The sequence below is a fragment of the Dryocola boscaweniae genome (genome assembly GCF_025215095.1).
GTDB lineage: Bacteria > Pseudomonadota > Gammaproteobacteria > Enterobacterales > Enterobacteriaceae > Dryocola > Dryocola boscaweniae.
Window position 1 is genome coordinate 284,194 of record NZ_JALHAP010000082.1, and the last position, 111,841, is coordinate 396,034.

General features: G+C 53.9%; 111 protein-coding genes and 2 pseudogenes (1 of these 113 cut by a window edge). 59 read left to right on the forward strand and 54 right to left on the reverse strand.

The genetic code is table 11. The features are described from left to right. Positions 1-18 precede the first annotated feature (18 nt). From marB to marR, 3 genes are read right to left on the reverse strand one after another with little or no spacing between them, the layout of a single operon-like run. Positions 19-225, reverse strand: coding sequence for a multiple antibiotic resistance regulatory protein MarB (gene marB, locus MUA00_RS18705; protein ID WP_271124496.1), 207 nt, complete (start codon positions 223-225; stop codon positions 19-21). 50 nt (positions 226-275) lie between these two features. Continuing rightward, a complete protein-coding gene (gene marA, locus MUA00_RS18710) occupies positions 276-650 on the reverse strand; it encodes an MDR efflux pump AcrAB transcriptional activator MarA (protein ID WP_167606727.1) in 375 nt (124 codons plus the stop codon). Positions 651-670: 20 nt separating this feature from the next. Next, positions 671-1,105, reverse strand: a complete 435-nt coding sequence (marR, locus tag MUA00_RS18715; RefSeq protein WP_271124497.1) for a multiple antibiotic resistance transcriptional regulator MarR — start codon at positions 1,103-1,105, stop codon at positions 671-673. Positions 1,106-1,324: 219 nt separating this feature from the next. Between marR and MUA00_RS18720 the strand changes: the two genes are divergently transcribed. Both MUA00_RS18720 and MUA00_RS18725 read left to right on the forward strand, forming a co-directional pair. Then, positions 1,325-1,993 (forward strand): MarC family NAAT transporter, encoded by a 669-nt coding sequence (locus MUA00_RS18720; protein WP_271124498.1) that lies wholly within the window; start codon positions 1,325-1,327, stop codon positions 1,991-1,993. Positions 1,994-2,002: 9 nt separating this feature from the next. Further along, positions 2,003-2,242 carry a DUF2164 domain-containing protein gene (locus MUA00_RS18725; RefSeq protein ID WP_271124499.1) on the forward strand — a complete coding sequence of 80 codons (240 nt, stop codon included), beginning with the start codon at positions 2,003-2,005 and terminating at the stop codon, positions 2,240-2,242. Positions 2,243-2,326: 84 nt separating this feature from the next. On the opposite strand, the gene MUA00_RS18730 is transcribed toward MUA00_RS18725, so the two are convergent. Beyond that, positions 2,327-3,523, reverse strand: coding sequence for a sugar transporter (locus MUA00_RS18730; RefSeq protein WP_271124500.1), 1,197 nt, complete (start codon positions 3,521-3,523; stop codon positions 2,327-2,329). Positions 3,524-3,724: 201 nt separating this feature from the next. Here MUA00_RS18730 and MUA00_RS18735 point away from each other — a divergent pair, with 201 nt between their 5' ends. Continuing rightward, the gene (locus MUA00_RS18735; protein ID WP_271124501.1) at positions 3,725-4,516 is read left to right on the forward strand and encodes a PhzF family phenazine biosynthesis protein; all 792 of its coding nucleotides are present in this window, start codon (positions 3,725-3,727) and stop codon (positions 4,514-4,516) included. Between the two features lie 35 nt (positions 4,517-4,551). Next, positions 4,552-5,589: a TRAP transporter substrate-binding protein DctP gene (gene dctP, locus MUA00_RS18740; protein WP_271124502.1), complete on the forward strand. Its 1,038-nt coding sequence runs from the start codon at positions 4,552-4,554 to the stop codon at positions 5,587-5,589. 56 nt (positions 5,590-5,645) lie between these two features. On the opposite strand, the gene MUA00_RS18745 is transcribed toward dctP, so the two are convergent. Both MUA00_RS18745 and ptrR read right to left on the reverse strand, forming a co-directional pair. Continuing rightward, entirely contained in the window at positions 5,646-6,590 is a 945-nt protein-coding gene (locus MUA00_RS18745; RefSeq protein ID WP_271124503.1) for an L-lactate dehydrogenase, read from the reverse strand. Positions 6,591-6,704: 114 nt separating this feature from the next. Continuing rightward, entirely contained in the window at positions 6,705-7,556 is an 852-nt protein-coding gene (gene ptrR, locus MUA00_RS18750) for a putrescine utilization regulator PtrR (protein WP_271124504.1), read from the reverse strand. A gap of 102 nt (positions 7,557-7,658) precedes the next feature. Between ptrR and sad the strand changes: the two genes are divergently transcribed. The 8 genes from sad to MUA00_RS18790 all read left to right on the forward strand — a co-directional run bounded on the left by sad (position 7,659) and on the right by MUA00_RS18790 (position 15,680). After that, positions 7,659-9,050 carry a succinate-semialdehyde dehydrogenase gene (gene sad / locus MUA00_RS18755; protein ID WP_271124505.1) on the forward strand — a complete coding sequence of 464 codons (1,392 nt, stop codon included), beginning with the start codon at positions 7,659-7,661 and terminating at the stop codon, positions 9,048-9,050. A gap of 111 nt (positions 9,051-9,161) precedes the next feature. Continuing rightward, positions 9,162-10,781 carry a methyl-accepting chemotaxis protein gene (locus MUA00_RS18760; protein WP_271124506.1) on the forward strand — a complete coding sequence of 540 codons (1,620 nt, stop codon included), beginning with the start codon at positions 9,162-9,164 and terminating at the stop codon, positions 10,779-10,781. Positions 10,782-10,886: 105 nt separating this feature from the next. Beyond that, positions 10,887-11,393: a DUF1003 domain-containing protein gene (locus MUA00_RS18765; protein ID WP_271124507.1), complete on the forward strand. Its 507-nt coding sequence runs from the start codon at positions 10,887-10,889 to the stop codon at positions 11,391-11,393. Positions 11,394-11,528: 135 nt separating this feature from the next. After that, complete coding sequence (locus MUA00_RS18770) at positions 11,529-12,053, forward strand: GNAT family N-acetyltransferase (RefSeq protein ID WP_271124508.1); 525 nt, start codon at positions 11,529-11,531, stop codon at positions 12,051-12,053. A gap of 116 nt (positions 12,054-12,169) precedes the next feature. Then, on the forward strand, positions 12,170-12,625 hold the full coding sequence (gene lysM / locus MUA00_RS18775) for a peptidoglycan-binding protein LysM (RefSeq protein WP_271124509.1): 456 nt from the start codon (positions 12,170-12,172) through the stop codon (positions 12,623-12,625). 39 nt (positions 12,626-12,664) lie between these two features. Beyond that, on the forward strand, positions 12,665-13,060 hold the full coding sequence (locus tag MUA00_RS18780) for a YidB family protein (protein ID WP_271124510.1): 396 nt from the start codon (positions 12,665-12,667) through the stop codon (positions 13,058-13,060). Between the two features lie 183 nt (positions 13,061-13,243). Beyond that, positions 13,244-14,695, forward strand: a complete 1,452-nt coding sequence (locus MUA00_RS18785; protein WP_271124511.1) for a tagaturonate reductase — start codon at positions 13,244-13,246, stop codon at positions 14,693-14,695. Positions 14,696-14,744: 49 nt separating this feature from the next. Beyond that, complete coding sequence (locus tag MUA00_RS18790) at positions 14,745-15,680, forward strand: zinc-dependent alcohol dehydrogenase family protein (RefSeq protein WP_271124512.1); 936 nt, start codon at positions 14,745-14,747, stop codon at positions 15,678-15,680. A 23-nt stretch (positions 15,681-15,703) separates the two neighbouring features. Here the strand turns inward: MUA00_RS18790 and dsbG are convergent, their stop codons facing one another. From dsbG to acuR, 3 genes are read right to left on the reverse strand one after another with little or no spacing between them, the layout of a single operon-like run. Further along, a complete protein-coding gene (dsbG, locus tag MUA00_RS18795; RefSeq protein WP_271124513.1) occupies positions 15,704-16,471 on the reverse strand; it encodes a thiol:disulfide interchange protein DsbG in 768 nt (255 codons plus the stop codon). Positions 16,472-16,487: 16 nt separating this feature from the next. After that, the gene (locus MUA00_RS18800) at positions 16,488-17,462 is read right to left on the reverse strand and encodes an MDR family oxidoreductase (RefSeq protein WP_271124514.1); all 975 of its coding nucleotides are present in this window, start codon (positions 17,460-17,462) and stop codon (positions 16,488-16,490) included. Between the two features lie 32 nt (positions 17,463-17,494). After that, positions 17,495-18,136: an acrylate utilization transcriptional regulator AcuR gene (acuR, locus tag MUA00_RS18805; protein ID WP_271124515.1), complete on the reverse strand. Its 642-nt coding sequence runs from the start codon at positions 18,134-18,136 to the stop codon at positions 17,495-17,497. A gap of 139 nt (positions 18,137-18,275) precedes the next feature. On the opposite strand from acuR, the gene MUA00_RS18810 reads away from it, so the two are divergent. The 3 genes from MUA00_RS18810 (at position 18,276) to MUA00_RS18820 (ending at position 19,652) form a co-directional block, all read left to right on the forward strand. Next, a complete protein-coding gene (locus MUA00_RS18810; RefSeq protein ID WP_271124516.1) occupies positions 18,276-18,779 on the forward strand; it encodes a GNAT family N-acetyltransferase in 504 nt (167 codons plus the stop codon). Between the two features lie 18 nt (positions 18,780-18,797). After that, on the forward strand, positions 18,798-19,262 hold the full coding sequence (locus MUA00_RS18815; RefSeq protein WP_271124517.1) for a GNAT family N-acetyltransferase: 465 nt from the start codon (positions 18,798-18,800) through the stop codon (positions 19,260-19,262). Between the two features lie 99 nt (positions 19,263-19,361). Beyond that, the gene (locus MUA00_RS18820; RefSeq protein ID WP_271124518.1) at positions 19,362-19,652 is read left to right on the forward strand and encodes a VF530 family protein; all 291 of its coding nucleotides are present in this window, start codon (positions 19,362-19,364) and stop codon (positions 19,650-19,652) included. Between the two features lie 319 nt (positions 19,653-19,971). Here MUA00_RS18820 and pmrB read toward each other — a convergent pair whose 3' ends face one another. The 4 genes from pmrB to MUA00_RS18840 all read right to left on the reverse strand — a co-directional run bounded on the left by pmrB (position 19,972) and on the right by MUA00_RS18840 (position 24,545). Continuing rightward, positions 19,972-21,054 carry a two-component system sensor histidine kinase PmrB gene (pmrB, locus tag MUA00_RS18825; RefSeq protein ID WP_271124519.1) on the reverse strand — a complete coding sequence of 361 codons (1,083 nt, stop codon included), beginning with the start codon at positions 21,052-21,054 and terminating at the stop codon, positions 19,972-19,974. Positions 21,055-21,060: 6 nt separating this feature from the next. Further along, positions 21,061-21,729, reverse strand: a complete 669-nt coding sequence (gene pmrA, locus MUA00_RS18830) for a two-component system response regulator PmrA (RefSeq protein WP_271124520.1) — start codon at positions 21,727-21,729, stop codon at positions 21,061-21,063. Next, positions 21,730-23,370, reverse strand: a complete 1,641-nt coding sequence (eptA, locus tag MUA00_RS18835; protein ID WP_271124521.1) for a phosphoethanolamine transferase EptA — start codon at positions 23,368-23,370, stop codon at positions 21,730-21,732. It lies immediately after the preceding gene. A gap of 218 nt (positions 23,371-23,588) precedes the next feature. Beyond that, positions 23,589-24,545 carry a LysR family transcriptional regulator gene (locus MUA00_RS18840; RefSeq protein WP_271124522.1) on the reverse strand — a complete coding sequence of 319 codons (957 nt, stop codon included), beginning with the start codon at positions 24,543-24,545 and terminating at the stop codon, positions 23,589-23,591. A 139-nt stretch (positions 24,546-24,684) separates the two neighbouring features. Here MUA00_RS18840 and MUA00_RS18845 point away from each other — a divergent pair, with 139 nt between their 5' ends. Next, the gene (locus tag MUA00_RS18845; RefSeq protein WP_271124523.1) at positions 24,685-25,437 is read left to right on the forward strand and encodes a glucose 1-dehydrogenase; all 753 of its coding nucleotides are present in this window, start codon (positions 24,685-24,687) and stop codon (positions 25,435-25,437) included. A 311-nt stretch (positions 25,438-25,748) separates the two neighbouring features. Beyond that, positions 25,749-27,041, forward strand: coding sequence for a glycoside hydrolase family 10 protein (locus MUA00_RS18850; protein WP_271124524.1), 1,293 nt, complete (start codon positions 25,749-25,751; stop codon positions 27,039-27,041). Positions 27,042-27,218: 177 nt separating this feature from the next. Here MUA00_RS18850 and MUA00_RS18855 read toward each other — a convergent pair whose 3' ends face one another. From MUA00_RS18855 to pgaA, 7 genes are all read right to left on the reverse strand, one after another. Further along, positions 27,219-28,523: a PQQ-dependent sugar dehydrogenase gene (locus tag MUA00_RS18855; RefSeq protein ID WP_271124525.1), complete on the reverse strand. Its 1,305-nt coding sequence runs from the start codon at positions 28,521-28,523 to the stop codon at positions 27,219-27,221. 12 nt (positions 28,524-28,535) lie between these two features. Next, complete coding sequence (locus MUA00_RS18860) at positions 28,536-28,961, reverse strand: DUF2231 domain-containing protein (RefSeq protein WP_271124526.1); 426 nt, start codon at positions 28,959-28,961, stop codon at positions 28,536-28,538. 101 nt (positions 28,962-29,062) lie between these two features. Continuing rightward, positions 29,063-29,404 carry a cupin domain-containing protein gene (locus MUA00_RS18865; RefSeq protein ID WP_271124527.1) on the reverse strand — a complete coding sequence of 114 codons (342 nt, stop codon included), beginning with the start codon at positions 29,402-29,404 and terminating at the stop codon, positions 29,063-29,065. Between the two features lie 26 nt (positions 29,405-29,430). Then, positions 29,431-29,931, reverse strand: a complete 501-nt coding sequence (pgaD, locus tag MUA00_RS18870; protein ID WP_271124528.1) for a poly-beta-1,6-N-acetyl-D-glucosamine biosynthesis protein PgaD — start codon at positions 29,929-29,931, stop codon at positions 29,431-29,433. Continuing rightward, positions 29,928-31,262, reverse strand: a complete 1,335-nt coding sequence (gene pgaC, locus MUA00_RS18875) for a poly-beta-1,6-N-acetyl-D-glucosamine synthase (RefSeq protein ID WP_271124529.1) — start codon at positions 31,260-31,262, stop codon at positions 29,928-29,930. The genes pgaD and pgaC overlap by 4 nt, the downstream gene beginning before the upstream one ends. Then, a complete protein-coding gene (gene pgaB, locus MUA00_RS18880) occupies positions 31,259-33,274 on the reverse strand; it encodes a poly-beta-1,6-N-acetyl-D-glucosamine N-deacetylase PgaB (RefSeq protein WP_271124530.1) in 2,016 nt (671 codons plus the stop codon). Before pgaB ends, pgaC begins: the two co-directional genes overlap by 4 nt. Before the next feature lie 9 nt (positions 33,275-33,283). Beyond that, positions 33,284-35,746, reverse strand: a complete 2,463-nt coding sequence (gene pgaA / locus MUA00_RS18885) for a poly-beta-1,6 N-acetyl-D-glucosamine export porin PgaA (RefSeq protein WP_271124531.1) — start codon at positions 35,744-35,746, stop codon at positions 33,284-33,286. 559 nt (positions 35,747-36,305) lie between these two features. Here pgaA and tyrP point away from each other — a divergent pair. Then, the gene (gene tyrP / locus MUA00_RS18890) at positions 36,306-37,517 is read left to right on the forward strand and encodes a tyrosine transporter TyrP (RefSeq protein WP_271124532.1); all 1,212 of its coding nucleotides are present in this window, start codon (positions 36,306-36,308) and stop codon (positions 37,515-37,517) included. An 89-nt stretch (positions 37,518-37,606) separates the two neighbouring features. On the opposite strand, the gene tsr is transcribed toward tyrP, so the two are convergent. The 3 genes from tsr to MUA00_RS18905 all read right to left on the reverse strand — a co-directional run bounded on the left by tsr (position 37,607) and on the right by MUA00_RS18905 (position 40,778). After that, entirely contained in the window at positions 37,607-39,277 is a 1,671-nt protein-coding gene (tsr, locus tag MUA00_RS18895; protein WP_271124533.1) for a methyl-accepting chemotaxis protein, read from the reverse strand. A 153-nt stretch (positions 39,278-39,430) separates the two neighbouring features. Further along, positions 39,431-40,003 carry a PadR family transcriptional regulator gene (locus MUA00_RS18900; protein WP_271124534.1) on the reverse strand — a complete coding sequence of 191 codons (573 nt, stop codon included), beginning with the start codon at positions 40,001-40,003 and terminating at the stop codon, positions 39,431-39,433. A gap of 10 nt (positions 40,004-40,013) precedes the next feature. Beyond that, the gene (locus MUA00_RS18905) at positions 40,014-40,778 is read right to left on the reverse strand and encodes a siderophore-interacting protein (RefSeq protein ID WP_271124535.1); all 765 of its coding nucleotides are present in this window, start codon (positions 40,776-40,778) and stop codon (positions 40,014-40,016) included. A 270-nt stretch (positions 40,779-41,048) separates the two neighbouring features. Between MUA00_RS18905 and MUA00_RS18910 the strand changes: the two genes are divergently transcribed. Both MUA00_RS18910 and MUA00_RS18915 read left to right on the forward strand, forming a co-directional pair. Further along, positions 41,049-41,264 (forward strand): YdcH family protein, encoded by a 216-nt coding sequence (locus MUA00_RS18910; RefSeq protein WP_271124536.1) that lies wholly within the window; start codon positions 41,049-41,051, stop codon positions 41,262-41,264. Positions 41,265-41,569: 305 nt separating this feature from the next. Beyond that, positions 41,570-42,046 carry an NlpC/P60 family protein gene (locus tag MUA00_RS18915; protein ID WP_271124537.1) on the forward strand — a complete coding sequence of 159 codons (477 nt, stop codon included), beginning with the start codon at positions 41,570-41,572 and terminating at the stop codon, positions 42,044-42,046. A gap of 86 nt (positions 42,047-42,132) precedes the next feature. Here MUA00_RS18915 and yqfB read toward each other — a convergent pair whose 3' ends face one another. Beyond that, complete coding sequence (gene yqfB / locus MUA00_RS18920) at positions 42,133-42,447, reverse strand: N(4)-acetylcytidine aminohydrolase (protein ID WP_271124538.1); 315 nt, start codon at positions 42,445-42,447, stop codon at positions 42,133-42,135. 46 nt (positions 42,448-42,493) lie between these two features. Next, on the reverse strand, positions 42,494-43,696 hold the full coding sequence (locus MUA00_RS18925; protein ID WP_271124539.1) for an NAD(P)/FAD-dependent oxidoreductase: 1,203 nt from the start codon (positions 43,694-43,696) through the stop codon (positions 42,494-42,496). Between the two features lie 180 nt (positions 43,697-43,876). On the opposite strand from MUA00_RS18925, the gene MUA00_RS18930 reads away from it, so the two are divergent. The 3 genes and pseudogenes from MUA00_RS18930 to MUA00_RS18940 all read left to right on the forward strand — a co-directional run bounded on the left by MUA00_RS18930 (position 43,877) and on the right by MUA00_RS18940 (position 46,787). Beyond that, complete coding sequence (locus MUA00_RS18930; RefSeq protein WP_271124540.1) at positions 43,877-44,383, forward strand: RrF2 family transcriptional regulator; 507 nt, start codon at positions 43,877-43,879, stop codon at positions 44,381-44,383. 270 nt (positions 44,384-44,653) lie between these two features. Next, a pseudogene (locus tag MUA00_RS18935) lies at positions 44,654-45,649 on the forward strand (PLP-dependent cysteine synthase family protein); the annotation flags it as partial. After that, on the forward strand, positions 45,645-46,787 hold the full coding sequence (locus MUA00_RS18940; protein WP_271124541.1) for a trans-sulfuration enzyme family protein: 1,143 nt from the start codon (positions 45,645-45,647) through the stop codon (positions 46,785-46,787). The pseudogene MUA00_RS18935 and the gene MUA00_RS18940, both read left to right, overlap by 5 nt. A 217-nt stretch (positions 46,788-47,004) precedes the next feature. On the opposite strand, the gene MUA00_RS18945 is transcribed toward MUA00_RS18940, so the two are convergent. After that, positions 47,005-47,178: a GhoT/OrtT family toxin gene (locus MUA00_RS18945; protein ID WP_271124542.1), complete on the reverse strand. Its 174-nt coding sequence runs from the start codon at positions 47,176-47,178 to the stop codon at positions 47,005-47,007. A 248-nt stretch (positions 47,179-47,426) separates the two neighbouring features. Between MUA00_RS18945 and MUA00_RS18950 the strand changes: the two genes are divergently transcribed. Further along, positions 47,427-47,525, forward strand: a complete 99-nt coding sequence (locus MUA00_RS18950; RefSeq protein WP_271124543.1) for a YoaK family small membrane protein — start codon at positions 47,427-47,429, stop codon at positions 47,523-47,525. A gap of 81 nt (positions 47,526-47,606) precedes the next feature. Here the strand turns inward: MUA00_RS18950 and patD are convergent, their stop codons facing one another. Genes patD through ydcS form a run of 5 tightly spaced genes read right to left on the reverse strand, consistent with a single transcriptional unit; the run spans position 47,607 to position 52,964 of the window. Continuing rightward, positions 47,607-49,031 carry an aminobutyraldehyde dehydrogenase gene (patD, locus tag MUA00_RS18955; RefSeq protein WP_271124544.1) on the reverse strand — a complete coding sequence of 475 codons (1,425 nt, stop codon included), beginning with the start codon at positions 49,029-49,031 and terminating at the stop codon, positions 47,607-47,609. A gap of 17 nt (positions 49,032-49,048) precedes the next feature. Next, entirely contained in the window at positions 49,049-49,855 is an 807-nt protein-coding gene (locus MUA00_RS18960; protein WP_271124545.1) for an ABC transporter permease, read from the reverse strand. Next, positions 49,845-50,747 carry an ABC transporter permease gene (locus MUA00_RS18965; RefSeq protein ID WP_408639734.1) on the reverse strand — a complete coding sequence of 301 codons (903 nt, stop codon included), beginning with the start codon at positions 50,745-50,747 and terminating at the stop codon, positions 49,845-49,847. Before MUA00_RS18965 ends, MUA00_RS18960 begins: the two co-directional genes overlap by 11 nt. Before the next feature lie 43 nt (positions 50,748-50,790). After that, positions 50,791-51,804, reverse strand: a complete 1,014-nt coding sequence (locus MUA00_RS18970; protein ID WP_271124546.1) for an ABC transporter ATP-binding protein — start codon at positions 51,802-51,804, stop codon at positions 50,791-50,793. A 14-nt stretch (positions 51,805-51,818) separates the two neighbouring features. After that, positions 51,819-52,964, reverse strand: a complete 1,146-nt coding sequence (gene ydcS, locus MUA00_RS18975) for a putative ABC transporter substrate-binding protein YdcS (protein ID WP_271124547.1) — start codon at positions 52,962-52,964, stop codon at positions 51,819-51,821. Between the two features lie 293 nt (positions 52,965-53,257). On the opposite strand from ydcS, the gene MUA00_RS18980 reads away from it, so the two are divergent. The 3 genes from MUA00_RS18980 to MUA00_RS18990 all read left to right on the forward strand — a co-directional run bounded on the left by MUA00_RS18980 (position 53,258) and on the right by MUA00_RS18990 (position 54,912). Next, positions 53,258-53,644 carry a VOC family protein gene (locus MUA00_RS18980; RefSeq protein ID WP_271124548.1) on the forward strand — a complete coding sequence of 129 codons (387 nt, stop codon included), beginning with the start codon at positions 53,258-53,260 and terminating at the stop codon, positions 53,642-53,644. Between the two features lie 43 nt (positions 53,645-53,687). Beyond that, positions 53,688-54,116 carry a TOBE domain-containing protein gene (locus tag MUA00_RS18985; RefSeq protein ID WP_271124549.1) on the forward strand — a complete coding sequence of 143 codons (429 nt, stop codon included), beginning with the start codon at positions 53,688-53,690 and terminating at the stop codon, positions 54,114-54,116. Positions 54,117-54,270: 154 nt separating this feature from the next. Then, a complete protein-coding gene (locus MUA00_RS18990; RefSeq protein ID WP_408639724.1) occupies positions 54,271-54,912 on the forward strand; it encodes a helix-turn-helix transcriptional regulator in 642 nt (213 codons plus the stop codon). 46 nt (positions 54,913-54,958) lie between these two features. Here the strand turns inward: MUA00_RS18990 and MUA00_RS18995 are convergent, their stop codons facing one another. Continuing rightward, positions 54,959-56,377 (reverse strand): aminotransferase-like domain-containing protein, encoded by a 1,419-nt coding sequence (locus MUA00_RS18995; RefSeq protein ID WP_271124551.1) that lies wholly within the window; start codon positions 56,375-56,377, stop codon positions 54,959-54,961. A gap of 146 nt (positions 56,378-56,523) precedes the next feature. Here MUA00_RS18995 and MUA00_RS19000 point away from each other — a divergent pair, with 146 nt between their 5' ends. From MUA00_RS19000 to MUA00_RS19015, 5 genes are read left to right on the forward strand one after another with little or no spacing between them, the layout of a single operon-like run. Further along, positions 56,524-57,924, forward strand: coding sequence for a cytochrome ubiquinol oxidase subunit I (locus MUA00_RS19000; protein ID WP_271124552.1), 1,401 nt, complete (start codon positions 56,524-56,526; stop codon positions 57,922-57,924). Further along, positions 57,924-58,937, forward strand: coding sequence for a cytochrome d ubiquinol oxidase subunit II (gene cydB, locus MUA00_RS19005; RefSeq protein WP_271124553.1), 1,014 nt, complete (start codon positions 57,924-57,926; stop codon positions 58,935-58,937). Before MUA00_RS19000 ends, cydB begins: the two co-directional genes overlap by 1 nt. Beyond that, entirely contained in the window at positions 58,937-59,059 is a 123-nt protein-coding gene (locus tag MUA00_RS19010; protein WP_408639725.1) for a DUF2474 domain-containing protein, read from the forward strand. The genes cydB and MUA00_RS19010 overlap by 1 nt, the downstream gene beginning before the upstream one ends. A 50-nt stretch (positions 59,060-59,109) precedes the next feature. Next, entirely contained in the window at positions 59,110-59,349 is a 240-nt protein-coding gene (locus MUA00_RS21355; RefSeq protein ID WP_408639726.1) for a hypothetical protein, read from the forward strand. Continuing rightward, positions 59,346-59,675 carry an SMR family transporter gene (locus MUA00_RS19015; RefSeq protein WP_271124555.1) on the forward strand — a complete coding sequence of 110 codons (330 nt, stop codon included), beginning with the start codon at positions 59,346-59,348 and terminating at the stop codon, positions 59,673-59,675. Before MUA00_RS21355 ends, MUA00_RS19015 begins: the two co-directional genes overlap by 4 nt. Positions 59,676-59,727: 52 nt before the next feature. Here MUA00_RS19015 and MUA00_RS19020 read toward each other — a convergent pair whose 3' ends face one another. The 3 genes from MUA00_RS19020 to cybB form a co-directional block, all read right to left on the reverse strand. Next, complete coding sequence (locus tag MUA00_RS19020) at positions 59,728-60,846, reverse strand: S-(hydroxymethyl)glutathione dehydrogenase/class III alcohol dehydrogenase (protein ID WP_271124556.1); 1,119 nt, start codon at positions 60,844-60,846, stop codon at positions 59,728-59,730. A 32-nt stretch (positions 60,847-60,878) separates the two neighbouring features. After that, on the reverse strand, positions 60,879-61,154 hold the full coding sequence (locus MUA00_RS19025; protein WP_271124557.1) for a metal/formaldehyde-sensitive transcriptional repressor: 276 nt from the start codon (positions 61,152-61,154) through the stop codon (positions 60,879-60,881). A gap of 148 nt (positions 61,155-61,302) precedes the next feature. Further along, the gene (gene cybB / locus MUA00_RS19030; RefSeq protein WP_271124558.1) at positions 61,303-61,839 is read right to left on the reverse strand and encodes a cytochrome b561; all 537 of its coding nucleotides are present in this window, start codon (positions 61,837-61,839) and stop codon (positions 61,303-61,305) included. 146 nt (positions 61,840-61,985) lie between these two features. On the opposite strand from cybB, the pseudogene MUA00_RS19035 reads away from it, so the two are divergent. The 5 genes and pseudogenes from MUA00_RS19035 to MUA00_RS19055 form a co-directional block, all read left to right on the forward strand. Continuing rightward, positions 61,986-62,087, forward strand: a pseudogene (locus MUA00_RS19035) (hypothetical protein); the annotation flags it as partial. A 171-nt stretch (positions 62,088-62,258) separates the two neighbouring features. Continuing rightward, positions 62,259-64,637 carry a DMSO/selenate family reductase complex A subunit gene (locus MUA00_RS19040; protein WP_271124559.1) on the forward strand — a complete coding sequence of 793 codons (2,379 nt, stop codon included), beginning with the start codon at positions 62,259-62,261 and terminating at the stop codon, positions 64,635-64,637. Further along, positions 64,634-65,254: a DMSO/selenate family reductase complex B subunit gene (locus tag MUA00_RS19045; protein WP_271124560.1), complete on the forward strand. Its 621-nt coding sequence runs from the start codon at positions 64,634-64,636 to the stop codon at positions 65,252-65,254. Before MUA00_RS19040 ends, MUA00_RS19045 begins: the two co-directional genes overlap by 4 nt. Before the next feature lie 2 nt (positions 65,255-65,256). Further along, a complete protein-coding gene (locus MUA00_RS19050; protein WP_271124561.1) occupies positions 65,257-66,102 on the forward strand; it encodes a dimethyl sulfoxide reductase anchor subunit family protein in 846 nt (281 codons plus the stop codon). 131 nt (positions 66,103-66,233) lie between these two features. Next, positions 66,234-66,947, forward strand: a complete 714-nt coding sequence (locus MUA00_RS19055) for a 4Fe-4S binding protein (RefSeq protein ID WP_271124562.1) — start codon at positions 66,234-66,236, stop codon at positions 66,945-66,947. A 2-nt stretch (positions 66,948-66,949) separates the two neighbouring features. Here MUA00_RS19055 and MUA00_RS19060 read toward each other — a convergent pair whose 3' ends face one another. From MUA00_RS19060 to yncE, 6 genes are all read right to left on the reverse strand, one after another. Next, on the reverse strand, positions 66,950-68,008 hold the full coding sequence (locus MUA00_RS19060; RefSeq protein WP_271124563.1) for an ABC transporter ATP-binding protein: 1,059 nt from the start codon (positions 68,006-68,008) through the stop codon (positions 66,950-66,952). 3 nt (positions 68,009-68,011) lie between these two features. Continuing rightward, on the reverse strand, positions 68,012-68,875 hold the full coding sequence (locus tag MUA00_RS19065; RefSeq protein ID WP_271124564.1) for a carbohydrate ABC transporter permease: 864 nt from the start codon (positions 68,873-68,875) through the stop codon (positions 68,012-68,014). Beyond that, a complete protein-coding gene (locus tag MUA00_RS19070; protein ID WP_271124565.1) occupies positions 68,853-69,758 on the reverse strand; it encodes a carbohydrate ABC transporter permease in 906 nt (301 codons plus the stop codon). Before MUA00_RS19070 ends, MUA00_RS19065 begins: the two co-directional genes overlap by 23 nt. 10 nt (positions 69,759-69,768) lie before the next feature. Continuing rightward, positions 69,769-71,097 carry an ABC transporter substrate-binding protein gene (locus MUA00_RS19075; RefSeq protein WP_271124566.1) on the reverse strand — a complete coding sequence of 443 codons (1,329 nt, stop codon included), beginning with the start codon at positions 71,095-71,097 and terminating at the stop codon, positions 69,769-69,771. Positions 71,098-71,124: 27 nt separating this feature from the next. Next, a complete protein-coding gene (locus MUA00_RS19080) occupies positions 71,125-72,060 on the reverse strand; it encodes a TauD/TfdA dioxygenase family protein (RefSeq protein WP_271124567.1) in 936 nt (311 codons plus the stop codon). A 174-nt stretch (positions 72,061-72,234) separates the two neighbouring features. Further along, a complete protein-coding gene (gene yncE / locus MUA00_RS19085) occupies positions 72,235-73,305 on the reverse strand; it encodes a 7-bladed beta-propeller protein YncE (protein ID WP_271124568.1) in 1,071 nt (356 codons plus the stop codon). A gap of 258 nt (positions 73,306-73,563) precedes the next feature. On the opposite strand from yncE, the gene MUA00_RS19090 reads away from it, so the two are divergent. Then, the gene (locus tag MUA00_RS19090; RefSeq protein ID WP_271124569.1) at positions 73,564-75,753 is read left to right on the forward strand and encodes a TonB-dependent siderophore receptor; all 2,190 of its coding nucleotides are present in this window, start codon (positions 73,564-73,566) and stop codon (positions 75,751-75,753) included. A 52-nt stretch (positions 75,754-75,805) separates the two neighbouring features. On the opposite strand, the gene aldA is transcribed toward MUA00_RS19090, so the two are convergent. Next, positions 75,806-77,245 carry an aldehyde dehydrogenase gene (aldA, locus tag MUA00_RS19095; RefSeq protein ID WP_271124570.1) on the reverse strand — a complete coding sequence of 480 codons (1,440 nt, stop codon included), beginning with the start codon at positions 77,243-77,245 and terminating at the stop codon, positions 75,806-75,808. A 220-nt stretch (positions 77,246-77,465) separates the two neighbouring features. Further along, a complete protein-coding gene (locus MUA00_RS19100; RefSeq protein WP_271124571.1) occupies positions 77,466-78,410 on the reverse strand; it encodes a sugar-binding transcriptional regulator in 945 nt (314 codons plus the stop codon). A gap of 208 nt (positions 78,411-78,618) precedes the next feature. Between MUA00_RS19100 and MUA00_RS19105 the strand changes: the two genes are divergently transcribed. The 8 genes from MUA00_RS19105 to MUA00_RS19140 all read left to right on the forward strand — a co-directional run bounded on the left by MUA00_RS19105 (position 78,619) and on the right by MUA00_RS19140 (position 87,579). Continuing rightward, positions 78,619-79,560 carry a D-ribose ABC transporter substrate-binding protein gene (locus MUA00_RS19105; RefSeq protein WP_271124572.1) on the forward strand — a complete coding sequence of 314 codons (942 nt, stop codon included), beginning with the start codon at positions 78,619-78,621 and terminating at the stop codon, positions 79,558-79,560. A gap of 13 nt (positions 79,561-79,573) precedes the next feature. Further along, on the forward strand, positions 79,574-80,176 hold the full coding sequence (locus MUA00_RS19110) for a DUF2291 family protein (protein ID WP_271124573.1): 603 nt from the start codon (positions 79,574-79,576) through the stop codon (positions 80,174-80,176). Further along, positions 80,176-81,693, forward strand: coding sequence for a sugar ABC transporter ATP-binding protein (locus MUA00_RS19115; RefSeq protein ID WP_271124574.1), 1,518 nt, complete (start codon positions 80,176-80,178; stop codon positions 81,691-81,693). The genes MUA00_RS19110 and MUA00_RS19115 overlap by 1 nt, the downstream gene beginning before the upstream one ends. Before the next feature lies 1 nt (position 81,694). Next, positions 81,695-82,795 carry an ABC transporter permease gene (locus MUA00_RS19120; RefSeq protein ID WP_271124575.1) on the forward strand — a complete coding sequence of 367 codons (1,101 nt, stop codon included), beginning with the start codon at positions 81,695-81,697 and terminating at the stop codon, positions 82,793-82,795. An 87-nt stretch (positions 82,796-82,882) separates the two neighbouring features. Further along, positions 82,883-83,713, forward strand: coding sequence for a transketolase (locus MUA00_RS19125; protein ID WP_271124576.1), 831 nt, complete (start codon positions 82,883-82,885; stop codon positions 83,711-83,713). Continuing rightward, positions 83,706-84,650: a transketolase family protein gene (locus MUA00_RS19130; protein WP_271124577.1), complete on the forward strand. Its 945-nt coding sequence runs from the start codon at positions 83,706-83,708 to the stop codon at positions 84,648-84,650. The genes MUA00_RS19125 and MUA00_RS19130 overlap by 8 nt, the downstream gene beginning before the upstream one ends. A 2-nt stretch (positions 84,651-84,652) precedes the next feature. Beyond that, complete coding sequence (locus MUA00_RS19135) at positions 84,653-86,140, forward strand: FGGY family carbohydrate kinase (RefSeq protein ID WP_271124578.1); 1,488 nt, start codon at positions 84,653-84,655, stop codon at positions 86,138-86,140. 20 nt (positions 86,141-86,160) lie between these two features. Then, complete coding sequence (locus tag MUA00_RS19140; RefSeq protein WP_271124579.1) at positions 86,161-87,579, forward strand: L-fucose/L-arabinose isomerase family protein; 1,419 nt, start codon at positions 86,161-86,163, stop codon at positions 87,577-87,579. 55 nt (positions 87,580-87,634) lie between these two features. Here the strand turns inward: MUA00_RS19140 and MUA00_RS19145 are convergent, their stop codons facing one another. The 5 genes from MUA00_RS19145 to MUA00_RS19165 are packed head-to-tail and all read right to left on the reverse strand — an operon-like array spanning position 87,635 to position 92,952. Beyond that, on the reverse strand, positions 87,635-88,393 hold the full coding sequence (locus tag MUA00_RS19145; protein WP_271124580.1) for an alpha/beta fold hydrolase: 759 nt from the start codon (positions 88,391-88,393) through the stop codon (positions 87,635-87,637). 57 nt (positions 88,394-88,450) lie between these two features. Next, positions 88,451-89,569 (reverse strand): Gfo/Idh/MocA family protein, encoded by a 1,119-nt coding sequence (locus MUA00_RS19150; protein ID WP_271124581.1) that lies wholly within the window; start codon positions 89,567-89,569, stop codon positions 88,451-88,453. Further along, positions 89,566-90,627: a sugar phosphate isomerase/epimerase family protein gene (locus MUA00_RS19155; protein ID WP_271124582.1), complete on the reverse strand. Its 1,062-nt coding sequence runs from the start codon at positions 90,625-90,627 to the stop codon at positions 89,566-89,568. Before MUA00_RS19155 ends, MUA00_RS19150 begins: the two co-directional genes overlap by 4 nt. Then, positions 90,627-91,715 carry a Gfo/Idh/MocA family protein gene (locus MUA00_RS19160; protein WP_271124583.1) on the reverse strand — a complete coding sequence of 363 codons (1,089 nt, stop codon included), beginning with the start codon at positions 91,713-91,715 and terminating at the stop codon, positions 90,627-90,629. The genes MUA00_RS19155 and MUA00_RS19160 overlap by 1 nt, the downstream gene beginning before the upstream one ends. After that, positions 91,705-92,952, reverse strand: a complete 1,248-nt coding sequence (locus MUA00_RS19165) for an MFS transporter (protein ID WP_271124584.1) — start codon at positions 92,950-92,952, stop codon at positions 91,705-91,707. Before MUA00_RS19165 ends, MUA00_RS19160 begins: the two co-directional genes overlap by 11 nt. A 185-nt stretch (positions 92,953-93,137) precedes the next feature. Here MUA00_RS19165 and MUA00_RS19170 point away from each other — a divergent pair, with 185 nt between their 5' ends. Beyond that, positions 93,138-94,109, forward strand: coding sequence for a LacI family DNA-binding transcriptional regulator (locus tag MUA00_RS19170; RefSeq protein ID WP_271124585.1), 972 nt, complete (start codon positions 93,138-93,140; stop codon positions 94,107-94,109). A gap of 88 nt (positions 94,110-94,197) precedes the next feature. Here the strand turns inward: MUA00_RS19170 and MUA00_RS19175 are convergent, their stop codons facing one another. Continuing rightward, complete coding sequence (locus MUA00_RS19175; RefSeq protein ID WP_271124586.1) at positions 94,198-95,316, reverse strand: cobalamin-independent methionine synthase II family protein; 1,119 nt, start codon at positions 95,314-95,316, stop codon at positions 94,198-94,200. 242 nt (positions 95,317-95,558) lie between these two features. On the opposite strand from MUA00_RS19175, the gene MUA00_RS19180 reads away from it, so the two are divergent. The 5 genes from MUA00_RS19180 (at position 95,559) to MUA00_RS19200 (ending at position 101,125) form a co-directional block, all read left to right on the forward strand. After that, positions 95,559-96,476 (forward strand): bestrophin family protein, encoded by a 918-nt coding sequence (locus MUA00_RS19180; RefSeq protein WP_271125015.1) that lies wholly within the window; start codon positions 95,559-95,561, stop codon positions 96,474-96,476. 110 nt (positions 96,477-96,586) lie between these two features. Further along, positions 96,587-97,018: a MarR family winged helix-turn-helix transcriptional regulator gene (locus tag MUA00_RS19185; RefSeq protein ID WP_271124587.1), complete on the forward strand. Its 432-nt coding sequence runs from the start codon at positions 96,587-96,589 to the stop codon at positions 97,016-97,018. Beyond that, positions 97,018-98,670, forward strand: a complete 1,653-nt coding sequence (locus MUA00_RS19190; protein WP_271124588.1) for an MFS transporter — start codon at positions 97,018-97,020, stop codon at positions 98,668-98,670. Before MUA00_RS19185 ends, MUA00_RS19190 begins: the two co-directional genes overlap by 1 nt. Further along, positions 98,667-99,749 (forward strand): HlyD family secretion protein, encoded by a 1,083-nt coding sequence (locus MUA00_RS19195; RefSeq protein ID WP_271124589.1) that lies wholly within the window; start codon positions 98,667-98,669, stop codon positions 99,747-99,749. The genes MUA00_RS19190 and MUA00_RS19195 overlap by 4 nt, the downstream gene beginning before the upstream one ends. Then, a complete protein-coding gene (locus tag MUA00_RS19200; protein WP_271124590.1) occupies positions 99,746-101,125 on the forward strand; it encodes an efflux transporter outer membrane subunit in 1,380 nt (459 codons plus the stop codon). The genes MUA00_RS19195 and MUA00_RS19200 overlap by 4 nt, the downstream gene beginning before the upstream one ends. A gap of 146 nt (positions 101,126-101,271) precedes the next feature. On the opposite strand, the gene hrpA is transcribed toward MUA00_RS19200, so the two are convergent. Next, positions 101,272-105,171 carry an ATP-dependent RNA helicase HrpA gene (gene hrpA, locus MUA00_RS19205; RefSeq protein WP_271125016.1) on the reverse strand — a complete coding sequence of 1,300 codons (3,900 nt, stop codon included), beginning with the start codon at positions 105,169-105,171 and terminating at the stop codon, positions 101,272-101,274. A gap of 207 nt (positions 105,172-105,378) precedes the next feature. Here hrpA and azoR point away from each other — a divergent pair, with 207 nt between their 5' ends. The 4 genes from azoR to tam all read left to right on the forward strand — a co-directional run bounded on the left by azoR (position 105,379) and on the right by tam (position 107,594). Further along, a complete protein-coding gene (gene azoR, locus MUA00_RS19210; RefSeq protein WP_271124591.1) occupies positions 105,379-105,984 on the forward strand; it encodes an FMN-dependent NADH-azoreductase in 606 nt (201 codons plus the stop codon). A 147-nt stretch (positions 105,985-106,131) separates the two neighbouring features. Beyond that, positions 106,132-106,374: a type II toxin-antitoxin system Phd/YefM family antitoxin gene (locus MUA00_RS19215; protein ID WP_271124592.1), complete on the forward strand. Its 243-nt coding sequence runs from the start codon at positions 106,132-106,134 to the stop codon at positions 106,372-106,374. Between the two features lie 12 nt (positions 106,375-106,386). Further along, positions 106,387-106,719: a type II toxin-antitoxin system RelE/ParE family toxin gene (locus MUA00_RS19220; RefSeq protein ID WP_271124593.1), complete on the forward strand. Its 333-nt coding sequence runs from the start codon at positions 106,387-106,389 to the stop codon at positions 106,717-106,719. A 119-nt stretch (positions 106,720-106,838) separates the two neighbouring features. After that, positions 106,839-107,594 (forward strand): trans-aconitate 2-methyltransferase, encoded by a 756-nt coding sequence (gene tam, locus MUA00_RS19225; protein ID WP_271124594.1) that lies wholly within the window; start codon positions 106,839-106,841, stop codon positions 107,592-107,594. 95 nt (positions 107,595-107,689) lie between these two features. Here tam and MUA00_RS19230 read toward each other — a convergent pair whose 3' ends face one another. Beyond that, entirely contained in the window at positions 107,690-108,292 is a 603-nt protein-coding gene (locus MUA00_RS19230; protein ID WP_271124595.1) for a hypothetical protein, read from the reverse strand. Between the two features lie 122 nt (positions 108,293-108,414). Continuing rightward, positions 108,415-108,849: a multidrug/biocide efflux PACE transporter gene (locus MUA00_RS19235; RefSeq protein ID WP_271124596.1), complete on the reverse strand. Its 435-nt coding sequence runs from the start codon at positions 108,847-108,849 to the stop codon at positions 108,415-108,417. A gap of 93 nt (positions 108,850-108,942) precedes the next feature. Between MUA00_RS19235 and MUA00_RS19240 the strand changes: the two genes are divergently transcribed. The 3 genes from MUA00_RS19240 to MUA00_RS19250 all read left to right on the forward strand — a co-directional run bounded on the left by MUA00_RS19240 (position 108,943) and on the right by MUA00_RS19250 (position 110,351). Continuing rightward, positions 108,943-109,809, forward strand: coding sequence for a LysR family transcriptional regulator (locus tag MUA00_RS19240; RefSeq protein WP_271124597.1), 867 nt, complete (start codon positions 108,943-108,945; stop codon positions 109,807-109,809). Positions 109,810-109,860: 51 nt separating this feature from the next. Continuing rightward, positions 109,861-110,094 carry a hypothetical protein gene (locus MUA00_RS19245; protein WP_271124598.1) on the forward strand — a complete coding sequence of 78 codons (234 nt, stop codon included), beginning with the start codon at positions 109,861-109,863 and terminating at the stop codon, positions 110,092-110,094. 89 nt (positions 110,095-110,183) lie between these two features. After that, the gene (locus MUA00_RS19250; protein WP_271124599.1) at positions 110,184-110,351 is read left to right on the forward strand and encodes a YnfU family zinc-binding protein; all 168 of its coding nucleotides are present in this window, start codon (positions 110,184-110,186) and stop codon (positions 110,349-110,351) included. A 74-nt stretch (positions 110,352-110,425) separates the two neighbouring features. On the opposite strand, the gene MUA00_RS19255 is transcribed toward MUA00_RS19250, so the two are convergent. Beyond that, positions 110,426-110,614: a YdiH family protein gene (locus tag MUA00_RS19255; RefSeq protein WP_271124600.1), complete on the reverse strand. Its 189-nt coding sequence runs from the start codon at positions 110,612-110,614 to the stop codon at positions 110,426-110,428. Between the two features lie 88 nt (positions 110,615-110,702). Further along, positions 110,703-111,841, reverse strand: partial view of an esterase-like activity of phytase family protein gene (locus MUA00_RS19260; protein WP_271124601.1) — the 3' portion only. Its footprint extends 211 nt past the window's final position; the window shows 1,139 of its 1,350 coding nt (coding positions 212-1,350); its start codon lies off the right edge, out of view; the stop codon is at positions 110,703-110,705.

The window sequence follows — 111,841 nt, forward strand, 5'->3', positions numbered from 1 at the left end:
CTACCCGACCCTGATGCACTATTCGTTGCCGTGGTAATAGGGCGCGCCCAACTGTTCTGATTTATCACTGACGGTGTTGCTTGCGCCATTATGATTATCAGAAGGGGGAATTATCATCCCGCCGTGGTTGGCCTGGGTGACGCTAAAGTTGCCCGGCTGTTCCGCCCATACGTTGCCCGATGCCAGAACCAGAAGCACGGCGGCTGCGGAGACAAAGCGTTTCATGAAATCCTCGTTTACGCCCGTTTGCACAGACGGTTATGTTCGTTTACTGCTTAATGGTTAAGAGGGTGAAGATATTTTCCGTCGCCGGTCAGATGCGTAACGCGATACTTGTGCGGCGGCACGGAAAAATAGTTTTTGAACGTGCGGGTGAGCGTCTGCTGCGACTCAAACCCGTAACGCTCCGCTAAATAGAGGATCGGCTCGTTGCTGTCTTTAAGCTTCAGAGCAATCTCGGTCAGTTTGCGATTGCGGATGTACTGGCCTAATGAATGGCCGGTCTCTTTTTTGAACATCCGTTGCAGGTGCCACTTTGAGTAGCCAGAACGCTGGGAAACTTTCTCAAGCGAGAGCGGGGTTTCCAGGTTCTCTTCTATCCAGTCCAAAATGCTGTGTACTGTTATCGCATCGTTATTGCGTCTGGACATCGTCTCACCTCTTTTCAGGTTTACGGCAATACCTTTTTTAGCAGGTAATGAAGCGTATCAACTTCATCTGCCGTCAGGTTTTTTGTTAATTCTTGATGCAGGTCTTGCCCCACAAGGCTGTGACACTTCTCGCACAAGTTTTTCCCCTCAGACGTAAGCCTGACCAGAACGCCGCGTTTATCATTCGGGTTCGGCAAACGTTCGATCCACCCTTTGCAAAGCAAACGATCGAGCATGCGGGTTAGCGCGCCAAGGTCCACCGACAGCACTTTTTTTAACTCCACCGGCGTAATACACACTTCACAATAAATGGAGCAGAGCACCTTAAATTGCGTTGACGTGATATCCAGCGGTGAAAGATAAGTGTTGAGCAGGCGGTCTTTATGCTGATTAACCATGTGAATCAGTCGCCCCAGCGGGATCATTTCGTTAAACAGATCACTTGTGCTTTTCACTATGGTTGCCCAGGCAAGTAGATTAATCACGCGAGATATTATTGCCAGGGCAAGTATAAGTCAACGTGCTGATTCGCCTGGCGCAGAAAGATGCCACGAATAGCTAAAACGCCTCGGTTAGCAGGAGAGAATTTATTTTGAAACAACCCGTCTGCGGGAAGTAAAGGCTTTTGATGAGTATACTTGGCGGTTGTAAGTTACGGACATAAAGGAATTATTATGCTGGAATTAATAAAGGCCATCGGGCTTGGGCTGGTTGTGCTGCTGCCGCTGGCAAACCCGTTGACCACGGTTGCGCTGTTCCTGGGGCTTGCCGGGAACATGAACAGCAAGGCGCGTAACCGCACGGCGCTTGCGGCCTCCGTGAACGTTTTCATCATTATGATGGTGGCCTACTATGCCGGGCAGGTGGTAATGAACACCTTCGGCATTTCGATTCCCGGCCTGCGTATAGCCGGGGGATTAATCGTCGGGCTAATCGGTTTTCGAATGCTTTTCCCGCAGCAAAAAGCGCATGTTTCTCCCGAGTCGAAAACTAAATCTGAAGAGCTGAGCGAAGAGCCGGACGCGAACATTGCATTCGTACCTTTAGCAATGCCGAGCACCGCGGGGCCGGGGACGATTGCGATGATCATCAGCTCCGCTTCCACGATTAAACACGGCGTGGAATTTACGCCCTGGGTCGTGCTGGTGGCGCCGCCGCTCATCTTCGGGCTGGTTAGCGTGATTTTATGGGGCAGCCTGCGCAGTTCCGGGGCCATTATGCGTCTCGTGGGTAAAAGCGGCATTGAAGCCATCTCTCGCCTGATGGGCTTTTTGCTTGTGTGCATGGGCGTGCAGTTCATCATTAACGGCGTGCTGGAAATCATTACCACCTGGCCAAAATAAGGGAATGAGATGAAAAACTTAAAGCTACCCAACGATGACTACCAGAACGTTGTGGCGCATATCGTCGATTATATGGAAGACAAGCACGACCTCCAGTTGGGGCAGTTTGAAGCCGAGTTCTTCCTTGATGAACTGGTAAAAAAGATCGCGCCGCTTTTTTATAACCAGGGACTTAATAAAGCCATGGACGTTATCCAAAACAACGTGCTGACGCTCGAAGAGCTGCTGGATCTGGAAAAGGAAGTCTGAGGCGGATCTGCCCGTGAACGCTCGGAAAAAGCCAACTTCAAAAATACCCATCCGGGCGGTGGCATCCCACCGCCCGGGCCACCTTTAGCCGTGGTGCGGCTGTTCTTCAAGCGCCACCGGCCAGCGGCGGAAAATCAGCACCGACCAGATCAACGCGGCGAGCGCCGGGATCGCGCCAACCAGCCCGATGCCGGACATAGAAAAATGCAGGCTGACCTGATTTCCCAACAGCGCTCCGGCACCAATTCCGATATTGAATATTCCTGAGAAGAGCGACATTGCCACGTCCGTGGCGTCCGGCGCCAGCGCCAGGACTTTTACCTGCATGCCAAGGCCAATCACCATAATGGCGATCCCCCAGAACATGCTCAGCACCGTCAGATTCACGTTGCTGGTGGAGGCGGGCAGCAGCAATACAAGGCACAGCACCAGCAGCGCTATCGCTCCGCTAATCAGCGGCGAGGCATATTTATTACCCAGTTTGCCAAACAGAATGCTGCCCAGAATGCCGGTGCCCCCCAGAACTAAAAGCAGCAACGTCGCAAAGTTTGCGCTCAGTCCGGCAACGTTTTGCACAAAGGGTTCGATGTAGCTGTACGCGGTGTAGTGCGCTGTTACAACAACCGCTGTCAGCACGTAGATGCTCACCAGAGCCGGGCGACGGAACAGCTCCGGTACGCTGCTAAGCGAGCCTGAATGTTCGCTTGGCAGCTTCGGCAACAGCTTCATCAGGCAGACCAGCGTAATGGCGGCCACAACGCCAATCGCAAAGAAGGTGGTGCGCCAGCCAAAATATTGTCCGACGATCCTGCCCAGCGGTAATCCTAAGACCATCGCCAGCGCGGTGCCGGTGGCGATCAGGCTCAGCGCCTGCGCTTTTTTACCCGCAGGCGCCATACGAATGGCCAGCGAGGCCGTAATCGACCAGAAAATTGCGTGGGCAAAAGCGATGCCGATGCGGCTAATCACCAGCACGGTAAAATTCCAGGCGAGGAAAGAGAGCACGTGGCTGCCGATAAACAACACGAAGATGCCGATTAACAATTTGCGGCGTTCTACCTGGCTTGTCAGCAGCATAAACGGCAGCGACATTAATGCCACAACCCAGGCGTAGATGGTGAGCATGATGCCGACCTGCGCCGTCTCCATGCCGAAACTGCCGGCAATATCCGACAGCAGCCCGACAGGCACAAATTCAGTGGTATTAAAGATAAATGCCGCGACAGCAAGAGTAACGACCCGCAGCCACGCTGTTCGGCGTGAGACTGAGCTTAGTGTCATAAAATAGATTCGCGTTGATATTTAAAGGTCAGAAGAGAAGGCGATCATAAAACCATCAATCGGGTCATACAACTCATTTTGTGATTTATATCTCATTTTTTTGTCCTGCTGTGAGCGCATAAAAAAATGCATGCGAGAAAGCGGTCTCTCATGGCATGGTAGGGGGTATGCAGTCACAAATAACAACATGAGGTTTATGTTATGCAACCAATTGACTTTTATATGGTAGATGCTTTCGCTGATTCCACTTTCGGCGGCAATGCTGCGGCTGTATGTCCGCTCACAGAATGGCTGCCCGATGACACCTTGCTGAAGATGTCAAAACAGCATAATCAGTCGGAAACGGCTTTCTTTGTCACCACGGATGAAGGTTTTGAGCTGCGCTGGTTTACCACCCAGGGTGAAATAAATTTGTGCGGCCATGCGACGCTTGCCGCAGCGCACGTAATCTTTGAATACTTCGATTATCCGCAGACGACAATTCATTTCTCCACGCGTTTTGTCGGTCCGCTTAGCGTTACGCGCAACGGCGAATGGTTAACGCTCGATTTCCCGGCGTGGGACAGCGAGCCGGTCATGCCGTTGCCGCTGCTGCTTGAAACGCTGGGGATAGGCGAATGCAAAGAAGTGCGCGTGGCGCGTGATTATATGGTCGTGCTGGAATCACAGCAGCAGGTCGAAGCCGTGCGTGCGGATATAAATGCCATGATCCCGCTGGATAAAATGGTCTGCATCACAGCGCCAGGAGAGGGCGAATATGATTTTGTCAGCCGTTTCTTCTGTCCAGGCGAGGCGGTGCCGGAAGATCCGGTTACCGGTTCAACGCACAGCATGCTGATCCCTTACTGGGCTGAAAAACTGGGTAAAACGCGGATGATGGCCCGTCAGGTATCGGAGCGTGGCGGGGATTTGCGTTGCCAGCTAGTAGGCGATCGCGTGCTTATCGGCGGGAAGGCGGTGACTTATCTGATTGGGAAAGTGTTGCTGCGTTAGCGGGCCCCCGGTTGCTCATTGTTATGGAGAAAATCATGAGTTTGATTAAAACGTTGCTGGCGGTATCGGTTGCCGCTTGTTTGTTACCAGGGGTGGCAAGCGCTGCAAAAATATTGACCTATACCGATCATGAACCCCTGGGCGGCATGCGAACCCAGTTCATTAAGGACGTCTTTTTCCCGGCTATTGAGAAAGAATCCCACGGGCGTCTGAAAGTAGAGGCGCACTGGAACGGCGAATTATCAACAAGTTATAACGCATTAAAAACCGTCGCTGCGGGCAAGAATGTCGATATGGCCATTGTGGTGCCTGAATACACGCCTGATGTGTTTCCTCTGCAACAGATTTTCAAAAGTTTCCCGGTCGGGCCCGTCGGTGATAAACAAATTGAATTTTTCCGCCGGGTTTATGCCGATGTTCCTGCTTTTCCTGAGGAGTTACAGAAAGCCAACGTTGTTAATCTGTTTTTTGCGACGGGCTATCCCGTGGCCTTCTTCAGCACAAAGCCGCTAAAAACGCTGGATGACATTAAAGGCACCAAATGGCGAACCGCCAGTTTCTGGCATCAGGATTTTTTGAAGAACGCCGGGGCCATTCCTGTTTCTATGCCGTGGAATGACGGCATCTATAAAGCGCTGGAAGCGGGAACGCTGGATGGGTTGATGGTTAACGTGGACAGCGGTTATCAGCTTAAAGTGCATAAAACTGCACCCGACATCCTGGTATCGAAAGATTTATGGTTAGGGCATGTCTATCTTCTGGTGATGAACAAGCAAACCTGGGACGGGCTAGCTAAAGAAGATCGTGAGGCGATTAGCCGGGCGGCTGAAATAGCCTATCAATCTTTAGGCGCCGTGATGGATAAGAGCATGGGTTCCCAGATTGAAGAGCTGAAAAAAGAGGGCGCATCCGTTCGGGTTTTGAAAAAGGATGAGGTGATGAAATGGCAAGCCGCCACCCGTTATCAGGAAGTGCAGGCGAGCTGGGTGAAAGAACAAGAAGCAAAAGGCGTGAAAGCAGCCGGTGCGACGATGGATAAAGTCACTCACATTATGAATGACACAATGAAGTAACGCTTTCTCGAATATTTCAACGGTTAAGAAAATGCCCCGACGAGGGGCGTTTTTGTTTACGGCAAACGCTGAATATTCGCTTTAATTACCGCCACAGAATGAGCAAACTTCTGCTGTTCATCTGCGGCAAGCTGTAATTCAATCACCTGCTGTACGCCGCTTTGCGCCAGTACCGCGGGCACGCCAACCGCCACATCTGTTTCACCGTATTCGCCGTCCAGAATGCAGGAAATCGCCAGCGCCCGGTGGCTGCCGGTGAAAATATTACGGCAGATTTCGGCGATGGTTCCGGCAATGCCATACTCCGTACAGCCTTTGCGGGCGTAAATTTCGAAGCCCTGCTTACGCACCTTTTCAGCAAGGCCTGTCATATCCAGGTTCTTACCCACTTTGCGCTGATAGACCTGGGCAACAGGCGAGCCGTAAACCGACGAATGCGACCAGACCGGGAACTGGGTATCGCCATGCTCGCCGAGAATAAACGCATCGATGCTTTGCGCGCCGATATCCAGCGCTTCTGCAAGCGCACGACGCAGGCGCGTGGTATCCAGCCAGACGCCGGTGCCGATCACCTGGCTGCGCGGTAAACCGGAGAGTTTCCAGACCTGCCAGGTGATGATGTCGCAGGGATTAGTGGCAATCAGGAAAATGCCTTTAAAGCCATTGCTCATCATATCAGGCACTATTTTCGCCACGATGCGCGCCGTGTTGGTCAGTTCATCAAGTCGACTCTGGCCGGGCTTGAGCGCACCGCCGGAAACGGTGATCACGGCGATATCCACATCCGCACATTCACGCGCTTCACGAGTGCTGATTTTCATCATGCCAGGCATATAGGCTGCGGCGTCTGATAAATCCTGGCAATGGCCTTCCACGCGTTGTTTATCTAAGTCCACGAGGATCAGCTCTTCGCAGATATTCTGGTTCAATAAGGCATAGGCTGCGGACACGCCGACGTTTCCTGTGCCGATAATCATCACCTTACGAGCTTTTGTATTCATTCTGATTGAGCCTGAGGGTTATTCTCACAGTCTGCGGCTAAGTTACACCTAACGGGTAACAGGAAAAAATCAGTTTTTCTTATGCGCCGCCAAATCTGGTGAGTTGCCATATCGCTATTCCAGCAGCCCAATAAACGCCTCAAGCTGACGAGTTTTCGCGCCGCGCCGCCAGATAAGCCAGGTTTTCAGATAGCGCCAGTCGGGGGGTAACGGCCAGGCGCTCGCCTGATGGCTGCCGGGCATGCTTTCGAGCATGCTGCGCGGCATTAAAGCCAGGCCCGCTCCGGCGATGACGCAGGCGAGCATGCCGTGGTAGGACTCCATTTCGTGAATTTTCCCCGGTATCGCCTGGTCATGATGGAACCAGCTCTCAAAATGGCGGCGATACGAGCAGTTCGCCCGAAAAGCGTAGATATTCGCCCCGTTAACCTGCTGCGCATGCGCTATCGGAGCGTGATCGACAGGCGCTACGATCACCATTTCCTCTTCATAGACGGCAAGCCCATCCAGAGCGGGATGCAAAACCGGCCCATCGACGAAAGCCGCCGATAGTCTCCCTTCCAGCACGCCATCAATCTGGTCGCCGGACGGCCCGGTGGAAAGCGAAAGCTGAATTTTTGGGTAACGTTGATTAAACGTCGCCAGCACGCCTGGGATCCGGACGGCGGCGGTGCTTTCCAGCGACCCCAGCGCCAGCATCCCCTGCGGCTCGTTGCCGGAAACCACCATTCTTGCTTCGTCCACCAGCTCAAGGATGCGTTTGCTGTAATGCAAAAAGCTGTGCCCGGCGGGGGCGAGCTTCAGGCGCTGGTTTTCACGAATAAACAAATCAACGCCCAGATCCGCCTCCAGTTGTTTAATGCGGGTGGTGAGATTAGACGGCACGCGGTGCACCTTCTGAGCGGCGGCGTGAATGCTGCCGGTCTCCGCGACGGTCGTAAACATTTCAAGCTGGATAAGATCCATGATTCGTTCTCATTTCGTGAATAACTGACTTAGCATTATTCATTTTTCATCACTTCGTCTCAAGGGTAAGGTAAGCGGAAATTCAGCCAACGAGGCGATACCATGCAACCTGTTACTGCGCAAACTCACGCTATTTCACTTAATCCGGCGACCGGCCAGCGGCTCGCCGCATATCCCTATGAATCTGACGCGCAACTGGATGTGGCGCTGGCTCGAAACCACGATGCTTTCCTGTCCTGGCGGCAGACGCCCGTTACGCACAGAGCGAAAAAGCTCAGGGATTTGGCCGCAGCGTTGCGTGATAACGCCGAAGCGATGGCACAGCTTATTACTGCGGAAATGGGTAAACCTGTTGTCCAGGCGCGGGCGGAAGTGACTAAATCGGCCGCTCTGTGCGACTGGTACGCTGAGCACGGCCCGGCGATGCTGGCGACAGAAAGCACGCAGGTCGAAGAGAATAAGGCGGTAATTGAATACCGACCGCTTGGACCGATTCTTGCGGTAATGCCGTGGAACTTTCCTTTGTGGCAGGTGCTGCGCGGTGCGGTTCCTGTGCTGCTTGCCGGCAACGGCTACGTGCTTAAACATGCTCCGAACGTGATGGGTTGCGCATTGTTTATCAAAACGCTGTTTATCAAAGCGGGTTTTCCTGCGGGCCTTTTCGAGGTGATAAACGTAACGCCTGCGGGCGTGAGCCGGGCGATAAAAGATTCACGTATCGCCGCTGTCACCGTTACCGGCAGCGGACGGGCAGGCGCCGCTATTGGCGCGCAGGCCGGAGCGGCACTAAAAAAATGCGTGCTTGAGCTTGGCGGTTCCGATCCTTTTATCGTGCTTAACGATGCAGACCTTGATGAAGCCGTCAAAGCAGCGGTGGCAGGGCGTTTCCAGAATACCGGACAGGTTTGCGCGGCGGCAAAACGGTTTATCGTTGAGGAAGGGATCGCCGCAGCTTTTACCGACAAGTTCCTTACGGCCACGCGGCAACTGAAAGCGGGGGACCCGACTCTGGAGACGACGCAAATGGGGCCAATGGCGCGTTACGATTTGCGGGATGAGCTTCATGAACAAGTGACAGCGTCACTTGATGAGGGTGCTTTGTTACTGCTCGGCGGCGAAAAGCTGGCCGGAGAAGGCAACTATTACGCCCCAACCGTGCTGGGCAATGTGACTCGTGAGATGACGGCGTTCCGCCAGGAGCTGTTCGGCCCGGTCGCGGCGATTACCGTGGCGCGCGATGCGGAACACGCGCTTGAACTGGCAAACGACAGCGACTTTGGCCTGTCTGCCACTGTCTTTACTGCGGATAACGCACTTGCCGCTGAAATGGCGTCCCGTCTGGAATGCGGCGGCGTATTTATTAACGGCTACAGCGCAAGCGATCCGCGCGTCGCCTTTGGGGGCGTGAAGAAAAGCGGCTTCGGACGCGAGCTTTCACACTTTGGCCTGCATGAGTTTTGTAACGTGCAGACCGTGTGGAAAGATCGTCGCTAGCACGCTTTTCCAGGCGGCAAAGCTATTGATTCAGGCGTTCATAAAACTGAAATAGTTCTGTCATTTTCGCCAGCTACACTCGGCCCATTCGTTGTGTTACTGAAGAAAATCATGAACCTAAGTCAAATTTTAACGTCATGGAAGGCATCCCGATCCTTTGGACTATTGAGCGGCTTTATCTGCGTGATAACGCTGTTCTGCGTTTTACAGATCATGTCGACCCTTCTGCTTTCCACCATTTTGCGCGATACCCAACGTGATGTGCTCGCGAGCGATCGGCGGCATGAACAGCAGGTATTTATGGATAAAGCACGCAGCTCGTTGCTGATGGCAAGCGATCTGTTGAATCGCGCTGGCATCTATTTTTTGCAGGATAAAGAGACGGGTTCAGTCGGGAGCTGGAACAGCCTGATGGATGAGTCTCAGGCGGCGCTCAAAACTTCTCTTGCCGATTTCGACCGCTATCAACAGTTGCGCAGTACCAACAGCCAGCAAGAGCAGCAGCACAGCGAAGCGCTGGTCAGCAGCTATAAGCTGTTTTTTGACGGGCTAAAAGAGCAGGCGGATGGCCTTGCGCAAAGCAGCTCTATTGATGCGTTTTTTGCCGTGCCCATTCAGGCGTTTCAAAGCGACTTTAACGATCGCTATGCCAGCTTCCAGAATGAAAACGAACGGCGGACTCTCGACGCCAGCGGCTCGCTGCTCAATAGCCTCAGCCAGGCTCAGAATATGTTTATCGCGGCGCTGGGCGTGCTAGCGCTGGTGGCGGTCGGCGTCTGGCTGGCCGTGACGCGCTGGGTAATTAAACCGCTCAAAGGCGTGATTGCTCATATTGATATTCTTGCCGCAGGGGATCTGTCTTGCTTGCCGCCTGCGCAAACTCATGTGAACCGCGAAGTCAATCAACTGAGGGGCAGCGTGGTGGCGATGCAGCAGGGGTTAAGGCATCTGGTGCAGGAAGTGCGCGATGCCGCCGCCACGATGGCGCAAAACATCAATCAACTGGCGGAAGGGAACCAGAAACTTTTCAGCCAGTCGGCGCAGCAGGAGCAGGAACTCCAGGGCGTGACCAGCCACATCACCGAGCTGGGTTCTCGCGTAAAAGAGAACAGTGATTATGCCGAACTGGCTAATCTTCGCGCCGACGAAGCCCGCGAAATTGCCGCCGGCGGCGACCAGATGATGCAAACGGTAAATCTTTCGATGCAGGACATCGTTGCGCAATCCTCTGAGATGCGCGGCATTGTCGCGATGATTGACGGCGTGGCTTTTCAGACCAATATTCTGGCGCTCAACGCGGCCATTGAAGCAGCCCATGCGGGCAATCACGGGCGCGGATTCGCGGTGGTGGCAAAAGAGGTCGGGCTGCTGGGGCAAAAAAGCAGCCAGTCCACGCGTAATATTCAGGCGCTGATCGGTAATTCTATGCAGGGCATTGAACAAGGCTCGGATGCGGTTACGGTGCTTGAGGCTAATTTGCAGAAAGTCATCGACGTGGTGAATAAACTCAGCGGCCTGTTAAGCGAGATTTCTGCGGCCACCCTTAACCAGGGCGAGAGCGTTCATCACGTGACGAAACGCATCGCCACGCTTAATCAGGTGGCGAATCAGACCAATCAGTTAATCCGCGAAACGTCCCGCTCCTCAAGGCTGCTGCGCGACGAATCCTCTCGCCTTGAAAGCGCGGTGGCACGTTTTCATTTGCCGGCCGAACAAAGTTACACCTTGTAAAACTTTATTGAGGTTATTAACCGCGCAGCAGGGCCGTGTTCCTACTGGTTTTGCTGTTTTTATACCAGGCTTTATTCACCCTATCATTGCTGTGAATGCACCATCATGGACATTGAATCACGTCGTCAACTCAACGCATTACGCAGGCAAAGCAAGAAAGAACATGAAGAGTTGCTGGCAGACCCGGCGGATTGTGAGCCGGAAACGACCTTTGGGCAAAAAATGGCGGATGTGATAACGGGCGGCATTGCCACCTGGACATTTATCCTGGCGCAGACCGCCATTATTATCGTCTGGACTGCTTACAACCTGCTCAGTCGGAAATCCGGATTCGATCCCTATCCGTTCGTTCTTTTAAATCTGTTCCTGTCATTCCAGGCGGCCTATACGGCGCCCGCCATTATGATGAGCCAGAAACGGCAGAATATTAATGACAGCCGCCGCGCTGAAATGGAATCTAACGTCAACGTTAAAACCGATCTTGAACTCTATGCGCTGAATGAAAAAATCGACGCGATGAAAGACAAAGACCTCGCTGAATTAAAAAACACCGTTAATGAATTGCTTGAGGAGTTAAGGAAGATGCAGCGCCCGAAGAGCAGCAGCGCATGATTTCTGACCTTACCGCCGCATCCTCTTCAGTTTCTGAAGCCGTATAGCTATAAGCATTTCCTCTGGCTTCGTTGTTGACGCCTTACATCGGTTCAGCCAGATTACAGAGCACTCTTGTGCTCTGGACGTTTTAAGATGACCGATCTCCTCATTCGTGCGTTGCCTTTATCTGAATTTGAAACCCGTATTCCTGAACTTAACGAAGTGCTAATCGGCTGTGTAGCGGACGGTGCGTCGGTAAGCTTTATGCATCCTTTATCCGTCGAAAAGGCAACAAAGTTCTGGCAAAACGTAGCCCGGAGCGTGGCTAACAGCGAGCGCGTGGTTTTGGTCGCGGAAGATGAGCATCAGCAGATTGTCGGCACCGTACAGTTAATTACCGACCAGCCGGAGAATCAGCCTCATCGGGCTGACGTGGCGAAACTGCTTGTCCATCCCCGCGCCCGTCGCCGCGGCATTGCGCAACGCTTGATGCAGCAACTCGAAATTGTCGCTCAAAACGCCGGGAAAACAGTTCTGGTTCTGGATACCGCAACCGGAAGCGATGCGGAAATGTTCTACCGTCATCTCGGCTGGCAGCGGGCGGGCGAGCTCCCTAAATATGCGCTGATGCCCGATGGCGCATTTTGCGCAACGACTTTTTATTTCAAACATCTGTAATTAAACCGACTGCGGTTTGTTGAAAAATCCCAAAATAAATCCCCGCCATTGGTAAAAGTAAGTGGTGCAGATACAATGCACCGCTTTAAATTTTATTATTCCCAGGGAGGATTGAAATGGATTTATTTGGTTTAATTAAAAATGCTGGCGCAAAAATCTTTGATTCGTTTTCTGATAAAGAAAAGCGTGAGCAGGCGGTAGAAAAACATATTACCGATTTGGGTATTGAAGGCGCGGAAGGCGTGAGCGTTCAAATATCGGAAAAAGGCGAAGCCACGGTTTCGGGTGAAAACATCACGGCTGAGCAGAAAGATAAAATCCTCGTTGCCGTCGGTAATATTTCTGGCGTAACCGCCGTTATCGATAAGCTTACACCTGCGACTGAAGCTACTGAAAGTGCTGAAAAAGCTAATTTTTATACCGTGCAGCCGGGCGATAGCCTGAGCGGAATTGCAGCTAAGGTTTATGGTAATGCAAACGGCTATATGAAAATCTTCGAAGCCAACAAACCTATGCTATCGCATCCAGATAAAATTTATCCGGGCCAGGTGCTGATTATTCCCGAGAATTAATTTTTTATTTTTCTTATTACCTCGCGAAAAGGATTATTTATGAGCATGTTTGATGCTGTAATCGGCGCTATCGGTAAAAACTATCTTAAACCAGAATATATAAAACTTATTCTGGCGTGGATTGAGCAACAGGGCGGCGTTAGCGCGCTTATTGAAAAATTTAACCAGGCGGGCCTGGGGTCTGTTATTTCATCCTGGTTGAGCAATGAGCCGAATGAGGAGGTTCAGGACGGCCAGATCCAACAGGTCTTTGGACTGGATACGGTAAAGTCGCTGGCAGGAAGCATCGGTCTTACTCCGGCACTCACCACTTCGCTGCTTGCTCAGTCTCTGCCGCAAATTATCGATCTGATCTCTTCAAAAGGTGACGCGCCGGGTAGCGACGATCTTGTGTCAAAAGGTCTGGATATCTTAAAAGGCAAGCTCTTCAGCTAGTGCGCCATACGTTCTCCCGATTAAGGCGTCGGGAGAACGAATTGTTATACAACTCCCCGGCATCATTTGAATTGGTATAACAACTTTCCTTGATCAAAACGGGGTTTCACCTTTTTTCCTTCTGATAGTGTTGACGGGACCTGATTGATACGTCACCTCTGATGCTAACGAAGGAACAAAACAGTGAATACGCTAAATCGTCATGATTTTCCCGGCGCTCAATATCCCTCTCGTATTATCCAGTTTGGAGAAGGCAACTTTTTACGTGCCTTTATCGACTGGCAGATAGATTTGCTCAATGAACATACGGATCTTAATGCGGGTATTGAGATCGTGCGTCCAATCGACAGCGCATTCCCGCCGTCGTTATCTACTCAGGATGGCCTTTACACCACGATTATCCGGGGCCTGAACGAGCAGGGCGAGGCCGTCAGCGACGCGCGTCTCATCCGCTCGGTAAACCGCGAAATCAACGTTTATCAGGACTATGACGAGTTTCTGAAACTTGCGTGTAACCCGGATATTCGCTTCGTATTTTCGAATACCACCGAAGCGGGTATCAGCTATCACGCGGGCGATAAGTACGAAGATACCCCAGCGGTAAGCTATCCGGCGAAACTGACCCGCTTGCTGTTCGAGCGTTTCAGCCACTTCGACGGCGCCGCTGATAAAGGCTGGGTAATGATTCCTTGCGAACTGATCGATTACAACGGCGAAGCCTTGCTGGAACTGGTGCTGCGCTATGCGCAGGAATGGGCGCTGCCAACAACCTTCACCAAATGGTTGCACGAAGCGAACACCTTCTGCTCAACGCTTGTGGACCGCATTGTTACCGGTTATCCGCGCGACGAAGCCGCAGCGCTCGAGGCCAGGCTTGGCTACAAAGATGCTTTCCTTGATACCGCAGAGCATTTCTATCTGTTTGTGATTCAGGGACCGGCCTCGCTTGCTAAAGAGTTACGCCTGGACTGTTATCCTCTCAACGTGCTAATCGTCGATGACATCAAGCCTTATAAAGCCCGCAAAGTGGCCATCCTCAACGGCGCCCACACGGCTCTGGTTCCGGTTGCCTGGCTTGCGGGTCTGAACACCGTTGGCGAAGCCATGAACGATGCCGAAGTTTGCCGCTTTGTGGAGAAGACCATCGCCGAAGAGATAATTCCGGTGCTGGATCTTCCTCGTGATGAACTGCTGTCGTTTGCCCAGGCCGTGACCAGCCGCTTCCAGAATCCGTATATTCAGCATCAGCTATTGTCCATTGCGCTAAACGGCATGACTAAATACCGCACGCGTATCCTGCCGCAGCTTTTGGCGGGGCTTGAGGCGACCGGCAAATTGCCGCCGCGTCTGACTTTTGCTCTTGCCGCGCTGATGGCGTTTTATCAGGGCGAACGCAATGGCGAAAGCTATCCGCTGCAGGATGACGAGCACTGGCTGACGCGTTATCAGCAGCTATGGTCAAACCTGCGCGACCAGCAAATAGCTATGCGCAAGCTGGTTCATACCGTGCTAAGCGACAGCGCCCACTGGGAGCAGGACTTAACGCAGGTGCCGGGACTGGTTGAGCTGGTCACGGAAAATCTACAGTTGATTCAAAGCCTGGGGATGCGCGCCGCACTGGCTCGTTACTGCTAATTTTTACATGCTATAGTGCCTGTTATTTCGTTTTACAGGCACTTAATGCATGGACAATTCTGCACTCTGGTTCCGCGAATTCGGCCAGCCCGAAAAGGTTCTTACCCTCGAACATGCTCCTTTAACGGCGCGCGCCGCCGGCAAACTTCGCGTGCAAATGCGTTATTCCCCCATTAATCCTTCCGATCTTATTCCCGTTACGGGGGCTTATCGACATCGCGTCGTTCCTCCGCGCGTTGCTGGTTATGAAGGCGTCGGCGTGGTGGTCGAAGCGGATAACCCGGCGTTGACTGGCCTGCGAGTTTTACCTTTACGGGGTGAAGGAACATGGCAGCGCTGGCTGGAGTGCGATCCGCAATGGGCGGTCCCGGTCCCCGATTCAATACCGGATGTTCTTGCCGCACGCGGTTATATCAATCCGCTGGCGGCTTACGTGATGCTAAGTAAATGGCCGGTGCGGGGCAAAACGGTGCTGCTTACCGCCGCGACTTCATCCTGCGCGAGGTTGCTGGCGCAGTGGGCGAAGAGTCAGGGAGCGCGGGCGGTGCTCGGCGTTTATCGTTCGGAAAGCCAAACTTTGGTCCCCGAAGAGGACGGGATTTTTCCTGTCAGCATTAATGATAAAAGCGGGCTGCGGCATGCCGCTCAGCAGGCGGAAATTGTCTTTGACGCGGTTGGCGGCGCGCTGGCAACGACTCTGTTGCAGCATATGCGGCCGGGCACGGACTTTATTTCATACGGCCTGCTCAGCGGCGAGCTTTATCAGATGACGGGGGCAGGCGTTCATCCGCAGCGTTTTCATTTACGCGATACGCTCGCCGTCACTGCGGCAGAGGTCTGGCAGCAGTGGTTTATTGAGTTGTGGGATATGCTCGCGGCCAGCAGGCTGCCGGAAGTACGGCTGTTCCCGCTCGAAAACTGGCGCGAGGCTTTAGACGAGTTTGCCGTACCCGGGCGGCGCAGCAAACCGATGCTGGTGATGTAGCGCCCTAAGAGCGCTACTTTGGTTTAAGGCTTATCTCCCATGATCGCCTGCAAAGCTTCATCGTCTGGCAGGCCCTGATGTTGCTGGAGACGCCCCTCTTTATTGAGGTAATAAATTGACGGGGTGGCGCTACCGCCCAGCTCGTCCATCAGCGCCAGATTGCTTTTCAGCGCTTCGGTAATTTGCGGTGTGATAGCCGCCGGAACTGCAAGCTCCATTTTCCCCTGACTATTTTCATAATCCGCGAGCGTTTTTGCCGGGTCTTTAGCCATCATGATCGCCGCTGCTTTTTGCGCGCTATCCGGGCGCAACATACCAACCATCAGCACGCGAAGCTGTACTTTTCCTGATTTCAGCCAGGGCTGGGCTTTTTGCCAGAACTGCGTGCAATAAGGGCAGTAGGGGTCGGCAAAGGCATAAACGATATGCGGCGCGTCAGCTTTGCCGGCCGCTATCCAGCGGTTTTTCTCCAGCTTCTGCCACATCTCTTTGGCCATCGGCGCATAAACCCACTTTTCGACCTGCTCATCGCTAAGGTTTTTACCGGCCGCATCGACTAAATTGCCCATAATGGCGTGCTGTTTGTCAGGCGTCAGGTAAACGGTGGTGCCTTGCCCCTGGTACTGCATGGCGTAGCCCTGAAGATTGCCGGGCGCTTTAAATTCACCTTTAAGCTCAAAACCCTGCTTTTGCAGAGCCTCAATTGGCGCCGGGAGTTTGGGTTCCGCCGCCAGCACGGATGTGCTGGCGATAAGGGCAAAAGACAAAATCCAGTTTGATGCTTTTTTCATTATCGTCCTTAATTCGTTAACGGATTTTGACCAGCGTGCGTCCCTGGATCGTATTATTCAGAAACGCTTCAGCGACTTTTGGCGCCTCTTCGAGAGAAATTTCCGTTGCTGCATCCTCATAGAAGCTTTCCGGCAGCGCCTTCGCCAGACGTTCCCACGCGGCCATGCGCCGGGCAAAAGGCGCATTAACGGAATCCACGCCCTGCAGGCGAACGTTACGCAAAATAAACGGCATGACGGTAGTCGGCAGGTCGAAACCGCCAGCCAGGCCACAGGCCGCCACGCAGCCGGAATAATTTGTTTGCGCCAGGAGTTTTGCCAGCACCGTACCGCCAACCGTGTCTATAGCGCCTGCCCAGATCTGTTTTTCCAGCGGACGTGTTTGCGCAAAATCGCTGCGGGGAACGATGCGGCTTGCACCGAGTTTACGCAGATAATCATGCGTGCTTTCACGGCCCGTTACCGCAGCGACCTGGTAGCCAAGCGCATGGAGCAGGGTTACCGCCGTGCTGCCCACGCCGCCGCTTGCGCCTGTTACCACGACTTCTCCCGACGCTGGCGTCACGCCGGCTTCTTCAAGGGCCATGACGCACAGCATGGCAGTCAGACCGGCGGTGCCGACGATCATCGCCTTACGAGCCGTTAAACCGGCAGGAAGCGGCACCAGCCAGTCACTTTTTACCTGAGCCTGTTCCGCCAGACCGCCCCAGTGATTTTCACCCACGCCCCAGCCAGTCAAAACAACCTGCTGACCTGCGCTGAAGCGCGCATCGCCGCTGCGATTCACCACGCCTGCAAAATCAATCCCCGGCACCATCGGGAAGCTGCGGATGATTTTGCCTTTACCGGTAATTGCCAGGGCATCTTTGTAGTTCAACCCGGACCAGTCGATGTCCACCAGCACGTCTTCAGGGCTTGCCGCAGGAAGCTCGGTTTGCTTCACGCTTGCGCGGGTTTTGCCTTCAATTTCTTCAAGAACTAACGCTTTCATTATTTATCCTCGTTAAATCAGAAAACTCGTTATCAAATATTCGGTTGCAGGGCGCGTTTGAAAAACGCCCAGAAATCATCGAGCGGCTCCGTGCTGCGGAAGAGTTTTGCGCGCATAACCGCGCCTTCCCAGCCTGTCCAGAATGTTATCGCCAGTTCACAAGCAGGGCGCATGTCCTTTATCTCATCCTTGTCGATGGCTTCCTGCAGGCAACGAACGATACGCGTTTGCCAGTCAAAAAGAGTAGCTTTGAGCACGTCGGCGAAGGTGTCCGGCAACAAGGGCGATTCCTGTAACAGATTGCCGACCAGGCAGCCTCGCGTGAAGTTAAAGCGAGCCATGCCAAGGCCTGCGGAAAGGACAAAATCGTCAATGCGGGCAAGCGGCGGCAGCGCGGTATTCAGCAGGTGTTTATCGAGCTTTTGCGCAAAGTAGCGCTTATAGGCTGCAAGCACGGCCAGACCAAAGGCTTCCTTGTTGGTGAAGTAATGATAGAAGGAGCCTTTCGGCACGCCGACGGTTTTAACGACGCTATCAATGCCCGTGGAGAGAAAACCGTTTTCTGTGACCATCACTACGCCTGCGCGAATCAGGGCTTCACGGGTATCCGTAAATTCTCTTTCGCTTCTTGGGGGCCGACCCCGACGGGTTTTTATCGCTTCAGCGCTTGTCATCAGAATTTAGACCGATCGTTTTTAAATTGTCATTAGCCTAGGCCTGTTTGGCTAACGAATCAAGAATGCGCGGAGTGAGTTGCAGAATAAGTTGATTTCGCTCAGTTTAAGAAGGCTGAGAGTCTTTCCCGGAGAGAACATGAAAGTCAGACTGGCTTTACCGCACGAGGCGCAGGCGCTGTGGAATATCCGCAACCGGGCGATAAGGCACGGCTGTCGCGAAAGCTATGATGCAGACGTCATCGCCGCATGGACGCCTGAGCTAATGCCCGAAACTTTTCCCCGAGTCATCGTGAATAACCCGTTTTTCGTGGTGGACGATCCGATTAGTAACAGCCCGGCGGCGACGGGTTTTCTGGATCTCGCCTGCGGTTCGGTAGAGGCCGTTTTTACGCTGCCGGCATTTTTGGGGCAGGGAATGGCAAGCAGGATTTTGCAGGCGATAAAAGAAGAGGCGGTAAAAAGAGGATTCACCCAGCTAACCCTTTCCTCAACGCCGAACGCCTGCGAGTTTTATGAAAGAAACGGGTTTACCCTGATACAGGAGGCGCTGTATCCGTCTTCTTTGGCTGGAACCAGCCTGCGCTGTATGGAGATGGTTTGCGTATTGCCGCTTGCCAGTGACATAAAGCGAAACAATTAAATATAAAGGATGAACAAGATGGTAATTTTAAGAGAAATGACGGACGCTGAGTTCCCTTCTTATCGCGCATTATTTATTGCGGAATACGCTTTGGATTTACAACACTCGCGAGGATATTCCGTACAGAAAGCCACGGACATTGCAACCCATGCCATTGACGTTTCCCTGACGGAAGGAGTAAATACTGCCGCTAATAGTCTGTGGTGCATTTTGCCCGAGGATGATGAGAATACCGTCATTGGCTATTTCTGGCTGGTCAGGAACACAGATGCTTGCTGGGTCTGTGATTTTTGCCTGCTTCCGGCATGGCGTGGACGCGGTTTTGGCCGCGTATCGCTTGCTAAAATGGAAGCCCGTATCGTTGAACAACAGGTTAGCGAAATAGGTTTAAGGGTCGCCGTGAACAATCCGGCGGCTAAGGCGTTATATGAAAAAAGCGGATTTCAGATCACCGGCTTCAATATGATCAAAACGATCCCGTAAAACGTACAATGTTTCCCGTGCCGGGCTATTGGCAATATTGCACAAGGCTTTTAGAGCCAGTAAGGTGTGCGCAATTTCTTAAGAGTCGCAGGAAAAAACATGACCACGCATTCCTCAAAAGATCCGCTACACGGAATTACCCTTGAAGCATTGCTGACCGCGCTGGTGGATAAATACGGGTGGGCAGAGCTGGCGAAGCGTATCAACATCAACTGTTTTAAAAGCGATCCGAGCATTAAATCCAGTCTGAAATTTCTGCGCCGAACGCCCTGGGCGCGCAAGGAAGTAGAAGAGCTTTATATTGATTCTCTGTCTGAAAAGACCGCGCCTAAAGACGCGCCGCCAGCCGACAACCCCTGGGCCAACTGGCAGCCGAAAAAAGAAGACTGATTTGCCACTCAGGCCGTTCCATCTTCAAGTCTATCCGTTGAGCAACTGGCTCGATGGATGATGCGGTTGATGCTTTTACAGGGCGATTTGCCGTTGCCTGCGGCAATGCACAATAAAAGCATCTGTCATTCTTCGCAGCTTAAGGTTTCCTTAATTTTATTATGGAAAACTCTTCTGAAATCCAGAGGAGTTTATTATGAAGCTAATAAAAGAAAGGGCGGTCAACCAGTGCGTTACGGTTGTTTTCTGTGCAATTGTGATCCTGCGTTTTTTGCAAATATGGTTTACGGCATAAAGATTTTTCTTCTGCTACGCAGATTTACTCAGAAATGTTGAATCTTACCCATGCGCGACAGCCGGTTTCCGGGCGACGGTTTTCAAGGAAAAACTGGCTTTTGTGCAGTTGGGCTATACGAGTCACTATGCTTAGCCCCAATCCAATACCGCCATAGCGGCGATCCATTCGGACAAAGGCTCTGGTAAGTTCACCGCTTTTACTTTCATCAATGCCGGGACCTTCATCTTCAACGGCCAGTACAGGGCTGGCAGCGTTATCAAGCCGTACGCCGATCGTTGAGTTTTCCGGGCTGTAACGATGCGCATTTTCCACCAGATTGCGCAGCAGCAACTTCATCAGCGTTGCGTCCCCGCGTATAATCACATCTTCAGAAAGTTCAAGCTTAAGCCGTTGCTGGCGCTGTGACAGCAGCGTTTTTAGTTCGAACTCTATGGGTAAAATTACATCCTGTATTAACGAGACATTCTGATAATTGCCTGCGGTAAAAGAGTGCCCGACGCGCGCCAGTTGCAGCAGTTGCGAAACGCTGTTGGTCATTTGATCCAGCCTTTGCAGCAGCGGCTGAACGTTAATGCCGTTATTTCTTTCAATCAGTTCTAAATGCAGTCGGAGCCCGGCAAGCGGGGTACGCAGCTCATGAGCGACGTCAGCGGTAAACAGGCGTTCACGCTCCAGGCTGGATGTTAAACGGGAAACCAGTTGGTTAATCGCCATGGTGACAGCATCAATTTCCCGTACGGAACTGTGACAGTTAATAGATTCAAGGTCGTCCCCGGTACGGTTTTCAAGTTGATTTTGCAGCTCGTATAAAGGCTTGGTTATCCATTTAACCGCCTGAAAGCAGAGCACCAGCGCAAGCGAGATCATCACCAGGCTTGGAACAGCCAGACTGGCCACGGCTTCGTGGATCTCCTTTTCTATATGCTTATGATTATTCAGATTCTTTAGCGATGCATCTACCAGCAGTTGTATTTGCTCTTTGCTCTCATGCCATAGCCATATAACGCTGATCACCTGGCAAACAAACAGGATCAGGCCGACGGTCAGCATAAGGCGAAAACGTAACGTGCTGCCGTTACGCCGCAGGGAAAATAGTCTGTTCATGGCTGATTAATGCTCGCCTGATTTGATCAGGGCGTAACCAAATCCCCGAATGGTGCGAATTGACGATTTGCCAATTTTATCCCGCAGATTATGGATATGAACCTCCAGCGTATTTGTTGAAGGCTCGGTCTCCCAATTATAAATATCATTATAAAGAATCTCACGGTGCACCGGATTACCGGCCTTCAGCAGCAGACGCGAAAGGATGGAATATTCCTTGGGCGTTAAATTCAACGGCTCTTCTTCATGGAAGATCTGACGATGGGTCATATCAAGCACCAGATCGCCAAAGATAATTTTGCTGTCGCCCTGGTTGACGTGCCGACGAATAAGCGCCCGTATGCGAGCCAGTAATTCATCCAGCGCAAAGGGTTTAATTAAATAGTCGTCTGCGCCCGCATCAAGCCCTGCGATACGATCGTTAACGCTATCCCTGGCGGTGAGGATAAGCACCGGCTGCATTTTTTTCTGCCGTCGCTGGCGCAGGAGAAAATGCAGACCGTCTTCATCAGGCAGACCCAAATCCAGAATAAGCAGGCTATAGAGGCTCGAGGCCATACTTGCTTCCGCCTCATGGATGGTCGTCACTCCGTCGCAGACATAGCCTTCACCTTCCAGCGCCAGAAGCAGACCTTGCTGTAACAGGATGTCATCTTCAACCACTAATATTTTCATCTAACTTTTGCTCCGGCATGCCGTCAAAATATCATCGGATGGCACATACTCCCGGGTTTCCGTCCCCGTAATGCCCAACATAGTTGAAAACAGATTATCCTGGGAATAATTTTGTGATGCGGTCATCTTCCTGAGGCAAGTTGCGTCGACAGAATAGCGTTTCTGATAGTCGGCCGACAGCCAGAGCAACATAGGCACTTTCTTCTGTTCCATTGGCGCGATGGCATAGGGCATACCATGCAGATAAACACCGTTTTCCCCCAGCGATTCACCGTGGTCTGAAAGATAAACCAGACTGGTAGTGAAATTATCCTGCTGGGCCTTCAATATGCCAATCGCTTTATCAACAATATAATCGACGTATAAGATCGTGTTGTCATAGGTATTAACCAGTTGTTCGTTGGTGCAGGTCTGTATCTGGTTTGTGTCACAGGTCGGCACGAATTTTCTGAACTGAGGCGGGTAACGGTTGTAATAGGTCGGGCCATGGCTGCCGATGGTGTGCAATACGATAACTCCGTTGCCTTTCAACTGCTTGATGTAATCTTCAATCCCGTGGAAAAGGACATCGTCATAGCATTCACCCTTAATGCACATGCCTGGCAGATTCAGGCTGGTCATATCCTGATGCGGAACGCGATCGCAGGCGCCTTTACAGCCGCCGTCATTTTCATTCCACAGCACGCTAATACCAGCCCGCTGCAGAATATCCAGCAGTCCTTCCTGATGGCTGGCAAGCACGTCGTCATAATGTGAACGGTGCATATTAGAGAACATGCAGGGTACTGACACCGCAGTGGATGTTCCACAGGAAACCGTATTCGGGAACCAGACGACATCGTCCTTTGCCAGCAACGGGTTGGTTACCCGGGAGTAGCCTGAAAGTGAAAAGTCATCCGCACGTGAAGTTTCACCGACAATCAAAATAGTAAGATTCTTTTTAGCGCCGCTGAGCATTTGCGGGTTTTGTCGGGCATCCTCGCCGATACGAACCAATGGCTGGTTAGCAAGCCGGTGATGGGAGTAATAAGACCAGCTCGCAGCAATGCTATTGGAGGGGTTTAGCGCTTTCACCAGCTCTTTGTTATTACGAAATAACGAAGCGTAATCTTTATAGAAAAGCAGCGCTACCAGGCATATCAGGGCGGCTGAAACCAGCACGCTCGCCGCCCGGTAAATAATGCTTTTTCCTGTGTAATTGCCTGTTTTTATACGTATCAAGAAGACCAGCGCGATCATCAACATACCGAAAACCAGCAGGCTGAACAAAAGCTGCGGCGTCATCAGAGCCAACGTTTCTGAAGCCGTGGTATTGAGCATATTGACGATCATCGAACGGTCCAGAACGATGCCGTAGTTGAGAATGAAAAATTGTGCCGCAGCGGACACCAGGATAAAAAGTGCAATCGCCACTCGATCCAGCCAGACAAAGGACAGCAGCGTCACGACAATGTTAATTACGCTAAATGCCACAACGGGCATCGAGAGAAAAACAAAGACGCTGTGTGGCGTCGTCAGCGGCATCACCGCCAAAACCTGACGATAAAAAGCAAAGTTTAAGAAAACGGCAATATAAAAAGAAAACAGTAAAAGAAAAGCAGGCCGGCTAAGCGCTGGTCTTTTCAGGGGTAAAAATGACATACAAAAATCCCTATAAGAAATAATGGGATCAGGGTGCCAGACGAAGATTAGGAAAACCTTAAGAGGCTTAAGGTAGGGAAACGTAATTTATATCAAAGGATTACAGTTAGGGTGAAACAGGGTAAAGAGTTCTGATTGGGCTAAAAATGAAGCCAAAACGCCTTGTGGAGCTAGCTGGCCACAGGTGGGGAAGGGAAGCGCTGACCCATTGAACCTCGTTATCTGTTGTTCAACTCATATTCAGTATCAACGCGAATCGCTGCAATCAATGCTTTAAATGCCGCTGACATTTGTCGGTGACCAGGGAAATAAAGGTAGAAACCCGGTACGGTCGGCGACCAGTCAGCAAGGACTCGCACCAACCGGCCAGCAGCAACATGCTGCCGATTCTCTTCGCTGTCAGCGGCATAAACTAGCCCGATCCCTTGTAGCGAGACGTCGATCATCATGTCGACCGTATCAAGCACCAGCGGGCCGCGTACCGGTATCGCGACATGCTTACCGTCTTTGGCAAATTCCCATCGATACAGATTACCGCTGGAGATTTCACGCCTGCCAATACACAAATGTTGCTGCAGGTCTTGCGGCGTCTGCGGCAGAGGGAAACGGCGAAAATAATCGGGCGAACCATACACAGCGGCGGTGAGATCCTGCGTGACCCGCACCGCGTTCATATCCTGCGGAATATCAGAACGCAGACGAATACCGGCATCAAAGCCCTCTTTGACAATATCCACAAAGCTATCATTGAGTGAGATTTCCAGCGTTATATCGGGGAAATCACGCCAGAACCGCTGAAAAATGGGCGCAAAGACCATCTGATACGCAATGCGTGGAGAGTTGATCCGCAGTTTGCCCCTGGGATGCTGGCGAAAGGTGTTCACGTCTTCGACCGCTTCCGAAATAGTCGAAAAGGCAGGGGCAATTTTATCCAGTAATGCCATTCCGGCTGCGGTAGGCGAGACGGTGCGGGTGGTGCGATTAAGCAGTCTGACGCCGAGCCGTTCTTCCAGCGATCTCAAAGAATGGCTGAGAGTCGAGGAAGTCAGGTTAAGTCGCGCGGCGGCTCGTCGGAAACTCCGCTCTTCGGCAACGGCGACAAAGGCGATCAGTTCACCTAGCTCATTGGTGCGCATGTTGGTTTTCCTATTGATGAATATGAGCCAGTAGTACATGCGATATAGCATGGCTTATTTTAAACAATAAAGCATCTTATAGTCGGTCCATCAGTCTTCGGATACTCGTTACGTATTGACGCCGCTCGTACAACCCGCACCAGGTAAGACAACCTTCAGAAATAATAAGGAAAACACTATGAAAACTTTCACCGATAAAGTTGTACTGGTTACCGGCGGTACTTCAGGTATTGGCCGGGCAACTGCTCTTGCCTTTGCCCGGGAAGGGGCTAACGTTGCCGTTGTCGGCCGTCGGGAAACTGAGGGCAAAGAAACTGTCGCACTCATCGAGCAGGCAGGCGGCAAAGGCCTCTTTGTACAGGCCGATCTTTCGGTCGAAGAAGCGGTTGCTTTCTCAGTCGCGCGAACCGTTGAGGTGTTTGGCGGCTTACATTTCGCATTCAACAACGCAGGTATTTTCCTCCCGCCAGCACCCATTACTGAAACCTCATCTGACGCCATTGACCGCATTCTGACCGTCAATGTGCGTGGTACTGCGCTTTGTATGAAACATCAAATCCCTGCGATACTGAAAAGTGGCGGCGGTGGCATCGTCAATACCGCCTCGTTCCTGGGACTCCGGGCCTTTCCTGGGTCGGCAATATACAACGCAAGCAAGTTTGCCGTTATCGGACTGACCAAATCAGCAGCAGTGGAGTTTGCTTCGCAGGGAGTCCGAATCAATGCGGTGTGTCCGGGCGTAATCGACACGCCTATGAACGAGGAGTTACGGGCAGAAGAAAGCGGTCGTGATTTTCTTAACGGCCTGCAACCGATGAAACGCACCGGGCGTCCCGAAGAGATTGCAGGGGCGGTACTTTACCTGTGTTCACCAGGGGCGGGATTTATCACCGGCACGACTCTCAGCGTTGATGGAGGGATCACGGTTTAGGTGTTTTTCTTTTCCAGGCGAACTCCAACGGCAGGCATTAACATTCAGCCAATACAATCTTAGTGCGCATAATGTATATTATGTTAAATACGATTAAGGGCGCCGTAAGCATCCTGTCCATCCCTTACAGCTCAATGCCATCCAATCCAGTAGCAATCTCTTCTTTTTCCACGCCATTCTTAATGCTTACCCGGTTTTATAATGCCCTTCTCTTTTTGTCCTTATCATACGAGAATGTTTCTCCCAGAACGTCTGTCAGAAAAACGGAGTCTATCATCATCTGTTCTCATCGCTTTTCGCGCATCGCCAAAGTGAAAAAATCAGGCGTTCTTTTTGCCGCTGCGCTTCTTCTTGCCAGTTGCGCCTCTGCGCCGCCGACATCGCTTATCACTCCGCTTCCTCATGGCGTTAAGCCAGTTCCGGGTAAAGCTGCGCAGAATCAGGAACAGCTACGCGGCGTCTGGCTGACGACGGTTTCCCGCCTTGACTGGCCGCCAATAGCATCCGTTAACGGCGGTAGCGCTGCCAGCCGCATCAGCCAGCAAAAAGAAGCGCTGAAAGACAAGTTAGATAATTTAAAAAGTCTCGGCATCAATACCGTGTTCTTTCAGGTTAAGCCTGATGGCACCGCGATGTGGCCGTCCAAAATTTTGCCATGGTCGGATATGCTGACCGGACATATCGGCGAGGATCCGGGCTACGATCCGCTGCGGTTTATGCTTGATGAAGCACACAAACGTGGCATAAAAGTTCATGCCTGGTTTAACCCCTATCGCGTATCCGTTAACACCAAACCTGCAACGGTTGCCGAACTTAACCGTACCCTATCCCAACAACCGCCCAGCGTGTTCGTGCTGCATCACGACTGGATACGCACCGCCGGCGAGCGTTTCGTGCTCGACCCGGGCATTCCTGATGTCCGTGACTGGATAACCAGTATCGTGGCCGAAGTCGTTACGCGTTATCCCGTTGACGGCGTGCAGTTTGATGACTATTTCTATGCCGAATCACCCGGCTCCGTCATTAATGACGGCCAGACGTTCAAAACCTACGGCCAGGGATTTAACTCGAAAGCGGACTGGCGAAGGCACAATACTCAGCAATTAATTGAGCAGGTTTCGCGTACGATCAAACAGTTGAAACCTGGCGTTGAATTTGGCGTCAGCCCGGCTGGCGTATGGCGTAATCGTTCACACGATGCGGCTGGTTCAGATACGCGAGGCGCTGCGGCATATGATGAATCTTATGCCGATACCCGTCGTTGGGTACAACAGGGTCTGCTGGATTATATTGCGCCGCAGCTATACTGGCCCTTCTCGCGCGATGCGGCCCGTTATGACGTACTCGCAAAATGGTGGGCGGACGTGGTGAAGCCAACAAACACGCGCCTTTATATCGGCCTGGCGTTGTACAAAGTGGGAATGCCGTCAAAGAATGAGCCGGACTGGATGATAAACGGCGGTGTACCGGAGCTAAAAAAACAGTTGGATTTGAACGAGTCCGTGCCGCAAATTAAAGGCACGATTCTGTTCAGAGAAGACTACCTTAATCAACCGCAAACCCGGGAAGCAGTCAGCTACCTTAAAAGCCGGTGGGGAAACTAAACAAAGTACGCAGAATTTTGCTAATCCGGCATACGTAATGTATTGAATTAATATAAAAAAGCCAGAAAACGAAGCGCTACGTGAATTCTGCGTTTTTTGCAGCACATAGCTACAGCAGAATTCACACAGGCGCGTCAAAAAAGGGCAGTTTCCTGCCCTTATTCCATGCCCGGTATTTTATTGCGCAGCGCTCACTCGCCAGATGGCGTCTCCGGCATCATCGGCAACCAGTACTCCGCCCTGTTTATCCATTGCCAGGCCTACCGGTAAGCCGCGAACCTGTTTTTGATCGTCGGTCAGAAAACCGGTGACAACCGGTTTTGGTAAGCCAACCGGCTGACCATTTTCAAATTTCACCCACATAACCTGATAACCGTTTAGCGGTTTTCGGTTCCAGCTTCCGTGTTCGCTGACAAACGCGCCGTCCCGGTACTGCGGCATGTTGTCTCCGGTATAAAACAGGAAGCCAAGCGGGGCCACGTGAGAGCTGATTGCATAATCGGGTTTAATGGCTTTCTCGACCAAATCCGGACGCGGCGGTTTAACTCGCTCGTCTACATGCTGCCCAAAGTAGCTGTACGGCCAGCCGTAAAATCCTTTCTCCTGCACGGATGTCATATAGTCCGGCACAAGGTCGGAGCCGATTTCATCTCGTTCATTGACGATCGCCCAAAGTTTTCCGCTTTTAGGTTCCCATTGCAGACCCGTTGGATTTCGTAGCCCGTTTGCATAAATGCGGCTGGAGCCCGTGGCCGCATCCACCTCAAGCACGGCGGCTCGCCTGTCTTCCGCGCCGATGCCGTTCTCGGTAATGTTGCTGTTGGAACCCACGCCGACATACAGCTTGCTGCCGTCCGGGCTTGCCAGCAGGGATTTAGTCCAGTGGTGATTGATAGGTCCGCCTGGCAATTCCGTGACAACGTCACCTGGAGCGGTGATTTCAGTCTGGCCTTCCTGATAAGGGTATTTCACCAGGCTATCCGCGTTGGCGACCCACAGGGTGTTACCGATAAGCTGCATGCCGAACGGGGAATTCAGGCGCTCAATGAAGATATGTTTTTCCCATTTCCCGTTCACGTTACGCAGCAGCGTAATGCGGTTGCCGCCCTCGCCGCCTTTACCCGATGATTTTTGCACCAGCCCCATAATCATTTCTTTCGGCCGGGCTGGCGCTGCTTTTTTCGGGCCGTTTGCTTCCGCCACTAAAACATCGTTGTTCGGCAGCACGTACACCTGGCGAGGATGCTTCAGCCCTTCGGCGATTTTTTCGATCTTCAGCCCTTCGGCCACTTTAGGCATTTCACCCTTTTTCCAGGCAGCCGCTTCGGGCACCTGCATCGGCGGCAAAAGGAAGTTTTGCGCTTGAGGAAGTTCAGGGTTCGGGCCCATCTGTTTTTGCGGATCTATCTGCGCATTGTCATCACAACCGCTCAGTACACTTGCGAGGATAACGGCAATTAACGCACGCTTATGAATATTCATGCTGGCTTCTCCTCAGGCAATGCGTTCACGCAGCGCAAGTTGAACATTACCCAGCAGCAAAAGCAGCACTACCAGCGTTGAGAGGATCACCCCCATCGGCACCACCGCATAAGCATCGCGGCTGTGGATAAAAGCGTTGAAAATGGCAAGTACAATGGCGAGCAGGCTTAGCCAGAAGTGAACTTTCACCGGCGAACTTTGCGGGTAATTCACCCCCGACCAGACAAGCACCGCATTGATAATTCTGGGGATAATGGCAATCAACAGGCCAATCACAATTAACCAGTTGGCCGCGTCAGTCCACATCTGACTAAAGGTTTTCATATACACGATGTCGAAGACCCAGGCCGCGACAAAAAAACCGAGAGGAATGGGATTTAGCAGTTCGTAAAGCGCCACGACCGGTGCCGGGCGCCCTGTAGCAAGATGCGTTTGCATTTCCGTCTCCTTTGTACTTTCAGATTGGCCGCGTCAAATATGCGCAAATCAGCGAGTTAGCCTACCTGTAAAGATTAGTAAATCTAAAGGATAACGGCGGGTTAATTATCGGCCCCTGCGTAGTGCACCACCAGCCAGACCGTGGGCATGCTGGCATCCGTCCATTCAACGCGGTGCCGGCTGTGCGCCGGAATATTCACGAAATCGCCGGGATAGAGCACCCGCGTTCGCGTTTCCGATTCGAATCTCAGACCAGCCGATCCCCGCAGTAAAATAACCCATTCGTTTTCCGCCTGGCAGTACCAGCTTCCTGCAGGTGTTGCCTGGCCCGTCGAAATGATCCTTTCAATTTTTATGCCAGGCGCTGACAGCAACGCGTCAAAGGTTTCAGCTTCTTCACGTAATACTGCATCAGGAAAATGAGTAAACAAATTCACAAGCATTTCGACGACCTCAGCAGATGGTTTTCTCAGACGATGACTTTTTGCGTTTCAGCGCTCAGCTCCCCATGCAGCATGTCGGTTGCATTCGGCGGCGGCAGTAAATTATCCAGAACGCCATTGCTGACTTCGACGCGTTCGATTTCACCGTTTTCATGGTGGTAAACCGTCAGCACCCTTCCCTGACTAAGATCGTAAGCGACCCGATCGGTGATGTGCAGGCTGGCCGCCAGCTCCGTTTTTTCAAGGCCGGGCCTGCGGTTACGCCGTTCTACACGGAATCGATGCTGGTTGTATTTCGCCCAGCCAATAAGCAACAGACCGTTAGCCAGAGCAACCAGCATATAAAAGGTCACCGTATTGAGCGTCGTGAAGAAAGGCCTTAATCCCATAAAAGGAGAATGCGCCAGCGCGGTTATCAGACCGTTATAGATCAGGTATGAAAACCCAATCCAGGCCACCAGCGTCAGAATCATATCCATTAGCCTTGGAACGAGACGACGCTCGGTAAAGATCAGGGGTTGGTTCATGGTTCAATCCTCCCAATACCGCGATCGGGACTGACCCAACGAGCCCTGTCGCGCTTACGCTTGAGCATGACTTTCGGGAAAGACACAAGGGTTGTGAACAGGCTTAGCATCCAGTAGACCACCGGGAACCAGATTATCCAGAACAACGAGGCGGAGATGCCCTTTTCATAGCGCCGCTCGATAAGCAGACTGACCAGGAACTGCACGATACATACCACGCCGAGCATCAGCCCGGTAAACGCCGGTGGGAACAGATGTTGTACATATAAGGTGTCAGGCATCGGCACGAGCAGCCCGAGGACAAACAGCAGGATACTGACCGCATAAGCGAAGGCCCAGGCGGTGGACAGGCAAAACTCAATGAATAGCGGCCACATGCGGCGGTATTCCCAGGACCACAGGCGGCGCATATTGACGATAAACACTTCCGCTCCGCCCTGCGCCCAGCGCAGGCGCTGCTTCCATAATCCTTTTAACGTTTCCGGCATCAGGATCCAGCACAGCGCGCGTGGCTCAAAGAATACCGACCAGTGGCGTAGCTGCAGCTTCCAGCTAATATCGATATCCTCGGTTATCATATCCGGGCTCCAGTAACCCACCTCAGCCAGCGCGCGGCGTCGAAAAGCGGCAACAACGCCGGAAACGGCAAAAACTTGCCCATAAATACGCTGGGTGCGCTTGATCAAACCGATAATTGACGAGAATTCTCCCACCTGTACACGCCCAATCAGCGTCGAACGGGTGCGAATACGCGGATTACCGGTAACGGCGCCCACGCGTGGGAACTGCAAAAGCGGCGCGACCATATAGGCAACCGCATCCCGATCCAGCAGGGCATCGCCGTCGATACAAACAAGGAAGTCGCTGCGGGCCGCGGCCGCGCCGGTTTTGAGCGCTACGGCTTTGCCCTGATTTTCGGCCAGATGAATCACTCGCAGCCTTGTGTATTCATTAGCTAACTGGTCCAGCACCTCGCCGGTGTTATCTTTAGAGCCGTCGTTAATAGCGATAATTTCAATCTTCTGGTAGCGCTGTGCGTTTGCCGCCTCAATGGTTTCCCGTGCGTTCACCCCTTCGTTGTAACAAGGAATAAGGATAGAAATCAGCGGCTCGCCCTCAAGCGTTGGCGGAGGCGTTCCTTCCCCCCATTTCCAGTGTCGCTCACGGTAAAACCAGAAATACAGCCCGCCGCTAATCCATAGCGCTGACATAAACAGGGGCCAGAAAAAGACGAAATTCAGCATCACTTCGCCGGTAAAGATGGCAGCCATACCTAACGGAAGGCTGAACATCAGGCAAAGGATGAGGAAGGCTACGATGCGATCGGTCATTTTTGCGGATACCAGTATGATGAGAATGTAGAGCGGATCTCTGACATCTCAGGTTTATCGTTGAGGAAATCGTCGGGGTAATAGCCGTAGTTGACGGCGCCGCTTAGCTTCAACTGACGCATCCACTCAGCCAACTGCTTGCCGTCGATCTCGTCGTGTGTCCCGTTTTTACGCCAGTCCCGCGCCTGCAGTTCAAACACGGTTTTATCGAGCGCATCGGGGTGCTGTGCAACGGTATTCACCAGTTTGTCCAGCCAGGCATTGGCCTCATCGGCCGGAACGTTCTCCATAAGCGGCATGGCCATCGGCGCCGTCCAGTCGTAGGCGCCAAGGAAATCAGTGAGGTTTTGTGCAAACCAGGCCTCGCTTTTGGGCTCCAGTATCGGCAGGGCATAAATATTGCGCGCTGTTTTCACCTGCGGCCCGCGAATAGCCCGCACGGCCTGGGTAAGCTGCTGGATGAAATCGATAAGCGCCCTGCTTTTGAAACGCGTCCAGCGCTCAAAGGTCTGTGGATCGTTGCGGATCTGGGCGATATTGCCCGGGAAGCCCGCGGCACGGTAGGCCGCTAAAGCATCTGGCGAGGCATCTTCAAAATCCGTCAGGAAGGCATCGTCATGGAACAGAATCCCTCGGAAACTGGTCTGTTTTGCCAGGTCCTGGTAGATCTCGGTGATACGTTGACGAGCTTCACTGCTCCAGGGGGAAAGACGGACGTATTGCTGCGGATCTACGGCGCTGCGGCCCGTATCAGGGTTCCATTTCGCAACCCTTGGAATCGAATCATCCAAATCGAAGGCCAGCACCGGCATCCAGGCGAAAACGTCTACGTTTGCACGGCTTTGCAACTGCCAGGAGACAAAGTTAAATAAGTCGGCACGCATCGGCAGCCAGCGGTTCGGGAAATACAGCTCGCGGATATTGCCGTCGCCTTTCGGGTCCGCATAGGCCTGCAGGAAGACGTGTGAAATCCGCATGTCGTAAACACGCTGGATGAGCTTGTCGATATTGCGGCGCTGCTGGTCCGGATTGCTGTCGTAAACATAATCCAGATCGACATGCATCACGCGCATGGTGCGCGGCTCGCGAACCTGCGCGACCTGGCTTGCAAAGCCTTTAAGCGACGGGTTATCGGACACTAATATGCGGGGAAGATCGTCCAGATCGGCGGCGTTTGCCAGCCCTTCATTAAGCGTGAACGCCATCCGGTAGCCGTGCTCTTTGGCAAGCTGCAGCGTCACTCCGCTCGCGGCGCCGTACGGCCAGACCCAGGCTCGCGGCGCTTTGCCGGTTACCTCGGTGATTTTGTTTGTGATAAGCGTGACGTCTTTATTTATGCGCTGGTAAAACTGCTCGTCCGTTTCGTACTTGCCGGTGGCCTTATCGTATTCACGGTTTGCTACGGCAGGCAGCTTGCTTCCCTGAGGATTACCCTGCGCCCCGTAATGCGAAGCCCAGGTATGCGCTCCGATTTCAACCAGCGAGGATTTTCCTACCTCGCGCACCATATCCCAGGTAGCGAACTTGCTGCGCGGCGTCATTAAGCCGCCAAAATCGACGGGTTTGTTGGCTGGCGCATCGACCCAGCTTCCTACCGGCGCCCACAGGGCTGGCCAGTTATAGGATTTCAGCAACGGCCAGACGCGCGTGTAAAAACTGCTGTAACCGTCATCGAAAGTCAGGAGCACCGCTTTTTCCGGCAGGACAATTTTACCGTCATGCGCATCCAGAATTTGCTGCACGCTGACCGGGTGATAGCCATTGTCACGCAGCCAGGCTATCTGATCGCTAAGCGCGCTGGTTCGTACCGAGAGATAACGCTGATCGGCGGCGTCATCTTCAACGTCGTGATAGCCAATAACCAAAAAACTGTTTTTTGGCCATGCATGATCCGCGGTGAGCGGCGCTCTGTCCGCTGGCGAAACATAGCGTGGCGCCTGTGCGCTTCCACAGGCGGTTATCAGTATCCATCCGGCGATTAAAATTGCGGCCCGCAGCCATCTTTTAAACATGTGCTGTCCTTAAAACCTGACATTCAAATCGAAAGCAAGCGAGATATTCCGCTCACGTTTACCGTCATACGGGCGTTTATCCCAGGTCAACATCACCCCGCCATCCACGACGTTATTCCACTGAATTCTTTGCCCGTACCCCAGTTGGGTAATCGCGCCGCTGCCCTGGTTTTTCTGCCAGTAACTGCCCACCGCGCCGGTAATCTGCTGAGTCCAGACCGTGTCGTAATGGCGATAAAGCACGTGTTCGGCGCTAAGCCCGGGTACGACTGAAAGGTCGCGTTTCGGGTTGTAATACGGCACGTTTTCCTCGCTGTTCGTGCTGCCGAAAATGCCGGGGGTGAAATCCAGCGTAAAGCGCGGCGCTGTCAATAAACGTTCTTTGCCGCTCAGGCCGTATTCGATGCGGTCGTTACCGTCGGAGAAATGAGAGGCGGCGAACGAAAGCTGATACTCGCGTCGCTCGTTTTGATACCAGCGGATATAGCCATCGCCGCCGTTAGCGCTGACGCCGTTGCGAAGGGCGCGCAGCGGCGTACTTCTGGAGAGACGTTCGGCAGAACCGCCGATGCGCCAGTTGTCATTGAAATCATGCCAGGCAGACAGGCGTCCGCCGATTTTTTGCCCGTCGCCATAGTTGTGGCCAGAGATTTCCATTTCCGCCCAGTAGTTACGCGAGGTCCATTCGGCGCCGGCGGCCAGATCGCGGCTAATGCCCTTTCCTTCCTCAAATTCGCCGGTGGCAAAGTTGAAGCCGGTAAACAGCCGCCAGTTATCGTTAATCGGCGGGCTGTAAATCGCTGAATCAAGGGTAAAATCGTGCTTACCGCTGATCGGGCTGTCGGAAGCGATGCCCTGCGAACCGCTAAGGCGCAGCTCAGACATTTTGTGAACGTCGCGGATGCGCGCCAGCCGCAGCGTATCCGTGTCATCCGGGCTGCGCGCAATCACATCGTCGGTCAGCTCGTCGGCCTGTTTCCACTCCTGTAAATCAAGCGCGACGTAGGCCTGCTGACGTTCCAGTTCAAGATTGCTGGGTTCTATGACTTCGGCAAGTTTCAGCTCTTGTTCTGCCTTGCGCGCCAGGCCCCGGGCCTCAAGCACCGAGGCGTAGGTAATGCGCAGCCCCTGGTTTCCCGAGCCGGTGCGCGCCAGGCGTTCAGAGTGTTTTTCAGCCGCGGACAGATCGTTGGTGGCAACCTGATATTGGGTCAGCAACGTCTGACCCAGCAGCCAGGTATCGTTCGGCTGCGGCGTTGGGGAACCATAGACTCGCCGCAGATACGGGCTGTCCTTGATGATGCCATCGACCTGGCGTTTCGCCGCGTCAAAGTTTTCGTTATCCAGGTGGGCGAAAAACAGATCCTGCTGATCGTCTGAGGAAAGCGGAGTCGTGGCGATAGGGCCGTTCGGATAATAGATGCTCATCAGCATCGCTTCGGCTTTCGCGGGCTGTTCTTCATTAAGCCAGGCCGTGGCCACCCACCGTTTGGCATAGGAAGGCACCGCGCCGCCGTCTGCCTCAAGGGATTCATATTCCGCAATAGCTTCGGCGTCACGTTTGCGTATCACCAGCGCGCCAATGCGGTCTATTCTTGCGCGCCGCACGTCAGCCTGCGCGTCCGGGTTATTTTTCCAGGCGGCGAGCAGTTGGTCATAGCGGGCAAGCGCCTTATCGGCCACGATAAAACGTTCTTCTTCGTTGCGCGTTGGCGTGTAAGCAGCACGTACGGTTTGCGCTGCGGCATCAAGCTCAAGTCGCCGCTTCATCGGATCGGTATCGGAAAGGTTTTCCGACAGATCCAGCGCCGGACCTGATACCCGGTTAGCCGATAGCGCGTCGATAAGCGTTGAGCGCGAATCTTTGTTCTTCGGGTCCTCGGTTTCGGCACGGCTGGCTGCGAGCATCGCGTCCCAGTTTTTACCCTGAGCGTGATACACGTAGGCCACCAGCGCATCGCGATCCGGGCCCGGCTCCCTTTGAGCCCAGTTAGTGGCCTCAGTGAGAGCTTGTTCATTGCGCCGCGAATCTGCGAGCGTCATTATCCAGCCCGTACGCGCATCGGCGTTATCCGGCTCTTCGCTTAAAACGTTTTCCCACACGACCAGCGACTGGTTCCATTTCTTTTCATTGCGCAACGCGCGAGCGACAGCAATCTGTCCGCGCGCCGGAATGGCTATTTGCGTGTGATAGCGATCCCAGACTTTGAGGGTTTCCTCATTATTATCCGCCCAGCCTGATATTTGCAGCCAGTCGGCTACCTGATTAGCCGTAAGCGTGGTCTGTTTTTCCTGCGCCTGCAGATAGTCTAATAAAGGCGCCCTGTTTCCCGCGCGCGCCTCCATTATTAAATCATCATAATCAGGCGCCACAGCATACGCCTGAACAGGAGCGAGAACGCAGACAGTAAATAAACAGGTCCCAGATTTTAAATTCTTTATTGAATTGGCATGTCGACGAATGCTGAACATAGCTGCCCTTATATCCTTATGCCAGAGTAGAAATAAGCATTATCATTAATTTGTTGCCGCCTTATGACGGCACATGCAGCCAGAGCACGCGTGCAGCGGCTCTGCAGATATATTTAAGATAAAACTAATACTTTCGCATTATTGACTGAGCGCCTGGATGAATTTTAGAAATTAAATCTCAGAAATAATGTCAAAACGTTAACACCAGGTTAAACACATGGCTACTAAATAATAATATTGTAGAACCTAAAAAGTATTTTCACCTTATTTTCTCTAATACTCTTGGGATTGAATGCTGGCTGAAAGTTGATGGATGATTAAAGATCTTGTGGTTTTTTTTATTATTTAACGTTGCAATCTCTCTCACGGATCTGCGCTTTTTAAAGCTCCTTTTAAGCTAAGCAGGCGCGATTTTTGGCTTTAAGGAGCCAGACTCCCCCTTTCGCCATGCGTAAATATATATTTACAGCCCCCGTAATGCATATTTGACGATCTCTCCGTTTTCCCCTACCCTGCGCGGCACAATGTCGTCGTTAAAATTATAAATTCAGAGGGAAGCGTGAAGAATCGCACTCTTGGCAGTATTTTTATCGTTGCCGGAACCACAATTGGCGCGGGAATGCTGGCTATGCCGCTGGCCTCCGCAGGCGTAGGGTTTGGCGTAACCTTGCTGTTGCTCATCGGGCTCTGGGGATTGATGTGTTACACGGCGCTGCTGCTGGTTGAGGTTTACCAGCATGTTTCCGCTGATACCGGGCTTGGCACGCTTGCCCGCCGCTATCTCGGCCGACCAGGCCAGTGGCTCACCGGTTTCAGCATGCTTTTTTTGATGTACGCCCTCACCGCCGCATATATCAGCGGAGCCGGCGAACTGCTTGCGGCAAGCCTCAGTCAGTGGTTATCCACCACTATTTCTGCAACGACGGGCGTGCTGCTGTTTACGGTGATTGCCGGAGGCGTGGTGTGCGTGGGCACGCACATGGTGGATATGTTTAACCGCGTGTTGTTCAGCGCCAAGATTATTCTGCTGGTGGTGATGCTGGCGCTGATGATGCCGCATATTCACCATACGAACTTATTGTCCCTGCCGATTGAGAAAGGCCTCGCCCTGTCTGCCATTCCGGTAATTTTCACCTCGTTTGGTTTTCATGGCAGCGTACCGAGTATTGTCAGCTATCTGAACGGTGACCTGCGAAAATTGCGCTGGGTCTTTATTACCGGCAGCGCGATCCCGCTCGTCGCCTATATCTTCTGGCAACTGGCGACGCTTGGAGCTATTGATTCCGGCGTTTTCCATACTCTGCTTGCCGATCATGCCGGCCTGAACGGATTATTGCAGGCCGTACGTCAGGTTGTAGCCACGCCGCACGTTGAGCTGGCGGTGCACCTGTTTGCCGATCTGGCGCTGGCGACGTCGTTCCTTGGCGTTTCTCTGGGGCTGTTCGACTACCTGGGAGATTTGTTCCAGCGAAACCGCAAAGCTTCTGGCCGGGCGCAGACCGGGTTGATGACCTTCGCTCCTCCTTTGGTCTTCGCTCTGTTCTATCCGCAAGGCTTTGTGATGGCGCTGGGTTATGCAGGGGTGGCGCTTGCGATCCTGGCGCTGATCGTTCCGTCTCTTCTGGTCTGGAAAAGCCGCCAGCATCACGATGCGCCCGGTTACCGGGTTGCTGGCGGTAAGCCGCTGCTAATGCTGGTATTCGCCTGCGGCGTGGCGGTGATTGTTATTCAGGCGCTGATTGCGGCAGGCGTCTTGCCGGAAGTGGGTTAATTCCTTAGCCCGGTATTTACGCGTTCTCCCCAGCGGGTTAAAAGATGAAATAAGGGCTGCATATGCAGCCCTTATTTTTGCGAAGAGAATCAGAAGGTTTCCCAGTTCTCATCCGTTGTGCTGGTTTGCGCAGGCTTGCGAGGCGCGACCGGGGAAGTCGTCAGCTTCGGCGTTTTAAGCTCGCGTTTTTCTTTCACCGCATCATGCGTAATGCGGAAGACTGATACAGCCTGGGTCAGACGGCTGGCCTGTTCTTCCAGCGCGGCGGCGGCGGCGGCGGACTCTTCCACCAGCGCGGCGTTCTGCTGCGTTACGCGATCCATTTCAGAAACGGCCAGTCCGACCTGGTCGATACCGCGGCTCTGTTCATCGGAAGCAGAAGCGATTTCGCCCATGATGTCGGTCACACGCGTGACGGCATTCACGATTTCATCCATCGTTTCACCCGCGCTTTCTACAAGTGTGGAACCGGTATCGACTTTATTGACCGAATCTTCAATCAGGCTCTTGATCTCTTTTGCCGCCTGGGCGCTGCGCTGCGCAAGGTTGCGTACTTCACCTGCAACAACGGCAAAACCGCGTCCCTGCTCACCGGCACGAGCGGCTTCAACGGCGGCATTCAGCGCCAGAATGTTGGTCTGGAATGCGATGCCGTCGATAACGCTTGTGATGTCGGCAATTTTCTTGGAGCTGCCGGCGATATCGCTCATGGTGCGCACCACGTTATCCACCACTTTGCCGCCCCTTTGCGCGGTTTCAGAGGCGCTTAACGCAAGCTGGCTTGCCTGACGGGCGTTTTCAGCGTTCTGCTTAACGGTCGCCGTGAGTTCTTCCATGCTGGCCGCGGTTTCTTCCAGAGAAGCCGCCTGCTGCTCGGTACGGGATGAAAGATCGTTATTGCCGACGGAGATTTCGCTGGCGCCGCTGTAAATGGCGTTTGCGCCGTTACGTACGTCGCCCACGGTGCTAACCAGTTCGGCCTGCATGTTTCTCAGGCTGTCCGCCAGTTGCCCCATTTCATTGGTGCCTTCCACTTCAATTTTGCGCACCAAATCGCCGCCGGCAATATGGCGAATGCTCGCAATCAGGCTGTTTAACGGAGCGATAAGGGTCGTTTTAATGCCCAGCCAGACAATAATGATTACCGCCAGCACGGCAAGGAGGATCGCCATCAGGATCCAGATAGCCATGTTGTAGGAGCTGTTGTTATCCTCGACGGCCAGTTGATAGAGGTGATCGTTCTGCTCAAGATAACTGACGTACTGCTCCTCGAAACCATCCTGATATTTCTGGGTTGGCTGGTCGAAGAAGGCGTTGATTTTACCCGCGCCCAGCAACTGAATAAGTTCAGCAAGCGCACCGTGGTAGATATCGTAGTTACGCTTGATTTCCTTCGTCGCTTCGTCGCTTTGGCGTGGGTCGCGAGGCAGAGCTTCATAAGCGGTCCACTGCTCCTCGGCGCGCGTCAAAGAGGTGCTCGCGATTTGCATGAGCTCGTTTACCGTTGAGCCACTGCCGGTATTGGTGGTATCCATCATATAGCGGATACCGGCGCGGTTAAGGGTGTTACGGGTTTGCAACAGCGCTACCCAACTGCCATTCAGCGTGGACTGCTGCTGGCGGATGGTTTGCAGGACGGTGAAATTTTCCTTGTCGTTTTTCAGGGCGTTAAAGAACAAACCGCCAGATGTTAATTGTAAAATACCGAACAATCCCAGCACAAAGAGTAGGCTGGTTACTACTTTTATACGATTTAACATGCTTTCCCATTCTTATTCCAACAGATACCCAGAGTATGTCGGCGCTTTCAGGAAAAACTTTATGCCTGGCGTGGGTCTTAACTTGAGAAAAAAGCGATGAGCAAGGTTTGATGTCGTCCCGGATGCGGGACGACGAATAAGTTTGCAGGGGAATTAGCTGCGCTCGATGTCTTTTGCAGCCTGATCGAGAGTATCGATAATTTTGTACAGCGTTTCTTTGGGGATATCGCCCTTAGCGAGCCTGGTATTGAGCGCGATCTTAAAGTTATGAATGGCCCGCTGCACTTCCGGGATTCGGCGATTATCCCCCAGTACGCCAAGCGACGCCAGGCGGCTGATAACCGCAGTAACTTCTTCTCGCTGCTGTTCAAGGGAAGCTTTACCTTCCTCCGTCAGCTCCCAGATTTTTTTACCGCCCGGGGAGTCCGCAGCCCGGATTGCGCCCGTTTCTTCAAGCAGCGTCAGGTTAGGATAAATAATTCCCGGGCTCGGCACATATTCGCCCTTGGCCAGCGCTTCGATGGATTTGATCAGCTCATAGCCGTGAGCGGTGCCGGTTGAAAGAAAGTTCAGGATCAGCAGGCGGATATCCTGCGCGTCAAACAGCCTTTCACGGCGCGAACGCCCGCGCCCTTCAGAATGACCGTCGTGGCGTCCGTGGCCGCCGTGAAGGCCATGCCTTTCGTGTTTATCATGGCGTGCATGCAGAAAATGATGAATACGCATCAATAGTTTCCTATTTGTTATGCCAGTAGGCCACGGCGCGCACGTAATCAGAGTCCAGCTCGTGTGTGGCAAGAAGAGTATCGCTGAGGCGTTTCACTTCCTCGCCTTCGCCGGTTATCCATACGAAGTAATCATGAGCGGGGATGGCGAGGTTTTTTAGCTTTTCAGCGATTGATTCGCCGTCAAGCCATTCAATTTCGGCATGGGCAAATTCGCTCAGGTAAGACTGAGTCCCGCTGTGATGGCTGTTCACTAAAACTCGCGCAGTGATATTTTCAGGTAATGACTGCAAACGGCGACGCACCGCCGGTAAACCGCTTTCGTCGCAGATATATAGCTGCCAGCTATAGTCCGTTGGGACCACAAGCGACCCGCGCGGCCCGCCAATCATCAGCGTATCGCCTGCTTTTGCCGCCGCGGCCCAGTTGCTTGCCACGCCGCCGTCATGAATATAAAAGTCGATAGTCAGTTCGTTGCTTGCGGCATCGAACGCAAGCGGCGTGTAATCGCGTGATGCAGGGCGCGGGCCTTCGTCCCATACAATGCCTTCGTCAGTAATTTCAGGCATTACCAGTTTGCCGTCTTCGCCCGGGAAAAAGACTTTAATATGGTCGTCAAAACCCAGTGAGGAGAAGCCTGAAAGCCGCTCGCTGGTAAAGATAATGCGGTAGAAACATTCAGCGACGTTTTCTTTACTTTTCACCGTCAACTCGCGGAATTTAAGCTCGTTTTTAACGCGTTTCGGCAGTTTAGGTTTGTTTTGTTGAGAGGTCATAGGGTGCTCTTTTGGCTGGTTAAGATATATCATAGACATGTTTTAGCATACGGTATTCGCCTTGTCTTTATCAAAATGCGGGTTTATCAGGCTGGTGAATGAATAAACGGCAACCTTTCTCGCGGTCCGCTACCGGGATCGCAAATTGACAAACCCATACGATTCAAAGCTTCCCTTTCGCCCCGGCACGTCTCTACACTGGTTCCGGCATTTTCGAAGTATGCCTGGTAACACTCCATCCACCGACTAACCGTCCAAGGGAGGTTTGAAATGTTTCCTGAATACCGCGAACTGATCACCGAATTAAAATCCGCCAACCCCCGTTTTCTCAGCCTGTTCGACAAACACAATCAACTCGACCATGAAATCCTGCGCAGGGAGGGCCCGCAAGGTACGGGGTACAATGAAAAGGTCATGCAGTTGAAAAAAGAGAAATTAAGGCTGAAAGATGAGCTTTACCAGATGCTAAAAAAAGCCAGCCAGTAAACTCTGCCATGGAAGGGGCGCTCCCCTTCCTTTTCTTTCTTTGGTAATTGCCGGTTGTCTGATTTTCGCTTCCAGCAGTTATCTTTATTTTTTATAAGGTTAAATACTCTGTATCAAGACCCTGGGTTATTTAGGAATTTACTACTGTAGATAAACCACCCCTTTCTGGTTATTATGCGTCCGTCAAACAGTTACTGCTTCCCGTCATGAAATCATATTCATGATGCGGTTTTTTAGTTTCGGGATTTATTCCGCATGAAATTTATAATAAACCAGACCACACACATCAAAACAGAGTATTTATTGTGTTAAAATGTTTACTTAAATTAATTTTACTTATTTTATTTATTATCTCGCCGTTCTTTGCACCGCCCGCCTCAGCAATGGAACATGCCGGGTTTCGCAGCAAGAATAATTTAACTCATGTCGACATTACGCATTTTTATAACAACTGGAAAGGCGTGCGCTACAAGCTGGGAGGCTCATCAAAGCGCGGTATCGACTGCTCTGCCCTGACCCAGCGCGTGTTTAAGAAAAAGAATATACACTTACCCAGAACCACCTCTGCACAGATTGTTCTGGGTAAGTCTATTGCGAAACACCAATTACGTCCGGGCGATTTAGTTTTCTTCAGGATTAATAAAAATCAGCGTCACGTGGGTATTTATATGGGGAATGGGAAATTTATGCATGCCTCCACCCGCAAAGGCGTGACCCTCTCCCATCTGGCAAGCAGATACTGGGAAAAACGATACGAAACCTCAAGGCGAATTACCTCTTAATAAATACGGTCGCGTCTTCGTTGGAAATATCTGTAAAAGGCCCTGCTCTGTAGAAATATCTGAGCAGGGCCGCCTGGTTAACGCTATTAATTCGTTGCTACCCGTTCAAAGGAAATAACATACAGTTCATTAAGTCCCGGGTAGATTTCGCCAATCACTTCTTTTAACTGCGGCAACGTCATGTTTTCCTGGCGCGCGTGCTCATCAGTCAGTTCGCTGAGCAGCACGGGAGCCACGCTTATCACTTCAATAGTGCAGAAATAAACGTCATCCTCATATCGCCCGACGCGTAAACGCTGGCCCGGAAGGAAATGGGATTCCGCTTCATCACGCAGCGTGATGGTTTTACGGCCTGCAACAATGTCAGCTTCGAAACGCTGGAAAAAAGTAATATCGTTCATGACGGCGTCCTGTAAATCTTATTCAAGACGCTTATCATACCGTCGCTTAGACGAACGCCGCCAATGGATCTGCGGTTTCAAAGGCAATCTTGCGATCGGCCTTTGGCGGATAAATTAATTCGCTGGTGATGGAAAGCTTCAGTTTCTTCGCTTCCGCACGGGTGAGTTTCACTTCCTGCTCCCAGCCTTCGGTATACACCGCGCCCCAGCCGCCAAGATCAAGACAGGTCACATAATTTACCTGGCGATAGGTCAGCGGTTCCACGCCCAGCAGAGAAGCCGCGGCGTTATGGCCCACAAAACGGCCTAACATGATGGCGTGCTGGCAGGTCATCAGCGCAATGTTGCCTTTATCATCCGTTGTGGCACGCGCCACATCGCCCGTAGCAAAAACGTCGTCATAGCCCGGCACCTGCAGGAATTCGTTCACATGCAAACGCCCCTGGGCGTCGCGCTGCGCGGCAATTTGTGAGGTTAATTCGCTTGCCTGAACGCCGACTGTCCAGATAACCGTGCTGGATGGAATGCGTTCGCCATCGGCCAGGATAATCCCCTGCTCGTCCACTTCGGCAACTTCGGCGCCCAGGCGCCATTCAATGCCCAGCTCGTCGCTCGCCTCACGAATTACGTCACGCAGCGCTTCGCTGTAGCGTCCGCCAATGACGTTACCGCGTTCCACAACGATGACACGCGGCGCACCGCCTTCACCCAGAATAGCGCGCAGACGATGCGGCAATTCAGTTGCCACTTCGATACCGGTAAAACCGCCGCCGCACACCACAACGGTATTTCTCGCGGCCGAATCCGGCTGTTGTCCGAGTTGATTAATATGCTGTTCAAGACGCAGCGCGGTTTCAAGCTGATCGAGATCGAACGCGTGTTCAGCGGCTCCTTTCACCCGATCCCGGCGCAGATAACTGCCGGTGGCGATAACCAGACGGTCGTAATGTTCGATTGTGCTTTCGTTCTGCGCATTGCGATACCACACGCATTTTCCCTGCGCATCAATACGCTGCGCCTCACCCTGCAAGAAGTTCACGCCGGTGACGTTAAACAACGGCATTAGCGGGGAAACCAGCGTTTCGACTTTCTTCTCATAAAAACGCGGACGCACGCGCAGCTCCGGTTGCGGAGCTAATACGGTGATTTCAATATCGTTACGTTCATGCAGCGCTGTCAGACGAGCCGCGCTAAGCGCTGCCCACATACCCGCAAAACCTGCGCCGAGAATAAGGATCTTTTGTTTCATGCAATCTGCCTTTGTGAAATAAAGCCACCATCTGGCCAGTAACTACGACTATACTTATCGCAGTTAACTCCGACAACATTTTTCGTAGTTAAATTTTTTATTCCATGCCGAAAGCCCATTTTCATTGCAAGCTGTCGCGGATATCCCTACATTACTCGGAATAACCATATCGGGGGTTTTATGGCGTTTTACAGTGCGGGCGTGGAATACGGCATTCACAGCCTGGTTTGCATGGTGGATAGCAAAGGCAACGGCATCGAAATGAGCGTGCGCGAAATCGCCGAGCTTCAGGGCGTGCCCTACGATTATCTTGCCAAAATATTCACTAAGCTTTCCAAAGCCGGTCTTGTCGCCAGCACTGAAGGTAAAGGCGGCGGATTTATGCTGGCGCGCCTGCCTGAGCAGATAACCGTGCTGGATATTGTCGCGGCTATTGACGGCCCGAAGAATATTTTTGACTGCAAAGAGATTCGCCAGCGCCTTGCCGTATTCGATGAATCCCCGCCCGCGTGGGCCTGCGAAGGGATTTGCGGTATTCGCGCCGTGATGAACACCGCGCAGCAAAGAATGGAAGAAGCGCTGGCGCAGCACACCATTCTGGATTTATCACGCCGGGTTTTCCGTAAAGCTCCCGATGAGTTTGTCGTGGAAGTGCAGGACTGGATCCGCGACAGACGCAGACAATAACGTTTATTTTCCTTAGATAAATTCTGGCAAAGCATTGCCGGTACGCGCCTGTTCTGTCGGACAATCTGCTTATAAAAAACTCTTTTTACCCGCTTTCTCCCTTCGTTTAGCCATCGATATTTCTAAACCGCCATACGGCTTTCCTTCCTGACGGCTGATTTAGCAGATTATATTACTTTTTGCTCTATTAACTGGTTTTAAGTTCTTTAGAGGCCGTATTCCACCGCCCTATTATCCGCAACATGAACATTTTTCAGGTTGTGAGAAACCATGGCTATTGTAAATTCCGTCCTCGATTTGATTGGCAACACGCCGCTGCTGCGGCTTAACCGTTTTGATACCGGCTCCTGCGAGCTGCTGCTGAAACTTGAAAACCAAAACCCGGGCGGATCGATAAAAGATCGCGTGGCGCTTGCGATGATCAACCAGGCCGAACAAAGCGGCGCGCTTGCCCCAGGCGGTACGATAATAGAGGCCACGGCGGGAAACACGGGGCTTGGGCTTGCGCTGATCGCTACGCAAAAAGGTTATCCGCTTATTCTTGTCGTCCCGGACAAAATGAGCCGCGAGAAGATTTTCCATCTGAAAGCGCTTGGCGTGGACGTGCGACTCACGCGTTCTGATGTCACCAAAGGCCACCCCGATTATTACCAGGATTACGCTCGCCGCCTGGCGCAGGATATGCCCGGAAGCTTCTACATCGATCAATTTTCCAATCCGGCTAACCCACGGGCGCACGCAGAAACGACGGCCGTCGAGCTTTGGCAGCAAACCAACGGCAACATTGACGCCATTGTGGTGGGCGTCGGTTCCGGCGGCACGCTCGGTGGACTGCAACATTTCTTCAAAACCCACTCCCCGAAAACTGAATTTATCCTTGCCGATCCGCAGGGTTCTATCCTGGCCGACGTTGTAGAGCACGGCGCTCATCAGGCGCCGGGAAGCTGGCTTGTAGAGGGGATTGGCGAAGATTTTATTCCTCCTCTGGCGCAGATTGGCGGCGTTTCTCAGGCGTTCCGCATTGAAGACCGCGAAGCTTTTGCCGCCGCGCGCGAACTGCTCAGGCTGGAAGGCGTTCTGGCGGGTTCCTCAACCGGTACTCTGCTTGCTGCAGCATTGCGTTACTGCCGGGCGCAGACGACGCCTAAACGCGTGGTGACCTTCGCCTGCGACAGCGGCAATAAATATCTTTCAAAAATGTTTAACGATGAATGGCTCAGCGACCATGGCTTCGCAACTCAGAATCAACAAGGAAAACACAATGACTAAATTTTCTACCCAAAGCGTGCACAGCGGCGCATTCAGCGATGCTCACGGGGCGGTCATGCCGCCGATTTACGCCACGTCGACCTTTGCACAACCGGCGCCCGGCCAGCATACGGGCTATGAATATTCACGCAGCGGCAATCCCACCCGGCATGCGCTCGAAAGCGCTATTGCAGAGCTTGAGGGCGGCAGCCGCGGCTATGCTTTTGCATCAGGCTTAGCGGCAATTTCCACCGTGCTGGAGCTGCTGGACAGCGGCAGCCATATCGTCGCTATTGATGATGTCTACGGTGGAACGTATCGCCTCATAGAAAATGTTCGCCGCCACACCGCCGCGCTGCAGGTCAGTTGGGTAAAACCTGACGACCTTGCGGGCCTTGAAGCGGCGATTCGTCCGGAAACCCGCATGATTTGGGTAGAAACGCCGACCAACCCGCTGCTGAAGCTGGCCGATCTGGACGCCATTGCGAAAATAGCCAGGCGGCATCAGCTAATAAGCGTGGCGGATAACACTTTCGCCTCCCCGGCTATTCAGCGCCCTATTGAGCTGGGGTTCGATATCGTGGTGCATTCAGCCACCAAGTACCTGAACGGGCATTCCGATGTGGTGGCGGGCCTGGCGGTGGTAGGAGCGGATCGGGCGCTGGCCGACAAATTAGCCTATCTGCAAAACGCCGTGGGCGGCGTGCTTGATCCGTTCAGTAGTTTTCTGACGCTGCGCGGCATCCGCACGCTTGCGCTGCGAATGGAGCGGCACAGCGCCAATGCTTTGCATCTCGCCAGCAGGCTCGCAGAACATCCTGCCATTGAAAACGTTTACTATCCGTGGCTGGAAACGCATCCACAATACCGGCTTGCCCGGCAACAAATGTCACAGCCTGGCGGGATGATCTCGATTGTGGTGCGCGGTGGCGAACAACGAGCTGCCGAAGTCATCGGCAAGCTGAAACTCTTTACGCTGGCAGAAAGCCTGGGCGGCGTGGAAAGCCTGGTCAGCCAGCCGTTTACCATGACCCACGCCTCTATTCCTCTGGAGCAGCGCCTCGCTAATGGCATTACGCCGCAGCTTATCCGCCTGTCGGTGGGGATTGAGGATGCCGGGGATTTACTGGCGGATTTGCAGCAGGCCTTGCAGTAACGGTTTAATTTTCACCATTTGCCCAGCGGCGCACATAAAAAAGGCCATCCGATGGAGATGGCCTTTAGCGTTTTAACTGAAGTTACTCTTGTGGAACTGAGTCAATCTGATAGTCACCTCCGTTTCACCGCTGATACTGACCCCAACATACTCCTGTCATACAGCAAGAAACAAAACCTGACTCACATTTTTAGGCAGCCCTGCCGATACGTTCTGTTCAGAACAGCGAAAACATCAGCGCCACAGGGAAGCTCATCGGCCAGGTTGCCCCGACCAGCACCGAGCTTAACAGCTTGATTCGTTTGCTGTCGCGCGCCAGAAACCAGGTGATCACAGCAGAGATAAACGACATTACGGCGTAAAAAACCAACATATGTTGATAAAGCGTCATACAAATTTTTATAAATTGATAAAAAAGTTGGCAAATTATGCGCTTTTTTTATGACGCAGATCAAGGTTTGAAGGAAGGGTTGTGGCGAGAACGCCAGGAGAGTGAACGTGTGCAGTACCTGAAGACTACAGGAAGAGTTATCATACGCATTGCGCCACTCGCTACGTTTCGCAGTGGTCTGAAGACGCCTTCGCTTATAAGGGTTAACTCATTAACCGGAAGTTGACTCGATTAATAAAGAGAACATCATGAAAATTGGATATTTGTTCCCCATCGCCATCATCGTTTCCGCAGTAGTGCTTCTGGCCTGGTTTATCATTGGCGGTTATGCGATGCCGGGTGCTTGAGGATACCTTCGTTAGCAACCTTGCACCCGGGACAGGCGGCCGGAATACAATAGCTTTGTATTACAGCCACCTGAATTACCCTTAATGCTTGATCATTACATGCCGAATCACGGTGTAATCCTCAAGCCCGAATAAAGACATATCTTTGCCGTAGCCCGAGAGCTTTTGTCCGCCATGCGGCATTTCGCTGACCAGCATAAAGTGCGTGTTAACCCAGGTGCAGCCGTATTGCAGCCTGGCGCTCAGGCGATGCGCGCGCCCAACGTCCTGCGTCCAGACGGACGACGCAAGCCCATAGGGTGAATCGTTCGCCCAGTCCAGCACCTGCTCTTCGTCGTTGAACGACGTCACGCTCACCACCGGGCCGAACACCTCTTTCTGGACGATATCGTCCTCCTGTTTCGCGCCGGCGATGAGAGTCGGCTGGAAGTAATAGCCCGGCCCTTCAACCCTCGCGCCGCCCGTTACCACTTTTACATGCGGCAACGCTTTGGCGGCATTCACCGCCTGGGTTACGCGCTCAAGATGGGCCTGTGAACTCAGCGGCCCAAGTTCGGTTGATTCCTCTTCCGGCGCGCCATATTTAAGGCTTGCGACAGCCGCGCCAAGTTTTTCGACCAGCCTGTCGTAAATACCTTCTTGCGCGTAAATGCGACAGGCGGCGGTGCAATCCTGCCCGGCATTGTAATAACCGAAGGTACGCACGCCCTCCACAACGGCATCCAGATCCGCATCGTCAAATACGATAACCGGCGCTTTACCACCCAACTCCATGTGCGTGCGCTTAATCGACGGCGCGGTATGGCTGATGATGTGTTCACCCGTAGCGATAGAACCGGTGAGCGAAACCATGCGCACTTTAGTATGCCCGGTCAGCGCATCGCCTACCGTTTGCCCGCGTCCGAACAGCACGTTCAAAACGCCCGCCGGGAAAATATCTTTCGCAAGCTCGGCAAGTTTAAAGGCGGTCAGCGGGGTCGTTTCCGAAGGCTTAATAACCACGCAGTTTCCTGCGGCAAGCGCAGGTCCTAGCTTCCAGGCGGCCATCATCAACGGATAGTTCCACGGCGCGATAGAAGCCACGACGCCCACCGGATCGCGGCGAATCATTGACGTATGCCCGCTCAGATATTCCCCGGCGGCCAGGCCGTTCAGACAACGGCTCGCCCCGGCAAAAAAGCGGAACACATCCACAACCGCCGGGATCTCGTCATTGAGAACGCAGTGATACGGTTTGCCGCAGTTAAGCGACTCCAGACGGGCAAACGCTTCACCGTTTTGCTCAATGACATCGGCGAGTTTTAAAAGATGCTCAGCGCGCTCTTTTGGCGTTGTTTGCCCCCAGCTCCTGAATGCCTCGTCCGCGGCCGTAACCGCTTCGTTAACCTGTTCGACGGTGGCTTCTGCTATCTCCAGCAGCACCTCGCCGGTTGCCGGGTTATAAACCGGCAGCTTTTCGCCCAGCCCTTCCTCTAACTGGCCATTAATCAACAGTTGGCTTTGCATTGCGATACCCTTCTAAGTTATTTCCCGCCGCCCGCAACGTCGTCTCCGCCACGGCTCAGCCAGTACGCCCCTAAAATTGGAATGGTGGTCATCAGCATAACCAGCAGCGCCACCACGTTGGTTACCGGCACTTCGCGCGGCCTGCCCAGTTGATTGAGCAGCCAGAGCGGTAAGGTGCGTTCATGGCCGGCGGTAAAAGTGGTGACGATAATTTCATCAAACGACAGGGCGAACGCCAGCATGCCGCCCGCCAGCAGCGCCGAACCGAGATTGGGCAGAATCACATAGCGGAAGGTTTGCCAGCCGTCCGCCCCCAGATCCATCGACGCCTCAATCAGGCTGTAAGAGGTGCGCCTGAAACGAGCAATGACGTTATTAAAGACGATCACCACGCAAAAGGTTGCGTGGCCTGTCACGATGGTCAAAAACCCCGGCTCGATGCCCAGCGTTTTAAACGCGGTAAGCAGCGCAATACCGGTAATGATCCCCGGCAGCGCGATGGGCAGCAGCAATAAAAGCGAAATGGCGTTTTTACCGAAAAACTCACGACGCCAAAGCGCTGCGGCGGCCAGCGTGCCGAGGATTAAAGCAATTATAGTCGCAAGCGCGGCAATCTTAAGTGACAACGTCACGGCGGCGAAAATATCCCCCCGGGATGCCGCCACGCTAAACCAGCGTAACGTAAGCCCCTGCGGAGGAAAACTGAACGCGGCTTCCTCGGTGTTAAAGGCGTAAAGTGCGATGATAAGCAACGGGAAATGCAGGAAGATCGCTCCGCCCCAGGCGGCGATTTTAAGCATCAGCGGCGCGCGTTCAGAGTGCATCGAAAGCTCCCAGACGCTTCACAAGCGTCAGATAAATGGCGATCAGCACGATGGGCACAAGCGTAAACGCCGCCGCCATCGGCATATTGCCAATCGCTCCCTGCTGGGAATAAACCATGTTGCCGATAAAATAGCCCGGCGGCCCAACCAGTTGCGGCACGATGAAGTCACCCAGCGTTAAGGAAAAGGTGAATATCGATCCGGCCGCCACGCCCGGGATCGCAAGCGGCAGAATAACGTGGCGGAAAGTCTGGGTTGGCCGGGCGCCCAAATCCGCAGAAGCCTGAAGCAGCGACGGCGGCAAGCGTTCAAGCGCAGCCTGAATCGGCAAAATCATAAACGGCAGCCAGATATAGAGAAACACCAGGAATCGGCCCAGACCGGAGGTAGAGAGCGTATTTCCGCCCAGCGCGGGAAAACTCAGCATAGCGCTGAGGATCGGCTCAAGCCCGAGGTGTTGCAGGAACCACTGCGCCACGCCATCCCGCGCAAGCAGCAACGTCCACGCGTAAGCTTTGACAATGTAGCTCGCCCACATCGGCAGCATCACGGCGATATAAAAGAAGGCTTTTAATTTGCCGCTGGTATAGCGCGCCATGTACCAGGCCATCGGAAAAGCCAGCACCGCGCTTGCCAGGGTAACCACTATCGCCATGGTGAGCGTGCGTAAAATAATGTCGTAATTAGCCGGATGGAAAAGCGCCGCCAGGTTCGCCAGCGTCAAATCCGGCGTAACCGACATAGTGAAATCATCAAAGGTATAGAACCCCTGCCAGAGCAGCGTCAGCAAAGATCCAAAGTAGATAACGCCAAACCACAGCAGCGGCGGGAGCAGCAATAGCGCCAGCCAGAACGCGGGCCGCTGCCAGAGAAAAGTCGTTATACGGCGCATCAGCCGCCTGTCGTTGCGGGCTGCGGGAAGGCTCATATCCATCTCATCCTTCCTCATGTAGCGGCACCATTGCCGCTCGCGGCCAGGCCGCCAGCACCTGCTGCCCAATCTGGTAGCGCTCTTCGCTTACCAGTCGCTGTGGATTAGCCTCGCTGACCAGCAGCTTTTCACCGTCGGTCAGACGCAGCTCCAGACGCGTGGCCGCTCCCTGATAATGAATTTCCTGTATGGTCCCGGCGGCCTGAATTTCGCCTTCGCGGTCGATAACGATGTGCTCCGGACGCAGCGAAAAGAGCTTTTCATCGCCGCAAAGCTTCACCGCAAGCGAAGGCGCAATCACGTTAGAAGTCCCAACGAAGCCTGCGACAAAAGCGGTACGTGGCTGCATATAAAGCTGGCGCGGCGTATCGACCTGCTCGATTCGCCCGTTGTTGAAAACCGCCACCCGGTCAGACATCGACAGTGCTTCGCTCTGATCGTGGGTGACGAAGATAAAAGTGATGCCCAGTTCGCGCTGGAGCTTTTTTAACTCGCCCTGCATTTGCTCGCGAAGTTTTAAATCGAGCGCGCCGAGAGGTTCATCAAGCAGCAAAACACGGGGGCGATTGACCAGAGCACGGGCCAAAGCCACGCGCTGACGCTGCCCGCCAGAAAGCTGGGACGGTTTGCGGGCATGAACAAATCCAAGCGCGACCTGCTCAAGCGCGGCCTGCGCCGCAGCCTGGCGGGTTTTCTTATCCACGCCCTTCACCATCAGACCGTAAGCAACGTTTTCCAGCACCGTCATATGGGGGAACAAGGCATAGTCCTGAAAAACCGTGTTCACATCGCGCTGATAGGGCGGCACGTCCTGCGCCTGTTTACCAAAGATCGAAATGGTGCCGCTGGAAACCTGCTCAAAACCGGCAATCATCCGCAGGCAGGTGGTTTTGCCCGAGCCGGACGGCCCGAGCAGCGAGAAGAACTCTCCGTCGGCAATATCAATGGACACGCCGTCCACGGCGCGCACATCGCCATAAACCCGCGAAACGTTATCAAACTGTACGGCATAAGACATGTCGGCCTCCGGGTTTAACGGCCACCCATAATGGCGATATAGTCCTGCGTCCAGCGGCTGTAGGGCACAAATTTACCGCCGTTTGCGACCGGCGTTTTCCAGAACACTATCTTATCGAAGTAGTTGTAACCGTTGGTTTCGCAGCCCTTGTCGCCCAGCAGCGTGCTGGCTTTACAGCCTTGCGCCACGGCGGGCAGCGAGCCGAACCATGCCGCCACGTCGCCCTGAACTTTTGGCTTCAATGACCAGTTCATCCATTTGTAGGCGCAGTTCATATGCTTCGCATCGGCGTGCAGCATAGTGGTATCCGCCCAGCCGGTGACGCCTTCTTTCGGGAATACGGTTGCGACGGGCTGCCCTTCGCCTTTTAAAGCGTTCGCCTGATAAGGCCAGGCGCTGGAGGCCACTACGCCCTCGTTTTTGAAATCGCTCATCTGAACGGTGGTGTCGTGCCAGTAGCGGTGGATCAGCGCGTGCTGATCGCGCAGCACCTTAAGCACGGCCTGATATTGCTCTTCGGTGAGCTGATACGGGTCGGAAATGCCAAGCTGCGGCTGGGTGGCTTTAACATAAAGCGCGGCATCGGCGATATAAATCGGGCCGTCGTAGGCCTGCACGCGGCCCTGGTTTGTTTTGCCATCAGGGAGGTCTTGTTTCACAAACACCACGCCCCAGCTATCAGGCGGCGTTGTGAACGTTTTTGTGTTGTACATCAGTAGGTTCGGCCCCCACTGATAAGGCGTGCCGTAGACTTTACCGTCCACGTTAAACCAGGAGCCTTTTTCCAGACGCGGATCGACATCTTTCCAGTTCGGGATGAGCGCGGTATTTATCGGCTGAACACGCTTGCCCATAATCAAACGCAGCGATGCATCCCCCGACGCGGTCACCAGGTCGTATCCGCCTTTCGCCATCAGGCTCACCATTTCATCGGAGGTCGCCGCCGTTTTGACATTCACCTTGCAACCGGTTTCTTTCTCAAAATCGGTTACCCAGTCGTACTGCTTATCCGTGTCGCCCCGCTCGATATAGCCCGGCCAGGCGATGATATCCAGTTGCCCTTCACCGTCGCCGATTTGCGTGGGAAGCCCCGCCGCCTGTGCTGAAAGCACGGTCAAACAGAGGGAGGAAAGGGTCCACAGAGCCTGTCTTGTACGCATTGCGTGTACTCCTGTCTGAAAGATAAAGGCGGCATATAAGTGCCGAAGTGCGAAAAAGTCCCCGTAAAAAAAACAATAGCCTGCGCCAATATGACAAGCATGGCGGCGGCGGTAAATTTCATCAGGTTGTGATAGACCGCGCAGTAAAACTTAAGCGGCGCGCTTCGCAGATTTAGCCGGTCGGCGCTACCATAAGGGGTTATTTTTTCAAGTGTAGACAGCCATATACCACGCCGCTTCGTTAAGGACGGGTTTTTGCTAACTATTGAAATTTCATATGGATGGAGGGGAAAATGCAGGTTGCCCATATCGCTTTGTGGACGAACAATCTTGAACGCGCAGCCTCGTTCTGGCGTGAACATTTTAATGCCAGCGTGGGAGATGCTTACCACTCGAAGCGGCGCGAAGGTTTTATCTCGCACTTCGTCCAGCTTGCAAACGGCCCGGCGCTGGAATTAATGACGTTGCCAGGCCTGATTGATAAACCCCCGCGTGAAGATAACCGCACCGGCTGGGCGCATATCGCCATCAGCCTGGGTTCCGTGGAAGCCGTGGATAGACTGGCCGCCGCACTCGAACCACAGGGCGCGCTGGTTCATGCCGCACGCTGGACGGGCGATGGCTTTTACGAAGCGGTGATTGCCGACCCTGATGGCAATCTGATTGAGATCACTTCCTGATGTTCTACGCTTAAGGCTGGCTTTTTAATCTTCCGGAGGCACCATGACCATCTCTTCTCGCAACCAGTTAGCGGGCAAAGTCAGCAACGTTACCGATGGCGCGGTAAATGACGAAGTTGAAATCACCCTAAACAGCGGCGGTAAGCTGATAGCTGTCGTTACGCGCAATAGCGTGGAGGCGCTGGGTTTGAAACCCGGCAAAGAAGTGATTGCTTTAATTAAGGCTCCCTGGGTCACGCTGGCTAGCGAAGATTGCGGCTATCAGTTTTCCGCACGCAACCAGTTCCCGGGCTCGGTACTTTCTCTGTTAAGGGGCGCGGTAAACACCACGGTAAGCGTGTCCATTGACGGCGGTTCGGAGCTGACGGCCGTTATCACTAACGAAGCCGCCGATGAAATGGCGCTAAAGAACGGCAGCCGCTTAATCGCGCTGATTAAGGCTTCCTCCGTTTTGCTTGCGGTAAAGAAATAAATTCCTGCACTTTAATCCTGACCCCTTTCTCCGCAAAAGGTCAGGATTAAGTGCCGCAGATTGTAAGCGTTGAAAACAGCTCTACCGGACTGGCGGATTGACCTGCCCTAAACGATGCGCATGCTTTCAAGATCGGCAATCAGCCCCGGCCCCGTTGGCTGCCATGCTTCGTGCAGAGGGGCGCCTGGGTAGCCTTGCAAACGGCGGCGGAGAAGAGGGTTGTTTTCTGGTCGGCGGGCATTTCCTGCTTTCAGGCCACCTGGCGCAGATGCTTTTAGGGGCGTTACCGCCCATCGTGCATATTCGTCATGAGAGTGATAGAGCCGCAATGCGCTGGTCGCTTGAGCGAATGGCCGATGAGGTGCGCCATCCGCAGCCTGGCGGCGTGCTGATCGTCCAGCAACTGGCGTATATGATGCTGATCCAGGCGCTGCGGCTGCATCTGAACAATGCCGCCAGTATCGGCGTCGGCTGGCTGTTTGCCCTTGCCGATAAGAAAATGAGCGCCGCCATCGCCTGTATGCACGATGACCCGGGGCATAACTGGACGCTGCAAACGCTCGCCGCTCGGGTGGGAATATCCCGCTCGGTGTTCGCCAGACGCTTCAAGGAAACAGTAGGTACCTCGCCCATCGAATACCTGACGCAGTGGCGGATGCAACTGGCCTGCGAGCGACTCAAAAATTCCGACGAGGCCATCCAGCGCATCGCTTTGTCACTGGGCTACGAGTCTGAGAGCGCGTTTGGCAAGGCGTTTAAACGCGTTGTTGGTCACTCGCCGGGACGGCACCGATAAACAACGTGCCGTTCCCTTTGCTGCCACAGCCGCCCGGTCTGATAAATCATCCTTGCTCCTTGATTTGCTGGTTAATTAAACGTGACAACGTCACCACGGCCTGTTGCTCTCTTTCGCCCCACGGCCATGAGGCGTTCAGGCGGAAATAGTTATCCCAGGCGCGGCCGGTGGTGAACATTTTCCCCGGCGCGATACTGATTTTATGCGCGATGGCCTGTTCGCTAAGCAGGCTGGCATCCATATATTCCGGCAGTTCAACCCATAAAAAATAGCCGCTTTCGCTGTGATGGATTTTCACCTCCGCAGGAAAAAGCGTGTGCAGCGCCTGCCAGGCCTGCTGTTTGCGTTCGGCCAGTATTCGTCTCAAGCGGCGCAGGTGCGTGTCGTAACGTTTGGTTGCCAGATAATCCACAAGCGCTAACTGCATGGGCGAACTGGTGGAAAGCGTGCTCATTAATTGCAGTTGTTGAATGCGCCGCGCATGTTTGCCCGCCGCTACCCAGCCAATACGAAAACCCGCGACGAGGCATTTTGAAAACGACGAGCAGTGCAGCGTAATGCCCTTCTCGTCCCAGGCTCGGGCAGGCAAAGGACGCGCCCGGCCATAATAAAGCTCGCTGTAAACGTCATCCTCAATCAGCGTGACGTTATGCTCCTGTAGCAGCGACACGAGCTGCTGTTTTTTCTCCGGCGTAAGGGTTACGCCCAGCGGATTCTGGCTGTTGGTCATCAGCCAGCAGGCTTTTACGGGATAATCGTTCAGCGCCTGCTTTAGTGCCGCAATATCGATGCCGTTTTGCGGATCCGTTGCGACCGAAAGCGCCTTTAGCCTCAGTCGTTCAAGCGCCTGAAGCGCGCCGTAAAAACACGGGTTTTCAACGATTACCCAGTCGCCGGGTTCGGTCACGGCCTGCAGGCTCAGGTTTAAAGCTTCCAGCGCCCCTGCGGTAATAACAATTTCATCCGGGGAAACCTGCATCCCCTGCTGCGCGTAACGGCGCGCAATGGCGTGGCGCAGGGCTTCGTTGCCCGGAGGCAGGTTTTCAATCACGCTCATGGCGGTGGCGGTTTTGCTGACCGTTGCAAGGGAGCGATTTAACTGCTGAAGCGGAAACAGGCGCGGGTCGGGAAACGCGGAGCCAAACGGCACTACAGAAGCGTCACAGCTCGCCTGCAGCACATCAAAGATATAGGTGTTGATATCCACGGACTCGTCGCGCATCACTTTTACCGGCGCGGGCGCGCTGTGCGTAACCGGGCGCGGCGCAACGTAATAACCAGACTGAGGACGAGCCACAATCACGCCCTGGCTTTCAAGTACCTGATACGCATGGCCCACGGTCATAAAGCTCATGCCGCTGTGGGTGACCTGCTCGCGTAAAGACGGCAGGCGATCGCCCGGTAGCCAAGCCCCCAGAGCTATCTGGTCTATAATTTGTTGCGCCAGTTGCTGGTACTTTTTCATGTATGCTCGCATTTCGTAACTATATCACCGCCCTAAAAATACGCTTTTTTTGTTAACTGTTATAGGCAAATAAGCATGTTCTGTTTCTGACCCTGCCTGAGGTGAAGGACTACCATAGCCCGGTCTTTTGCGCCGTGAGGTTATGTATGTTTGGTTTAGATGCTTTTCACCTGGCGAGGCTTCAGTTCGCGTTTACTGTCTCCTTCCATATTCTTTTTCCGGCTATCACCATCGGACTTGCCAGCTATCTGGCGGTGCTCGAAGGGTTATGGCTAAAAACAAAAAATCCGGTTTACCGTTCGCTTTATCATTTCTGGGTGAAGATCTTTGCCGTTAACTTTGGCATGGGCGTTGTTTCAGGCCTGGTCATGGCCTACCAGTTCGGCACCAACTGGAGCGGTTTTTCGCAGTTCGCCGGCAGCATTACCGGCCCGCTTCTTACCTATGAAGTGCTGACCGCATTCTTCCTTGAAGCAGGTTTCCTTGGCGTAATGCTGTTTGGCTGGAATCGTGTGGGACCCGGCCTGCATTTCTTCGCCACCTGCATGGTGGCGCTGGGCACACTGATGTCCACTTTTTGGATCCTCGCCTCAAATAGCTGGATGCATACGCCGCAGGGCTTTGAGATCGTCAACGGGCAGGTGGTGCCGGTTGACTGGTTTGCGGTGATCTTTAACCCTTCGTTCCCGTATCGCCTGCTGCATATGTCCATTGCGGCATTTCTTAGCAGCGCCTTTTTTGTCGGCGCTTCTGCGGCCTGGCATCTGCTGCGCGGCAATAAATCGCCCGCGGTGAAAACGATGTTTTCTATGGCGCTATGGATGGCGGTCATCGTCACCCCGGTGCAGGCGATCGTCGGCGATATGCATGGCCTGAACACTCTTGAGCATCAGCCAGCGAAAATTGCCGCTATCGAAGGCCACTGGGAGAATGCGCCGGGTGAGCCGACGCCTTTGCTGCTGTTCGGCCTGCCGGATATGGAGCAGGAGCGAACAAAATTCGGTCTGGAAATCCCGGCGCTGGGCAGTCTTATTCTCACCCACAGTCTTAATAAGCAGGTCCCGGCGTTAAAAGAGTTTCCGAAAGAAAACCGTCCCAACTCCACCATCGTGTTCTGGTCGTTCCGCATTATGGTCGGCCTTGGCCTGCTGATGCTGTTGCTCGGGGTGCTAAGCCTTTGGCTGCGCTACCGTCAGCGTCTGTATGAGAGCCGCCCTTTCCTGCATTTCGCTTTATGGATGGGGCCGGCAGGCCTGATTGCCATTCTTGCAGGTTGGGTGACTACGGAAGTGGGACGTCAACCCTGGGTGGTTTATGGCCTGCTGCGCACGAGGGACGCGGTTTCCGCACACGGGGATCTGCAGATGTCCATCAGCCTGCTGATGTTCTTCGTGGTGTATATGTCGGTGTTTGGCGTGGGCTATAGCTATCTGGTGAGATTAATCAAAAAAGGTCCGCAGCCCTTCGATGATACCTCTCCTCCGACCGACGGCACCCCGGCTCGTCCGCTTTCTGCGGCACCTGAACCCCTTGAGGAGAAACGCTAATGGGCATCGATCTTTCCATTATCTGGTTTGTGATCATCGTCTTTTCCACGCTGATGTATATCGTGATGGACGGTTTTGATCTGGGCATCGGCATCCTGTTTCCGTTTATTCGCGATAACGCCGACCGTGACGTAATGGTTAACAGCGTAGCGCCCGTCTGGGACGGCAATGAAACCTGGCTGGTGCTCGGCGGGGCAGGATTGTTTGGCGCTTTCCCACTGGCTTATGCGGTCATCGTCGATGCGTTGACCATTCCGTTAACCCTGATGTTGATCGGGCTGATTTTCCGCGGCGTGGCGTTTGAGTTTCGCTTCAAAGCCACGCCTGCTCATCGCCCGTTCTGGGATAAAGCTTTTCTTGTCGGCTCGATTCTGGCGACGTTCTGCCAGGGCATTGTTGTCGGAGCGGTTATTTCCGGCTTCCCGGTTGCGGGCCGCGCCTTTGCGGGCACGCAGCTTGACTGGCTCACCGCTTTTAATCTGTTCTGCGGCGTGGGGTTAGTTGTGGCTTATGCCCTGCTTGGCGCAAGCTGGCTGGTGATGAAAAGTGAAGATCCTTTGCAGCAAAAGATGCGCGAACTGGTAAAACCGCTGCTGCTGGCGCTGCTGATTATCATGGCCATTATCAGCATCTGGACGCCGCTCACGCACTCGCAAATCGCTACGCGCTGGTTCAGCCTGCCGAATCTGTTCTGGCTGTTGCCGGTTCCTGTTCTGGTGGTTCTGTTCAGCTTCTGGTTATGGAAAAGTTCGTACTCCAAAACCAGCCTGCACAGCACGCCGTTTGTGCTGACGCTGGCGCTGATCTTTCTTGGGTTTAGCGGCCTGGGTATCAGTATCTGGCCGTATATTATTCCGCCTTCCGTTACGTTGTGGCAGGCGGCCGCTCCGCCGCAAAGCCAGGGCTTCATGCTGGTCGGCGCGCTGTTTATCATCCCGATAATTCTGGTCTACACCTTCTGGAGCTACTACGTGTTTCGCGGCAAAGTACAGCACGGCGAGGGCTATCATTGATGAAGAAAGTCGGAAAACGCCTGCTATGGCTGGTGGCAATCTGGGGCGGCAGCGTGCTGGCTCTGGCGGTGGTCAGCATGGGATTCAAATTGCTGATGAGCGCCGCCGGGTTTAAATCCTGAAAAGCAAATCCACGCAAACGCGTGGATTTGTTTAGCGCTCGCCCGAACGCTTGCATCTCCCTCTCGCCTGTCGTTATCATTTCCCGGCCTGCGCGATAGCTGGGCGCTCTATTAATAACGCTCTTCTCCAGGACGATGCCTCGCCTGAATTTGCCGGGCCGCTTTTGCTTTGTCGGCTCGCGGCAGACGGCCTGTGGTTTGCCACATTGTGCGGCTATCACAATATTACTGACGTGCAACGCCAGGCGTTGCTTTCCCGATTATTAAAGCTTACGGAAAACATGAAATGACCTATGCATGGCTGATGATTGCTATCGTCGCAGAAGTGATTGCCACCACCTCGCTGAAGCTTTCGGAAGGCTTTAGCCGCTTATGGCCAAGCGTTGCGACCGTCGTGTTTTATGCTGTGGCCTTTTATTGTTTGTCGCTGACCATGCGCACCATTCCGACCGGCGTGATTTACGCAATTTGGTCCGGCGCGGGCATTGTGCTGATTGGTGCGGTGGGATGGATTTTCCTCGGCCAGAAGCTGGACTGGCCTGCTCTGGCGGGAATGGCGCTGATTATTATCGGCGTACTGGTGATTAATCTGTTCTCAAAATCTGTCGCCCACTAAGCGAAAGCTGCCGCCAGTAGCTAGCGGCAGCGACGAAATATTCCGTCTAAACTTACTTCTCGCCGAAGTGAATCACCGTACGAATTGATTTCCCTTCATGCATCAAATCAAACGCCTCGTTGATTTGCTCCAGCGGCAGGCGATGGGTGATAAAGGGATCGAGATTGATCTTGCCGACCATCGCGTCTTCTACCATGCCCGGCAACTGAGTGCGCCCTTTCACGCCGCCAAAAGCAGAGCCACGCCACACGCGCCCGGTGACTAACTGGAACGGACGCGTTTTGATTTCCTGGCCCGCGCCCGCAACGCCGATGATCACGCTCTCGCCCCAGCCTTTGTGGCAGCATTCCAGCGCGGAACGCATAACGTTCACGTTACCGATGCATTCGAAGCTGAAGTCCACGCCGCCGTCGGTCAACTCAACGATTACATCCTGAATCGGTTTGTCGTAATCCTTTGGATTGATACAGTCGGTTGCCCCCATTTCAGTGGCGAGTTTGAATTTTTCCGGATTGGTGTCGATGGCCAGAATACGCCCGGCTTTCGCCTGCACCGCGCCCTGGATTACCGCCAGGCCAATACCACCCAGACCAAATACGGCAACGGTGTCGCCTTCCTTCACTTTGGCGGTGTTGTGCACGGCGCCAATGCCGGTAGTGACGCCGCAGCCTAACAGGCAGACTTTATCCAGCGGAGCCTGCGGGTTCACTTTCGCCAGCGAAATCTCCGCAACGACGGTATATTCGCTGAAGGTGCTGGTGCCCATGTAGTGATAAATCGGCTCGCCTTTATAAGAGAAACGCGTGGTGCCATCCGGCATCAAGCCTTTACCCTGGGTTGCGCGAACGGCCTGGCAAAGGTTGGTTTTGCCGGACTTGCAGAACTTACATTCGCCGCATTCCGCGGTGTACAGGGGAATAACATGGTCGCCCGGCTTCAGGCTGGTGACGCCCTCGCCCACTTCTACAACAATACCGCCGCCTTCATGGCCCAGCACCGCCGGGAATACGCCTTCCGGATCGTCGCCGGACAGAGTAAACGCGTCGGTATGGCATACGCCAGTGTGGGTGATTTTTACCAGCACTTCGCCTTTTTGCGGCGGCGCTACGTCGATTTCTACGATTTCCAGCGGTTTGCCTGGTCCGAATGCTACTGCAGCACGTGATTTCATTTTCTTCTTCCGTCGTCAGGTGGGAATGTGAGTTATTTTAGATAAGAGCGGATTAATTGCCCGACTTCTGCCATACGCAGCGCGCGCTGCTCCTCGGACGTTTCGCCCGCGACCAGCTCATCTTTCAGGTGGATTTCCATCATTTCTCCCATCAGGCCATTGGCGGCCCCGCGTACGGCGGCGATTTGTTGCAGGATGGCGATGCAGGGATCGCCATTTTCTAAGGCGCGCTCCAGCGCCTCCGTCTGACCACGGATACGCCTTACCCGCGTCAGAATGCGTTTTTTGTCTTCGGGTGAATGTGGCATCGCGCCCCCTGTTCATACTATAGGGGGGTATGCTATATGAAATTAACCGCCTTGATAAGCCTTATCTCGAATGCCTGGGATCAGGAATTCTGCTCGGCTACCAGAATCGGCGTAGAAAGACTCCCGCTCATACACGGGAGCATGCTTATCACAGACGGTCTTTCTTCCCCGGCATCATGCGCAGCAAGGTGTTGTCCTTCCAGATGTAATGGTGGAACAGCGCGGCAAAGGCGTGGATGCCGATAACAAAATAGCCCGTATTGGCGACAAGCTCATGCAGTTCTTTAACCTCGAACTGCCTGTCTTCATCCAGCTCCGGTGCATGCGGCATCGGAATACCCAGTACCGACCAGTCGTGGCCTTTGAAGTAGACGGTAAGAAAACCAAGTATCGGCAGGACGATAAACATCAGATAAATGATGGTGTGCACCAGATGCGAGATGCCGGTAATGGCCGGATGCGGCTTTGGGGTAATGGCCGGAGCGCGATATTTAATTCGCACCAGCAGGCGCAGAACCATCAATACCAGCACGCTTAATCCACAGGTGACGTGGATGGCATTGATCGCTGGCCGATAGCTACGCGGGAAAAAGCCTTTCAGCTCCATGGCGCAATAGGCGCTCGCTATTAAAAGAAAAACCAGCCAGTGAAGCGTTATCTGTAACGAGGTGTATTTGCTGCGCATTAAAGGTTCCTGCCCTGTGTCGACGATGGCACCAGGATAGCGGTAAATTCTTAGAAAATCATTAACATCTGCTGAAATTCCCGGATATGCGGGCACCGGCGGCCCGGTTTGCGGCTCCCCCATTTATGAACTATCACTTGTGATGAGTCGGCGATCTGCAACTGGTGAAAACCGTCGCCTGGTACGATAACGAATATGGATTTGTGACACAGCTGGTTCGTGTGCTGGACGCCGTAGCCAAAGAGTAATTTTCTTAAAATACGCCCTCTTCTTTTAACAGGAAGAGGTTTTTCCATGTAATGAAATTCATTATCAATACTACTAATGAATTATTAATTTATACCTCTCTGGAATTGATATACCGCAAAAAGTGAATTAACCATACTGATAGCATGGCTTTTTTTTTGTGAGCGAATGTCATGACCGAAAAATACAAGGATGAACCGTCAGGGATCTCTCGTCGGCATTTTGTAAAAGTTACTTCCGCCCTTGCTGCCACCCCGCTTTTTTTCAGCACCTCCGCTGGCGCCAGGGACACCGGGCCGACCACTGACGAGGAAGCTGCTCCAGATAAAGAGCGCGTAGTACCAACCTGTAGCACCTTTGACTGCGGAGGGAAATGCGATATCCGCGCGCATGTCGCCGGAGGCGTTGTCACCCGAATCACCACGCGTCCGGATAATGAGCTGGATGAAGAGATGCCGATCATGCGCGCCTGCGTGCGCGGCCGCAGCTATCGAAAATTTGTCTATCATCCTGAACGCCTGAAATACCCGATGAAACGCGTTGGGAAGCGCGGCGAAGGGAAATTCGAGCGCATAAGCTGGGAAGAAGCGACGACGCTTATCGCTGATAACCTCAAGCGCATCACAGCACAATATGGTCCGGCCTCTCGCTATGTTCATGTCGGTACCGCCGTCAGCGGTGGCGCCTTCTCCGGAGATAAAATGGTGCGTCGCCTGCTAAATCTTACCGGTGGCTACCTCGAATCCTACCATTCCGTCAGCATGGGCAACACCGCGGCAGCAACGCCCTATACCTACGGCACGGCAGCAAGCGGCAGCAGTCTGGATACGCTGAGCGACACGCCGCTGGTTATCCTCTGGGGCCATAACACCACGGAAACTATTTTCGGCCACAGCAACCACTATTTTCAGCAGATGAAGCAAAACGGCACACGATTTATCGTGGTTGACCCGCGTTACTCCGACACGGCTTCTTCTCTGGCAGACCAGTGGATCCCCCTGCGCCCTGCCACGGATAACGCGCTGATGGATGCCATGATGTATGTCATCATCAGTGAAAACCTGCACGATAAAGCTTTTATCGACCGTTACACGATGGGATTCGATGAAGCATCGATGCCGGAAGGCGTTCCGCCAAATGAATCGCTGTGGGCATATTTGATGGGCGCCAAAGACGGCATTAAAAAAACGCCAGAGTGGGCAGAGCCTATCACTCAGGTCCCGGCACAAACCATCCATCAACTGGCAAGAGACTATGCGACAACTAAACCTGCCGCGCTGATCCAGGGCTGGGGGCCGCAACGGCACAACTGTGGCGAACGCACGGCAAGGGGAGCGACTTTGCTGGCAACGTTAACCGGCAACGTTGGGGTTAAAGGCGGCTGGGCCGCAGGCTACGGCGGCATTGGTAACCGTAAATTCACCACCGGTCCGGAAATGCCGGATAACCCGGTTGTCGAAAAAATCTCGGTGATGAACTGGGTTCAGGCTGCCGATGACGCAAGCAAAGTCACGCCGCAGGACGGCCTGAAGGGAGGCGAAAAGCTTAACAGCAATATTCGCATTCTGTTCTCTTTGGCGGGCAATTACCTCGCTAACCAGAATCCGGATGTCAACCAGTCGGTTAAGGTGCTGGAAGATGAATCTAAAATTGAGTTCATCGTGGCAAGCGATCTCTACCTCACGCCAAGCGCAAGGTATGCAGATCTGTTACTGCCTGAAACCAGCTTTATGGAACGCTGGAATATTGGTGAAACCTGGGGCACCGGCAACTATTTAATACTTTCTGAAAAGCTAATAGATCCGCCTTTTGAAGCCCGCTCCGACTATGACTGGCTGCGCGAAGTGGCTGCCAAACTGGGCATTGAACAAGAGTTCAGCCTGGGGAGAGATGAAAAACAGTGGATTGAGCAGATCTGGGAGGCCACGCGCCTGTCGATGCCCGACGAAAAGCTGCCGACCTTTGAAGCGCTGCAGATCCAGCGTCGTCACCTGTTTAAAAGCAAGCCGTACGTTGCCTTTGAGGACAACATTCGCGATCCGGAAAATCACCCGTTCGCCACGCCGTCCGGCAAGATTGAAATCTTCTCCAAACGCCTGTACGACATGCATCATCCGGAAATTCCGGCGCTGTCCCATTATGTTCCCGCTCACGAGGGGCCAGAAGATCCGCTCGCCGCGAAGTATCCTCTGCAGCTGATTACCTGGAAAGGCAAAAACCGCGCTAACTCCACGCAGTACGCCAACCCATGGCTTCAGGAAGTGCAGGTTCAGAAACTATGGATCAACCCTCTGGACGCCGAAAAACGCGGCATTAAGCAGGGCGATAAAGTACGTATTCATAACGATCGCGGCATCAGCATGGTGCCTGCGGAAGTCACGCCGCGCATTATTCCCGGCGTGGTGGCGATGCAGGCCGGCGCCTGGTGGCAGCCCGACGCCGACGGTGTCGATCGCGGCGGCTGCGCAAACGTGCTCAGTTCGAGCCGCATTACCGCGCTGGCGAAAGGAAATTCCCATCAAACTATGCTGGTTGAGGTAGCTAAAGCATGAGTAAATTTATCGAACAACCGCCGGTCAGCGACAGGCAACTCGGCTTTTTTATCGACTCCTCGCGTTGCTCCGGCTGTAAAGCCTGCCAGGTAGCCTGTAAAGACAAAAACAATCTCGAAGTGGGTCGTCGTTTTCGTCGGGTTTATGAGGTGAAAGGCGGTGGTTTTACCCCAACCGGACAAGGCGGAATGATCAACAATGTCTACGCCTACACGTTATCCATTTCCTGTAACCACTGTAGCGATCCGGTTTGCACCAAAAACTGCCCGACAACCGCGATGCACAAACGTCCAGGAGACGGCATCGTGCTGGTGGATACCAACAAATGCGTCGGCTGTGGCTACTGCGCGTGGTCATGTCCTTACGGCGCACCGCAGATGAATAAAGCCACTGGCCAGATGTCAAAATGCGATTTCTGCGTCGATCTTCAGGTTAAGGGTGAACAGCCGATGTGCGTGGCAACCTGCCCGCTCGGGGCGATTAAGTTTGGCCCGATTGACCAGCTACGTGCCGAATACGGCAGCGTTTGCGATGTAAAGGGACTGCCTGATTCCTCCATCACGCATCCGAATCTTGTGATTAAACCGCACCAGGGTGCAGAACAGGAGAATAACTGATCATGGAAGAATGGCCACTCATCGTTTTTACGCTGCTGGTGCAGGCATCCGTTGGCCTGACGGTTGCGATGTCGCTGTTTCTGCTGTCCGGGCGCGGTACTTTGCCGGTACACGAACGGCGTCGCTATCTTTTAATGCCGCTGCTGATAGCGACAATCGCTGCTGCTTTCGGCCTTACTGCCTCCACGCTGCATCTCGGCTATCCGCTAAACGCATTTAATGCGCTGCGCCACGTTGCAAGCTCCTGGCTAAGCCGCGAAATCATCTTCGCCAGTCTTTATCTGGCGGCTTTGGGCTTAGCCGCGCTGCTGGCGTTATTCTTCAGAAAGCTCTCCCTCGTGCTACTGCTGGCGGCCTGTATTCTGGGGCTGGTAGATGTGTTCTGCATGGGAGCGATTTACGTTCATTCTTCTGTCGCGACCTGGATGCACTTCAATACCTGGGTGATGTTCTATGGCGCAACGCTTAGCATAGGCGCAACGGCAGCTTTGTTGGCCTTTACAGTGCGAGCGGGAGTAAACGAAACGAGCAGGCGTAAGGTTGCAGCCTGTGTAGTCGCCGTGCTTATCGTCACCACGCTACTGCGCCTGCTTGAGCAAACGGTCTATTTCAGCTATCTGGCAAAGGCCGGTCTGAGCGAAGCCATCACCTTCCCTCATCAGCCGCTGGAGGCCTTTGAAGCGCTGCGTGGCTGGTATCTTGCCGGATGGATTGTGCTCGCTGCGGGAGTAACGATGCAGAGTTTGTCTGTACGTGTCAGAAGAAATAAAACGCTGCTGACAGCAGGATGCTGCGCGGTGTTTATCGCGGAGATCCTTCTGCGCGTCGTTTTCTTTAGCCTGAGCTAATGAAATTAGCCGCTCTCAGCGCTCGCCCTTCCATAGGGCGAGCCTGTTTACACCAGCAGCTTCGCCACAGCAGCTGTGAAGCCTGTCGTCATGCTTGCCCATTCGATGCCATTAAACCTGAGAACGGCTGCATGGTTCTCAACGCGGATATCTGTACATCCTGCGGGAACTGTCAGTTTGTTTGTCCGACAGCCGCGCTGGAAAGCCTGTCCGCCCCGCAACGCTCCTTTCATGGAGCGGCCTTAATCGCACCGTTCAGCATTATTCCCCCCACGGTAGAAGAGCTGCTTATCTGGCATACCGAACGGGGCATTCGTTGTGTTGAACTGGATATTGAGACTTCGCCGGGCTGGCTGGTTGCGCTCGCCAGGCTTAACCTGCGTTTGAAACAGCTCGGCGAACCCTGCTGGACGGTTGCGCAGCCGGAAGAAAAGCCTGTTAATACCGGGCGACGAAGCTGGCTGCGGATAAACAAGGCTGATGCCTCCACAGCCAGCGTTTTACCGGCCCGCGGCCTGAATAACAGCAGCTTTGCCCTGAGCCTGGAAAAAAGTAGCTGTTACCTCTGCAGCGCATGTTCCCGTATTTGCCCCCAGGCCGCCATTGAGATAAACGATGAGGCGTTTATCCTTCATCATTCGCGCTGTAACGGCTGCAAGGCCTGTACCGACGTGTGCCTGCCGCATGCCTTGACGCTCACAAATGACCTTCAGTCCGGCACCACGCGGTTCTCCGTTAAATCGACAGGCTGTACAACCTGCCAGCAGTTATTTCTCACCTGGCCTGGCGGCAGCAACGAGTGCCCTGTCTGCCAGCGACACGCGTTTGGGATGCGTGAAGCGTAACGTTAGTTGATCCGCGCCCCGCTTTGTTCATCGAACAAATGTGCCTGATGTACGTCCGGCAGCAACTGCAGCTCGCTTCCCGGCGTCGTTTGCACCCGATCGCGAAATACCGCTATCGCCTTTTGCTTACCAATATTCAGCGCGATTTGTGTTTCCGCGCCGGTCGGTTCCACGACGTTCACCTCTGCCGCCACGCCGCCTTGCGCAACCTGAGTAAAATGTTCTGGCCTGACGCCGTACAGCACGCGCTTACCCTGAGCCACAGCGGGAATATTAATCAGCGGCAAACGTAGCCCGTCATCGGTAACAACGGATTCACGGTCAATCCTTCCGCTAAGCAGATTCATGGACGGCGAGCCGATAAAGCCGGCGACAAAGGCGTTGCGCGGCCTGTCGTAAAGCTCAAGCGGCGTACCCACCTGTTCGATAACGCCATCTTTTAGCACCACGATTCTGTCAGCCATCGTCATCGCCTCGACCTGATCGTGGGTGACATAAACCATGGTGGCGTTGAGTCGCTGATGCAGCGCTTTAATTTCCGTGCGCATCTCAACGCGTAATTTTGCGTCCAGATTCGAAAGAGGTTCATCGAACAAGAACACGCGCGGATTTCGCAAAATTGCGCGCCCCATCGCCACGCGTTGACGTTGCCCGCCGGAAAGCTGGCCGGGTTTACGCTTTAGCAGAGTCGATAAACCAAGCGTTACCGCAACCTGCGCGACGCGTTCATCAATCAACGCTTTCTTCACGCCCTGCATTTTCAGCGAGAAACCGAGGTTATCCGCCACCGTCATATGTGGATAAAGGGCGTAATTCTGGAAAACCATCGCGATATTGCGCGCCTGCGGAGAGATATCGTTGATGACTTCGCCATCCAGCGCAATCTCGCCGCCGCTGATGCTTTCCAGCCCCGCAATCATACGCAGCAAGGTGGATTTACCGCAGCCCGATGGTCCGACCAGCGCCACAAATTCCCCTTCGCGGATGGTTAAATCCAGCCCTTTGATTATCGCGTTATCTTCATAACGCTTATGGATATTGCTTAATGTAATGGTCGCCATTGTTTAATCCTTCAGACCGCCAGCGGTCAGGCCGTGAACCAGATAGCGCCGCACCAGCAGCGTAAACGCCACAACCGGCAGCATAACCAGCGTGCCGCTGGCGGCTATCTTGCTCCACTCCCAGCCTTCGTACTGGAGAAAATTAACAATTGCCACAGGAGCCGTAACGGCCTGAGTGCGCGTCAGGATCAGGGCGTAAAAGAAATCGTTCCACGAGAAGATGAAACAAAGGATCGCCGTGGCCGCAAGGCCTGGGGCAACAAGCGGCAGCGTAATGGTCCAGAATGTTCGCCAGATTGAACAGCCATCAAGCCAGGCGGCCTCTTCCAGCGCCGCAGGCACCGCAGCAAAAAAGGTTTGCATCAGCCAGATAACAATCGCCAGGTTAAACGTCAGATAAACGATGGCCAGGCCAAACACCGTGTCCTGCAATCCGAGCCAGCGCCACGCCAGATAAAACGGAATGGTAAACGCAATCGGCGGAGCCATACGGGTGACGAGGATCCACAGCGCAACGTGCCTGCGCCCCGGAAATTGCCAGCGCGTCAGAACCCAGGCGGCGGGAACGCCGATAAGCAGCGACAGCCCGGTAGAAAACGTGCTCACCAGCAGGCTGTTGCCAAACGAGTGCAGAAAATTGCCCTGCCAGAGCGCGCGAAACGCATCAAGCGTTGGCGTAAACCACAGCGTTAAATCAAACACTTCCATCGCCGGGCGAAACGCCATGATGACCATCCACAGAAACGGCGCCAGCACGGCGAGCAGCAGCAGCCAGGTGATGGCTTCCCGTCCGCCGCGCAGGCGAAATGGCTTACGTCTGCGCACGGATACCGCGTTAATTCCATCAAGCGTTAGCTTTTCGCTCATCGCTCCACCCCGCTTTGCCCACGATATAGCTCAATACAAATACTCCGACGAGGATGACCACCGCGATAGCGCTGCCGTAGCCCCAGTACGAAAAATTAAACGCCTGAATAAAACCGTAATAGTTAGTGACCTCGGTAACCGAGCCCGGCCCGCCGTCGGTTAAAACATAAATCAGCGGAAAGGCCTTGAAGCTGTCGATAAGCCTGAACAGCGCGCAAACCACCAGCACCGGTTTGATATAGGGCAGCACGATGTAACGGAAAATATTGCCCGACGTTGCGCCATCAAGGCTTGCCGCTTCCAGCGGATCTTTGGGGATCATCTGCAGGGCGGCCAGCACCATCAGCATGGTGAAAGGAAACCATTGCCAGATATCCGCCGCCACAATGGCCCATAATGCGGTGGCCGGGTTGGCGATAAGCGAGGGCAGCGTTATCCCCCACATCTCTAATAGCTGATGCAGCGGGCTAATATCAGGCGTATAAATTATCTTCCAGATAAGCGCCACAATAATGGGCGGCAATACCATAGGAATAAGAAATAATGTTCTGGCGGTATGCAGCCAGGCCGAAGCGCCATTCAGTAATAATGCCAGACCCAGCCCAATCACTACCTGTAATAACACGCTAACCAACGACATTTTTAATTGCGTGATCACGGAATTAATAAATCTCGGGTCATCGAGCAACTGACGATAATTAATTAACGGGTCGCTAAACTGAAATGTCGCCTGAGGATTGGTCAGGCTTAGCGGTGTTAAACTGGTGACGATTAACGCCATCGCCGGTAAGAGTGTAATAATCACCAGCACTATCAGCGACGGCAGCAACCCCGCCAGATAAGCATTACGCTGCTGGCTTCGCCAGTTAGTTTTAGCGTACATAGTCGCCCCCTTAAATCTTCGCGCCCGCGCGTTTCAGATCGGCAATAGAAGCGGTTTGCGCCTGCTGCATCGCCTGTTTTGCTGAAAGCTGGCCGGAGATAATCAGCGCAATCGCTTTGTTGAGCTGCTGATCCACCTGCGGGTAGACATCCACCGTGCGGTACTTCATATATCCACCCTGCGCGGCCCTGTCCACGGCGCTAAGCGACAGCTCCGCCAAATCCACGCCGTTGATGATTTGCTTACTGCGATAGTCAGAAGAATCGATGTCGCTGCGGCGGGTTGGCGAACCGTAACCGGCCTGTACGGCGCGCTGGGTGGTTTGTTTTGAAAGCGCCCACTGGATAAACGCCCACGCGGCCTCTTTGTTTTTCGAACCAACCGGAATGCCCAGCGCGTGGACGGCCATGCCGGGGAAACGCCCTGCGGGCCCTTGAACCATCTGACCAAAGTTCACCGTTTTTACCGTGCGGGAAGAAGCCGGGTCGCCCAGTTGCGCAAGGTAGGCCTGGCTTGAATCGGAGAAGTTCACCCTTCCGAGCTTCAGCGCCTGCGTAGACTGGTCGGCCGTGTAGCTCAGGCCGCCGTTTGGCCCGAACTCGCGGATCAGGCGCGCAAAGTAATCCGCGGCCGCCACCGCTTCTGGCGTATCAAGCGTCGGGAACAAATCGTCCGGCGGATTGCGGAAAACATTACCGCCAAAGGCCTGTAAATAAGGGATAAACGTCCAGCCGTAGTGGTTGTCCGTCACGTAGCCCGCAACGCGCTGCTTTTTATTTACCGTCTGCAGGACTTTGAGCAAATCGTCGGTGGTGTCCGGGAATGTAAAACCCGCTTCGCTCACCAGATCAAAACGTGATGAGCCCGCTATCATGCCTTCCACCACCCACGGAATGCCGTACAGCTTGCCGTCACGCCCGGTTTCCGGTATCAACCCGCCCTGCAGGAAATCCTGGCTATCCCACTGGTCGCCGGTCAGATTCGGGTTGGCAATAAACTCATCGAGCGGCGTTAGCCAGCCGGAGTTGATCCAGCGGCTGGTGTAGATAAAAGTGACGTTCACCACGTCATACGCAGAGCCTTTGGTGGACAGTTCCAGGTCCGCGCGCTGGTTATAAACCGGGAAAGAAGGCGTATCGAAATTTACTTTTGCCCCCGTGAGTGCCTCGAATTCCGGCAGCCACTGGCGCAATAAAGTGGGATACGCGCTGCTAAACGTCGAGACATTCAGCGTCACGCCAGCATATTTTTTCGCACCGTTCGCCCCGCGGGCAAAGGCGGGCACCATGGCGTACACCCCAAAAGCTGCCATCGCTTTTAACAGATCTCGACGTTGCATCATCATGTTCCTTTTTATTATGGGTAATCAGGCGACGGCGCTGACCGGGGATTGCTGATCCGGTCTGGAAATTGTGCGGCTGCGGCTGCCGTCAACGGCAACGGCGACATCCCCTTCAATGGTTACGCGGCGCACCAGGCGCGGCTGATTACCGTAATCGTTGACCGCATAATGCTGCGTCGCGCGGTTGTCCCAGATAACCACGTCGTCCTGCTGCCAGCGCCAGCGCACGGTGTTTTCCAGTTGAATGACGCGATTTTGCAGCAGCTCGAACAGGCGGGCTGATTCACGGCTGCTAAAGCCGGAAAGACGCTTGAAGAAATGGCCCAGCAATAAGGCTTTTTCTCCGCTCACGGGATGAACGTGCACCACCGGATGCTCGGCCTCATAAACGGCAGAAACAAACACCTTGCGATGGTGATCCAGACGCTGCTGTTCAGCTACCACGCGCTCAGCACCGTAGTCATAATCATTGCTGTGCACCGCACGCAGGCTTTCTGCAAAGCGTTTTAATTCTTCGGGTAAGTTTTCATAGGCGGTAACCGTATTCGCCCAAACGGTGTCGCCGCCGTAGGCCGGAATTTGCACGCCACGCAGGATTGAAATTTTCGGGAAGGCGTCGACAAAGGTTACGTCGGTATGCCAGGAGTCCGCACGGCCGCCGCCTTTGGAAGCGTCGAGTTCAAAGAGTTTGGTGCCGGTTGGCGCCGGAACGGTAGGATGAGCGACGACTTTGCCAAATCGCGCGCCAAATGCCTGATGTGTTTCATCGGTTAAGTGCGTCTGATTACGGAAAAAGAGAACTTTATATTTCACCAGCGCGGCTTCTATTTGCGAGAATGTTTCCGCATTAATATCGGGCGTTATTTTAACATCTACAATTTCGGCACCGATATTTCCGGCAACGCGGCGAATGGTCAGATTAGGAAAGTCAGCATCAACCTGAGAAGAATTAATCGTCATAACGGCGGACCCTTAAATGTTAAGTGGACTCGCAGTATAGAAACAGCAAATTAACAATTAAAAGAATCGATACTTATATGGATAGAAGTTCTGTCTGGCAAAGCTAAGTTATTTTTTAGCTAACGGCGGAGAAGTAAAAACAACCCCCGGAACGAGGGTTGTTTGAAAAGGTCATTATTTAAAGCTAATACGGACCACGTCGTCCGGACTGGTTGGTTCTTTATCGCGTGAACCAGGCTGTTTCACGCTGACAAACAGCGTCTGGCCATCGTCTGACAGCGCAAGGCTGTTCGGATGCGTTGGGGTATCGATGGTGTTGAGCACCTTGTAGCTCTTCGCGTCAATTACGCTAACTTTCCCCGACTGGCGGTGCGTGACGTAAACTTCGTTGCGCTGAGCGTTATAGAGCACGGCCAGAGAAACCGGCAGCTCAATTTTCTTCAGCACTTTGCCATTTTGGGTATCCACAACCAGTAGCTGCGGCGATTTAGAATCGGTGATGAACGCACGGTGATTTGCCGTATCCAGGCTCAGGTTCAGATAGAAGTGCTCGCCTTCTTCAAGTTTGCTACGCGAGATGACTTTGTTGGTCGCGGTATCAATGGTGATAAATTCGTTATCGCCGTTGGTCATATAAATGCGCGAAGCCTTCGCGTCGATTGCCAGACCCGTCGCCATTTTGCCGAGGCCTTCAATCGTGGTGCGCAGCGTCAGATTATCGCCGTCTACAACCCACAGCACGCTGGATTCGCCCAGCCCGCCTACATAAAGGGTATTTGTTGTTTCGTTAACAACCAGCTCACGCGGCGCAAACGGACGCACTTCTTTTGTACGTTTACGCTCATCCAGCACCAGCGTTTTTTTCACATCACCCGTTTTCACATCAACGGCGGTTACCGCGCTGTTTGTAGTATTGCCCAGGAATAATGTGCCGGTAGCGTGATTTACCGCCATGCCGAACGGTTTCAGATTGTTGTGAATGGCCTGTGTAATTTCAAGCGTTGCCGGATCAAGTCGATAAACCACCCCGCCCTTATCAAGTTTACGGCTCTGTGAAGTCGCCACGTACAGCGCCGAAGGCTCGCCGGTAACGGCTAATTCGTAAGCGCCCTTGCCCACTGGTTTACGGTCAAGCGTGAAATTCGTGTCGGCAAACAGCGAAGCGGAAAAAAGAAAGGTTGAAAACGCGAGAACAGGCAAAGCACGGCGTTTAGCCTGAGTAGCAAATTCCGTTGAAGAAAACATAAATCTCCTTATTGAGGGGACGAACGGTTGATGTGGTAATGATTATCATTATCTGAATTCAAAAGTAAATAATTATCATTAACAAAACATCATTTTTGTAAATCTTTGATGAGTATGGATAAAAATTTTTAAGCGTAAAGATTGTGTGCGGAATGTGTGGAAATTATGAAGATTGGCGCCGGATGTTGTAATGATAACAATTATCATTACTATCTGGAGCCCTGCGCTAATTTGTTTCACAATATGGAAATTCTACGCATGAATGTAAAAAACAATTACAGAAAAACCCGACTGGCGATGTTATTGGCGGGGCTTTGCAGCGGCGGGGTTTGGGCTGCGGAAGAGGCTCTGCTTGATAGCGGCGATACCATGGTGGTGCAGGCGACCGCCGAACAAGAACTGAAACAGCAGCCCGGCGTATCTATCATCACCGCCGAAGATATTGCAAAAGATCCCCCGGTCAATGACCTCTCCGACATCATCCGTAAAATGCCCGGCGTTAACCTCACCGGCAACAGCGCAAGCGGCAGCCGCGGCAACAATCGTCAGATCGATATTCGCGGCATGGGCCCGGAAAATACCCTGGTTTTGATTGACGGCGTCCCCGTGACTTCCCGTAATTCCGTGCGTTATAGCTGGCGCGGCGAAAGGGATTCTCGTGGTGACACAAACTGGGTTCCACCGGAGATGGTTGAACGTATCGAAGTCATTCGCGGCCCGGCGGCGGCCCGTTATGGTTCTGGCGCCGCAGGCGGCGTGGTTAATATTATTACAAAACGCCCGACGAACGACTGGCACGGCTCTTTGTCTCTCTATACCAACCAGCCGGAAAACGATAAAGAAGGCGCCACCAGACGCGCTAACTTCAATCTGAGCGGCCCGCTGGCCGGCGATGCGCTGACCATGCGCCTGTATGGCAACATCAACAAAACCGATGCGGACGCATACGACATCAATACCCAGCAAAACGGCTCTTACGCCGCCGGGCGCGAAGGCGTTCGCAACAAAGACATTAACGCCCTGCTGTCCTGGAAACTCACGCCGACGCAGATTTTCGATTTTGAATATGGTTACAGCCGCCAGGGCAACATCTACGCGGGGGATACTCAATACAGCAACGGGAACCTCAGCCCGAACGGCCTGGTTGAGCAGCTTTACGGCCAGGAAACCAACCGTTTATACCGCCAGAACTACGGCATCACGCACAACGGGATCTGGGACTGGGGTCAGTCAAAAGTGGGCTTCTATTACGAAAAAACCAACAATACGCGCCTGAAGGAAGGCTCTACGGGCCGTGTTGAAGGGATGATTAACGACACCGCCTACGACACCAGCCGGCTTGAAGATTACCGCTCGACTGCCGAGGTGAACGTTCCGCTGTTCCTGCTGTTCGATCAGACCATCACGCTGGGCGCGGAATGGGAACGTCAGGAGCTCAACGACCCGGCCTCCATGACCGCAACAGCCGCGTCTGGCGTGGATATCGGCGGCGTTTCGGGCGATCCTTCCTCGCGCAGCACTAAAAACAGCGCCAACACCAGCGCCGTTTATTTTGAAGATAATATCGAAGCAACTGAAAGTACCTATATTATTCCCGGCCTGCGCTTTGACTATCACAACCAGTTCGGCGGCAACTGGAGCCCAAGCCTCAACGTTTCCCAGGGCTTAGGCGATCTCTTCAAGCTAAAAGCCGGTATCGCACGCGCTTATAAAGCGCCAAACCTGTATCAATCCAGCGAAGGCTATCTGCTTGCGACGCGCGGCAACGGTTGCCCGAATACGATTGAGAGCGGTAGCTGCTATTTACTGGGCAATGACGATCTGAAGCCTGAGATCAGCGTGAATAAAGAAATCGGCCTTGAATTTGCCTGGGAAGGTTATGACGCGGGCGTGACCTGGTTCAGAAACGATTATAAAAACAAAATCGTTTCCGGCACGGACATCATCGGCTATGCCTCAAACGGCTATAACATCCTGCGCTGGGAAAACGGCGGTAAGGCGGTAGTGGAAGGCCTGGAAGCGAACCTGACGGTGCCGATTATTCGCGATACCCTGAGCTGGCGCACCAACGGCACCTATATGATTAAATCCGAGAGCAAAAAGACCGGCAACCCGCTGTCGATTATCCCGGAATACACCGTGAATACCATGCTCGACTGGCAGGTGACGGATAAACTTTCCGCCAATACCACCTGGACGATGTATGGCCGTCAGAAACCGCGTCAGTATGCAGAGATTCGCAACGAAACGGGGTCGATGTCTAATAAAGAAATCGGCGCTTATTCCATTGTGGGCGTCGGCGTGAACTATCAGCTCACCAAAAACCTGCGCGCCAATACCGGCATCAGCAACCTGTTTGATAAGCAGATTTATCGCGAAAACGAGGGAGCGTCGACATACAACGAACCCGGCCGCGCTTATTATGCGGGTGTGACGATGTCGTTCTGATAGTCGTACCGCACAGGCTTCCCCCTCTCTGCCAGAGGGGGAAATCAGTCGGTTAAACCTGCAAATAAACCATCTGCGTTTGCAGGTATTCGTTCAGTCCGTGACGCCCGTCCGCCCCGCCGATACCCGATTTACGCCAGCCCGCATGGAAACCCTGCATCGCTTCAAAGTTCTCACGGTTAATATAGGTTTCGCCAAATTTCAGGCCCTTAATCGCCTTCATGGCGGTGTTCAGATCGCGGGTATAAACGGATGAAGTCAGCCCGTAGTCGCTGTCGTTGGCCATCGCCACCGCCTGCTCCAGCGTATCGAAAGTGGTAACCGGCAGCACCGGGCCAAAGGTTTCGTCGTGCATGATCGCCATTTCCTGGCTCACATCCACCAACAGCGTTGGCGGATAGAAGTAGCCTTTTCCTTCTGGCGTTTTGCCGCCGGTCAGCACGCGAGCCCCTTCGCTCACCGCTTTCGCCACTTTCTGTTCTACCCGCTCAAGGGCTGCGGCATTGATTAATGGCCCCATCGCCACGTCGTTGCGTTCGCCGGTATCGCCAAAGCTCACCTGCTTAAAGGCTTCGCTCAGGCGGGTAATAAATTCGTCGTAAATGCCCTTTTGCACGTAAACGCGTTCCGCGCAGTTACAGACCTGCCCGGTGTTGATCATGCGTGAGTCAACGATCGCTTTTACCGCAATATCCAAATCGGCATCGTCCATGACAATCGCAGGCGCTTTGCCGCCCAGCTCCAGGCAAACCTTAGTGATATTTTTTGCCGCCGCAGCCATGATTTTCTCACCGGCGGCCACGCTGCCCGTCATGCTGACCATCGCCACTTTCGGGTTGCCCGCCAGTTCCTGACCCACCGTTTCGCCACGGCCAAGCACCAGGTTAAAGACGCCTTTCGGCAGGCCGATATCGTGAACAATCTCGGCAAACGCAATGGCGTTATTTGGCGTGAACTCGCTGGGTTTGATGACGATTGTATTGCCGGTCACCAGAGCCGGCGCCAGTTTGCGGGCGATGAGAAAGAACGGGAAGTTCCACGGCAAAATGCCTGTCGTAACACCCAGCGCGCGTTTGAAAACCAGAATGTTTTCGCCAGGACGATCGCTTTGCAGAATTTCACCTTCATAGCGGCGCGCCCATTCGGACATATAGTCGAGATAATCCGCCGTGAAAGCTACCTCCACCTCAGCAAGCTGTTGGGTTTTACCGCCTTCCGCCACAATCAGCGCGCTGATGCTGGCTGCGCGTTCACGAATACCTGCCGCAATTTTTCGCAGCCACCCCGCACGTTCAATAGCCGGTAGCGCTTCCCAGGCATCCTGCGCCAGGGCTGCGGCATCAATCGCCTCGCGAGCCTGCTGTGCGCTGCCGTCCGGAATACGAGAAATCACCTCTTCCGTGGCGGGGTTCACCACATCAATCCATTGATTGCCCTGCCAGTGAACAAACTGACCGTTGATATACATAGGATGCTGTACGGGTGCTGTCATGACCGACTCCTGTGGGTGCAGAGTGAATGCCTGTTGTTAAGTGAAGGTGAAATATTTGTAATCACTTTAGGCATCAAAAGTTGTCATTCGGGCAAAGCGGTCATGTTTTGTGATGGCACTCAATAAAATGGGGGCGAAACAGCTAATTTATTTACAGATGAACAACATGAGGTTGACCGTTTCAGAGGACATGCAGGTAAAACGGTCAAGACGGGCAGGATCAGAGCAGTTCGCGCGCGGTCGGATAATCCGTAATCAGGACGTCGATGTAGCCGCCGTTAAGCGCGCCACGAATGGCATTCACTTTGTCGCTGCCGCCGGCAAGCGCAACAACATGCGGACAGGCCCGGACCTGGCTCAGTTCCATGCCGATCACCGGATCTTCTTCTTTGCTCAGCACCGGTTCGCCCTGCGCGTTGAAATAATGCAGACAGATGTCCCCCACCGCGCCGCGCCCGGCAAGCGTTTGCAGCATTTTTTCTCCGTAATAGTTTCCGGAGTTTTTCAGCAGTTGCGAGGGTTCCAGCTCGCCGATGCCGACGATAGCAATATCCACTTCAGCAAATTTTTTCACCACTTCGGCGACGTCTTCGCTGGCGGCCAGCCTGGCGCGCTCTTCTACAGAATGTTCAATACTCTGGGCGGGCAATAGCCAGGCCGGGCAATCGAGCTGGGCCGCCAGGTTTTGGGTCAGAATCGTTGCCTGTACGTTTCCGTTTGGCCCTACGCCGCCCAGCAGTTGAATAACGCCCTGCGCTTTAATGCTCTGCGGATGCAGTTCATCCACCATTGCGCGAATCGTGCTGCTCCAGGAGGAAATACCAACCAGGTCGTCTGCCCGCAAGCGTGTTTCAACGTAGTGCGCTGCGGCACTGCCGATGGCATGTTTGATTTGCATCCCTGATGCGGGTTCGTCCACATCCACCACAACCGCCTGGCGAATGCCGTATTTCTTCTCAATCGCCTGTTCAAGCGAGAGAAAAATATTGGCGGGCTGGATAACGCTTATCTTCACCACGCCCTCTTTCTGGCAGCGGGTAATGGCGCGTGAGACAAAGGACTGCGACAAATTCAGCAGCCCTGCGATTTCTGATTGCTTCATGCCCTCGACGTAATAGAGCGTCGCGATTTTTACCAACAGCCGTTGCTCATCCTGCTTTGACATAGCGCCTCCTCGGTGACCCCTGTATTTTTATTCAACTTTGAATAAATAACAAGCGAGGGCTCTTTTTGACGCTTTAACGAGCAATTTGTGATCGCATTCGCCTTTTCATCATTTCCATAAATTCCGCATGGACAGATCCGGAAACGGAGCATATCGTTACATTGAATAATAAATCATGCTTGAATATATATTCAATGTGGAGATAAAAATGAACCGTACCCTACTGAAAACTTCGTTGTTGGCGGCCATGCTGGCCTCTTCTGCCTCGCTGTATGCGGCGGATAACGGACTGATAGCCATTATTACCCCTTCTCACGACAACCCGTTCTTTAAGGCGGAAGCCGACGGCGCCGCCGCGAAAGCGAAGGAGCTGGGCTACACCACGCTTGTCGCCTCACATGACGACGATGTGAACAAGCAAAATCAACTGATTGAAACCGCTATTGCCCGTAAAGCCAAAGCCATCATCCTTGATAACGCCGGCGCAGACGCCACCGTAGGCCCGCTGGAAAAAGCAAAAACCGCAGGCGTGCCTGCTTTTCTTATCGACAGAGAAATCAATAAAACCGGCATTGCCGTGGCGCAAATCGTTTCCAATAACTACCAGGGCGCGCAGCTTGGCGCGGAAAAATTCGCCAAATTGCTTGATGGCAAAGGCAAGTACGTGGAGCTGCTGGGCCGTCAGTCCGATACCAACGCCCACGTGCGCTCGCAGGGTTACCACGATGTCCTGGACGACTATCCGGAAATGAAAATGGTGGCCCAGCAAACAGCGAACTGGAGCCAGACCGAAGCGTTCAACCGTATGGAAGCCATCCTGCAAACCCAGCCGGATATCGTTGGCGTTATCTCCGGTAACGACACGATGGCGCTGGGCGCAGAAGCGGCGCTGAAAGCCGCCGGTAAAACCAACGTCATCGTTGTCGGATTTGACGGCAGTGATTACGTTCGTGACTCCATCACCGCGAAAAGCAACATCAAAGCTACCGTCCTGCAACCGGGCTGGGAACAGGCGCAGATGGCCGTCGTTCAGGCTGATTACTTCCTGAAAAACGGTAAAGCGAAAGAGCAGGAAAAACAGTTGATGGATTGCGTGCTGATTGACGAAAGCAATGCCGCGCAGCTCAAAGCCTTCAGCCTTAATAAGTGATCCCGGAGGCACTATGTCGTTAAAACAATGGGGTACTGGATTGTTATGTTGCAGCGCCCTGTTGCTGACTGCCTGCCGGGTGGTGGATCTGGACGAAAATGGCAAACCTGTCATTCCGCCCGATCCCAATGCGAAAGCCAGTTTCGCAAACCAAACCCCTGCGCAGATAGCGCAACAAACCTGGGCTACACGCGTGATGGAGCAGGCGCGCGACCATGCGCTGGACGCAAGCGCCCTGCATAACATGGCCGCAAGCGCCAAAGGTGAGAGCTTCTTTGTCAAAGCGCGCGGCACCGTAGAAAAAGTTGAGCTCGGCAACGAACGGGAACGTGTCGTGACATTCACCCTCAACGACCGGCCGGTTCAGCTTCAGGTTGGGCCGATGATCCGCGGCAATGCGATCCGCGATGCGGCTGGGTTCAAGTTTGAGGATTTCACCAATCAGGTGCAGTTCGCCCAGCTTTCAAAGGCCTATAACCGGGAAGCGGTCAAACATTTGCCCGCCGTCGATGAAAGCTGGCAGCAGCAGCCCGTTACGGTGCTGATGGCGGTGACCCTGCGTAACGGCGCGTTAAGCGACGCCGCCGCGCTCGATTTGCAACGGGAGACGCCGTAATGGAACAAGATCCGATAGTGCTGCGTACTCGCGGAATTTCGATGCTTTTTCCCGGCACGGTGGCGCTGGATAACGTGGATTACAACGTCTGGCGCGGCAAAGTGAACGTTATCATTGGTGAAAACGGCGCGGGAAAATCGACATTGATGAAAATCCTCGCCGGGGTTCAACAACCGAGCGTGGGCGAAATTATCCTCAACGGGAAACCGGTGAAGTTCTCCAGCACCCGGGAAGCTGCCGCACACGGCATCGGCATGGTTCACCAGGAGCTGAACCTGTTTGAAAACCTTTCGGTGGCGGAAAATATTTTCCTCGGGCGCGAACTCCAGCATGGGCTTTCACCTATTGATGAAGCAACCCAGCAGCAGCGCAGCGCGGTATTACTCAAACGGCTCGATCAGCCCATCTCGCCGAAAGAGCTGGTCGCAAATCTCAAAGTCGGCCAGCAGCAACTGGTGGAAATCGCCAGGGCGCTTGCGGAAGACGCGGAGATTTTGATTCTTGATGAGCCGACCTCTGCCCTGAGTAAAACCGAAGTGGACATCCTGTTCCGGGTGATCCGCGAGCTGACTCGCCAGGGCGTTTCCATCATCTATATCTCACACCGCCTCGAAGAGCTGATGGCCATTGGCGATGTCATCACTATTCTGCGCGATGGCAAATTCCAGGCTGAGGCTCAGGTCAGCGATATTGATGTCCCGTGGATTGTCCGTGAAATGCTGGGCAGCGAACCGGTTTCAAGCTTCCTTGAACCCGGCCGCCAGTTCGGCATGCCGCTGCTTGAGGCAGAACATATCACCTGCATGAACGCCGCCGGTAATGCGGTGGTGGACGACGTCAGTTTCCAGGTCAGGGCCGGAGAAATCGTCGGTATTTATGGATTGATGGGCGCCGGAAGAACCGAACTTTTCGAGTGTTTGCTGGGTACGCAGCGCAATTATCTTGGCAAGCTTTGGCTTGACAGCAAACCTGTCCCTCCTCGCCTGGCTACCGCAGAGCGCATTCGTATGGGCATGAGCCTGGTGCCGGAAGATCGCAAACGTACCGGTATCTTCCCGATATCGTCCGTGGCGGGCAACCTGACGATCGCCAGTTTATGGCGGCGCTTGCAGCGCGGGCTGACCATTTCCCGGACGGAGGAAAGTGCCGTAGTGGCAAGCACCATCGGCAATCTGTCGATAAAAGTGTCATCCCCGGAGGTGGAGATCCAGGCGCTAAGCGGCGGTAATCAACAAAAAGTGGTTATTGGACGTTCGCTGCTGACTAACCCAAAACTGCTTTTGCTTGATGAGCCGACCCGCGGTATCGACGTGGGGGCGAAAGCGGATGTATTCCGCATGATGGTGCAGTTGTCCGGGCAAGGCATTGCGGTGGTTTTTTCGACTTCCGATCTGAAAGAAATCATGGCGGTGTCCGACCGTATTCTGGTGATGTCCGGCGGCAAAATCACCGCCAATCTTCTCCGTGAACATGCCGAAGAATCGGCGTTAGTTTCCGCTAGTGCACAAGGGTTCTGATATGAAAACGAATGATGCAGTCGCGCTCACCGCCAGACCGCTGTCGCCGTTTAAATCGCGGGAGAATCTGCTACTCCTTCTGCTTAAGCTGCGTACTTTTATTGCCCTGTTTCTGATCGTCGGTTTTTTTGCCGTCATGGTGCCGGATTTTCTCGCCATGGGCAGCCTGGTTATCATGATTAAACACATCGCCATCAACGCTTTTCTGGCGCTGGGCATCACCTTTGTCATTATTACCGCCGGGATTGACCTCTCCATTGGGGCAACGCTTGGCCTGTGCGGCATGATAGCCGGCTGGCTGATTACCAAAGGCATTGTGCTGCCGATGTTTGGCATCGCCATTTTTCCCAGCGTCTGGGTCATTGTGCCGCTGGTTCTGCTGATTGGCGGCCTGATTGGCGCGACCAACGGCTGGATAATCACGCGCTATAACGTCGCGCCGTTTATCTGCACGCTTGGCACGATGTACGTCCTGCGCGGGGCGGCCATGCTGACTTCCGGCGGTGAAACTTTCCCAGGGCTTTCCGGCAATCCGCAACTGGGCAATACCGGATTTGACCTGATAGGTTCCGGGACTTTGCTCGGCCTTCCGTGGGCCATCTGGATGATGATTGTGCTGGCGCTTGCCATTGCTTATGTCGCCCGCCGCCTTCCTTTTGGCCGCCATGTTTATGCCATCGGCGATAACGAACGCGCCGCCGAGCTTTCCGGCGTGAAAGTCCGCCAGGTAAAAATCTGGGTTTACACGCTATCGGGCTTCTGCGCGGCAATTGCCGGAATTGTCGTCTCCGCACAGCTTGTTGCCAGCCACCCTGCAAACGGTACGGCTTTTGAGATGAACGCTATAGCCGCGGTGGTGCTGGGCGGCACCTCCCTTGCCGGTGGACGCGGCACTATTCTCGGCACGCTGGTCGGCGCCTTTGTGATCGGTTTTCTGGCCGACGGGCTGGTCATGATGGGCGTCAGTGAATTCTGGCAAATGGTGATTAAAGGCATCGTAATCATCGTCGCGGTGATTATTGACCAGATGCAAAACCGCATGCAGCAAAAGGCAGCGGTGGTGGCGCAAAAAAGCCTTATGGAAAGCGGCGGGAAAATTTGATGCTCGCCCTTTCATACCCGTATGCGCTTTTTTTTGGCCTTATGGAATAAATATTCATCACTGATTTTTAATGCAAGAGGTAAGGTTATGAATCCGTTTTCACTGTCCGTTACGGATCTCGAAAAGCGCGCGCGCGCCATCCGTCGCCGCATCATTCTGCTCAACGCCAATAGCCCGGCTGGCGGGCATACCGGGGCCGACCTGTCGCAGGTTGAAATTCTGACGGCGCTTTATTTTCGGGTGCTGAACTGCTCGCCTGAGCTGATTAACGATAACGAACGGGATATCTATATCCAGTCAAAAGGCCACGCGGTGGGCGGCTATTACTGTGTCCTGGCGGAGGCCGGGTTTATTCCCGAGTCATGGCTGCCCACCTATCAACACGCCGACTCCCACCTGCCCGGCCACCCGGTGAAACACAAAACCCCAGGGGTGGAGCTGAACACCGGCGCGCTCGGGCATGGTCTGCCTGTCGCCGTGGGTATCGCCCTTGCGGCAAAACGCAGCAACAGCAAACGCCGGGTTTTTGTGGTGACGGGCGACGGAGAGCTGGCAGAAGGCAGCAACTGGGAGGCAGCGCTCGTTGCCGCCCACTACCAGCTCGACAACCTGATTATCATTAACGACAAAAATAATCTGCAGTTAGCCGGGGCAACCAAAGAGATCCTCAATACCGATCCGCTGGATGAAAAATGGCGTGCGTTTGGGATGGAGGTTGCCCAGTGCAACGGTAACAGCATGCAGGAAGTTGTCGCCACTCTGGAAGGATTACAGCCCAACGGCAAGCCACAGGTGATTATCGCGAACACCACCAAAGGCGCAGGCATTTCCTTTATACAAGGGCGGGCAGAATGGCATCACCGGGTGCCAAAAGGCGATGAAGTGGAACTGGCACTGGAGGAACTGAAAGATGAGTAATAGCGAACATCTGGCCACCGTCATGGTGAATGCCTTTATTGACGCCGTCGAACGCGGCGTGGATCTGGTGCCGGTAGTGGCGGATTCCACCTCCACGGCGAAAATTTCACCTTTTATCAAACAGTTCCCCGGCAGGCTGGTGAACGTGGGCATTGCTGAGCAAACGCTGGTCGGCACGGCGGTAGGCCTTTCAATGGGAGGAAAAATAGCCGTGACCTGTAACGCGGCGCCGTTTTTAATCTCGCGGGCCAACGAGCAGATCAAAGTGGACGTTTGCTACAACAACAGCAACGTCAAACTGTTCGGCCTGAATTCCGGCGCAAGCTACGGCCCGCTCGCCAGCACGCACCACAGCATTGACGATATCGCCGTGCTGCGCGGCTTTGGCAACATTGAAATTTACGCCCCGTGCTGCCCGATAGAATGCCGTCAGATTATCGACTATGCGCTCGAACATGTCGGGCCGGTTTATATCCGCCTTGACGGCAAAGCGCTTCCGGAACTTCACGATGCCGGCTATCGCTTCACCCCCGGCGCGATTGACGTGCTGCGCGAAGGGGAAGATATCGCGCTGGTCGCCATGGGCTCAACCGTTCACGAAATTGTCAGCGCCGCCGCCGAGCTTGCCGACCGGGGCATTAATGCTGCCGTTATCAGCGTCTCTTCTGTTCGCCCGTGCGATACGGCACGGCTGCTGGCCGTGCTGAAACAATCCCGCGCGGTGCTGACGGTTGAAGAGCACAACGTTAACGGCGGCGTAGGCAGCCTGGTTGCTGAAGTGCTGGCCGAAGCGGGTTGTGCAATCCCCCTGATCAGGTCGGGAATTGCCGACGGAAGCTATGCAATTGCCGCAGACCGCAAGGATATGCGGGCGCATCACGGTATTGATGCGGCAGGTGTGGTACGAAACGCGGCTGCGCTTTGTAAAGGAGCATAACCATGTCCAGCCCGATTATCCTGGCTATTGATGAGGGAACAACCAACGCCAAAGTCGTGGCGGTGGAACGTGACGGGCAAATAGCCGCCCGTTGCGGAGTCAGTGTGGCGATGCACCATCCGGCTCCCGGGCTTGCCGAACAGGATCCGCTCGCCCTCTGGCAAGCCGTCTGCGAGGCGATAACCGGTTGCCTGCGGCAGCTTGAAGCGGTTGAGATTGCGGGCATTGCCATCAGCAATCAACGTGAATCCGTTCTTATCTGGCAGCGAAGCGACGGTAAACCGCTAACGCCGGTGGTGAGCTGGCAGGACAGAAGATCCGAAGCGCGTTGCCAGCAGTTGCTGGCGCAGGGATACGGCGAACTTATCACTCGTCTTACCGGTTTGCCTGTCGATCCCCTCTTCCCGGCGGCGAAGATCCGCGCCCTGCTCGATACGATCCCAAACGGGATACAGCGCGCTGAGCAAGGCGAACTGTGCATCGGTACAATCGATAGCTGGCTTAACTGGCAGCTTACCGACGGGCAGGCGTTTACCACGGATTTTTCCAATGCTTCCCGCACGCAGCTATTCAATATTTATCGCGGCGAGTGGGATGAGGAGCTGCTGGCCCTGTTCGGTATTCCCCGTGCGGCGCTGGCGCAGGTCCGCTCATCGGCCTGCAAACATGGCGAAACGCGCATATCTTCCATTGCCGGATTACCGCCCGGAACGCCGATTCTGGCGCTGATTGGCGATTCACATGCCGCGCTCTACGCGCAGCGTTTCGCCTGTGGAAACGTAGTGAAAGCCACCTACGGCACCGGTTCTTCATTAATGCTGTCAGTACCTGAGCCTGTCGCCGCCGGTCAGCTAAGCACCACGCTTGCCTGGCATGACGGCGAACTGAATTACGCCCTGGAAGGCAATATTACCCACACCGGTTCGGGCGCCGCCTGGCTTGGCAAAATGCTGGGCGCAAGCTCGCCGACCGAGCTCACCGAACTTGCGCAGTCGGTGGAGGGAAACCAGGGCGTTTATTACGTCCCTGCGCTTTCTGGCCTGGGCGCTCCGTGGTGGGATTTGCAGGCGCGCGGCATGCTTTGCGGTTTAACCGATGCGGCAACGCCCGCCGTGCTGGCGCGAGCCGCACTGGAGTCGGTGGCTTACCAGATTGCGGACGTATTCTTCGCCATGGAACAGGCCAGCGGTACGCGCCTCGACTCCCTTTGTGTAGATGGCACCGCCACCAAAAATCGCTGGCTGATGCAGTTTCAGGCCGATTTGCTACAGCGTCCTTTGATTATCCAGCCTGCCGCAGAAGTATCCGCATTAGGAGCCGCCTTGCTGGCGGGAAAAGTTCTCGGCTGGTGGCAGGACGGACAGGTGCCCGTATCGCTTGCGACCTGCGGCGAGCGTTTGCTCCCGCGCAGCGACCAGCAACAAAAAATGCATGACAACTATAAACAGTGGCTCGAAGCCGTGGCTCGCTGCCGCTTTCAGCCCAAATAACCTTTTACTGGAGTGAAGCCATGTCTCGTATCCCACAACAATTAACCTTCGGCGTCATTATTGGAAACCGTGGTTTTTTCCCGAGCTATTTAGTCGCCGAAGCGCGTGAACAAGCGCAGGTTCTGTTTGCAAATCTCGGGATCAACACCGTTATGTTAGAAGACGGTCAAACTCATCTTGGCGGCGTGGAAACCCGTCAGGATGCAAAAATTTGCGCCGAGCTCTTTCGCAGGCATCGCGATGACATTCACGGCGTCGTGGTTTTACTGCCAAACTTCGGCGATGAAAAAGCGGTTGCCGAGGCGATTCGTTTGTCCGGCCTGAACGTGCCGGTGCTGGTTCAGGCGCAGGAAGATAATCTGGATAAGATGGGGCTGGCAACCCGCCGCGACAGCTTTTGCGGCAAAATTTCGCTGTGCAACAACCTGCGCCAGTACGGCATCCCGTTTACGCTAACCAGCCAGCACGTCTGCGCGTTAGATGGCGACGTTTTCGCAGCCGATTTGCAACGCTTCACCCAGATTTGTCGGGTGGTGAAATCCATGCAGGGCGTGCGCATCGGCGCCATCGGCGCGCGGCCCGCCAGCTTTAACACCGTGCGCTACAGCGAAAAGCTGCTTGAAAAAATGGGCGTGGCGGTAGAAACCCTCGATCTTTCTGAAATATTTACCCGCATTAAACACATCAGCGACGGCGATCTGCGCGTCAATGAAAAGCGCGGGCTGCTGCTGGAAAATGCCGATGCCAGCGCTATTCCGGCCGATAAACTCACCACTATGGCGAAACTGTTTGTGGTGATAAGCGAATGGATAGTCGCAAACGACATTGATACCACGGCTATCCAGTGCTGGACCTCGCTTCAGGAAAACCTCGGCATTAACGTGTGTTCAATCATGAGCGTGATGTCCGGGCAGTTAATGCCAAGCGCCTGTGAAGTGGACGTGATGGGAGCGCTTTCGATGTACGCGCTTGCCAGTTGCTCGCTGAGCCCGGCCTCCATCGCCGACTGGAATAATAACTTTGGCGACGATCGCAATAAATGCGTGCTGTTCCACTGCGGCAACTTTGCCAGCAGCAGCCTGGAGTCACCGTCCATGGGCACCGCCGATATTATTGGCACGACGGTAGGCAAGGAAAACACCTGCGGCGCCGTGCACGGCCGAATGAAAAGCGGGCCGCTTACCTACTTCCGCCTTTCATCAGACGATTTTACCGGAGAAGTGAAAGCTTACGTGGGAGAAGGCCAGTCGGTGGACGACCCGCTTGATACCGTGGGCTGCCGCGCCGTTATTGAAGTCCCGCATCTGGAAAATTTGCTTGCATGGATTTGCAACAACGGCTTTGAACATCATGTTGCCATGAACCATTCGGCTACCGGAGCCGTGCTGCAGGAAGCCTTCAGTAAATACCTCGGCGTGAATTGTTATCTGCACCGCTAAGACCTGAAAACCGCGGTAATAACATTTGCCGCGGTTTTTTATCCGCTTCTATTACTCAGTGATTGCCGCAAAAGTTTGCCAGAGCGCGGGCAAGGCCTGCGGGATTTTCCCACGACATGGAGTGGCCAGCATTTGGGATAATAATCGTGTTTATTCCTGTTGCCTGTACGGCGGTGAAATCCGCATCCGGTAAGGTTTTCTCGCCAAAAATGAGCGATTTCGGCAGTTGGATAGCGGTGAATGTCTCAAACCAGGATGGCTCCACGCCTTTTACCAGGCTGCTCGCGCCGCGCCACAGCGCGTAAGGCGCGTTACTGAGTAAACTTCCGCTCCAGGGCGACTGTTCAGCGGCGATCAGGGCGTCATAACCCAGGTTCACAAAGGCGCTTTCGTCTTGCCCGGCAATGCCGCGGCTAAACATGCCGCCTCCGGCCTGAAAGTTAGGCTCCGAGACAATCAGACCGGCGATTTTTGCAGTCATCAACGCCGCGACTTCGATGGCAATACTGCCGCCCATGCTGTGACCGTAAAGATAAAAACGGTGCAAACCCAGGTGTTCAACCAGTTCGGCAATGACCAGCGCCTGATCGGTCGTGCTGTACGTGTAATCTTCTGGTTTTTCGCTGAATCCGCAGCCGGGTAAGTCGATCAGCACGCTGCGCCGGTTGCCAAACGCCGGGTCGGCAAAGACGCGAGGATATTCATAAGAAGAGGCGCAGCCCAAACCATGAATAAACAATAAAGGCACGCCGCCGCCGGGCAAATCATGGTAGCGAACCCGGCACCGGGCATGACGGGAAATAAAACTCTGCATGACGATTCCTTTCAGAGGATGATGGCTGTAATTATATACAGCCTCTTTCAGAATTGCCTACCAGGCCATCCACTCGCCGCCCCGATCGCTGCTGGCGCGCAGCGTTTCAATAAAGCGCATGCCGGATAATCCTTCAACGATGCCAGGTAATAGCGGCGCGTTGCCGCCGCGGATTTTAACCGCAGCCTCACGGTAAATTTGCGCGAAACCTTCCAGATAACCTTCCGGGTGTCCGGCTGGCGTGCGGCACTGATGGCGAATGGAATCATGGTTATTGACCCCGTTTCGCGTGACAACGTAACTATTGCCGTGCAAGGGGTGAATCTCAAGCATTTCAGGCTGTTGCTGTCGGAAACAGATGCTTCCCCGGCTGCCCACAATGCGCAATCGCAGATCGTTTTCATAGCCGGGCGCCACCTGGCTTGCCCAAAGCCGCCCCCGGGCTCCGTTGGCATAGCGCATTTCGGCGTAAACTTCGTCGTCCAGCTCGCGGCCTTCAATGCGCGTGAGCAATTCGCCGCGAATCGACTCTGGTTCCATGCCCGTGACGAAGGCTGCCAGTTGCCAGGCGTGGGTGCCGATATCGCCGATCGCGCCAGCCCCGGCGAACTGCGCTTTACCGCGCCAGCTCGCCTGTTTGTTATCCGTCAGCTCCAGCCGGTCGTTCAGCCAGCCCTGCAAATACTCCACTTCCACATTGCGGATATCGCCAATTTCGCTGTTCGCAATGCGCGCTCGCGCCTCGCGTACCATCGGCAACGCGCTGTAGTTATGCGTCAAAATAAAATGGCGGCCGGATGCGTTCAGCAAAGCCGCCAGCTCTTTCCCCTCGGCAAGCGAAATGCCCAGCGGTTTGTCGCAGATTACGTGGATCTTTTTTTCCAGAAAGGCTTTGGCGATGGGCACGTGTAAAAAGTTCGGCGTGACTATCGCCACCGCTTCAATGCCGTCTGGCCGCGCGGCTTCCTGCTCCGCCATCTCTTGCCAGCTTGCATAACTGCGTTCTGGGGCGACAAACAGCGAATCGCCGCTGCGCTTTGCGACTTCAGGCGAGGACGAAAAAGCCCCGGCGACAAGTTCAAATTGATCGTCAAGACGAGCGGCAATGCGGTGCACGCCGCCGATAAATGAGCCTTCGCCACCGCCCACCATGCCTAACCGAATGCGTTTCATCATTCCCCCTCCAGCCCAAGCATTTTACGTACCGCCGACCCTTCGCTCTCGTGCTGGGCGAAATCATCGAAAGCATAATCGGCCACGGGGATGATATGTTCGGCGATAAATTTCGCCCCTTCGCGCGCGCCCGCTTCCCCCGATTTCAGACAGCACTCCCACTCAAGCGTAGCCCACCCGGCGTAGTCGTACTGCGCAAGCCTGCTGAAAATGCCTTTGAAATCGACCTGCCCGTCGCCCAGCGAACGGAAACGCCCCGGCCGTTCGAGCCACGGCTGGAAACCGGCATAAACGCCGCTTTTCGCCGAGCGTTGAAACTCAGCGTCTTTAACGTGGAAGGCTTTAATTCGCGAATGATAGAGATCGATAAAACCGAGGTAATCCATGTGCTGCAGCAGCATATGGCTCGGGTCGTAAAGAATGTTGCAGCGTGGATGGTTATCAACGAGGGCAAGAAAACGTTCAAAGGTGACGCCATCATGCAAATCTTCGCCGGGATGCAGCTCGAAACAAACGTCTACGCCTGCATTATCAAAGCTGTCCAGCACCGGCCGCCAGCGTTTTGCCAGCTCCTTAAAGGCTTCGTCGATAAGCGCCGCATTACGCGGCGGCCACGGATAAAAGTACGGCCAGGCCAGCGCGCCGGAAAAGGTTGCGTGGGCGTTAAGCCCCAGATTTTGCGATGCACGCGCCGCCTGTTTCAGGCTATCAACGCCCCATTGCTGGCGGGCGCGCGCATCGTGCGCAAGTTCAGGCGGTGCGAATCCGGCAAAAGCCGCGTCATAGGCGGGATGTACGGCAATTAGCTGCCCCTGCAAATGGGTAGAAAGCTCGCTGACTTGCAGGCCAAAATTTGCAAGTTTCCCGCTGATTTCAGCGCAGTAATCCTGGCTTTCCGCCGCTTTGCGCAGGTCGAAAATGTGCGGTAAGTGAGTCGGGATTTGCACCGCTTTATAGCCCAGACCGGCCGCCCATGCCGCCAGCGTATCCAGCGAGTTAAACGGCGGCTGCTCACCGATAAACTGGGAAAGAAAAAGGGATGGCCCTTTCAGGGTTTTCATTACAACACCTCCTTAATGTTAACCATCCGCTGCTCGCGAACCGCGATATCGGCCGCCAGCACGACGGCCAGGCTTTCAATCGCCTGCTGCTGATGCAGCGTCAGGTCGCTGTTTTCCAGAATAGAACGCGCAAAAAACTGCTGTTCGAGACGACACAGGGCGAAGTGGTCGGGTTCATCTGCAGCGATTATCCATTCGTCCTGATGCGCAAACTCGCCCTGCTCGTTGAGCTGTGCATGATGTAAGCGCAGAGATTCGGTTCGCGTGTGCGCTTCAACGCTCGCGGATTGCCCTTCGCCGCCCGCTTCGCGCGCCACAATGGAGGCCGACCCTTTTGGTCCGATAACGTCTTTGATAAAGAACGCCGTCTGGCTCATCATCGGGCCCCAGCCTGCTTCGTACCAGCCAACAGAGCCGTCGTCGAAACGGACCTGAAGCTGGCCGTAGTTGTACTGCTGCGGAGCAATTTCATCGCTTAACCGCACGCCAATCGCACTCACGGAAAGCGGGCTTGCCCGGGTCATCTGGCACATCACGTCCAGGTAATGCACGCCGCAGTCCACAATTGGCGAAAGCGACTGCATCAGCATTTTGTGGGTGTGCCAGTGACTGGCGGAGCTTTGCTGATTGAGGTTCATACGCATCGCCAGCGGTTTACCGAGGTTTTGCGCCAGATGAATAAACTGCTGCCAGACCGGGTGATGCCGCAGGATATAGCCCACCACAAGCTGTTTGCCCGCAAGCTGCGCCGTGGCCGCCACGCGCTTCGCGCCGGAAACGGTGGTGGCGAGAGGTTTTTCCAGAAACACATGGCAGCCTGCGGCAAGCGCGGTCAGGGCTAAAACTTCGTGGGTGTCGGGCCAGGTGGCGATACAAACCGCATCCGGACGGGTTTGCTTAATGGCATCCTGCATTTCGTTAAACAGCGGAATGTTCTCGCCAAGCTGCGCTTTCAGGCGGTCTTTAGACGCCCCGCGGGCAACCAGCCCGCAGAGCGAAAATTCTGGCAGCGCTTCATAAGCCTGAGCGTGAGCTGCGCCCATATTGCCACAGCCCACAACCAGCACCCGCAGTGCCCTATCGGCCATCCTGCGCCCCTTCTTTGTAGTTGAAGGTGAAGAAGAAGATGGCGGCAATAATCACGGCGGCAATAGCCGGCAGCCACCAGAACTGCTGCCACTGCACCAGCGCCTCGGCGCCCTGGGCGGTGACCGAACGGTTGAATACCGCGCCGCTGATTTGCGACCCGATAAGCATCCCCAGCCCGTAGGTGAACAGCACCAGCAGACTCTGCGCCTGGCCTTTCACTTTGTTGCCCGCCACCTTATCGGTGTAGATAAAGCCGATAACGAAGAAGAAGTCGTAGCACACCCCGTGCAGAATAATGCCGATGTAAATCATCCAGCGGGTTTCTTCCGCGATGCTCAGCGCGAACATGGCGTAACGGGCGAACCATGCCAGCATGCCAATCAGCAGCATCATTTTGATGCCCAGGCGGCGGAAGAAGAACGGGATCAGCAGCATAAACAGCAGTTCGGACATCTGCCCGAAGGCCATTACGCCGCTGACGTTTTCAAAGCCCAGCGCGGAGATAAACGGCGCAGCGTAAGCATAATAGGCGGCAAGAGGGATCGAAATCAGCGTGGCGCAGATGATGAATACCATAAAGTGACGCTGTTTGAGCAAGGCAAAGGCATCGGCGCACAGCAGATCGCGCATGGAAAGCGGCTTACCGCGATCCGGCGCTGGCGTGTTAGGCAACGTGAAGCTGTAAATGCCAAGCACGACCGACGCAATCGCCGCCATGGTGAAGATACCGGTGCTGTCAGAAAGCCCGCTCATCCCGACGATTAAGCCCGCAACAATCCAGCCGATGGTGCCGAAAGCGCGAACAATCGGGAAGCCTTTCTCGCTGTTCGCAAGGCTATGGAACGCCACGTTGTTGCTAAGCGCAATGGTTGGCATGTAGCAAAGCATGTAGGCAAACACCACCCACAGCAGGCCGGTTTGTCCGCTTTCGAACAGAGTCGGCAGCCACCACAACAGCGCCGCCCCGACCAGATGCAACACGCCAAGCACTTTTTGCGAGGCAAAGAAACGGTCTACCAGCATGCCCAGCACAAACGGCGAGAGGATTGAAGCGATAGGTCCGGTGGAGTACGCGTCGCCGATTACCGCGCTCAGGCCATACTTGCCCATGACGACGCCCAACGTAACGTACCAGGCCCCCCAGACGAAAAACTCAAGAAACATCATTAACGACAGGCGGGGAATAACCCATTTATGGGTGATTACCTGGGCCCCAACGGCTGAGTGAGAAGACATAAATCCTCCGCGACAGAGTATTGATTTAAGGGTAAGGGTTTATTTTTGTAATCGATTACATTAACACTTCATTAAAAATGTAATCGATTTCAGAGGGGTTTCCATCATGCTGATGAATTATTTGATACCATTGATTCAAATCTGGAATGTGCTTCACAAATAATCAACCTGGACAAAGGATCAGCATGTCGATAGATAAAGTGGCTCGTCTTGCGGGAGTTTCCACCGCTACCGTTTCCAGGGTACTGAATGGCAATCCGGGGGTTAAAGCCGACACCCGGGATAAGGTGCTGGCGGCCATTGAGTCATGCGATTATCAACCGAATCTTCTCGCCCGCCAGTTGCGCACAGCGCGCAGCCGCATGCTGCTGGTGTTGGTTTCCAACATTACAAACCCCTTTTGCGCGCGAGTGGTCCGCGGCATTGAAGAGGAAGCGGAAAAACACGGCTACCACATTCTGCTGTGTAATTCTGAATCGCGTCTGACGCGTGAATCCGCCTATCTGCAACTGCTGAGCGGTAAAGTCGTGGATGGCGTGATCACCATGGACGCCATCAGTTGTTTACCGGGCTTAACAACGCTGATTGGTGATTCGCCGTGGGTGCAGTGCGGCGAAGGCGACCCGGGCTATAACGCCTCCTCCGTGACAATCGATAATTTTAAGGCGGCCGCGGCTGCGGTCGATCATCTCGCCTGCGCCGGCTATAAACGGATCGCGTTAATTAATGGCGATTTGCGTTACCTTTATTCGCAGCAGCGGGAAGCGGGCTATCGGGCCGGACGAGATTCAGCCTGGCAAGCCGTGGTTTATGCAGACAGCCTGGAATACCAGGCGGGCGTGCAGGCGATGGCGGAACTCTTTACCCTTCCGGAACCGCCGGATGCCGTTTTTGCTATTTCCGATGCGCTGGCCGGCGGCGCGCTGCATTACGCCCATGAAAACGGCCTGCGGGTACCGGAAGATGTGGCGATCATGGGTTTTGACGGCGTGCCGTTCGGCGCGGTAACCACCCCGCCGCTCACTACGGTCGAACAACCCATGCATCAGCTTGGCGTGCGCAGCGTGCAGCTTTTGCTGGAGAGAATTGATAATCCGCAGGTGGAGACGGTGAATGAGATCCTTGACTGGAAACTGGTGGTAAGGGGATCGGTTTAATTTCAGGAGCCACGGCGGGTGGCGCAAGCTTACCCGCCCTACTTTTTTGCTTTTTCTCCCCTCTCCCTCAGGGAGAGGGTGGTTTTCCCTACCAGACTTTCTGCGCAATCGCCGTAACCAGGCGAACTTTGTCCCACTGCTGCGCAGGCGTCAGGCTATTGCCTTCTTCCGTAGAAGCAAAGCCGCACTGCGGGCTGAGGCAAATCTGGCTGATATCGACAAATTTCGTCGCTTCATTAATACGCGCCTGAATTTGCTCCGGGTTTTCCAGCTCGCCATTTTTAGTGGTGATAAGCCCCAGCACGACCTGCTGTTTGCCTGGTCGCACAAAGCGCAGCGGCGCAAAATCGCCCGAGCGGTCGTTGTCATATTCAAGGAAGAAGGCATCTACGTTTACGCTGCCAAACAGCACTTCCGCCACCGGCTCGTAGCCGCCTTCAGAAATCCACGTTGAACGGAAGTTGCCGCGGCAAACATGCAGACCAATAGTCAAATCTTCCGGCTTGCCTTCCAGCGCTTTATTCAGCACGCGGGCATAAATTTTCGCCAGTTCATCAGGATCGTCGCCGCGCTCGCGGATTTCTTTGCGCTGCGCGTCTGAACACAGGTACGCCCAGACGGTGTCATCAAGCTGCAAATAGCGGCAGCCTGCTGCGTAGAATGCCTGAATGGCATCGCGCCAGGTTGTTGCCAGATCGTCGAAATAGTCGCTCAAATCCGGGTAGACGGTGCTGTCGATGGCCTTACGGCCGCCGCGAAAATGCAGCACGCTCGGGCTTGGGATAGTCATTTTCGGCACCGCATTTCCGCTGATGCTTTTCAGGTAGCGGAAATCTTCAAGCATCGGATGCTCGCCAAAACCAAGCTTGCCGATAACGCGTATGCTGTGCGCCTTTGTCTGAATACCGTTGAACTGGATGCCCTGCTCTGATTCGTAACGCTCAACGCCCTGCAGGCCGTCGAAGAAATCAAAGTGCCACCAGGCGCGGCGGAATTCACCGTCGGTCACGACATGCAGGCCGCACGCGCATTGCTGTTCGACCGAAGCGCGGATAGCTTCATCTTCAACTTTACGCAGTTGATCCGCCGTGATGTCGCCTGCGGCGAACTGCTGGCGGGCTTCTTTGATGGCATCCGGGCGTAAAAAACTGCCAACGATGTCTGCGCGGAACGGGGCCTGATTGCGCTGTTGCAAGGTGTGCGGCATGTGAATTCTCCTGATGACCCGGCTAAATGATTTAGCAGAGTGATAGTTCATTATTTGAATTTTTAGCCATCTGGATGGCTATTTGTTGAGATGAGAATGACATGCCGCCGTCGGTCAGGCAAACGAGGAAAATTCATAAGCCTTGAAAATAATTCATGTTGTTAAATTCATGTAAACTTACATATTGATCTACATCACACTCTGCCGTTAAATACGGTGTCCTGTTTTTGAGCTTCCTCACTATGATTGTTCGTCCGCATAAACACTGGCTTATTCGTTTGTTCGTCTGGCACGGTTCCGTTCTGGAAAAAATCTATTCGCGTCTGCTGCTGAACCTCGTGTTATCGGTCAGCGTGATTTTCTTCCTGCCGTGGTATGAAGCCCTTGGCGTCAAGCTGACTATGGCGCCGTTCAGCATTCTGGGCGTGGCAATCGCTATCTTCCTCGGCTTCAGAAACAGCGCCTGCTACGCGCGTTTTAACGAAGCGCGGCTGCTGTGGGGACAACTTGCGATAACTTCACGTTCGCTGCTGCGCGAGGTAAAAAGCCTGCCTGCGGCGCAAAGCGAGGAGATTAACTATTTCGTTAATCTGCAGGTTGCGTTCTGCAACTGTCTGCGCCTGACGCTGCGCAAGCAGCCGGTGGAGAACGCCCTGCGTCCGTGGCTGCGCGAAGATGAACTTGCCTGGGTTGCGGCAAGCCACGCGCCGTGTAATCGCATTCTGCTGCTGATGGGCAACTGGCTGTCAAAACAGCGCGTGAACGGTACAATTTCCGATGTGCTGTGGCGCAGCCTTGATAATCATCTCAACGAGCATTCCGCCGTGGCGGGCGGCTGCGAACGTATTACCACCACCCCGCTCCCTTTCGCGTACACATTGATTCTGCACCGTACGGTATACCTGTTCTGCATCATGCTGCCCTTCGCGCTGGTGCAGGATTTACACTATATGACGCCTTTCCTGTCGGTATTTATTTCTTATACCTTTATCGCGCTCGACAGCCTGGCTGAAGAGCTGGAAGACCCGTTCGGCATGGAAGACAACGACCTGGCGCTGAATGCCATTTGCAATACCATCGAGCGCGACCTGCGGGATATGAACGGCGAAGACAACGTGCCAGAGAAGATGAAGCCTAACCGGCATTACCAGTTGAGTTAAGCTGCGGCGGGCTCTAAGCAAAATATTAACAATCCGTTTTCATATTTCCTTGAATTATGCGTTCGGGCAGCTTTAAACTAGTTAGATATCTAACTACTGGCCGCCCCGCTGTGGATTACGAAAAACTCACCTTTTCTCACCTGCTCCATCTCACCGCCCATAACTGGCGTCTGGCTGTTAATCGCCGTCTCAAAGACCTCGGCATGAGTCAGGCCAGTTGGGTGGCGGTTTCGGCTATCGCCAGCAATGAAACGCCGCTTACGCAGAAAGAGCTGGCTCATCAGCTCGGTATTGAGGGCGCAACGCTTGTACCGCTCATTAATCGTCTGGTCGAACAAAACCTGGTGCAGCGGGTTCTCATTCCTGAAGACAAGCGCGTGCGCTTACTGGTGGCAACCGAACAGGGGCAAGCTCTTTACCAGAAAGTAAAAGTGGTCGCCGACGAACTGCGCCAGGAAGTGCTGGCTTCAATCAGCGAGGAAGAGCAAGCCCTGACGCGCAACGTGCTCACCCGCCTGCTCAAAGCCACCGAGGCCAAATAATGCGCCTCCCGAAACGAGATCCTTATGTTCCAAGGGAGTGGCAGCCGCATGAGAAACCGGCGCTGCTCGGCTCCCCTTCCACTCCGATTCACCCGACGCACCGACGCATCGCCTACGGCCTGGTTGGCCTGCTGGTATGCCTGACCGGGGCGCTCGGCAACGCGCTGGTTACCGCCAATCTCAATAACTTACAGGGCACCTTTGCGGCATGGTCTAACGAAATCGCCTGGCTGCCCGCTGTGTATGTGATGACCAACGCCTCCATCAACCTGCTGCTGGTAAAATTCCGCCAGCAATACGGGCTGCGGGCGTTTACCGAAGGGTTTCTGGTGCTGTATGTGCTGGTGACTTTCTTCCACCTTTTCGTTAACGATCTTAACTCAGCCATTATGGTGCGGGCCGCGCACGGCATGGTCAGCGCCGCGCTCAGTTCACTCGGCATTTATTACCAGATTCAGGCGTGGCCCGCTAAGCATCGCCTCAAAGCGTTAACCATCGGTATTACCGGTTCAGCGCTCGCCATTCCTGTGGCGCGGTTGTTTTCCTCAGAACTTTTGCAGCTTAACGAATGGCGCGGCCTTTATTACTTCGAACTTGGCCTCGCACTTGTTTCGCTCGCCTGCGTGCTGGCGCTAAAACTGCCGCCAAGCGACCGTAAAAAAGTCTTTGAGAAAAAGGATTTTCTGACGTTCATCCTGTTTGCCCCGGGCATGGCGCTGCTGTGCGGCGTGCTTTCCCTTGGGCGTATCGACTGGTGGTTCGAAGCGCCGTGGATTGGCTGGTCGCTGGCAGCAAGCCTGGTGCTTATCGTTGCCGCCATCACCTTTGAACACAATCGCAGTAATCCGCTGTTGAATACGCGCTGGCTTTCAAGCGGCAGTATCGTGCGGCTTGGGCTTATCATGGTGCTGATTCGTATCGTGCTTGCGGAACAAAACACCGGCGTGATTGGCTATCTGCAGCTTATCGGCCTGCAAAACGAACAGATGACCAATCTTGCCTGGTCGATTCTGGCGGGGATTGCCTGTGGAATTATCGCAAGCTGCCTGACGATTGATATGAAGAAGCTGGCGCGGCCGATTGTGATTTCACTGGTGCTGATGATTGTTGCCTCGCTGATGGACAGCCAGTCCAATAACCTCACCCGCCCGGCACAGCTAATGCTGAGCCAGTTCCTGCTCGGCTTTAGCAGCGCATTCTTCCTCGCCCCGGCGATGCTCACAGCGATTGGCGGCGTCATTGCCGAACCGCGCAATCTGGTGAGTTTTTCAGTTCTGTTTGGCATGAGCCAGAATCTTGGCGGGCTGCTGGGTTCCGCTATCCTCGGCACCTTTCAGACCTGGCGTGAGAAATACCACTCCAGCCTGCTGGCCGACCAGCTAACCCTGCTCAATCCGCTGGTCAACGAGCGGGTCAACCAGTACACCCAGCTCTATAGCAACGTGCTAAATGACAGCACGCTGCTCAATACGCAAGCGTTGTTGCAGTTGCAAAGCGTTGCCACCAATGAAGCGAACGTGCTTGCTTACAACGATACTTATTTACTGACCGCCGCCATTGCCACCTGCACCCTGCTGTGGATATTTGTGCGTCTGCTGCGCCTGAAACTGGCGGCCAGAAAACAATTAAAAAACACCATGGAGCTGCAATGAGCGAACAAGGAACGACTCCGGCACAAACCCCGGAGCAAAAAAACCTGCGCGTAGTATCAATTTTTAGCGCCGCCGCGATAGGCATCGTTGGCGTGCTGGTCATCCTTTACGCCTGGCAACTGCCTCCCTTCACGCGCCACGTTGAATCAACGGACAACGCCTATGTGCGCGGCATGACCACATTTATCAGCCCGCAGGTTAACGGGTATATCACCGCGGTAAACGTGCAGGATTTCCAGTACGTAAAAGCAGGCGACGTGCTGATGACCATCGACGACCGCATCTACAAACAGCGGGTCCATCAGGCCCAGGCGCAGGTGGCGATGAAGCAGGCTGCGCTTGCCAATAATCAGCAACAACGTCGCAGCGCGGACGCGGTTATTAAGAAAAATGAAGCGGCTTTGAAAAATGCCCAGGCGCAGGGGAAAAAATCCCAGCTTGATTTGCGTCGCGTCGAAGATTTGACGTCCGACGGTTCCCTCTCCGTTCGTGAACGCGATGCAGCCAGAGCCAGCGCGGCACAGGGCAACGCGGATATCGAACAGGCCGCCGCCCAGCTTGAAATGTCCCGCCAGGATCTGCAAACCGTTATCGTTAACCGGGGTTCGCTGGAAGCAGACGTAGAAAACGCAAAAGCAGCGCTTGAACTTGCGCAAATCGATCTGCAAAACACGCGAATTATTGCCCCTCGCGACGGCCAGCTCGGACAAATTGCCGTGCGCCTCGGCGCTTATGTGAGCGCAGGAACCAGACTGACCACGTTAGTTCCGCCGGATAACTGGGTTATCGCCAACGTGAAAGAAACGCAGTTGGCGGATATGAAAGTTGGCCAGACGGTGACCTTCACCGTGGACGCGCTGGCGAACGAGAAATTTAACGGGCGCGTGGAGAGCATCTCTCCGGCAACCGGCGTTGAATTCAGCGCTATATCGCCGGACAACGCCAGCGGCAACTTTGTGAAGATCGCTCAGCGTATTCCGGTGCGCATCGAGGTGCTCGGCGAGGCGGATAAACGCAAGCGCCTGCGTCCGGGCATGTCGGTTCAGGTCCATATCGACACGCGGGAGAAAGACCAATGAGCCCGCTGAAACTTTCCTGCATTGCCGCAGCGCTACTGCTGGCAGGCTGCCATTCCGCTCAGGTTCAGCAGGCTAAACCGACGCTTGAGATCCCCGCGCAATGGCGTGACCAGGTGGGCCCGGCCTCTTCTGCAGAAGGGTTCTGGTGGCGTAACTTTCACGATTCGGCGCTCAACGGCTACGTGGATGAAGCCCTGCGTTATAACAGCGATGTGCTGACCGCCCGCGAACGCGTTAATGAATATCAGGCCCGCGTGCAGGGCGCAGAAGGCGCGCAATGGCCCACGCTTGATGCCGGACTGAATGCGGGCCGCAGCCGCTCGCAGTCCGCCGCAACGGGCTTGCCGACGCATAGCGATCTGTACAGAGGTAGCCTGAACGCAAGTTATAACGTCGATTTATGGGGACAGTACAGCAGCGCCACGGAAGCCGCGCAGGCCAGTCTGGAAGCCCAGAAAGCAGCAGCAGCCGCCGCAAATCTTACCGTTGCTTCATCCGTAGCCGCAGGATACGTCACCCTGCTTTCGCTGGATGAACAATTGAAAGTAACCCAGGCCACGCTCACCGCTCGCGAAAATGCGTACAACCTCGCTAAACGCCAGTATGAAGCCGGCTACAGTTCCCGTCTGGAGCTGATGCAGTCGGATTCGGAATACCGCGCGACGCGCGCGCAAATTCCGCAGCTACAACATCAGATTACCCAGCAGGAAAATGCGCTTAGCGTACTGGTAGGTCAAAATCCTGGCGCGGTGGCGCGCGGCGGCGAATTTGACCAGCTTACGCCGCTGACTCTTCCCACAGAATTGCCGTCGACGCTGTTAAATCGCCGTCCGGATATCGTCCAGGCCCAAAGAGCGCTGTTGGCGACCGATGCCACTCTGGCGTCGTCCCGCGCGCAGCTTCTGCCTTCGATTAATCTTGTGGCGAGCGGGAGCCTGCAGGACAGCACGCTTTCGCAGCTTATCGACAATCCGCTGCGGCTCTGGAGCATCGGCGGCAGTATTCTCGCGCCGTTGTTAAACCGTGAAGCGCTAAACGCGCAGGTTGATGTCGCTATGTCACAGCGAAACCAGGCGCTTTACGCCTATGAAAAAACGGTGCGCAACGCCTTTAAAGAGGTGAACGACAGTATCGACGCCATTGAACGCTTGCAGGAACAGCTCGCGGAACTACAGGAACAGGAACACGTGGCCGAAGAGACGCTGCGAATCGCCCGAAACCGCTATCGCAACGGCTACTCTTCTTATCTGGATGAGCTGGATGCCCAGCGTACGCTGTTTTCCACGCAGCTCAGCGTAGTGCAGGTGAAAAACAACCTGCTGCTGGCGCAAATCGATCTTTATCGCTCCCTTGGCGGCGGCTGGCGCGGGTTATAGCGGCAATATGTGCAGATTATGTCGGGTGGCGCTACGCTTACCCGACCTACAAATCGCATAAATCGTAGAGTGGGTAAGCGCGGCGCTTACCCGACCTACGGAGCGATTATGCAGGGTGGAAAAACATCAGCGCCTTCCACCGTTTTTTACGCTGTAATCTGATCCATTGCCTGCAGAATACGCTTATCTGAAATTGGATAAGGCGTACCCAGTTGCTGAGCAAAGAAGCTGACGCGCAGCTCCTCAATCATCCAGCGGATTTCCTGTACGTCTTCGTCTTCGCGCCGTTTTGGCGGCAGCTTGTTCAGCCATTGCTGCCAGGCCTGCTGCACCTGCTCCACTTTCAGCATCTGTACACGGTCGCGATGCGGATCGATAGCCATTTTCTCCAGACGTTTTTCAATGGCCTGCAGGTAGCGCAGCGTGTCGCCAAGGCGTTTATAGCCGTTGCCGGTGACAAAACCCCGGTATACCAGACCGCTCATTTGCGCTTTCACATCAGACAGGCCAAGCGCCATCGTCATGTCCACGCGCCCTTTCAGCCGTTTATTGATATTGAAAACGGTAGTGAGAATTTGTTCTACCTGCTTCGCAATATCCACCACGGCGTCGTTAAGCTCCGCGCGCACCTTCTCATGCAGCGCGGCAAACCCTTCTTCCGTCCATACCGGGCCGCCAGCCTTGGCAATCAGCTTGTCAACGCCGCAGGAAATGCAGTCGTCAATCAAGTCCAGCACCTTGCCGTACGGGTTAAAGTACAGGCCCAGTTTGGCTTTGTTCGGCAGTTTTTCATGCAGGTATTTGATGGGCGAAGGAATGTTCAGCAGCAACAGACGGCGTAACCCGCGCCACATCGCCTGCTGTTGTTCAAGCGGGTTATCAAAGAGCCTGATCGCCACGCTCTCTTTTTCATCAACCAGCGCCGGGAAGGCTTTCATGCGGTAGTTGCCGCGTTTTTGCTCATAGCTTTCCGGCAAGCTGCCAAAGCTCCAGATATGCAGCCCGCTCTGCTCAATGCCGTCATCGGCGACGGCAGAAAGCGTTTGCTGCACTTTGTCTTTCAGACCGCCTTTCAGCTCGCTGAGATCTTTGCCTTCTTTGAGCTTTTTATTGTGCTCGTCTACCACGCGGAAGGTCATTTTCAGATGTTCGGGCACCTGATCCCAGTGCCAGTCTTCACGATCGATGGTGACGCCAGCCATGCGGCGGAATTCACGCTCTAAACTGTCGAGCAGCGGCAGTTCGAGCGGCGTGGCGCGGCCTAAAAATGCTTCGGCATAGTTTGGCGCAGGGACGAAGTTGCGGCGCACCGGTTTTGGCAAAGACTTAATTAACGCGATGACCAGTTCACGACGCACGCCCGGTATTTGCCATTCAAATCCGGCCTCTTCTACCTGATTTAACAGCGGCAGCGGAATATGCACCGTTACGCCATCGGCATCCGCACCCGGCTCGAACTGATAGGTCAGACGCAGCTTAAGATTGCCCTGATGCCAGAAGTTCGGGTAGTCAAGCTTGCTCACCTGCTCCGCCCCCTCTTTTATCAGCATGCTCTTTTCAAAATTGAGCAAATCCGGCGTGTCTTTGCTGACTTTTTTCCACCAGCTATCGAAGTGGCGGGCGGAAATCACGTCGTGGGCGATGCGCTGGTCGTAAAACTCAAACAGCGTGTCGTCGTCCACGAGAATGTCGCGGCGGCGGGATTTATGCTCCAGCTCTTCCACTTCATTGCGGAGTTTGAGGTTTTCACGGAAAAACGCATGGCGCGTTTGCCAGTCGCCTTCAACCAGCGCGTGGCGGATAAACAGCTCCCGGCACAGCGCCGGGTCAATCTGGCTGTAGTTTACGCTGCGCGCGGCAACAATCGGCAGGCCGTAAAGCGTGACCTTTTCGGTTGCCATTACCGCGCCCTGCGATTTCTCCCAGTGCGGTTCGCTGTATGAGCGTTTGAGCAGATGCTGCGCCAGCGGTTCAACCCATTCAGGATCGATGCGTGCGGCAATGCGGCCCCACAGGCGGCTGGTTTCCACCAGTTCCGCAACCATCGTCCATTTTGGCGGCTTTTTGAATAAGCCGGAGCCCGGGAAGATGGAGAAACGAGCGTTACGCGCGCCGGTGTACTCTTGTTTATCGGCATCTTTCTGGCCGATATGGGAAAGCAGGCCGGTAAGCAACGCGCAGTGAACCGAGCGGAAATCCGCAGGTTCGCTGTTGACCGGCAGGCCCAGCTCTTTGACGACCTGGCGCAACTGGGTGTAGATATCCTGCCATTCGCGCACGCGCAGGTAGTTGAGGTAATCCGTTTTGCACAGGCGGCGAAACTGGTTCGACGAGAGCGCTTTTTGCTGTTCGCCCAGGTAGTTCCAAAGGTTCACGTAGGCCAGGAAGTCGGATTCTTTGTCGTGGAAGCGGCGATGTTTTTCATCGGACGCCTGCTGCTTGTCCATCGGGCGTTCGCGCGGGTCCTGAATAGAAAGCGCGGAGGTGATAATCATCACTTCCCGCACGCAGCCGAATTTCTGCGCTTCGAGCACCATGCGCGCCAGGCGCGGGTCAACTGGCAGTTGGGAAAGCTGGCGGCCGGAAGGCGTTAATTTGTAAACGCTATGGTCTTCATCGCTGGTAATCGCGCCCAGCTCTTCGAGCAGGCGCACGCCGTCCTGAATATTGCGTTTATCCGGCGCTTCCACAAACGGAAACGCGGCGATATCCCCAAGGCCAAGCGCGGTCATTTGCAGAATAACGGACGCAAGGTTGGTACGCAGGATTTCCGGGTCGGTAAACTCCGGGCGCGACAGAAAATCATCTTCTGAATAAAGACGAATACAGATCCCTTCCGAGACGCGTCCGCAGCGGCCTTTACGTTGATTGGCGGAAGCCTGAGAAACCGGTTCAATCGGCAGGCGCTGCACTTTGGTGCGGTAGCTGTAGCGGCTAATTCGCGCCGTGCCCGGATCGATGACGTATTTAATGCCCGGCACGGTAAGCGAGGTTTCCGCCACGTTGGTCGCCAGTACGATGCGGCGGCCAGCGTGGGACTGAAACACGCGGTTTTGCTCGCTGTTCGACAGGCGCGCATATAAAGGAAGCACTTCGGTGTGCGGCAGATTCAGCTTATTGAGCGCATCGGCCGTATCGCGAATTTCACGCTCGCCGCTCATAAAGATAAGGATATCCCCTGCGCTTTCGCGGCCCAGCTCGTCCACGGCGTCGAAAATAGCCTGTAGCTGGTCGCGATCCGTATCGTCCGCATCTTCAACAATCGGGCGGTAGCGCACTTCCACCGGATAAGTTCGGCCAGACACTTCGATAATCGGCGCGTTGTTGAAATGACGCGAGAAGCGTTCCGGGTCGATAGTAGCCGAGGTAATAATAATTTTCAGGTCGGGACGACGCGGCAGAAGTTCGCGCAGGTAACCGAGCAGGAAGTCGATATTCAGGCTGCGTTCGTGCGCTTCATCAATGATGATGGTGTCGTACTGCATCAGCAGACGATCCTGCTGAATTTCCGCCAGCAGGATGCCGTCGGTCATCAGCTTGACCATGGTATTTTCGCCAACGTGGTCGGTGAAACGCACTTTATAACCGACGCAGCCGCCCGGCTCGGTTTGCAGCTCTTCCGCAATGCGATTGGCAACGGTACGCGCCGCCAGACGACGAGGCTGCGTATGGCCGATAAGCCCTTTTACGCCGCGCCCGAGCTCCATGCAGATTTTAGGCAACTGGGTTGTTTTACCCGAACCCGTTTCCCCGGCGACAATCACCACCTGGTTGTCGCGAATGGCTTCCAGAATATCCTGTTTCTTCTGGCTGACCGGCAGGTTTTCCGGATAGGTGATTTCCGGACGCGCCGCTTCGCGCAGCAGAACCTTACCGGCTGCCGCCTCTATCTCCTGGGCCAGCGCGTCAAACACCGCCTGTTGGGATTCAGGATTTTTCACCTTCTTCGCGCCATGAATGCGGCGAGAAAACCGCTGGCGGTCGCGCAACATCAGGTTTTCTAAACGGGAAGATAATGAGTTGACTGAAGGTTTTGTATTTTGCATAGCGTCATCGTCATGGCAGAGCACTGCCGGAAAAGTCTTTTTCGTGAATTGTCCGTAGATTACCACATCGTCTTCCCCGACGCCTTGTTCAATAAAATCGAACATAGAGTTCGATATATTGCGCTATCACTGCAATCGGATTGTGAATACAGTAAGTCCCAGCGAACGGGCAATCTGTCCGAATGACCAAAAACAAAGGAATCACCCATGAGCAAAGTATTAGTTCTTAAGTCCAGCATCCTGGCAGGCTACTCTCAGTCAAATCAACTGTCCGACTATTTTGTTGAACAATGGCGCGAGCAGCACACCGCGGACCAAATCACCGTGCGTGATTTAGCGGCAAACCCGATTCCTGTGCTGGATGGCGAGCTGGTCGGCGCGCTGCGTCCAGGCGATGCAGCCCTGACGCCACGCCAGCAAGAAGCGCTGGCGCTGTCTGATGAACTTATCGCCGAGCTGAAAGAGCATGACGTCATCGTGATGGCCGCGCCAATGTATAACTTCAACATTCCTACCCAGTTGAAAAACTATTTTGACCTGGTAGCGCGTGCTGGCGTGACCTTCCGCTACACCGAAAAAGGCCCGGAAGGCCTGGTAACCGGTAAACGCGCGGTTGTCCTGACCAGCCGCGGCGGCATCCATAAAGATACCCCAAGCGATCTACTGGTTCCTTATCTGAACCTGTTCCTGGGCTTTATCGGTATTACCGACGTGAACTACGTGTTTGCTGAAGGTATCGCTTATGGGCCGGAAGTGGCCACTAAAGCGCAAACCGACGCAAAAGCAGCGATCGACAGCATCGTCACTGCTTAATTCGCAAAAGACTGACCGGGGCGGCAAAAGCAATTTTGCCGCCTTTTTTATTCGCCGTAACTGACATCACGCTTAACGCAGCCCTGGTTGCTGAAGGGCTAAATAAAGTCTATATTTGGTCTTGACCTCAAAAGGCAGAGTGAATTTATGCGAGTTGAAACGATCAGTTACGTGAAAAAAAATGCGGCCTCTCTTGATGTGTCCGAACCTATCCTGGTTACCCAGAACGGTGTGCCGGCATACGTCATCGAATCCTATGCAGAACGACAAGAACGTGAAAACGCCATTGCTCTTCTCAAGCTAATGGCCCTGTCTGAAAAAGATAAAGCTGAGGGAAAAGTTTTTTCAAAAGAAAATTTACTGGCAGATCTTGGGATTAATAAAGAATAAGCAGAGACTTATATGGATGATAAGAAGTTCGTTATTAAGTACACCCAAACGGCAAAGGATAGCATTGGCACCCTGGTAAATTTTTTAAAATCCGCTGGCGTTAATTTACAGGTTATTAGCGCCACGCTGGATTGCTTTGAGAAAAAGGTAAAAGAATTTCCACAGGGCTGCCAGGTCTGCCCAGCGTTGTTAAAATTAGGTTGTGCTAAATACAGGGAGTGTAATACCGAAGAAGGTTATCGAATTTTGTACTCGGTAGATGATACGGTCATTACCGTTCATGTCATGCTGGCGCAGCGCCAGGATATCAAACAACTTCTTTTTAAACGGCTTATCCAGGCCTGATAACGTTTTCCTTACCTGATTATTCACACCGGCTTATCGTAGTCTGGCCTGAAAGCAGGCTAGCCCAATTCCTGAATTTATAGCTATGCTTAGGTCAATTTTAGCCCGAGGAGAGCAACATGCAGGACTGGAACCCGGCGCTTTATCTGCAGTTTGAAGCAGAACGCACCCGCCCGGCGGCCGAACTGGCCGCGCGTATCAATCATCCTTTTGCCGCACAGATTACCGATTTAGGCTGCGGGCCGGGCAACAGCACCGCGCTTTTGCATGAGACGTGGCCGGATGCGGCGATAACCGGGCTGGATAACTCTCCCGCCATGCTCGAAAAAGCGCGAGCAACGCTGCCGGACTGTCAGTTTGAGCAGGCCGATATCGCTAACTGGCAACCCTCAGTTAAACAGGATGTGATTTACGCTAACGCCTCCTTGCAGTGGCTCGGCAACCATCGCGCTTTGTTTCCCCATCTGGCCGCGCAGCTTGCGGAAAGCGGCGTGCTGGCGGTGCAGATGCCGGACAACTGGCAGGAGCCAACGCATGCGCTGATGCGTCAGGCGGCAGGTGAACTGGGTCATCCTCCGGCAGGGCGTGAAGCGCTCCTGGCGCCCAACGAGTATTACGATCTGCTGACCGAAGCAGGTTGCCGGGTGGATATCTGGCGCACCACTTACTTCCACGTGATGCCTTCACACCGCGCGATTATCGAATGGCTCGGCTCCACCGGCCTGCGGCCCTGGCTTGTAAATCTGGACGCCATACAACAGGAAGCTTTTTTGCAGCGTTATCATCAGCTTTTACAGCAGGCTTACGCGACACAAAAAGACGGCAACGTGCTGATGCTGTTCCCTCGCCTGTTTATTGTTGCGCGCAAAGCCTGAAGCGTTGCGCCCTGCTGACGAAGCGTTTCTATGTCCTGCAAGGGCGCGGCACCAAACGAGCGACGGTATTCGCGATTAAACTGCGAGGCGAGCTTTTAGCGCTCCGGGCGATGACACAGATACCAGATCCCGGAAAGCAGGCAAATGATGTAGCCAAACATTTCCGTACCCTCTTCCACCATGTTCTTCACCAGGCGGTTATAGCCGTCGAGCATCAAACCTTCCCATAGCTCATGCATCCCGAACAGGCGCGAGAAAACCATCACGCACAGCAGGCCGGCAAGCATCATGCCGTAAGCGGGATGGCGCATAAACGCCGCCAGGCCCTCCAGCGCTTTGGATTTGTTTCGCAAAGCATAAGAGACGCAGGCAAAGGTTGTAAACAGTGCGAACCAGACCCAGGAGCCATGAAAGATTTGATCAAAGGCGAAATCAAGTTCGCGAATTAACATACAGGTAAAAAATCCGCCAATTAAGACGCTGCTGTGACGCCGCGACGGCACTTTTTTGGCGTGTCCAAAAAACAGCAGCGCAAGGAGGAGCAAAATGCTTTCCTGAACAATTTCAGTAAAGGAGTTTTCACGAACAAAATCATGGAACCAGATGACATCGCTAAAAAGAATTAATACGCCTGACGCCACGGCCAGCGCGCAAAGAATAATCAGGAAAAGACGCTTCAATATAAAAGTAATATGCATAAGTCTTGTGAATTATAAAAAGGTTATTATGCATTATATTAATAGATTTGGATTCACCATCCGTGCTTTGCGTCCATCATTAATTAGCGCAAAGGCCGCGCACGGCGGCCTTTCACGTAAGTTTAGCGGCTGGCCATGTATTGCAGACGACGACTACGAAGCGCGTCGTAACACCAGTTATAGATGACCGTGTACGGCAGAAAGAACAGGAAGAAACCTATTTCGATCATAAATGCTTTCAGCAAAGAAATATCCAGCATCCAGGCGGCAAGAGGCAGCCCAATTAAAATAAAGCCGCCTTCAAATCCCAGCGCATGCGCCATGCGCAGCGGCAGACGGCGTTTGCGCCCGACCGGGAAAAATTTGTCGAACCCGGCGTTATAAATGATGTTCCACACCATCGCTACGGTGGAAAGCATAATAGCTAAAGCGCCCATCTGGAACAGAGGCTTATCCAGCAACCACGCCGCGATGGGCGCACAGATGCCGATGGCGATAATTTCAAAACCGACCGCATGCAGGATGCGTTCACCGAAGGTTCTTTTTTGCTGTTGCATAGTTAATTGCTCCAAAAATGGGGTTCTTCATCCTATTTTCATCACAATTATTGATAGAATGAAATGAACAACCATCGATAAAAGCGATAGAAGATGCAATATTCCCCGGAATCACTCGACGCTTTTTTGCAGGCTGTGGAAACCGGTTCGTTTTCCGCCGCGGCCCGCAAGCTGAAAAAAAGCCAGTCCACTATCAGTACCGCGATAGCTAATCTGGAGGCGGATCTCGGCATTGCGTTATTCGACAGGCAAAGTCGCCAGCCGGTGCTGACGCCGCAGGGCCAGCGCGTTCTGCCCTATGTGCAATCGATCATCGCCGCCAGCGAAAGGCTGGATGAGGTATCGGTGCGTCTGGCCGGGAATATCGAACCGCGCCTGAGCTTTGTGCTCTCGGATCTGTGGCAAACGTCGCATCACGAATCCATACTTAAGCGTTTTTCGGAGCGCTTTCCCGATATCGAATTTGAATGCCTGATAGCCGAAGACGAAGACGTCATTGATTTGATCCAGACGGGGCGAGCGCATGTCGGCGTGCTACGTGTGCAGGAGCGTTATCCGGTAGATGTGACGGTGGCGCGTTTGCAGGTGGGCGCGCAAATGGCGATTTATATCCATAAGCAGCACGAACTGGCCTCCCTGCAATGGGTAGAAATGGAAAAGCTGCATACGTTTCGCCAGCTTTGCCTGAAAACTTATAAAGATCCTACGCGCAACATGGGCGGCGGCCCGGTATGGTCTTCTCCTTCTTTGCTGATGCTGCTCGAAATGGCCGAACAGGGATTCGGCTGGGGAATTTTGCCGCGCTGGCTGGTGGAGCAGTTCGGCCACGGCGTGCTGCAAGAGCTGCCCGTCGCCGGCTGGCCGCAGCATATTGACGTGGACGTGATGTGGTCCAATAAAGAGCCGCCCGGCGCGGCCGGACGTTGGATTATCGACAGGCTGCGGGAGCAGCAAGCATAGCGATGAACAGGACGGTATATGGTATACTGACCTTCCCGGAGAATTTTCATAATGAAGTCAGACGACACGCTGGACTGGTATCCTGCCCAGCTTCCCCCGGTCAAAATAATACTTGGCAACGCGATACTGGAAGTCTGTAAATCAGGCCGCCCAATCAATACCCGCACCCTGCTTGAATATTTGCAGGTCACTCAATCACAGCAAAAACGCCGTGATGATAAAGTTGCTATGCAAACTGCAATAGACGTTTTACGCGATAACCAGAGATTACACGGCAGGAATTGAGCGATAAGCGCGGATCGCCTGCCCGTTGAGGGCATTTCTTAATCAAATGCGTGGTATGATGGCGCTCAACCAATGAGAGGTTAAACGTCATGTCATTCTTTGCTGATGTAATGAATCGTATCAATGACAAAGCCACAGGCACCGTTACCTGCCCTGAATGCGGCAAAAAATCAAAACATCCCACCATTAAAATTCGTCGCCAGCAGGCTTTGCTTTGCCCGTCATGCAAATCGCTCTTTGTGGTTCATTCGAAATGATTTAAGGGCTTCGTTATTTTCTAAACGGCGGAAAAAAAACCACTGCAAAAGCAATGGCTTCTTCACAACAGAAATCAATGAATACCGAGTCGGTACGCGTGGGAGATCTCTTCGCGAAGTTCGAGGGAGGTCAGTTCCATCAGATCGGCAAATTCCAGCTTGAGTTGCTTAAAACGAATCAGGTACTGGGCTGGCGTCAGATTTTCTTCTTCACGGCGGAGATACTCAAACGCAAGCGTGGTCGGGGTTATGTCAGTATTCATTGCAATCCTCAGTCTGTTCGTGATGAAAACGTTACAAGAATACCACGAACAGACTGTTCAAAAAACCGCCAACCTATGCGCCTGCGTTTTATTTTAAACTTTCCGGCAGGGTAACGACCCAAAGTTCATTAAGAGATTCAGGCTCATCCAGCGGCCTGAGCGCGATTTTGGCGGCGGCTTCTTTGCCGTTTAAAGTCAGATGGCCTTTGCCGTCCACTTCATAATCGTCCGCTTTCGTCGCGCTGCCTTCCGGATTATCCAGTACCGCCTGCAGGCCAAAATCGTTGTCGTTGATCACCGCAATGGTCTGGTTATCAATAATCGTCATCCCCTCCGCTTTTTCCTGCTGCCAGCCCAGTTTGCGTAAATCAACGAGCTCTTTTTTGCCAGCGAGTTTAATACCGCGAGCTTTTAGCTGTTCCGCATCGTCGAATTCCGGCGCTTTTTCTTTATCAAAGTCGCTTAAATCGCTGGCCTGGGACAAATCGACCACATAAACCAGATTGCGCATTTCTTTGTTTTTATCGCCGCCTTGTTCAATTAACAGCAGGCGATTATCATCCAGCGCCACGATGTCGCCAATTTTGGCGTCTTTGGCCTTTTTATAGACCTCCACATCAATTGGATATCCGTACATCGCGGTTTTACCGCTTGCCGGATCGATACTGACCAGGCGGGTAAACAGCGCGCTGTTTTTACTTTTGCCGTCAATATCCAGCGTGCTTTGTACCGCAGCGATAATACGCCCGTCCGGCATGCGGGTAATGCCTTCAAAACCACGGTTTGCCTGACGCCACTTAATGATATTAGGTAAACCGCCCGCCACGCCCTGTTCCGCCTGCGGGCCGTACTGCTTCAGAATTTTGCCTTGCGCATCGATATTAACGATAAACGGGCCGTATTCATCACACAGCCAGTAGCCTCCTTTGCCATCCGGCGTGATGCCTTCGGTGTCGAGGCCACGTTTGTCGCTCGGCAACTGCTGCAATGTGTCGTCCAGCGCGATTTCATTCGTTGCGCCAATCAACCCTTCCGGCAGCGGTAAGCCGCTGACTGGCCCCCGATCGTCATGCAGAGCATGCGCATCTGTCGCCTGCGCTTTGCCGTCGCCGACGCGGATCGTCATCAGCAGCGGCGTAAATTTCGGGTTAGCGAAAATCTTGGAATCCTTCTTACCTGCTTTTGGCGAATCGGCATTAGGGCCGCGATCTGTCACTGTCGCAAAAA

Excerpts from the sequence above, each read along its gene's own strand:
- MUA00_RS18980 (WP_271124548.1), top strand. The coding sequence starts at position 53,258 with ATGCAGGTTGCCCATATCGCTTTGTGGACGAACAATCTTGAACGCGCA.
- hrpA (WP_271125016.1), bottom strand. The coding sequence starts at position 105,171 with ATGCAAAATACAAAACCTTCAGTCAACTCATTATCTTCCCGTTTAGAA.
- aldA (WP_271124570.1), bottom strand. The coding sequence starts at position 77,245 with ATGACAGCACCCGTACAGCATCCTATGTATATCAACGGTCAGTTTGTT.
- marA (WP_167606727.1), bottom strand. The coding sequence starts at position 650 with ATGTCCAGACGCAATAACGATGCGATAACAGTACACAGCATTTTGGAC.
- MUA00_RS19180 (WP_271125015.1), top strand. The coding sequence starts at position 95,559 with ATGATTGTTCGTCCGCATAAACACTGGCTTATTCGTTTGTTCGTCTGG.
- MUA00_RS18820 (WP_271124518.1), top strand. The coding sequence starts at position 19,362 with ATGACCACGCATTCCTCAAAAGATCCGCTACACGGAATTACCCTTGAA.
- pgaB (WP_271124530.1), bottom strand. The coding sequence starts at position 33,274 with ATGTTTAAAAGATGGCTGCGGGCCGCAATTTTAATCGCCGGATGGATA.
- MUA00_RS19025 (WP_271124557.1), bottom strand. The coding sequence starts at position 61,154 with ATGCCACATTCACCCGAAGACAAAAAACGCATTCTGACGCGGGTAAGG.
- MUA00_RS18960 (WP_271124545.1), bottom strand. The coding sequence starts at position 49,855 with ATGCACTCTGAACGCGCGCCGCTGATGCTTAAAATCGCCGCCTGGGGC.
- MUA00_RS19020 (WP_271124556.1), bottom strand. The coding sequence starts at position 60,846 with ATGAAATCACGTGCTGCAGTAGCATTCGGACCAGGCAAACCGCTGGAA.
- MUA00_RS19245 (WP_271124598.1), top strand. The coding sequence starts at position 109,861 with ATGAAGTCAGACGACACGCTGGACTGGTATCCTGCCCAGCTTCCCCCG.
- sad (WP_271124505.1), top strand. The coding sequence starts at position 7,659 with ATGCAACCTGTTACTGCGCAAACTCACGCTATTTCACTTAATCCGGCG.
- pgaC (WP_271124529.1), bottom strand. The coding sequence starts at position 31,262 with ATGACCGATCGCATCGTAGCCTTCCTCATCCTTTGCCTGATGTTCAGC.
- MUA00_RS19060 (WP_271124563.1), bottom strand. The coding sequence starts at position 68,008 with ATGGCGACCATTACATTAAGCAATATCCATAAGCGTTATGAAGATAAC.
- MUA00_RS19015 (WP_271124555.1), top strand. The coding sequence starts at position 59,346 with ATGACCTATGCATGGCTGATGATTGCTATCGTCGCAGAAGTGATTGCC.
- MUA00_RS18860 (WP_271124526.1), bottom strand. The coding sequence starts at position 28,961 with ATGCAAACGCATCTTGCTACAGGGCGCCCGGCACCGGTCGTGGCGCTT.
- marB (WP_271124496.1), bottom strand. The coding sequence starts at position 225 with ATGAAACGCTTTGTCTCCGCAGCCGCCGTGCTTCTGGTTCTGGCATCG.
- MUA00_RS19155 (WP_271124582.1), bottom strand. The coding sequence starts at position 90,627 with ATGAAAACCCTGAAAGGGCCATCCCTTTTTCTTTCCCAGTTTATCGGT.
- cybB (WP_271124558.1), bottom strand. The coding sequence starts at position 61,839 with ATGCGCAGCAAATACACCTCGTTACAGATAACGCTTCACTGGCTGGTT.
- MUA00_RS18930 (WP_271124540.1), top strand. The coding sequence starts at position 43,877 with ATGGCGTTTTACAGTGCGGGCGTGGAATACGGCATTCACAGCCTGGTT.
- pmrA (WP_271124520.1), bottom strand. The coding sequence starts at position 21,729 with ATGAAAATATTAGTGGTTGAAGATGACATCCTGTTACAGCAAGGTCTG.
- MUA00_RS18855 (WP_271124525.1), bottom strand. The coding sequence starts at position 28,523 with ATGAATATTCATAAGCGTGCGTTAATTGCCGTTATCCTCGCAAGTGTA.
- MUA00_RS18800 (WP_271124514.1), bottom strand. The coding sequence starts at position 17,462 with ATGAAAGCGTTAGTTCTTGAAGAAATTGAAGGCAAAACCCGCGCAAGC.
- eptA (WP_271124521.1), bottom strand. The coding sequence starts at position 23,370 with ATGTCATTTTTACCCCTGAAAAGACCAGCGCTTAGCCGGCCTGCTTTT.
- patD (WP_271124544.1), bottom strand. The coding sequence starts at position 49,031 with ATGCAAAGCCAACTGTTGATTAATGGCCAGTTAGAGGAAGGGCTGGGC.
- MUA00_RS19090 (WP_271124569.1), top strand. The coding sequence starts at position 73,564 with ATGAATGTAAAAAACAATTACAGAAAAACCCGACTGGCGATGTTATTG.
- MUA00_RS19000 (WP_271124552.1), top strand. The coding sequence starts at position 56,524 with ATGTTTGGTTTAGATGCTTTTCACCTGGCGAGGCTTCAGTTCGCGTTT.
- MUA00_RS18965 (WP_408639734.1), bottom strand. The coding sequence starts at position 50,747 with ATGCGCCGTATAACGACTTTTCTCTGGCAGCGGCCCGCGTTCTGGCTG.
- MUA00_RS18735 (WP_271124501.1), top strand. The coding sequence starts at position 3,725 with ATGCAACCAATTGACTTTTATATGGTAGATGCTTTCGCTGATTCCACT.
- cydB (WP_271124553.1), top strand. The coding sequence starts at position 57,924 with ATGGGCATCGATCTTTCCATTATCTGGTTTGTGATCATCGTCTTTTCC.
- MUA00_RS19190 (WP_271124588.1), top strand. The coding sequence starts at position 97,018 with ATGCGCCTCCCGAAACGAGATCCTTATGTTCCAAGGGAGTGGCAGCCG.
- MUA00_RS18970 (WP_271124546.1), bottom strand. The coding sequence starts at position 51,804 with ATGTCTTATGCCGTACAGTTTGATAACGTTTCGCGGGTTTATGGCGAT.
- lysM (WP_271124509.1), top strand. The coding sequence starts at position 12,170 with ATGGATTTATTTGGTTTAATTAAAAATGCTGGCGCAAAAATCTTTGAT.
- tsr (WP_271124533.1), bottom strand. The coding sequence starts at position 39,277 with ATGTTAAATCGTATAAAAGTAGTAACCAGCCTACTCTTTGTGCTGGGA.
- MUA00_RS19175 (WP_271124586.1), bottom strand. The coding sequence starts at position 95,316 with ATGCCGCACACCTTGCAACAGCGCAATCAGGCCCCGTTCCGCGCAGAC.
- MUA00_RS19065 (WP_271124564.1), bottom strand. The coding sequence starts at position 68,875 with ATGAGCGAAAAGCTAACGCTTGATGGAATTAACGCGGTATCCGTGCGC.
- MUA00_RS19080 (WP_271124567.1), bottom strand. The coding sequence starts at position 72,060 with ATGACGATTAATTCTTCTCAGGTTGATGCTGACTTTCCTAATCTGACC.
- MUA00_RS18725 (WP_271124499.1), top strand. The coding sequence starts at position 2,003 with ATGAAAAACTTAAAGCTACCCAACGATGACTACCAGAACGTTGTGGCG.
- MUA00_RS18770 (WP_271124508.1), top strand. The coding sequence starts at position 11,529 with ATGACCGATCTCCTCATTCGTGCGTTGCCTTTATCTGAATTTGAAACC.
- MUA00_RS18815 (WP_271124517.1), top strand. The coding sequence starts at position 18,798 with ATGGTAATTTTAAGAGAAATGACGGACGCTGAGTTCCCTTCTTATCGC.
- MUA00_RS19130 (WP_271124577.1), top strand. The coding sequence starts at position 83,706 with ATGAGTAATAGCGAACATCTGGCCACCGTCATGGTGAATGCCTTTATT.
- MUA00_RS19135 (WP_271124578.1), top strand. The coding sequence starts at position 84,653 with ATGTCCAGCCCGATTATCCTGGCTATTGATGAGGGAACAACCAACGCC.
- MUA00_RS18790 (WP_271124512.1), top strand. The coding sequence starts at position 14,745 with ATGGACAATTCTGCACTCTGGTTCCGCGAATTCGGCCAGCCCGAAAAG.
- MUA00_RS18810 (WP_271124516.1), top strand. The coding sequence starts at position 18,276 with ATGAAAGTCAGACTGGCTTTACCGCACGAGGCGCAGGCGCTGTGGAAT.
- MUA00_RS19140 (WP_271124579.1), top strand. The coding sequence starts at position 86,161 with ATGTCTCGTATCCCACAACAATTAACCTTCGGCGTCATTATTGGAAAC.
- MUA00_RS18950 (WP_271124543.1), top strand. The coding sequence starts at position 47,427 with ATGAAAATTGGATATTTGTTCCCCATCGCCATCATCGTTTCCGCAGTA.
- MUA00_RS19120 (WP_271124575.1), top strand. The coding sequence starts at position 81,695 with ATGAAAACGAATGATGCAGTCGCGCTCACCGCCAGACCGCTGTCGCCG.
- MUA00_RS19170 (WP_271124585.1), top strand. The coding sequence starts at position 93,138 with ATGTCGATAGATAAAGTGGCTCGTCTTGCGGGAGTTTCCACCGCTACC.
- MUA00_RS19115 (WP_271124574.1), top strand. The coding sequence starts at position 80,176 with ATGGAACAAGATCCGATAGTGCTGCGTACTCGCGGAATTTCGATGCTT.
- MUA00_RS19195 (WP_271124589.1), top strand. The coding sequence starts at position 98,667 with ATGAGCGAACAAGGAACGACTCCGGCACAAACCCCGGAGCAAAAAAAC.
- MUA00_RS19250 (WP_271124599.1), top strand. The coding sequence starts at position 110,184 with ATGTCATTCTTTGCTGATGTAATGAATCGTATCAATGACAAAGCCACA.
- tam (WP_271124594.1), top strand. The coding sequence starts at position 106,839 with ATGCAGGACTGGAACCCGGCGCTTTATCTGCAGTTTGAAGCAGAACGC.
- MUA00_RS19215 (WP_271124592.1), top strand. The coding sequence starts at position 106,132 with ATGCGAGTTGAAACGATCAGTTACGTGAAAAAAAATGCGGCCTCTCTT.
- MUA00_RS19100 (WP_271124571.1), bottom strand. The coding sequence starts at position 78,410 with ATGTCAAAGCAGGATGAGCAACGGCTGTTGGTAAAAATCGCGACGCTC.
- MUA00_RS19070 (WP_271124565.1), bottom strand. The coding sequence starts at position 69,758 with ATGTACGCTAAAACTAACTGGCGAAGCCAGCAGCGTAATGCTTATCTG.
- MUA00_RS19165 (WP_271124584.1), bottom strand. The coding sequence starts at position 92,952 with ATGTCTTCTCACTCAGCCGTTGGGGCCCAGGTAATCACCCATAAATGG.
- MUA00_RS19075 (WP_271124566.1), bottom strand. The coding sequence starts at position 71,097 with ATGCAACGTCGAGATCTGTTAAAAGCGATGGCAGCTTTTGGGGTGTAC.
- MUA00_RS18840 (WP_271124522.1), bottom strand. The coding sequence starts at position 24,545 with ATGTACTACTGGCTCATATTCATCAATAGGAAAACCAACATGCGCACC.
- MUA00_RS18845 (WP_271124523.1), top strand. The coding sequence starts at position 24,685 with ATGAAAACTTTCACCGATAAAGTTGTACTGGTTACCGGCGGTACTTCA.
- MUA00_RS18780 (WP_271124510.1), top strand. The coding sequence starts at position 12,665 with ATGAGCATGTTTGATGCTGTAATCGGCGCTATCGGTAAAAACTATCTT.
- acuR (WP_271124515.1), bottom strand. The coding sequence starts at position 18,136 with ATGACAAGCGCTGAAGCGATAAAAACCCGTCGGGGTCGGCCCCCAAGA.
- pgaA (WP_271124531.1), bottom strand. The coding sequence starts at position 35,746 with ATGTTCAGCATTCGTCGACATGCCAATTCAATAAAGAATTTAAAATCT.
- ptrR (WP_271124504.1), bottom strand. The coding sequence starts at position 7,556 with ATGGATCTTATCCAGCTTGAAATGTTTACGACCGTCGCGGAGACCGGC.
- MUA00_RS18985 (WP_271124549.1), top strand. The coding sequence starts at position 53,688 with ATGACCATCTCTTCTCGCAACCAGTTAGCGGGCAAAGTCAGCAACGTT.
- MUA00_RS18765 (WP_271124507.1), top strand. The coding sequence starts at position 10,887 with ATGGACATTGAATCACGTCGTCAACTCAACGCATTACGCAGGCAAAGC.
- MUA00_RS18940 (WP_271124541.1), top strand. The coding sequence starts at position 45,645 with ATGACTAAATTTTCTACCCAAAGCGTGCACAGCGGCGCATTCAGCGAT.
- MUA00_RS19055 (WP_271124562.1), top strand. The coding sequence starts at position 66,234 with ATGGTTCTCAACGCGGATATCTGTACATCCTGCGGGAACTGTCAGTTT.
- MUA00_RS19105 (WP_271124572.1), top strand. The coding sequence starts at position 78,619 with ATGAACCGTACCCTACTGAAAACTTCGTTGTTGGCGGCCATGCTGGCC.
- MUA00_RS18905 (WP_271124535.1), bottom strand. The coding sequence starts at position 40,778 with ATGACCTCTCAACAAAACAAACCTAAACTGCCGAAACGCGTTAAAAAC.
- MUA00_RS19220 (WP_271124593.1), top strand. The coding sequence starts at position 106,387 with ATGGATGATAAGAAGTTCGTTATTAAGTACACCCAAACGGCAAAGGAT.
- pgaD (WP_271124528.1), bottom strand. The coding sequence starts at position 29,931 with ATGAACCAACCCCTGATCTTTACCGAGCGTCGTCTCGTTCCAAGGCTA.
- MUA00_RS19160 (WP_271124583.1), bottom strand. The coding sequence starts at position 91,715 with ATGGCCGATAGGGCACTGCGGGTGCTGGTTGTGGGCTGTGGCAATATG.
- MUA00_RS18720 (WP_271124498.1), top strand. The coding sequence starts at position 1,325 with ATGCTGGAATTAATAAAGGCCATCGGGCTTGGGCTGGTTGTGCTGCTG.
- azoR (WP_271124591.1), top strand. The coding sequence starts at position 105,379 with ATGAGCAAAGTATTAGTTCTTAAGTCCAGCATCCTGGCAGGCTACTCT.
- MUA00_RS19045 (WP_271124560.1), top strand. The coding sequence starts at position 64,634 with ATGAGTAAATTTATCGAACAACCGCCGGTCAGCGACAGGCAACTCGGC.
- pmrB (WP_271124519.1), bottom strand. The coding sequence starts at position 21,054 with ATGAACAGACTATTTTCCCTGCGGCGTAACGGCAGCACGTTACGTTTT.
- MUA00_RS18900 (WP_271124534.1), bottom strand. The coding sequence starts at position 40,003 with ATGCGTATTCATCATTTTCTGCATGCACGCCATGATAAACACGAAAGG.
- MUA00_RS18760 (WP_271124506.1), top strand. The coding sequence starts at position 9,162 with ATGAACCTAAGTCAAATTTTAACGTCATGGAAGGCATCCCGATCCTTT.
- MUA00_RS18910 (WP_271124536.1), top strand. The coding sequence starts at position 41,049 with ATGTTTCCTGAATACCGCGAACTGATCACCGAATTAAAATCCGCCAAC.
- yqfB (WP_271124538.1), bottom strand. The coding sequence starts at position 42,447 with ATGAACGATATTACTTTTTTCCAGCGTTTCGAAGCTGACATTGTTGCA.
- MUA00_RS19125 (WP_271124576.1), top strand. The coding sequence starts at position 82,883 with ATGAATCCGTTTTCACTGTCCGTTACGGATCTCGAAAAGCGCGCGCGC.
- MUA00_RS18745 (WP_271124503.1), bottom strand. The coding sequence starts at position 6,590 with ATGAATACAAAAGCTCGTAAGGTGATGATTATCGGCACAGGAAACGTC.
- dsbG (WP_271124513.1), bottom strand. The coding sequence starts at position 16,471 with ATGAAAAAAGCATCAAACTGGATTTTGTCTTTTGCCCTTATCGCCAGC.
- MUA00_RS19050 (WP_271124561.1), top strand. The coding sequence starts at position 65,257 with ATGGAAGAATGGCCACTCATCGTTTTTACGCTGCTGGTGCAGGCATCC.
- MUA00_RS19010 (WP_408639725.1), top strand. The coding sequence starts at position 58,937 with ATGAAGAAAGTCGGAAAACGCCTGCTATGGCTGGTGGCAATCTGGGGC.
- MUA00_RS18945 (WP_271124542.1), bottom strand. The coding sequence starts at position 47,178 with ATGACGCTTTATCAACATATGTTGGTTTTTTACGCCGTAATGTCGTTT.
- MUA00_RS18730 (WP_271124500.1), bottom strand. The coding sequence starts at position 3,523 with ATGACACTAAGCTCAGTCTCACGCCGAACAGCGTGGCTGCGGGTCGTT.
- dctP (WP_271124502.1), top strand. The coding sequence starts at position 4,552 with ATGAGTTTGATTAAAACGTTGCTGGCGGTATCGGTTGCCGCTTGTTTG.
- MUA00_RS19255 (WP_271124600.1), bottom strand. The coding sequence starts at position 110,614 with ATGAATACTGACATAACCCCGACCACGCTTGCGTTTGAGTATCTCCGC.
- MUA00_RS19150 (WP_271124581.1), bottom strand. The coding sequence starts at position 89,569 with ATGATGAAACGCATTCGGTTAGGCATGGTGGGCGGTGGCGAAGGCTCA.
- MUA00_RS18925 (WP_271124539.1), bottom strand. The coding sequence starts at position 43,696 with ATGAAACAAAAGATCCTTATTCTCGGCGCAGGTTTTGCGGGTATGTGG.
- ydcS (WP_271124547.1), bottom strand. The coding sequence starts at position 52,964 with ATGCGTACAAGACAGGCTCTGTGGACCCTTTCCTCCCTCTGTTTGACC.
- yncE (WP_271124568.1), bottom strand. The coding sequence starts at position 73,305 with ATGTTTTCTTCAACGGAATTTGCTACTCAGGCTAAACGCCGTGCTTTG.
- MUA00_RS19230 (WP_271124595.1), bottom strand. The coding sequence starts at position 108,292 with ATGCATATTACTTTTATATTGAAGCGTCTTTTCCTGATTATTCTTTGC.
- MUA00_RS19240 (WP_271124597.1), top strand. The coding sequence starts at position 108,943 with ATGCAATATTCCCCGGAATCACTCGACGCTTTTTTGCAGGCTGTGGAA.
- MUA00_RS19040 (WP_271124559.1), top strand. The coding sequence starts at position 62,259 with ATGACCGAAAAATACAAGGATGAACCGTCAGGGATCTCTCGTCGGCAT.
- MUA00_RS18995 (WP_271124551.1), bottom strand. The coding sequence starts at position 56,377 with ATGAAAAAGTACCAGCAACTGGCGCAACAAATTATAGACCAGATAGCT.
- MUA00_RS19110 (WP_271124573.1), top strand. The coding sequence starts at position 79,574 with ATGTCGTTAAAACAATGGGGTACTGGATTGTTATGTTGCAGCGCCCTG.
- MUA00_RS19200 (WP_271124590.1), top strand. The coding sequence starts at position 99,746 with ATGAGCCCGCTGAAACTTTCCTGCATTGCCGCAGCGCTACTGCTGGCA.
- MUA00_RS19145 (WP_271124580.1), bottom strand. The coding sequence starts at position 88,393 with ATGCAGAGTTTTATTTCCCGTCATGCCCGGTGCCGGGTTCGCTACCAT.
- MUA00_RS18865 (WP_271124527.1), bottom strand. The coding sequence starts at position 29,404 with ATGCTTGTGAATTTGTTTACTCATTTTCCTGATGCAGTATTACGTGAA.
- MUA00_RS19235 (WP_271124596.1), bottom strand. The coding sequence starts at position 108,849 with ATGCAACAGCAAAAAAGAACCTTCGGTGAACGCATCCTGCATGCGGTC.